The sequence below is a fragment of the Rhodanobacter soli genome (assembly GCF_040548735.1).
GTDB lineage: Bacteria > Pseudomonadota > Gammaproteobacteria > Xanthomonadales > Rhodanobacteraceae > Rhodanobacter > Rhodanobacter soli_A.
In genome coordinates this window covers 1,238,736-1,351,173 of record NZ_JBEPSD010000001.1, presented here as the reverse complement: position 1 = coordinate 1,351,173, position 112,438 = coordinate 1,238,736, and the positions used below count along the sequence as shown (strand labels likewise).

Here is a 112,438-nt window from a genome sequence, read left to right as displayed (position 1 = left end):
CCCAGCACATTGACGAAGGTGGAACGTGCGACGGGAACGGGCGGTGGCGTTGACATCGACGATCCTCCATGAAGGAAGGATCAGCATGGCGGATCGGCCCGGGGCTGGCAACGCATGCATTGCAAGCTGCCCATGCTCATGGCCGCAGGTCGGGAGGCACTCTTGGATGGGCGAATCTCAGGGGGCGAGCGTGGCCGTCCGCGACAGCGTGGACACGCCATGCTCGTCGAAGGCTTCCACCGCCACGACGTATTTCACGCCCTTGTTCAACGAGCGCAGGGTCAGCCGCGTCGGCTGGTCGGCGAAGCGCTGGTAGGTCTCGTGCAGCCGGTCGGCGGCAAGTCCCCAGCGCACGTTGTAGCCCACCGCGCCGGGCACCGGCTTCCACGCGATCTCGGCATCGCGGGTGTCGGTCAGGCGACGCGCGGAGACCAGCACCGGCGCGGGCGGCGGCGGGCCGTCGGCGTTGCCGAACACGCGCAGGTCGGAGATCGCCAGCGTGTGCGCACCGACGTGGCCGTGCACGTAGCGCACGTAGCGGATGCGCGCCGGATGGTCGAGTTCGAGATAGGCGTTCGGTCGGTCGCGCGTTTCGTGCGAGAGGTCGGCCAGGGTGGTCCACTGCCGGCCGTCGACCGAGCCCTCGAGGCGGAACCGGGTGACGATGTCGGGCGCGTCGCCGTAGCGGCCGGACTGGTAGTCGGCGTAGTTCACCTGCACCGCGCGCACCGTGCGCAGGCCGCCGAGGTCGAGCGTGAGCGTCTGTCCGGCGGTGTTGTTCGCGGCGACCCAGAACGTGCGCGGATTCTCGTCGGTCACTTCGGACGGCGGATGCCCCGGCCGTTGCGACGAGGCCTGTGCGGCCTTGCGATACGACAGCAGCATCCAGCCGGTGAACGTGCTCTCGCCTTCATGCAGCGGATGATCGGGCATGCGCTGCGGGAAGTCGCCGAAGCGGGTATCGACCCACATCTGGCCGTCCGCATGGAAGCCGGCGGGAAACAAGTCGATGCGCCGCTCGAATCTCCAGTTCAGGCCCACCCACATGGTGCCGCTGTTCCACCAGTTGCCATGCGCGTCCTGGAAAGTGGAACCGTGGCCGGCGCCGACGGCGAAGCCGCCGGGCTTGTAGCCGACCGGATTGTACGGCGCATAGGTGAACGGTCCGAGCGGCTTGCTGCCGACGTACACGCCGGTGGCATACACGTTGTATTCGGTGCCGGGCGCGCCGTACTGCAGGTAGTAGCGGTCGCCATGCCGGTTCATCCAGGCGCCCTCGACGTAGGGCTGGATGCTGGTATCGGTATGGTCCTGGCCGAAGCGCTCCCAGCCGTGCGCGGCCGGATCGGCCTTGAGCAGGGCGACCGGCTTCGTGACGAAGCTCATCCGCTTGCCTTCGCCTTCGCCGGCGTGGTCGAGCGCCAGGTCGATCTGCGCGCCGTACAACGGAAAGACGTTGGATGAGTCCCAGTACAAATAGGTCTTGCCGTCCTCGTCGCGGAACAGGCCCGGATCCCATGGCCCGGGCGGCAGCTCGCCCGGCTTCATGTCGCTCTCGTGGCCGCCCCACACCGCGCCCGGCACCGCCGGCAGCAGGCGCGTCCAGAACTGCCAGTGGCCGTGCGCGGGATCGGTCGAGTACAGCAGCGGCTTCGGCTCCATCGCCGCCTGCATCAGGAACAGCTTGCCGTCGGCGACCAGGGTGGCCGGCGCCACCGGGCCGTCGAATGGCCATCTATCCGGCCGAACGAACTGCCAGTGCACGAGGTCGTTCGAATGCCAGTAGCCGTCGGCCAGCGTGAGGAACAGGTAATAGCCGTCGCCGTAGCGCACGATCGCGGGATCCGCACCGGTGCGGTACGAGATGCCCTCGTTCATCTGCTCGTAGTTGTAGCGATAGTCGAGGTCGAGCGGGTTGGCCCAGGTGCGTCCGCCCGCCGGCGTGGCGGCCATCCCGCCCGGGCCGGACAGGCTGGCTGCAAGCGCGACCAGGCAGAGCGTCCGCGGACGTCGTTGGCGTCGTGTCGATGGTTGGAGAATCGACGGCATCCACGGAGAATGCACCGCGATGGCCGCCGGCGCAACGCGTGGCGGCGGTTTCAGTAAATCTCGCCCACGCAGCAGCGCAGGCTGCCACCGGCCTTCTCGATTTCGCCCAGCCCCACCGCGCCGATCGCGAATCCATACCCGGACAGCGCCTCGCGCTGTTCGTCGGTCAACGCGGCGGCGGCGCAGGCGCTCATCCACACGCGGTCGTCGGACAAGGTGATCGCGTTGCCGGCGAAGGCCTGCTTCTGCGCCGGGGTGAGCCAGATCGCACGGTCGCCGTAAGCGTGGGCGATCGCCTGCGCGGCGGCCGGATCGCGGAAGCCGTCGGCGGCGATGATCACGGCGCGGCTGGCCAGCAGGGTCAGCACCACGTTGGTGTGGTATTCGGTTTCCGCCAACTCGAAGCAGTACGTCAGGCGCAGGTCGAACGCCTTGTGCATCGCCTGCGCGCCGGCCATGTCGCAGCGCTCGCTGAGGCCGCAGTAGCCGACGCCGCGGGCGCGGTCGATGATCAGCGACCCGGTCAGTTCGGCGACCAGGCCGTCGCAGCCGGACAGGTCGATCTCGTCATAGCCCAGCACCTCGCCGAAGAACGCGCGGATGTCGCTGCGCTCGGCCTCGCGCTGGCGCACGGGATGGCGCATGCGGCCCACGATCAGCCGGCCCGGCGCCGTGGCGAACACGTTGTTCGGAAACACCGCGTCGGGCGTCGCCGGGTTGCCCGGAAAGGTGATCACCGGCACGTCCGCGCGCAACGCCTGGGCCAGCGCGCCGTGCTGGGCCAGGGCCTTGAGCGGGTTGACCGTGAGGTTCATGTCCATGTAGCGGTTGTCGCGCGCCGATTCCTCCGCCAGCGCGAATTCGGCGGGCGCGACCAGGAACGCCGCCCGCGCGGTCGCCGCGGCTTCCGGCAGCGGCGCCAGCGCGGCGTAGGCTTCGAGGAAGTCGGTGGGCGAGGTGGTGATCATGGGACGGTTCCGTGTGCCGGCTGACCTTCAGAGGATATCCGCTGCCGTTCTTCGCGCGCACCTCCTCGACGTGCAGCCGCTGGCGCCGGCGCAGGGTCGGGAACATCTGCCACCCACAGCGCCACCACGGCCAGCGTGCCGATGCCGCCGAGCACGATGGCATTCATCGCCATCGCACGCCGCCGTGTGCAGCCGCAAAGTGCCGGCAGGTACGTTGTTCAGCTGCCAGACGGACGAATTTACATGCTCTTACGGTTTTGCCGACTAGCGTGGCGGCACGCTAGTCATCCGAGGCGAGTCTCATGGGCAGACAGGCGAAACGCGTCTATACCGATCAGGCCAGCATCCGGAAGCTTGAGTCGCTGGTCGATCAACTGCCGGCCAACGGCCATGTGGTGCTGTTGCTGAAGGACGGCAGCAGCTGCGACGGCGTGATCATCACGCGGCCGAACGTGCAGGTGTTCCGCGATGGCGACGAGCGCGAAGGCATCAACGCCACCGTACAGCTGGAACGGCCCGACGTGCCGGACTGGAGTCGACAGGTCTGGCTCGATCAGATCCTGCGGGTCGAACACCTGGACTCGTGCATGGCCAGCGAAAGCTGAGTTTTCGAGTCCTGCCGCGTCATCGGTGATGCAGTCGCGTGAAGCCGTCCTTGCTCCATGCTTCGCTGCCCACGCCGTGGTGTACGAAGAACAGACCATCCGGATCGTACTTGCGCTTCACCGCTGCAAGCTTCGCGTAATGGGAGCCCCAGAATCCCTGCTGCCAGTCACGCAGGAAATAGTCGCTCTCGGAAACGTACGAACCGGCGCCGGGCGCCACGGCGCGCAGTGCATCCATCGCCTTGTCGATCGTCGCTGCCTCGCGTCGTGCCTTGGCCAGTTCGGGGTGCGCGTTCGGCATGCCTGGAAAGGCGGGGTCGCCGCTGCTCGCGCAAATGGCCAACGCAAAAGCATCGAGCACCTGCGGATGGGTAGCGGTGTCGCGGGCGCGCTCGATCGCGTCGGCGGAACCGCCCGCCAGTCCCTTGTTGAAATGCAGTGAGAAGCCCCAGTGCCGCGAAGCGGCGAACAGGGCACCGACCAGCTTTGACTGCTGGCCCGGCTGCAACAGCGACGCCGGCAGCCACGCCGACTGATAGCCGTGGATGAACCAGCCGACCTGATCCTGGTCGCCGGCCCAGAGGACGTGATGGGCCGGCGCACCTTGTCGGTCGTCCGCCACGACGAACTGCGGCGCGTGGGCCCGGAAGAACTCCGCGTCCCACATATGCCGCGCCGGCAACGCCAACACCTGCACGGGTTTGGCAAAGCGGTAATCGCTGCTGGCGCGAACCCAATCGAAAAACGGTGCCCACACCTGCTCGGCCTGCTGCTGGGTCAGACCCTGGAACACCATCGACAGGTTCAGCGTGTTGTTGCTGCGGAACGACATCTGTTCGCCCCAGTGCGGGTTGAACAGCGCCCTGCGATAGAACTCCATCGCCTTGGCGATCAACGCGCGAAACGCGTCGTCGGACGCTGCCTTGATGGCGCCCGATACCCCGCCGAACATCGTCGGCAGCTCGAACGTGCGCAGGGTGAGCCGCGTGACGGTGCCCAGGCTGCCGCCGCCGCCCTTGATGCCCCAGAACAGGTCGGGGTGGGTGCAGGCATTGGCGATGCGCACTTCGCCGTCGGCGGTGACGATTTCCGCTTCCAGCAGGTTGGCGGCGGCCGTGCCCCAGTGCTTCGAGAAACTGCCGAAGCCGCCGCTCTGCACCAGGCCGGCGACGCCCACCGTGGTGCAGCCGCCGCCCTGCACGTAGCGGCCGCCCTTCGTGGTGACTGCGTCATAGGCGTCGCTCCACATCGCGCCGGCCTCGATCGTCACCGCCGGCTGCGGCGCCTCGGCGCAGCCCCGCGCGACAAAGGCGTCGTGCAGGGTCACCTTGTTCATGTGCCGCGGCCATATCAGCAGCGAATCCGGCGCGTCCGACGTGCCCTGGTAGCTGTGGCCGCCGCCCTTCACCACCAGCCGCAGGTGGTGTTGTCGCGCGAAGTGGGTCGCCGCCACCACGTCGGCGGTGTTCTCCGCCGCCACCGCGTAGGCGCTGGGCTGCGACGTCCACGCATCGGCCCAGCCGCTGGTCTGGGTCAGCGCGGGGTTGTCGCCCAGTGCGAAGGGATTGTCGAGATGTTTCAGCGCTTCCGCGCAAACGCTGTCGGAAGGCGGCGCGGAGCAGCGCGCGAAAGGCGATTCGAGCTTCAGCAGGCGGCCGCCGACGTCGCGCTTGAGTTGTTTCCACTTTGCCGGCAGCGGCCAGCCCGGATCGCCGGGTCGCACCCGCGAGCGGAACTTGGTTGCCATGACCGTGGCGGCGTCCCGCGCCGAGGCCATGGCGCCGCGCAGCAGCAGCGGCAACAGCGGCAGCGCTGCCATGGCTTTCAACAGTTCGCGTCTCTTCATCATGCTGCTCCGCATCGGTTTGCATGGGATCGTCATGAGCGGTTCGGAGAGGTCATGGCGGGCAGCCCATGATGGACCGATGAGGCGCGCCGCGCCGCACGAGCGTTTCGGCCAGGCGGATTGGCCGGCGCGGTTGCATGGCGACCGCGGATCGTTCCAAGCTAGCGGCCTGTTCCCCCAGGTAGGCCGCCGATGAATCGCGTTTTTTCCCGTTATGCCGTGATGGCCTTCTGCGCCGCCTGGATGCTTGCCGGCTGTTCGCAACAGGGAAGCGCGCCGACGGCCGAGCAGCAGCAGGCCCAGGCGCAGGCGGCCGATGCGGCGCGCAACCTCGACACTTATCGCCAGCTGCTGCGCATCGGCAACGACGAGATGGCGGTGTCGATGGGCAAGGACATCGTCAAGCGGTTTCCCGACAGCGACGCGGCGAAGGAAGTGCAGAAGACCTTGCCGGCGATCGAGAAGCGCTACACCGAGGCCAGCGAGAAGAGCCGGCTGGCCAGGTTGTGGCTGTACCAGGTGGCGCCGATGGCCGGCGGCACGCAGTCCACCGCCACCATCGAGAACAGCCAGCCGGCCAGCGGCGACCGCGTGCGGCTGGTGCTGCGCCGGCATACCAGCTGGGGCCAGAGCGCGTTCCTGTATGGCAGCAAGCCCGGTTTCGTCTGCCGCGGCAATTGCACCATCGCCACCACGGTCGACGGCAAGCCGGTGCGGATCAAGGCGTTCGCGCCGTCCACCGGCGAGCCGGCGCTGATGATCCGCGACGACCAGGCTTTCATCGCCATGCTGCGCAAGGCGAAGAAGATCGGCATGGACGTCACCCTGGTCGACGGCGAGAAGAAGCAGACCCTGGTCTACGAGGTGGGCGGTTTCGACCCGGCGAAGTGGGTTGCCGTGGGCAAGGGCGGCAAGAAGTAGCTTGTCAGCGCCGGGCGGCGTCAACCGAAACGGCGCCCATGCGTCTGGACAGGAGAGTCTCCATCGAGGACCGCATCATGTCCAAGTCACCCCTGATCCCTGCCGGCGCGTTGATGCTTGGCCTGCTGTGCGCCGGCTGTTCCAGCGTGCCTTATGCGCAGCGCATGAGCGAGCGCCAGGCCGCCTATGCGGCGGCGGCCGGCGCGCCGGTGCGCAGCTTCAACTTCTTCAGCCTGTACTCGTGGGAGCCGCTGAGCGATACCGAACTGGCCGTCTACACGCAGCCGAACAAGGCGTGGCTGCTGGATCTCGGCGGCTGCCAGGACCTGCTCTTCGTCAACAGCATCGGGCTCACCTCCAACATCAACCAGGTGATGGTGGGGTTCGACAAGGTGCTCACCGGACGCCACAACTTTCCCTGCACGATCACCCGGATTCGCCCGATCGACGTAAAGAGCCTGAAGCTCGCCCAGCAGAAGCAGCGGCAGATCGAGAGCGCGGCGCGCAGAGCGGACAAGCCGGCGGCATCGCAATGATGGGACTCAGTGCAGGAACAGCTTCTCGGTGATCTTCGCCAGCGGCTTTTCCAGCGCGCCCTGCAGCCGGGACGGCAGGTCCAGCGGCTTGAGCAGCATCTTCACCGTCATGCCGGCCGGGATGTGCCGGCGCAGCAGGCCCTGCGCGCGGTTGCTGATGCGACGGAACTCCGCCTCGTTGCCCAGGTGCTGCGGGTAGCACTGGTTGAACACGTGGCGCAGCGCGATGTCGCTGTCCTCGCTCTTGATCTCGTTGACCCGGCGCAGGATCGCGCGGAACACCTTGTAGCGGCCGAAGCCCTCGCGTTCGCGATACAGCCGGTAGTGCTGGTAGAAGTGCTTGTAGTGGCGCACCTCGTCGCCCTTGATGTGGTTGGTCAGCAGCTTCAGCACCGGCTCGTCGGTGATCTCGTTGAGCGCGCGGTACAGGCTGGCGGTGCCGGTCTCCACCACGCAGCGCGCGGCCAGTTCCAGTCCGCGGTCGGGTTCGAGCTGCTCGGCCGTGCACACCGCCCCGTACTCGTGCCAGAACGCTTGGAAACCCTTGTCCCAGTCGAATTCTGGCCAGACCTTGCGCACGTAGGCGGCCAGCGCGCGTCCGTGCTGCAGTTCCTCGTGCTGCCAGTGCTGGCTGAGCCAGCCCTGCAGCTCCTCATCATCGGCGAAATGGTCGATCAGGTTCTGCGTGTACAGGTCAGAACCGCTCTCGACGAACGACGAGCTGCACAGCAGGAAGAACAGGTCCTCGTCGTGGCGCACGCGGGCGACCTCGATGCGGTCGAGGTCGATGCTCTCCAGGGTCCAGGGCAGGGCGGTGGAATAGTTCAAGCGGATTTCCCGTGCGGCGATGGCCTCGTCAACTGACGGCCCGTCTTCAGGTGACAAGAAGATGACACAGGATACGGCCTGATCGCGGCAGCGGATTAACGCCGGCCGACTTGCCGTTCGACGCCGCCACCCCTCAACGCACCACCGTTACCGGCACGTGCGCGCGCGCCAGCACGTTGCCGGACACCGAGCCGAGCAGCCAGCGGGCGAGCGCGCCGCGTTCGGTATGGCCAATCACGATGTGGTCGACGCCGTGCTGCTCGATCTGGCTCAGCAGCACGTCGCCGGGGCTGCCGAGGGTCAGTTCGACATCGATCAGGTCGGCCGCATCCGGCATGATCGCGGTCAGTTCCTGCAGCAGCTCCTGCACGCGCTCGGTGCCGGTGTCGGCGATCATCAAGGCGCATGCGTCGGCGCCGCCCTCGGTGACCTGCAGCACCGACACCACGCGCACGCGGCCGTGGCTGCAACGGGCGAGTTCGACCGCGAACTGGAACGCGCGGCGGGAGGCCTCCGAGCCGTCATAACCGACCAGTGAATACTTGACCATGGTGTTCCTTTGCGTTGCTCCGGCATGGGCCGTGTCGAGTCCTGTGCGGGATGGCCCGATCGCCCGCCGCGCCGCGGCCGCCAAGCCGCCTTGTGCGCCGTTGGCAGTCTGCACGGCATTTTGTTACCGCGGCATCAACGGCGAGAACCTGAACGGACGGTCGTGCTCCTGCACGCGCTTGTCACGCTGCCCTGCACAACCTGCGATCTGCGCACCGCGGCTGCCGGTTCCTGCCGTGCACCCGCGACGCACGAACACCCACCCGCAGTAAGAAGGTTGAAGGAGACGACGATGATCAAGCGAACGTTTGGAATGGCTGCCCTGGTAATGGCTTGTGCGGGCGCAGTGACCGTGTTGCCGGCCGGCGGCGCGCAGGCCGCCGAGGCCTCGGTGAAATGCGATCTCGCATACAACCTGTCCGGTTGGTCGCTGATCTACAAGCATGCCGAGGGCAGCGGCACGATCACCTGCGACAACGGCCAGCGTGCGAACGTGAAGATCGGCGTGGTCGGCGGCGGCCTCACCGCCGGCAAGTACCACATCGACAACGGCAAGGGCGAGATCAGCAAGGTGCACGATATCGCCGATGTCTACGGCGACTACGTGCAGGCTGGCGCCGAGGCCGGCGTGGTGAAGAGTTCCTCCGCGCAGGTGCTGACCAAGGGCACCACCTCGCTGGCGCTCACCGGCACCGGCCAGGGCGTCAACCTGGGCGTCTCGGTGGGCAAGTTCACCATCAGCAGGCCTTGATGCTGGCGCAGGCATGATCGGGAAGGGCGCCGGATGGCGCCCTTCTTCATGGGTACGCGTAAACTGTGGCGGTTGTTCCCAGGCATCCCCACTGGAGATCCCGTCATGCGCCGCCTTTCCTGCCTGCTTGTGTTGACCCTGCTGTGTGCCCTGGTCGCCCCGGCGTTTGCCGCCACCCCGCAAGTGGGCGAGACCGCCCCGAGCTTCCGCCTGCAGGACCAGAACGGCCACTGGCGCACGCCGGCCGATTTCCACGGCCACTGGCTGGTGCTGTATTTCTACCCGAAGGATTTCACCCCCGGCTGCACCACCGAGGTCTGCACGTTCCGCGATGACATCGCGAAGCTGCGCAAGGCCGGTGCCGAAGTGGTCGGCGTGAGCCTGGACGACGTGAAGTCGCACGCCGAATTCGCCGAAAAATATCGCGTGCCGTTCCCGCTGCTGGCCGATTCGGACCGCAGCGTCGCCACCCGCTATGGCGTGCTGACCTCGCGCATGGGCATGCATTACGCCAAGCGCACCACCTTCCTGATCGACCCGCAAGGCAAGGTCGCGAAGGTCTACGTGGACGTCGATCCGGAAAAGAACTCGGCCCAGGTGCTGAACGACCTCGCCACGTTGAAGGCGGCGCCCTGATGCCGCTGGCGGTGCGCGCCGACCCCGCGTCGACGCGGCGCTTCTCGGCGTGGGCAGTCGGTCCGTGGGTGCTGCTGCTGTTCGCCGCGATGGGTTTCGTGCAGTACCTGCGGCATGCCGAATACGTGTACCTGGCTGCCGCCTTGCTGGTCATCGTGGCGTGCGCCGGCTGCATCCTGCGCCAGGCGTGGGCGCGGCCGACGATGCAGCTGCTGGCGGTGCTGCTGGCCGTGTGGGCGCTGGCCAGCGGCGTGCTGATGCTGCAGCAATGGAGCGATTTCGATACCGCCAGGCAGCATGCGCTGGCGCAGCCGCAATTGAGTGACGTCGCGCTGTGGATGATCGCGCGGGCCGAACGCACCTGGCAGGTCGGCCTGGCGCTCAAGGCCGCCGCGATCCCGTTGCTGTTGTGGCTGGCCTGGCAACTCGGCCGGCCGGCGGTGCGCGCGCAGTTCCGTCCGCGGCCGCGCTGAGCGGGCAGTTCAGCGGCGGTTGCGGCAATGTCGGCTATCGCTGGGCGAGTCCATCTTCCGGGAATCTCCATGCGCCTGCCGCGATTGCTGCTCCTGTTCGTCCTGCCACTCGCCGCGCCGTGGCTGCACGCGCAGGACCTGGCGACGACCTGCCACGCCAGCAGCAGCTATGACGTCACCCTGAAACCCGGCAGCCTGCTGTTCGATCGGCCGGCGCCGGCGCCGTTCCACGTCGAGCTGCAGCAGGGTGCGCTGCGCACCGACGGCGCCGCGGTGAAGTTGAATGCGGAAGACGAGGACCGGCTGGCCCTGTTCGAGCGCGACCTGCGCGCGCTGGCGCCGCGGGTGCGCACGGTGGCACGCAACGGCGTGGACATCGCCGCGCAGGCGCTGCGCGAAGAGGCCGGCGGCATGGGCCTGGGCGCCGATACCCGTGCCGAATTCAACCGTCGGCTGGACGCGCATGCGGCCGAGCTGAAGCGGCGCATCTCGGTCAGCCAGAGCACGCACGACTGGCAGGGCGACGCCGCCAACCAGGCGATGAACCAGATCGCCGGCGACCTGCTGCCGCTGCTGGCGGCCGACCTCGGACAGCAGGCTATCAATGCGGCACTGTCCGGCGACCTGCAGGCTGCCGCCAGCTTGCGCGATCGTGCCGCCGACCTCGCCACCGCATTGCAGCCGCGCCTGCAGTCGCGCCTGCAGGCCTTGCGTCCGCAGATCGAGGCGCTGTGCCCGTCGATCCAGCAACTCGCGGCGTTGCAGCAGGGGGTGCGCGGCAGCAACGGGCAACCGCTGAACCTGGTGCAGGTCGAGCAGTGAACGAGACTTGCCGCCAGCTGACTGCCGGACGGCGCCGCGCGCCGGGTTAATCCCCCGCTAAGCGGGGCAAGGCGAGGATGGCGCACCGATCGACCCGCCCGGAGGCGGCCATGCCGCGGCACCTGTTCGTATCCACCTGCAATGCCCTGATCCGGCGCAGCATCGACCTGCGCCGGCTCTATCGCCATGCCGCGACGGCATGCGAACCGGGCTTGCGCATGGTGCTGAACGACAACGTGCATACGCTGGACCTGCTGATCGCCGAGCTGCAGGCGCAGCTGCGCGACCGCGGCGGCGAGCCGTGCGAACACGGCAGCTGGCGCGGCACCGTGCACCGGCATCTCACCGGCTGGCTGATGCGTACCGTCGCGCGCCGCGACAACGCCTGGATCCGCGCGCTGGCGCATGGCGAGAGTGCGTTGCTGCACCGGTTCGAGCAGGCCATCGCGAACGCCCCGGCGGAGTCGGCGCTGCTGCTGCGCCGGCAATTGCCGCGTCTGCGCGGCATCCACCTGGACATGCATAGCCTGGCCGGCACCGCGCGCTATTGAACGGAGTGGTGATGCCCGCGACCGCACAGGACGTCCTCGATTTCTGGTTCGCCGAAGCAGGCGCCGCCCACTGGTTCGCCGCCGATGCCGCGTTCGATGCGCAGATCCACGAGCGCTTCGGCGCAGCCGTCAAGGCGGCTGCCGACGGCCGGCTGGACGACTGGGCGGGGACGCCGTCGGGCTGGCTCGCTTTGCTGATCGTGCTCGACCAGTTTCCGCGCAACCTGTACCGCAACGATCCACGCGCCTGGGCGGCGGACGCCAGCGCGCAGCGCGTGGCCTTGTCGGGCCTGGCTCGCGGTGATGACCGGCAACTGCCCGCCGTGCAGCGCGTGTTCGCCTACCTGCCGCTGGAACATGCCGAGGACACGGCGTTGCAGCAGCGTTCGGTGGAGTTGTTCGAGGCGCTGTGCGCGGAAGTGCCGACGGAACAGCGCAAACCATTCGAAGAATTTCTGGACTATGCTCGCCGCCACCGTGAGGTGATCGTGCGCTTCGGCCGCTTCCCTCATCGCAACGCCGCGCTCGGTCGTCCCAGTACGCCGGAAGAAACGCTTTACCTGGCCCAGCCGGGTGCCGGTTTCTGAAACGCGACGCGATCCGCGGGTTGCAGGGTTTCATCCAGGCCATTCCGACCAGACCATTCCAACCAGACCAGGGAGCAGGTCATGCGCATTCGTCTCGCCATTGCGTTGTTCGCGTTCAGTGCCGCCGTGCAGGCGTCCAGTACCTTGCGCGTGGGCAGCCAGGTGCTCACCGCCGGCGACAGCCGCGAGCGGGTGGTCGAGCTGCTGGGCAAGCCCACGTCGAAATCGCACGCGCACAAGTCGCGCAGCCACGGCAGTCGCCGCGGCGGCGTCCGCGTGGTGGACAACCACCAGGCGGGCGAGCAGTGGCGCTACCGCCGCGGCGACCACGTCACCGTGGTGACGATCGTCGACGGCCGGGTCAGCGAGATCGAGGACAACCGGCTGTGAGTTGCTTGGGCGGCGCCCGGGTCGTCGTACGATAAGACGGAACATTGCCGGAGGCCGCCTTGTGAGCATTTCCCCGCCCGCCGACCGTGCTCGTCCGGCGCGACGCAGCCTGTTGCGTTCGCGTACGGCCGGCGGCCCTGTCAGGGTCACCAATATCGAACTGTTCTTCGATCTGGTGTTCGTCTATGCGGTGACCCAGCTGTCGCACACGCTGCTGCACGGACTGAACGCCGTCGGCGCGCTGCAGGTGCTGTTGCTGTTCCTGGCGGTGTGGTGGGTATGGGTGTTCACCAGCTGGGTCACCAACTGGCTGGATCCGGAACGCCCGCTGGTACGCCTGCTGCTGCTGGCGCTGATGCTGGCCGGATTGCTGCTGTCGATGGCGCTGCCCGAGGCGTTCGGCGAACGCGGGTTGCTGTTTGCCGGTGCGTACGTGTTCATGCAGGTGGGTCGCACGCTGTTCGTGCTGTGGGCGCTGGGCGACGACGCGCCGGCGAATACCCGCAATTTCCAGCGCATCGCGGTGTGGCTGGCGGTTTCCGGCGCGCTGTGGCTGCTCGGTGGATGGCTGGACGGGAAGGAGCGCGCGCTGCTGTGGGTTGCTGCGCTGGCGCTGGAATACACCGGCCCGGCGCTGGCCTTCGCGGTGCCCGGCCTGGGCCGGTCGAGCACGGCGGACTGGGATATCGACGGCGGCCATCTGGCCGAACGCTGCAGCCTGTTCGTGATCATCGCACTGGGCGAGTCGGTGCTGGTCACCGGGTCGAGTTTTGCCGACGCCACCTGGCAGCCGCAGGCGGTGCTGGCTTTTGTCAGCGCCTTCGTCGGCAGCGTGGCGATGTGGTGGATCTACTTCGACCTCGGTGCCGAGCGCGGCAGCCACGCGATCCGGCATTCGGCCGATCCGGGCCGCAAGGCACGGGCCGCCTATACCTACCTGCACCTGCTGATCGTCGCCGGCATCATCGTCGGCGCGGTGGCCGATGAACTGACCTTGCGCGATGCGCGGCAGCGCGTCGATGCGATCAGCGGTGCAGTGCTTCTGGGCGGCCCGATGCTGTACCTGGCCGGCAATGCATGGTTCAAGAAGACCGTGAATGACACCCATCTGCCGCTGTCGCACCTGGTCGGCCTGGGTCTGCTCGCGGCGCTTGCCGCTGTCCTCATCCGGCAGCCGCTGAGTGTGTTCGCGCTTGGTCTGGCAACGAGTTCGGTCCTGCTGCTGGTGGCGGCCTGGGAGACCGTCTCGCTGCGGCACCTGCGCCGGCGGCTGCATGAATCGTCGTCCGCGTGACTGATGGCAGGGCATGACGGCCGGCCCCTGCGGCCGATGCGTGCGGCAAGGACAAAGTCGCCGCTTTCTGAATCCATTGAGGTGCAGCGGAACTCTTTCTGTCCACGCTGTTAGGCTTGCCCTCGATTTTTCCTCGTGAGGCGAAGCCATGCTCGACAAGTCCGGCAAGCCGGCGGCGGTCGCCGCGACCGCTCCCGATGTTTCCGCCTATACCGATCAGGCCGTGCAGGTCGGGTTGCACCTGATCGGCGCCCTGCTGGTGCTGCTGGTCGGCATGTGGGTGGCGCGCCGGTTGGCCAATTTCGCGCAGGCTGCGCTGGGCCGGGCCAATTTCGATTCCACGCTCAGCGGTTTCCTGCGCAACCTGCTCTACGGCGTGCTGGTCGCCTTGCTGGTGGTCACCGCGCTGGGTGTGCTGGGGGTGCCGTCGGCGCCCATGGTCGCCGCGCTCGGCACCGCCGGGCTGGCGATCGGCCTGGCCCTGCAGGACTCGCTCAGCAACCTGGCGTGGGGCGTGCTGCTGGTGGTGTTCCGGCCGTTCCGGGTCGGCGACTACGTCAGCGCCGGCGGCACCGAGGGCACCGTGCAGAGCATCAACCTGATGCACACCCAGCTGATCCTTCCGGACAACCGCGAGGCGATCCTGCCGAACGCGAAGATCGGCAGCGACGCCATCGTCAACTTCAACCGGCTGGGCACGCGGCGCTTCGAGCTGAAGCTCGGCATCGCCTACCGCGACGATGCCGACCAGGTGATGGCCACGATCATGCAACTGATGGCGTCGGACCCGCGCATCCTGAAAGAACCGGTCCCCGGCGTGTGGATCGAGAGCCTGGCCGGGCAGACGGTAAACCTGGTGCTGCGCGGCTGGACCCGCAGCGGCGACAGCTGGGGCGCGCAGACCGACCTGCTGCGCGCGATCAAGCAGAAGATCGACGCGCAGCAGATCAGCGTCCCCGTGGTGCCGCACGAAGTCACCCTGGTGGAGGGCGCACCGAAGGCCGGCTGAATCTACGGTACCGTCACCGCGTGGCGGTTGTCGCTGGACACCTTGTCGATCAGTTCGTTGTAGGGATCGATGCCGGCCAGCGCGGGCTTGCCGTCGACGGTCACGGTGATCGTGCTGTCGCCGTCGGGCAGCAGGCGCTTTTCCAGGTACAGCGGCTTGCCGTCCTCGCCGTTGCCCGGCGGAGCGGCGAACACGCCGACCTCGATCGGGATGTCCGGCTTCGCCGCGGTTTCCTTGCCGGTGCCGTCGACGTGGACCTTGCCGGCGTGCACCTGCAGGGTCACTTCGTACTTGCCGTTCGGCAGCTTCTTCGCGGTGGCGTCGGTGAGGCGGTTGTCGAACAGGGTGATCTTCCAGAAGAAGTCGTCCAGCAGCGGCTGCCACTTCGGGTCGAGCGCCTTGCCCAGCGCGCCCACGAATTCCTGCGAGGTGGTGTACGGCGGCTGCTGGAAACCCTTGTCGATCAGGAACTGCTTCAGTACCGCGTTCAGCACGCCTTCGCCGACGTAGTCCTGCAGCGCGTAGAACACCAGCGAGCCTTTCTTGTAGTGGATGTATTGCTGGTTCTCGACCTTCGCCAGCGGTTCCTCGGCCAGCTTTTCGGTGGCGCGTCCTGCCAGATAGCCGTCCAGTTCGTACTTCAGGAACTTGTGCATCTGGTTGGCGCCGTACTTCTGCTTCATCACCATCAGAGCGGAGTATTGCGCCAGCGATTCGCTGAGCATGGTCGAGCCCTGCATGTTCGCGCCGACCACCCGGTGCGCCCACCATTGGTGCGCCACTTCGTGCGCGGTGACGTAGTAGGGGTAGTCGATCCGGCTCTTGTCGCGCAGGTCGGCGATGAAGCCCAGTGCCTCGGAAAACGCGATGGTGTTGGGGAAGGACTGCGCGAAGCCGTAGTAGTTGGGCACTTCGGCGATGCGCAGCTGGCGGAACTGGTAGGGCGTGTAATGCGTGTCGTAGTACGCCAGCGCGTCCCGCGCACCCTCGATCATGCGGTCCACGTTCCAGGCGTGGGCGGGGTTGTAGTACACGGCGATGGTGGTGCCGTGGTCGTCCACGCGCTTCACCGCCCAGCGCGCCGACATCCACGCAGCGAAGTTCAGCATAGGGTGCTGCCCGCCGTCATGAAGCGTGGTGTAGTGGAAATAATGCCGGCCGCCGGCGATCCATTCCTTCTGCAGCACGCCGGGCGCCAGCGCGATCTGGTCGGCGGCGGTGGAGACCGTGGTGTCGAAGTCGATCCAGTCGGAGTCGTTGCTGATGTAGGTGTTGGCGCGCGCCTTCTGGTCGCCCAGCGGAGGCATGCGCGGCACGTCCAGCGGCAGGCCGTATTTGCGGCGGTCGTTGCGGTCGACGAGCTGGTTCTGCGGTTGGTAGCCGAACTGCGGCAGCACGCCGCTGTTGAAGAACGTGCCGTTGTGGGCGAGGAACTTGCCGTCGGGTTCGTTGGTGAAGCCCTTCGGCGCATAAGCGATGTCGAAGTCGAACGGCATCGACGCGCCCGGCGCCAGCGGCGTCCTCAATTTGTAGATGATGAAGCCGAGGCGCTTGTCGTCGCTCACCGTGTCGCGCGGCGCGAAATCCAGCGAATTCACCGTGAAGTCGGTGTCGAAGTTCACGTACAGCGTGTCGATCGGCGCCGTGGTCCTGTTGACCAGCGTGTAGTGGCCGTGGATCTCCAGCCGGCGCCGGTAGGGGTGGATGTCCACCTCAGTGCGTACCGAGGTGATGCGCGGCTGCGGTGCGTCGAGGTATTTCGCGTACCGCTTCTCGTAGTCGGCGCGCTCCCGTTTTTCCGCGGTGCCGCTGCGATAGTGGTTGAGCACGTTGGTGTTGTAGTAGATCCAGAGGCCGCTGCCCGCGAAGGCCAGCAGCGCCAGCCCCAGCGTGATATGCGACGGTCCGCGGAACCGCGCGCGTGCCTCGCGCCACCGCTCACGCCACGACTGCCCGGTGCCGCGCACCCAGAACAGCGCCGCCAGCACCAGCAGCGCGATGGCGCAGCTCGCCCAGTAGAAGTCGAACCACAGCGCGGCCTTGAGGAAATGGCCGAAGCCGTTGAGGTCCGAATACGGCGTGGAGGGCGCGGCGGCGTAGTTGTAGAGGTTGTGGTCCCAGTGCAGCAGCGGGAAAGCGATCTGGCAGACGAACCACAGCACGGTCAGCAGATAGCCGAGGAAGCGGTTGTTGGACATCACCTGCAGGAACAGCGCCAGCACCGCCAGCAGCGCGAACGGAATCGCCTGCAACGCCAAAGTGCCCAGGTACAGGCCCGGCTCGATGTGCGTATAGCCGTGGGCCAGCTGCCAGCCGATGCCGAACACCGCGCCGCAGGCGAGGAACGCCACGATCACCGCCAGCAAGGCGCCCAGTTTCGCCGCCAGCGGCACCCAGTCCCGCAGCGGGAATGCGTCGCTGACCTCGGCGCTGCGTTGCATGCGCTCGCGCCAGACCAGCTCGCCGGCGTAGAACATCACGATGATGTACAGCAGCCACTGCAGGGCGCCCTGTGACATCTCCAGCACGCTGTGCGTCACCGGCCAGGTGGCGGTGCCGTAGATGCGCCCGGACAGCGCCAGGCTGAAGGCGAGGTTGACCAGGCCGAACACCAGCATCACCAGGAACGGCACGCCGCGCAGCACGCTCCAGGTGTCGAACACCAGCAGGTGGCGCAGCTGGACCCATTGCGCGCGCCCATCAGTCGCCAGCCGCGCCGCCGGCAGCGTCGGCGCGGCGCCGGCGGTGGGGCGCAGGATCGGCGGCTCTGCGCGCCGCGTGCGCCGGTGCCACTGCAGGCCCTCGCGGTCGGTGCGGAACAGCGCGAACGCGGCGCCGGTGAGCACCACCGCGATGCCGGTCCACAGCAGCCGGTTGAACAGCAGCAGGCCGTCCAGCGCTGGCAACTGTCGGTTGAGCTGATCCGCCGACCAGTAGCGCGTGACAATCTGCAGGGTGCGGTTGCCGAATGGGTCGAGGATCGCGGCCAGTGCGTGGTGGTTGACGTCCTGGGTCAGCAGCTTGGCCACCGAGAGCAACACGATGAACGCGATCACGCCGATCAGCGTGGCCAGCAGCGAGCGGGTGGCGGTGGCGAGCAGGAACAGCAATGCCGCGATGAACAGCAGGTTCGGCAGCAGCATCACGCCGAACGCCCAGGCGTAGCCGCGCCAGTCCGGCGGCCCCAGCCGCGCCGCCTCGATCCACGGCATGCTGCCGCCCGCCGCCAGCCCCAGCGCGCACAGCAGCATGATCGCCACCATCACCAGATAGCCCGCCGCGAAGCGCCCGCCAAGATAGGCGCGCTTGCGCACCGGCGTGGCGAACATCAGCTCGGCGGTGCCATGGTCGAAGTCGCGCAGGGCCGCGCCGGCCACGAAGGCGGCCGCCAGCAGCAGGCACAGCGGCGCGAGGTTGTCGAGCAGCCGCACGATCACCAGCGGCGCGTTACGCAGCACGTTGCCGCTGGCGCCGCCGACGATCACCGCGTCGGTGCTGGCGAACGCGAAGGCCAGCGCAGCGAACACCGCGGCGATGATCCAGAACAGCGGCGCCTTCAGTTGCTGGCGCAGTTCGAAGTGGAGGATTTCGGAAAACATCGGTCGTCCTAGCCGGCGGCGGTCAGGCGGCTTGCACCGTCGCCTGCGCGCGCAGGCGGCCGAAGTAGACGTCTTCCAGGTCGGGTACGACGGGTTCGAAACCTTCTTCCGGCAGCGCGTCGGCCAGCACGTGCAGCAGGGTGCGGCCGCCGGCGAGGCGGGTGGACAGGATGTTCATGCGGGCGCGGTAGCCGTCCAGTTCGGCCTTGTCGATCGTGCGTCGCCACACGCGGCCGTCCAGCGAACGGATCGCCTCGACCGGCTCGCCGCTGAGCAGCACCTGGCCCTGGCCGATGATCGCCATGCGCGAGCACAGGTCGGTGACGTCCTCGACGATGTGGGTAGACAGGATCACCACCACCCGCTCGCCGATCTCGGCCAGCAGGTTGAGGAAGCGGTTGCGTTCTTCCGGGTCGAGACCCGCGGTGGGTTCGTCGACGATCACCAGGCGCGGGTCGCCGATCAGCGCCTGCGCGATGCCGAAGCGCTGGCGCATGCCGCCGGAGTAAGTGCCGAGCTTGCGCTTGCGCACGTCCCACAGGTTCACCTGGCGCAGCAGCGACTCGACCAGCTCGCGCCGCTCGCCCTTCACCGTGACGCCCTTGAGCACGGCGAAGTGCTCCAGCATCGCCTCGGCCGAGACCTTCGGGTACACGCCGAACTCCTGCGGCAGGTAGCCGAGCAGGCGGCGGGTGGCCTGCTTGTCGGCGAGCAGGTCCATCTCGTCCAGCTTGATCGTGCCTGCGTCCGGGTCCTGCAGCGTGGCGATGGTGCGCATCAGCGACGACTTGCCCGCGCCGTTCGGGCCGAGCAGGCCGAACATGCCGTTGGGAATGTCCAGCGACACGCCACGCAGCGCCTTCACGCCGTTGGCGTAGGTTTTCGACAGGTCGCGTATCGTCAGCATGGGTGTCTTCCGGCGCCGCCCGCGCGGCCTGAGCATGCGGATCAGCCTAAGGCATGGATCGGGGCTGCGCGTGCGCTCAAGGTCATGCATACGCATGCGCATGGTGGCCGGAAAATCGGCGGAATCACCCGATCCGGGCATACGGATCGGGCGTGCCTTCGTTATGATTGAGGTCTTGTATGCGACCGCCATCCCCGAGCGGCACGCCATCGCCAGCAGGAGTCACCATGGCCGACCTCAAAGAAGCCCGCGTTCCCGATATCGGCCACGCAGACGTTCCCGTCATCGAAGTGCTGGTCAAGGCCGGCGACCGGGTGGAGAAGGAACAGAGCCTGATCACGCTGGAATCGGACAAGGCGACCATGGAAGTGCCCGCGCCGTTCGCCGGCACGGTGAAGGAAGTGAAGCTGAAGGTCGGCGACGAGGTTTCCGAGGGCGCGGTGATCGCCATCATCGAAACCGACGGCGCAGCAGTCTCCGCGCCCCCCTCTCCCGCTCCGGGAGAGGGCAGGGGTGAGGGTGCGCCCGAAGCGGTGAAGCCGCCCGCTCCAACCCCGCCTCCCGCCGAGCCGAAGCCTATGCCGATCGCCGGCCAGGGCGTGCAGCCGGGCAACGTGCCCGAAGGCGACGTGCCGCCGCAGGTACGCCCGCCGATGGATGCCCGCATCGTGATGCCCGGCGACGCGCCGTACGCGAGCCCGGCGATCCGCGCGTTCGCGCGCGAGCTGGGCGTGGACATCCAGCAGGTGAAGGGCAGCGGCCGCGGCGGCCGCATCCAGCGCGAGGACGTCAGCGCCTACGTGAAGCACGCGCTCGCCTCCGGCGCGCGCCCGGTGGCCGGCGCCGCCGCTTCGGTGGGCGGGTTGAACCTGCTGCCGTGGCCGAAGGTCGACTTCGCCAAGTTCGGCGAGATCGAGGAGAAGCCGCTGTCGCGCATCCAGAAGATCTCCGGCGCGAACCTGGCGCGCAACTGGGTGATGATCCCGCATGTCACCCAGCACGAGGACGCCGACATCACCGAGATGGAGGCATTCCGCAAGCAGCTGGGCGCCGAGAACAAGGACCTGAAGATCAGCCCGCTGGTGTTTCAGATCAAAGCGGTGGTGGCCGCGCTGAAGGCGTTCCCGCAGTTCAACGCCTCGCTCGACGAATCCGGCGAGAAGCTGATCCTGAAGAAATACTTCCATATCGGCATCGCGGTGGACACGCCCGACGGCCTGGTGGTGCCGGTGCTGCGCGATTGCGACAAGAAAGGCCTGCTCGACCTGGCGCGCGAGCTGGGCGAGATATCGAAGAAGGCGCGCGACAAGAAGCTCGGCCCGGCGGAGATGTCCGGCGGCTGCTTCTCGATCAGCTCGCTCGGCGGCATCGGCGGCACCTACTTCACGCCGATCGTCAACGCGCCGGAAGTGGCCATCCTCGGCGTCTCCAAGTCGGTGATGAAGCCGCTGTGGAACGGCAAGGAATTCGCGCCGCGGCTGGTGCTTCCCTTGTCGCTCAGCTATGACCATCGGGTGATCGACGGCGCGCTCGCCGCGCGCTTCGCCAGCTTCCTCGCCAACCAGCTCGGCGACATCCGCCGGCTGCTGCTCTGACGGAGGCGATGACGATGGCGAACACGATCGAAATCAAGGTTCCCGACATCGGCGGCCACGACAACGTGCCGGTGATCGAAGTGCTGGTGAAAGCCGGCGACACCGTGGCGAAGGAGCAGAGCCTGATCACGCTGGAGTCGGACAAGGCGACCATGGAGATTCCCTCCAGCGCCGCCGGCGTGATCAAGGAGCTGAAGCTCAAGGTGGGCGACGAGGTTTCCGAGGGTGCGGTGATCGCCGTGCTGGAAGTGGCGGGTGATGCCGCGACGCCGGAAGCCGAGGCGCCCAAGCCGGCTGCGCCGGCAGCATCCACGCCGGCCGCCGTTCCGGCGGCTACCCCTCCCCAACCCTCCCCTGCCAGTAGGGCAGGGAGTGCGCCGGCGCCGCAGGCCGCGGGTGCCTCCGGCCGCAAGGCCGATATCGAATGCAAGCTGGTCGTGCTCGGCTCCGGTCCCGGCGGCTATACCGCCGCGTTCCGCGCCGCCGACCTCGGCGTCGACACCGTGCTGGTGGAACGCTACGCCAGCCTCGGCGGCGTCTGCCTCAACGTGGGCTGCATCCCGTCCAAGGCGCTGCTGCACGCCGCGGCGGTGATCGACGAGGCCGAGGCGATGGCCGCGCACGGCGTCAGCTTCGGTGCGCCCAAGATCGACATCGACAAGCTGCGCAGCTTCAAGGGCAAGGTGGTCGGTCAGCTCACCGGCGGCCTCGCCACGATGGCGAAGCAGCGCAAGGTGCGCACGCTCGAAGGCAGCGGCGCCTTCGTGTCGCCGAATGAAATGGAAGTCCAGACGAAGGATGGCGTGAAGCTGGTCCGTTTCGAGCACGCGATCATCGCGGCCGGCTCGCAATCGGTGAAGTTGCCATCGTTCCCGTGGGACGACGAGCGCATCGTCGACTCCACCGGCGCGCTGGAGCTGCGCGACGTGCCGAAGCAACTGCTGGTGGTCGGCGGCGGCATCATCGGCCTGGAAATGGCCACCGTGTATGCCGCACTGGGCAGCGAAGTGACCGTGGTCGAGTTCATGGACCAGCTCATCCCCGGCGCCGACGCCGACCTGATCCGGCCGCTGGCCAAGCGCCTGGGCGGCAAGCTCAAGGGCGTGCACCTGAAGACCAAGGTGGTCGAGGCGAAGGCGACGAAGAAAGGCATCGAGGTCAGCTACGAAGGCGACAGCATCCCCGCGACCACGCTGTTCGACCGCGTGCTGGTGTCGGTGGGCCGTTCGCCGAACGGCGGCAAGATCGGCGCGGACAAGGCCGGCATTGCGGTCACCGAGCGCGGCTTCATCAACGTCGATTCGCAGATGCGCACCAACGTGCCGCACATCTTCGCCATCGGCGATCTGGTCGGCCAGCCGATGCTGGCGCACAAGGCCACGCACGAGGCGAAGGTCGCCGCGGAAGTGGTGGCCGGCATGAAGAGCCACTTCGACGCGCGGGTGATCCCGTCGGTCGCCTACACCGATCCGGAAATCGCCTGGGTCGGCGTGACCGAGCGCGAGGCGAAGGAGAAGGGCCTGAAGGTCGGCGTGGGCAAGTTCCCGTGGGCCGCCAGCGGCCGCGCGATCGGCATCGACCGCACCGAGGGCTTCACCAAGCTGATCTTCGACGAGGAAACCCACCGCATCGTCGGCGGCGGCATCGTCGGCGTGCATGCCGGCGACCTGATCTCCGAACTCGCCCTGGCGATCGAGATGGGCAGCGAGGCCGCCGACATCGGCCTCACCATCCACCCGCATCCCACGCTCAGCGAGTCGATCGGCATGGCGGCGGAAGCGTACGAAGGCACGATCACCGATCTGTACATGCCGAAGAAGAAGTGAACGCCGCGCTGCGCTCCGTCGCGGCACACGCACGACGAGGAGGTGGCCATGTCGCTGAAGGTATGTCTTGCCGGCGCCACCGGCTGGGCCGGCTCCGAGCTGGCGCGCGGTATCGCCGCCAGCGCGGATCTGGAGCTGGTCGCCGCGGTATCGCGTCGGCATGCCGGCCGGCCGCTGGGCGCAGCGCTGGGTGATGCCGGCATCGTCACGCCGGTGTTCGCCACGGCGGGCGAGGCACTGGCCACGCCCTGCGACGTGTTCGTCGAATACACCCATCCCGACACCGCCAAGGCGAACATCCTCGCCGCGCTGGCGCATGGCGCGCACGTGGTGGTCGGCACGTCGGGCCTCACCGACGAGGATTACGCGCAGATCGACGCGGCCGCCCGCGAACACCAGCGTGGCGTGCTGGCCTGCGGCAATTTCGCGCTCACCGCGGTGCTGCTGATCAAGTTCGCCGAGATGGCGGCGAAGCTCATCTCGCAGTGGGAGATCATCGACTACGCCAGCGCGGGCAAACCGGATGCGCCCAGCGGCACCGTGCGCGAGCTGGCCGGGCGCATGGGCCGGGTGCGCCAGCCGCAGTTGGAGGTGCCGCTGGAGCGGACCGTCGGCATGCGTGAGACGCGCGGCGGCACGCTGGCTGGCAGCCAGGTGCATGCGCTGCGCCTGCCGGGTTTCGTGATCGGCGCCGAGGCGATCTTCGGCATGCCGGACCAGACCCTGACGATCCGCCACAACGCCGGCAGCAGCGCGAAGCCCTACGTGGACGGTGCGTTGCTGGCGATCCGCAAGGTGTCCGGCCTGGTTGGCGTGCATCGCGGGCTGGATGCGGTGCTGGAGCTGTAGCGAAGGGTCTTGGTAGGGCGGACAGTGTCCGCCGGCTTTTCAAGAGAACTGGCAAGAGCGGCGGACAGTGTCCGCCCTGCGCGGCTGTGCCTGCACGCTGCGTGCAAGAAGCAGGCGTCAGCCCATATTCCCCTCGGCATGCCGCTGCCACAGCCCCAGCAGCCACGATGCGCCGAGGCAGCCGGCCAGCGCCAGCAGCCAGCGGGTGGTCGGTGCGTGCGGGGTCGGCAGGAGCGTGACGAACGACGGCAGCCACGCGTCGCCGTAGATCGCCACCACCACGCCAGTGACGACGGCCAGGACAATGGCCAGCGCCAGCATCAGCGCGAATTCGAAACGCGTACCGGATGCCGCTCGCCGATCCGGGCGGGCGGCAACCTGCGCGGCCAGCTGTCGCGCGAAGTCCGCCGGCAACGCATCCGGCAACGGTTCGCGCAGGGCCCGCGCGAGCAGGCGGTAGCGCCGGCTGCGCGCGTCGTCGCCGGCCGGGTCGAGCTGCAGGCGCTCGCGCCGCATGGCGTTCTCCTGCGCCAGCCATTCGCGCTCGTGCGCGGCGTCGTCGAAGGGAGGGATGGGGTCGTCGATGTGCTGGATCATGCTGCAACTCCGGTTCGCGCCTCGAGCGCGCCGCGCAGGCGCAAACGTGAGCGGAACAAGTGGCTCTTGATGGTGCCGCTGGCCATCCCGGTGATCCGCGCGATCTCCGGGATGGTCGTCTCCTCGAGGTAATACAACGTCAGCAGCGTGCGCTGCAACGGCGGCAACTGCTCGATCGCCGCGTGCAGGTGCCGCTGGGTCTCCTCGTCCGCGCAGGCCGCCTCCAGGTCGAAGCCGTCGCCGATGTTTTCCACCAGCGCGCCGTCGTTGTCGTCGTCGCCATGATCGACCAGCGGGATGCGCTTGTGCTGCAGGTGGCGCAAGGCGATGGTGTAGGCGACGCGGCCGATCCACGATTTCAGCGCGCTCTCGTAACGGTACTGGTGCAGGCACTGGTGCACACGCAGGAAGGTGTCCTGGCACAGCTCGCGCGCGTCCTCCGGGTTGCGCACCATGCGCTGGATGATGTGCCAGCACAGTCCCTGGTACTCGCGCACGAGCCGTTCGAACGCGCCCGGCCGGTTGGCCAGCACGGCGTCGACCAGCTCGCGGTCGGGGCTGCGGGTGTCATCCATGGCGCAAGGGATACGCGCAAGCGGGCAACGGTTGCAAGCATGTGGCTGCAACCGTTGCCCGGCCGCCGGTATCCATGCCCACGAAGGTTCCGCATTCCGCGTCCGCCACAAGGAGAAATACATGAACTTCGGCATACTGATTCCGATCTCGCTGTTCGTCTGCATCACCTATGCCATCAAGGTGTGCGTGGATGCGATGGTGCGCCGGCACATGGTCAATGCCGGCGGCTCGGAGGAATTGGTCAATTCGTTGCTGCGCGACGAGGAGCTGCGCCGGCGCCATTCCTCGCTGCGCTGGGGCATCGTGATGCTGTCGGTGGCGCTCGGCTTCGGCCTGATCCAGTGGTTCGGCTGGCAGGAGGTCACGCCCGGCATGGTTGCCGTGCTGGCCGGCGCTACCGGCCTGGGCAACCTGGCGTCCTTCGCGATCTCGCGAAAGCTCGGCTGAAGCTGGTTCAATAGCGGGTATCTGCCGCGTCGTCGGCATACCCGCGAGTGAGCCGGCCGCATGAACGAACAACTGCTGTTCAACCTGGTGGACCTGGCCGGCACGTTCGCGTTCGCGATCAGCGGCGCGACCGCGGCACGTCGCTGCAATCTCGACCTGTTCGGCATCCTGGCGGTCGCCTTCATCACCGCCTGCGGTGGCGGCATCGCGCGCGACCTGTGCATCGGCGCGATCCCGCCGGCGGGACTGTCCGACTGGCGTTACCTGCTCACCGCGATGGTCGCCGCCTTGCTCACGATCGTGGCGTACCGGTGGGTGGAGCGGCTGACCTACCCGGTGCGCCTGTTCGACGCGATGGGGCTGGGCCTGTTCGCGGTGTACGGCGCGCACAAGGCACTGCTGTTCGGCCACAACGCCGAGGTGGCGATCCTGCTCGGCATGGTGACCGCGATCGGCGGCGGCATGGCGCGCGACGTGCTGCTGGCGCGCGTGTCGGTCGTATTGCAGAAGGAAATCTATGCGCTGGCCGCGTTCGCCGGCGCCGCGCTGACGGTGATCGGCGAGCGTTACCACTGGCCGGCGGTGTGGGCGACCTGGCTGCCGATCCTGTTCTGTTTCGGGCTGCGCTTCCTGTCGCTGCATTATCACTGGAACCTGCCGCGCTTTGGCCGCGACCGCCAGGTGTGACGCGCCGCGCCGCGGTCAGTCGAACAGGTCCGTCTGCGCCTGGTAGCTATCCTGCTCGACGAAGCCGGCCAGGCCCACACCCACCAGGCGGTAGCGGCTGTCGGCGGGGCGCTCGACCCGTTCGCGCAATGCGCAGGCGATGTCGGCCAGTGCGTTCGCCGACAATGGCCGCTGTGCCGGGGTGAGGCTGCGCGTCAGCGTGTGGAAGTCCGCGGTCTTCAGTTTCAGCACGACGGTGCGCGCCACCCGCCCGTGCTCACGCTGGTGGCCGGCCCAGGCCTTGTCGGCGAGCCGGCGGATGTGCGGTTCGAGTTCGTCGAGCCGCAGGTCGTGCTCGAACGTGTCCTCGGCGGAGACCTGCAGGGTGAGGCGCTCCGGCTGCACCGGATGCTCGTCGATGCCGTGCGCCAGTTCGTGCAGGCGCCGGCCCCAGCGGCCGAAGCGCTGCTCCAGTTCCGCCTGCGCGAACGCGCGCAGTTCGCCCACGGTGGCGATGCCGAGCACGGCCAGCTTCGCCTCCATCACCTTGCCCACGCCGGGCAGGCGGCCGACCGGCAACGGGGTGAGGAACGCCTCGACCTGCTGCGGGCGCACCACGAACAGGCCGTCGGGCTTGCGGAAATCCGAGGCGATCTTGGCCAGGAACTTGTTCGGCGCCACGCCGGCCGACGCGGTGAGTTGCGTCTCCTCGCGGATCGCCGCGCGGATCGCCTCGGCGGTGGCGGTGGCCGAGGGCAGCCCGCTCAGCGTGCTGGTGACGTCGAGGTAGGCCTCGTCCAGCGACAGCGGCTCGATCAGCTCGGTGTGCCGCGCGAAGATCTCGCGCACCTGCCGCGACACCGCCTTGTAGCGCACGAAATCCGGCGGCACGAAGATCAGCTGCGGGCACAGCCGCTCGGCGCGGATCGCCGGCATCGCCGAGCGCACGCCGAACACGCGCGCCTCGTAGCTGGCCGCGCACACCACCGAGCGCGCGCCGCGCCAGGCCACCGCCACCGGCTTGCCGCGCAGCGAGGGGTCGTCGCGCTGCTCCACCGACGCGTAGAACGCGTCCATGTCGACGTGGAGAATCTTGCGCGGAGCGGAGGACAAGCGCGTGGCCGGGCCAGTGGGGACCGGGCCATTCTAGCGAGCGCCACGCACGGTGCCGAACCGGGTTCAGCGATGCCGGCGCAGGCGCCACTCGAACACGGCCAGCGCGGCGCCGGCCAGCACGAACGGCAGCGCGGTGTAGGTCAGCCGGTAGCACAGGATCGCGGCGAGCAGGTCGGCGCGCGCCTGCGGCGGAAACGACGCCAGCATGATCGTCTCGAACACGCCCAGCCCGCCCGGCGCATGGCTGACGATGCCCGCAAGCACGGCGGCCACGTAGATCGGCAGAAAATCCACGAACGGCGGCGCGGACGCCGCCGGCAGCAGCACGTACAGCGCGCCGAGCGCGGCCAGCATCTCCACCCCGCCGACCAGCATCTGCGCGGCGGCGATGCGCGCGCTCGGCAGCGCCAAGGTCCAGCGCCCCAGCGCGAGCGTGCGCAGGCGCATGAGCCAGACGACCAGGGCGACCAGCAACAGCAGCAACGCCGCGCCCGGCCAGCGTCCCCAGCCCTGCGTGATCGCCGGTTGCCAGCACAGCGCGCCGGTGATCACCACGGTGAAACCCAGTCCCACGCCGAACCCGGCCAGCGCCACGATGCGCGCGATGTCGCTGGCGCCGAGTCCGGCCGTGGCATAGATGCGGTAGCGCAGCGCGGTGCCGGTGATCGCATGGAAGCCCAGCGTGTTCGAGATGCCCTGGGTGACCGCGCCGGCGAAGGCGGCCAGCTTCGCCGGGATGCGCTCGCGCACCACCGTACGTGCCGCCAGCACATCGAACATCGCCAGCATCGTCAGGCTGAGCAGCGCCGCGCCGGCCGAACCCGCGATGCGCCAACCCGGCAACTGCGACCAGGCCGTCGCCACGTCGCGCCAGGCGAGGTGGGTGACGTAGCGATGCAGCAGCCACAGCGCCAGCCCGAACGCCGCCAGCGAGCCCAGCCACGACAGCAGGTGCAGCCAGCGCACGGACGACCCCGGCGGAGCGTGCGGGTTCGACATGCTCAGCGGGCGTCCGCCAGCGTAGCCGGCGACAGTCGGGCGGCCACGTCCCGTGCCAGGCGCTCGGCTGCCGCCGGGTGGGCGGCCAGGTGCAGGAACGGTTCGATTAGCTCCAGCTCCATCACCAGGAAACGCCCGCCGCTGACCACGCCGTCGACGCGCACGTAGGCGTGGCCGGCATGGCCGATCGCGGCCACTGCCGCCAGCGCACGGTCGGCCGCAGCCAGGATGGCGGCATCGGGTTGCGCCGGCTCGGCGCTGCCGCCGTACTCGCCCTGCACGCGGTAGTCGCCGGCGGCCGGGCGCTTGATCACCGCATGGCTGAATTCGCCGGCGAAATACAGCAGCGACCATTCGCCGTCGCTGACCACCTCCGGCACGAACGGCTGCACCAGGTAGTTGCAGTCGCGCGGCAGTTGCGCCACCGCGGCGGCGAACGCCGCGTCGCCGATCGTGCCGCGCAGCGTGTGCCAGGCGCTGCCGCTGATGCTCGGCTTGATCACCACCGACTGTCCCGGCATCGCCGCCAGCACGCCGGGCAGCGCGGCCGTACTGGCCAACCGGGTGGGAATGATCGCCACGCCGTGTTGGGCGAGTTCGAGCAGGTAGCGCTTGTCGCTGTTCCAGCGCAGCAGCGCGCTGTCGTTGATGGTGGGGATGCCGAGGCGATCGAGCCGGTCCAGCCAGTCGAGGAAGGCCGCGTGGTGCTTGAAATAGTCCCAGATGGTGCGGATCAGCACCGCGTCGAACGCCGACCAGTCCACTGCCGGGTCGTTCCACACGCAGACCACGGGCGGGACACCCAGGCGCTCCAGCGAAGCGGCGAGGTGCGCGTCGTCGGGCTGGATCGACGGATGGTCGGCGGACGTGGCGATGGCGAGCCGGTGACTGGGCATGATGGTCTGCAGGCATGGGTGGGGCTGGCCTGCGACGATATCGCATGCGCGGCATCGCTGGAGATGCATGCGCCACATGTCATGCGGTACTGGTGGAAACCCCTGCCGCAATGGCAAGGTAGGCGGATGCTGACCGAACCCGCCAATGCCTATGCCCGTCGCCTGAGTACCTGGGACGCCGCGATGATCGTCATCGGCGGCGTGATCGGGGCGGGCATCTTCCTCACGCCGGCCACGGTGGCGCGCAACACGTCGTCGGGCACCGAGGTGCTGATCCTGTGGGCGATCGGCGGCCTGCTGACCCTGGCCGGCGTGCTGTGCTACGCCGAACTGGGCGCGCGGCGGCCGCAGGCCGGCGGCATCTACGTCTATCTGCGCGAGGCGTTCGGGCTGCTGCCGGCGTTCCTGTTCGGCTGGACCATGGCGCTGATCAACTACCCCGGCAGCGTGGCGGCGGTGGCGACGATGTTCGCCGAGTACCTGTGCGCCGCGCTCGGGCTGTCGCCGCTGCTGTACGTGAAGCCGGTGGCGGTGGGCGCGATCGTGTTCATCGTGGGCGTGAACCTGTTCGGCATCCGCGCCGGCGCGTGGATGCAGAACGTGTTCACCGTGCTGAAGCTGGCCGCGATCGCCTTGCTGGTGATCGCCGGGCTGGTACTGGCGCGCGGCCAGCTGGGACCGGTGCTGGTGGTGGACGCGGCACCGCCCGTGTCGCCGTGGTCGTTCGTCGGCGCGCTGCTGCCGGTGCTGTTTACCTACGGCGGCTTCCACTACCTCAACGACCTCGCCGGCGAAGTGCGCAATCCGCAACGCACGCTGCCGCGCGCGCTGGGCATGGGCATGGCCGGCGTGGTGATCTGCTACCTGCTGGCCAACTTCGCCTATCTGGCCGGGCTGGGCCACGCCGGCCTCGCCGCCAGCCAGGCGCCGGCGGCGGACCTGATGCGCCGGCTGTTCGGCGAGCATGGCGCCACGGTGATCGCGGTGGGCATCGCCTGCTCCACCTTCGGCTACTGCAGCATCGCGATCGCCGGCGGCGCGCGGGTGCTGCAGACGATGGGCGCGGACGGCGTGTTCTTCCGCGCCGCGGGCCACGTCGACCTGCGCACGCGCGCGCCGCAGATCGCGCTGGCCCTGCTCGGCGCCTGGGCGGTGGTGCTGACCCTGTCCGGCAGCTTCAACCAGCTGCTCAACTACACCACGGTGGGCGAGTGGCTGGGCCACGTGTTCGGCATCGGCACGCTGTTCTGGTACCGCAAGCATTTCATCGATCAGCCGGCGCCGTACCAGGTGCCGTTCTACCCGCTGCTGCCGCTGGTCTTCGTGATCACCGTGTTCGGCGTGATCGTGGCCAGCGCGATCCACGCGCCGGGCGACGCCGGCATGAGCCTGCTGATCATTGCGCTCGGCGTGCCGGTGTATTACGGCTGGCGCTGGCTGGAAGGGCGCAGGGCGGTCTGAACGGCATCGTCCGGACATGTGTTGCCGCACATAGCCTGCGGTTGTGGAACCTGCACCCATTGGCAGTGGCATGTCACCGGCACAACCGATACGGTGGTCGGTGCGTTGCCCGATTTTTCACCCACGCGGAATCACGACAGCCAGGGGACACACCATGCCCACCATGACTGCCCACCGACGACGGTCCGCGATCGATCTGTTGTCCAGCCGCCGCAACGGTGCTGCTCCGTTGTCGCTGGCGGCCCGCCAGGCGGTGGCCGGCGATCGGCACTTCCGCGGCCGTCAAGCGCTGGGGGAAATCGTCACATGATCCAACTGCAACTGGATGCCGTGGAAACCCTGGCCTTCGGCGGCGTGGTGCTGTTCGCTGGTTACGCCTTGTGCCGGCTGATCCCCGTGCTGGGCCGCTACAACATTCCCGAGCCGGTGGTCGGTGGCCTGGTGATGGCCTTGATCGCGCTGGTGGCGTATCGCTTCGATACCACCCTGGTCGCGTTCGACACCAGTTTGCAGCAACCGCTGATGGTGGCGTTCTTCACCACGGTGGGCGTCAATGCCAGCCTGGCGCTGTTGCGCGTCAGCGGCCGCCAGGTGATGGTTTTTCTGGCGCTGGCCAGCGTATTCGCGGTACTGCAGAACCTGCTGGGCATCAGCGTTGCGAGCGCGTTCGGCCTGCATCCGCTGTTCGGCGTGCTGGCCGGTTCCACCACGCTGACCGGCGGCCCGGCGACCGGGCTGGCGTTTGCGCCGCTGTTCGAGCAGGCCGGTGTGGCGGGCGCGGAGTCGATCGCGATCAGCTCGGCGATGGCCGGCATCATCTGCGGCGGCGTGATCGGCGGCCCGGTGATCACCCTGCTGATCCGGCGCTTCAAACTTCGCCCCGAAAGCGGTGTCGCGGGCGTGTCCGGTGGTGGGGCTGCCACGTTGCAGGCCGAGGAACCGCAAGACGACGCCGGGCGCGAGTTCGCCGCGCTCAAGAGCATCGTGATCATCCTGATCGCGATGTGGGCCGGCTCCTGGGTCGGGCAGGGTTTCGCGGCGCTGGGGCTGACCCTGCCGGCGTACATCGGCGCGATGCTGGTGGGCGCGCTGATCCGCAATATCGACGACTACACCGGCTGGATCGGCTTGTCCGTGCGCAGCACCGACGTGATCGGCAATGTCGCCCTGGCGATGTTCCTTGCGGTGGCGCTGATGAACCTGCGCCTGTGGGAACTCGCGGGTCTGGCGCTGCCGCTGATGGTCAATCTCGCCCTGCAGATCGTGCTGGTGGTGCTGTTCTGCATCCCGGTGTTTCGCCTGATGGGCCGCGACTATGATGCGGCGGTCATGGGCGGCGGTTTCATCGGCTTCATGCTGGGCACCACCGCCAATGCGATGGCGGTGATGCGCACGCTGGTGGAGCGCTACGGCGCGGCGCCGCGGGCGTTCCTGGTGGCACCGCTGGTCGGCGCGTTCTTCATCGATTTCACCAATGCGCTGATCATCACCGGGTTCCTGAATCTCTGGGAATGAACGGCCGGACCATAACTGCAGGTTAATCCATGCCGACATAAAGCGATGTGGCAACGGAGGGCTTGCCCGCTAGGCTAGGCGCATGCCCGACAGCGCCCACATTCGCCCCTCGCGTCATGCGTTTTTCCGGCCGGCGCCGATGCTGTTCGTGACGGCGATGATGCCGAAGGCCGTTGCGTACGGCATGCACGCGCGGTGCGCCGACCCGGGGCGCGAAGACAGCGTGCGTTCGCCACAACGATGACCGCGCAGACGCCACCCGAATCCGCGGGGCCTTCCGTGACGACGACGATCGATCCGGTGCCGGCGACGTTCGTGCCCGACGAGCGCACGATGGATGTCACCGTGCTGGGTGCGGGCGTGGTCGGCGTGGCCACCGCCTACGCGGCGGCGCGCCGCGGCCTGTCGGTACGCCTGGTCGATCGCGCGAGCGGTCCTGCACTGGGCACCTCGTTCGCCAACGGCGCGCAGCTGAGCTATGTCTACACCGACGCGCTGGGCAGCCCGGCGCTGTGGAAACACTTGCCGCAGCTTTTGCTGGGACTCGACCCGGTGTTCCGCATGCATTGGCTGTTCGATCCGGATTCGCTGAAGTGGGGGCTGGCGTTTCTGCGCAACACGACGGCATCGCGCTTTCGCGAGAACACCCTGGCCGTGCTCGAGCTGGCGATGGAATCGAAGTCGGCGATGGACGCGCTGCTGCAGCGGCATCGCATCGAGTTCAGCCATTCGGCGCCCGGCAAGATGCACCTGTACCACGACGCCGGCGCGCTGCGCCGGGCGGAGGCGATCGCCGCCATCAAGCAGCGGCATGGCGTGGTGCAGCAGGTGCTGTCGCCGCGCGAGGCGGCGGCGGTCGAGCCGGCGCTGGAAGGCGTCACGGGCCTGGTCGGGGTGATGCATTCGCCGCAGGAGGAAGTGGGCGATCCGCATCGCTTCTGCGTCGAGCTGCTGCGCGTGCTGCGCGAGCGTTACGGCGTGCAAGCGTGTTTCGAAACCGATATCGATGATCTTGTGCGCGAGCCGGATGCGATCACGCTCGCCACCCGCGACGGCCGCCGGTTGCGCTCGCGGCAGCTGGTGGTGTGCGCAGGAGTGGAGTCGACGCGGCTGGCGCACAGGCTGGGTATCCGCATGCCGCTGATGCCGATGAAGGGATATTCCTTCACCACCCGCTGCGGTCCGCACACGCCGGTCACCAGCATCACCGACACCACGCGCAAGCTGGTGTTCTGCCGCCTCGGCGACCAGCTGCGGGTGGCCGGCCTGGCCGAACTGGGCGTGCGCGATATCGCGGTGGATCCCGAGCGCAGCGACCTGCTGGTGGCCCTGGCGCGCGAATCGCTGCCCGCCGCCGCGAACTATGACGCCATCGAAAGCCGCTGGGCCGGGTTGCGCCCGATGACACCGTCATCGATGCCGATCATGCGCCAGGTGCAGGACGGCATCGTGTTCAACGTCGGCCATGGCATGCTGGGGTGGACGCTCGCCATGGGCGCGGGCGAGCGGGCTGCCGCGCTGCTGGCGCAGCGCTGACTACACGGTACCGCCGCGTGCGTTGCGAAAAATCCGTGGACGCTCGCGCGCATGCATCGCGATGGCTGCGCTTCACCTTCGCGCGCCATACTCGGCCTTTCAACGAAGGTCGCGGATCATGAAACGGATCGTCTTCGCCGGTTGCCTGAGCCTGCTCGCATTGGGCGGTTGTCATGCGGATGCGCCGGTGGCGTCGATCGACCTGGCCGCGCCCGCGTCGACGGCGCCTGTCACGCTGGATCACGTGCGCCGCGATGGCGCACCGCAGGCGGTCGCCGGTTTCACCCTGCAGCGCTACACCTTCGAAGCGGCCGCCGCGCCGACGCTGACGGTGACACCGGCGCGTGCATGGTCCGCTGGCGACGAGCTGCGCGTGCAGGTGCAGAACGCGATGCCGTGGGCGGTCACGCTGACCGTCGACATCGACGGCGCGAGCCCGGACCAGTACCTGCGCGCGCAGGTCGGCCTCCCGGCCGGCCCGGCGCAGATGCTGGTGATTCCCCTGCACGCAGCGAGCCCACGCGCCATGGGCATGCAGGCTGCGCCGCCGATGCCGTTCGACGACCACGGCCGGGCCATCCTGTTCGCCACCACGGTGGAAGGCACGCTCGATCCGCCTGCGGTGCGCACGCTGCGGTTCGGCATCCCGGCGCCGCAGGCTGCGCAGGCCCTGCTGCTGGGACGCGTCGAGGCGGTATCCGGCCAGGCCCTGCAGCAAGCTGCCTACAGCGGCATCGTCGACCGTTACGGCCAGGCCAGCCGCGCCCGCTGGCCGGAGAAAATCGATTCCGATGCGGCCTTGCGCGCCGTGCATGCTAACGAACGGGCAGCACTCGAGAAGGCGAAGGCAGCGCCGCAAGGGATGGATGCATACGGCGGACGTCTGGACGTCCAAAGTCTTGCCAGGACCGGCTGGTTCCACGCGCAGAAGCAGGGTGGCCGCTGGCAACTGGTGACACCCGACGGCCACGCGTTCTTCTCGCTCGGCGTCAACGCCGTGACGGCCGACGGCGGGCGCAGCTATGTCGAGGGCCGCGAGTTCATGTTCCGGGACCTGCCGCCGGACAGCGGCGAGTGGGCGGCGTTCTACGGCCGTGGCGACAATCGCAGCGGGGACCAGGGCGCCAGCCAGGGCATCGGTTACAACCACGGCCGCTGGTTCGATTTCTATGCGGCGAACCTGTATCGCGTCGATGGCAAACACTGGCTGGCCGCGTGGCGCGCACGCACGTTGCAGCGGCTGCGGGCCTGGGGTTTCAACACCATCGGCAACTGGAGCGACGACGCGCTGGGCCAGGCGCACCGGCTGCCGTATACGCGCTCGATCAACATCGCCGGCGACTACGCCAACGTCGCCAGCGGCTACGACTACTGGGGTCGCATGCCCGATCCGTTCGACCCGCGTTTCGCGCGGGCCGCCGAGCAGGCAGTGACCAAGGCGAGCGCCGGCGTGCGCGACGATCCCTGGCTGCTCGGCTACTTCGCCGACAACGAACTGGCCTGGGCCGGCACCGGCCCGCAAGGCCGCTGGGGTCTGGCGCTGGGCACGCTGGCCGGCGACACGAAGAGCCCGGCCAAGCAGGCCTTCATCGCGCTTCTGCGCCAGCAGTACGCGGCGCCGGAAACACTGGCCGCGGCGTGGGGCATCGCACTCACCTCATGGGATGCGCTGAACGTCACCGGCTTCGCTGCGCCCGCGCCGAACGAAGCGCACCCGGCGATCGCCCGCGACTACAGCGCCTGGCTGCGGCGCTACGCCGACACCTATTTCCGCACCGTGGCCGAAGCCATCCGCCGCCACGACCCGCACCACCTGTTCCTCGGCGGCCGCTTCGCCGTGAATACCCCCGAAGCCGTCGCCGCCTGCGCCGAGTACTGCGACGTGGTTAGCTTCAACGTCTACGCCGACCTGCCCCAGCACGGCTTCGACGCCACCGCGATGCACGCGCTGGACAAACCGGTGCTGATCAGCGAATTCCACTTCGGTTCGGACGACCGCGGCCCGTTCGGCAAGGGCGTGGTTTCAGTGTGGAACGAACAGCAGCGTGGCGAGGCCTACGCAAAGTTCATCGCCGCCGCGGCAAGCGATCCGAACATCGTCGGCGCGCATTGGTTCCAGTACACCGACCAGCCGGTGACCGGCCGCCTGCTCGATGGCGAGAACAGCCATATCGGATTGGTGGGGATTACGGATATTCCGTTTGGTGGTTTTGTCGAGGCTGTGCGTGATGCGAACTTGCGCGTCAGAAGTCAGTGAACAATGTGTGCTCGCGTGAATGAAATGTCAGCCGCCCATCATGGTTTCAAACATGGCGTGATTGATGGCGGTGGCCTTGCCATCTGCAAGCAACCACGCGAGCGCCACGCAGTTCAGTGTGGCGGTAACCCAGAAGACGAACTGGAATTCAGCCTTTCTGGATTTGTGGTGAAAGACATCTTGTGCGAACAAGGCGCCGGGCCATCCACCCAAAAGCCCGGCAAAGTGCAGCGTGCTTTCCTGAGTGCGCCAGCGGTTGTTTACAGCAGCAGACTTATCGATGCCATACATGGCAAAGGTGAGGACACTCATTGCGCCATAGATAAGCAGGATGATTGTCGGGATCCTGGAGAGAAACCAGCCGATCACCAATGCTACGAGAAATAATGTAGCAATGGCCTTTCTCGGCCAGCCGCTGCGCCGGCTGATGCGCTTTTCTTGTTGCGGAGTGACGAGTCGAATGGCTGCGGCATTGAAGCGGCCTCGCCCATCCTTTCGCGGCTCGTAGGAAATGAGTTGGCCCGAGACTGGACGCGGTGATGGGCGCTCAAACGCCTTGATGTGGACAAAGGCTCGATCGCCACCACCGTTGGGTGTCACGAAGCCAAAGCCCTTATCGTCATTCCAGTCGGTAATACGCCCAACGTATCGCATGTTGTCCTTGTGGCTAGCGCTTGCCAGACCCCGCGTCGAGGATTACGCATCGGGATGGTCGATGTTTCTTGATGACTCCGTCAAGCGGACAAATCTGGATATTTCACAAAGAGTGTCGCGAATCAGCCTTTCCGGTCACCACGCTCCCGCCGCCGATGCTCACCCTCGGCGATTGCCTTGAAGCGGTTCATCGTCTGCAGCCACAAAGGATCGTGGCTGGCATCGCTCTCGTGCGTGGCCTCGTTCTCGCTCTTCGTATCGGGCACGCGGTTGAACGGAATGCGCATCGGCGCGGCGTCGTGTTCCAGCGCGAGCTGCATGCTGCCGAAGTAGAGTTTGTTGTAGCCGAACTTCGCGTTGATGCGGTCGACCAATGCATCAATACGGCCGGCGTCGACGCGACCGGTGTCTTGCGTGGACGCGAACAGCGAGCCGCTGCTTTGCGTGCGTGGCACCAGGCGCATCAGGGTCACGCTGACCGAGAGCGGGGTGGCGTTCACCGGGCCGGGCAGTGGGCGGCGGCGATTGCCGCTGTCGAGCATGCCGTTGAGCAGGCGCAGCAGTTCGCGGCTGTCGTCGGTGGGGTCGAAGGCGAGGTCGCGTTCCCAGCGCTGGTCGTGGCCGATGAAGCGGATGCGTACGGCCATGGCGCCACCGAGCATTTCCTCGCGGCGCATGCGCATCGCCGCCTTCACCAGCAGCTTCTTCAGTACGGCGCGGGCGCCGGCGGGCGTGCGCAGTTCCGGGCCCAGCACGTGCGAGTGGCCGATCGAGCCGCGTTCGGTGGGCGCGCTGGGCAGCCAGGCGCCACGTAGCAGGCCCCACATGCACTCGCCTTCGATGCCGCCCCAGGCGCGGCGCAGCACCAGCTTCGAGGCGGCGGTGAGCTGGGCCACGCTGGTGATGCCGGCTTCGTGCAGGCGCGCTTCCATCGACGGGCCGATGCCGCACAGGTCGCGCAAAGCCAGCCTGTGAAGTGCATGTGGCAGGTCGGCCAGTTCGATCACGGTGAGGCCGTCGGGCTTCTTCATGTCCGAGGCGGTCTTGGCCAGGAAATCGTTCGGCGCGATGCCGATCGAGCAGCGGATCGCGCCGCCGGGCGCGGCCAGCGCGATCTCGTGCTTCACTTGCCGCGCGATTTCCTCGGCGACCTCGCGCCGACGCTGGCGGCCGACCAGTTCGCAGGCCACTTCGTCGATCGAGCCGACCCGGCCTACCGGAATCGCGTGGTTGATCGCCTCCATCAGCCGGTGATGCCAGGCCACGTAGCGTTCCGGCCGCGCGACGCGGATCTGGATGTCGGGGCAGCGCCGCCGTGCCTCGCGCACCATGGTGCCGGTGCCCACGCCGAACGCCTTGGCCTCGTAGCTGGCGGCGATCAGGCTGGTGGTTTCGGCCGCCACCGGCGCCACGCCGACCGGACGGCCGCGCAGGCCCGGCTCCTCGTGCTGCTCGACCGAGGCGAAGTAGCTGTTGAAGTCGACGAACAGGCTGCGCAGGCTCATCACGTGTCTCGCATGGCGGTTCGATGATATAGCGCGGGCGGATCTCGCCGCGGGAGACGGCGGCGCGGCCATCGGTTAGGCTGGCGCCACCGCCGGGGAGAGCGGACGGCATGGGGATGCCGCCGGGCGGTTTTCCTTCCACTGACTAGGGGGTTGTATGGGTACTTCTTCGTTGGCCGCGCTGGCCAGCATGGGGCTGTTCGGGATCCTGGTGATGATCGTCGTGGGCATCCTGGTCGCGGCGCTGGTGCTGAGCGTGTCGTTCCGCCTGGTGGTCGGCTACATGCCGTCCTACGTGCGCGCGATCGGCGCTCTGGTGCTGACCTGGATCGCGGTGGCCATTGCGATGGTGGTCGTGGGCATGGTGACGCACGGGGCCGCCGGCGGGCTGTTGTCGCTGATCGTGAATTTCCTGGTCGGCGCGGCCGTGGTGAACTATTTGCTGCTGGCGCAGAACGGCAGCCAGATCGGCTACGGCAAGGCGTGCATGGTGCAGCTGGTCTACAGCGTGATCGGCATCGTGCTGGGAGCGATCATCCTCGGCATCATGGCGGTGTTCTTCGGCAGCATGCTGGCGCACGCGTGAGTCGCGCGAGGGGCGGGCAACCCGCCCCTCGCGTTTTCGTGGATTCTCACGCCAGGCTGGTGGCGACGCCGAAACTGATCGCCATGATCACCGCCACCGCCATGCAGGCGCTGCCGGGGCGGATGCGGCGGGCGTCGATGCGCGGCACCAGCCGCCACAGCAGGACGCTGCCGATCAGCATGTCCAGCACCAGCATCCAGCGCAGCAGGCCGGAGCTCAGCAGCGCGCCGTAGGGCGGATGCAGGTGGCCTTCGTACGCGGCCACGCCGACCACCAGCAGCAGGCCGAGCATGGTCCACAGCAGGCAGGCGAGATAGATGCGGTTGAACACCACCGCGCAGCGCTCGGTCCAGCGCAATACGGACCAGCCGATCAGGGCGAACACCAGCGCAGCCATGCTGCTGTACAGCACCCACCAGAGCAGGCTGCTGATGACGGTAAGCAGGGTGGTCATGTGACTTGCTTGAATCCCAGTTTGCGCAGCAGCTTGGCCATCAGCCAGGCCGGGCCGATCAGCAGGTAGGAAAGATCGGTGAGGAAGCTGGGTTTGCGTCCCTCGAACTTGTGCCCGATGAACTGGCCGATCCAGGCGACCACGAACACGCCGACCGCGAGGTAGCACAGTTGCGCGGCGCCGAGTCGCCCGTACAGAAGGTTGGTGAGCAGGCCGAGCAGCGCAAACACGATCAGCAGACCGACCGCCAGCCGGTGCGAGCGCCGCCAGTACCAGTAGAACGCCAGCACCATCACCAGCACGGCCCAGGCGCCGGGGCGGGCGAATGCGGCCGGTACCGGAATCGCCCACAGCAGGGCGATCACCGACCACACGATCGGCGGCACGCAGAACCAGTGGAACACCTGATTGATCGGGTTCTGATGGTCGCCGCTGTAGCTGTCGAGCCAGTCCTGCATGGTGCGCATGGCATTCCCCCGGTTGGAAGTTCAGTCGAGCCGGATACCGGCCAGCCGCTGCAAGGCCTCGGCGTACTTGGCGGCGGTGCGGGCGATCACCTCGTCCGGAATCACCGGGCCAGGCGCGGTCTTGTTCCAGTCCTGCGTCTCCAGCCAGTCGCGCACGAACTGCTTGTCGTAGCTGGGCGGGCTGATCCCAGTGCGGTATTCGTCGGCCGGCCAGAAGCGCGAGGAGTCCGGTGTCAGCATCTCGTCCATCACGTACAGCTTGCCGTTGGCGTCGGTGCCGAATTCGAACTTGGTGTCGGCGATGATGATGCCGCGTTCGGCCGCATAGGCGGCCGCCCACTGGTAGATCGCCAGCGTGGCGTCGCGCACCTGGTTGGCCAGGTCGGCGCCGACCGCGTCCACCACCGCGTCGAAGCTGACGTTCTGGTCGTGGTCGCCCACCGCGGCCTTGGTCGACGGCGTGAAGATCGGTGCGGGCAGCTGCTGCGCCTGCTTGAGGCCGGCGGGCAAGGCGATGCCGCACAGCGAGCCGGTCGCCTGGTAATCCTTCCAGCCGGAGCCGATCAGATAGCCGCGCGCGATCGCCTCCACCGGCACCGGCTTCAGCCGCCGCGTCACCACCGCGCGCTTCTCGTACAGCTTGAGGTCGGTGCCGGGCGGCAGCACCTCGGCCAGCGGCACGTCGAGCAGGTGGTTCGGTACCAGGTGCGCGGTCTTGCCAAACCAGAAATTGGAGATCTGGGTGAGCATCTCGCCCTTGCCGGGGATCGGGTTGGGCATCACCACGTCGAACGCCGACAGCCTGTCGGTGGCCACCATCAGCAGCCGATCGTCGGACAACGCGTAGACATCGCGCACCTTGCCGCGATGGATCAGCTCAAGGCCGGGCAGGTTCGATTGCGGCAGGGTGGTGGGCACGGCAGCGGGTTCCACGTGGCGGGGAAGCGCCCATTCTAGCCGCTGCGACCGGGGTGCCGGAAACGCGGCCTCGGGGAATCCGGGCGCGCTGCTAGAATTGGCGACCTTTGGCCCCATTGGTTGCCGATGCGAATCCTATTGCCCGCGGCGCTCTGCCTGCTCGCCGTCCTCCCGATCCGTGCGCAGACCCCAACCCCGCCGACCCGGCTGGGCCTGTGCGCCGCCTGCCACGGGGCCAGCGGCCACGCCAGCATGCCCGGCGTGCCGCACCTGGCCGGCCAGCGGCTGGACTACCTGCGCGACGCGCTGAAACAGTATCGCGACGGCCGGCGCAACATCCCGGTGATGCGCGCCGCGATCGGCCCGGTCAGCGACGCCGAACTCGACGCGCTGGCGCGCTGGTACAGCGTGCAGTCGCCGCAGCCGCAGGGGCAGCCATGAGTTTTACCTACACGTTGTGGTTCGCGTTCTTCGGCCTGCTCATCGGCCACATGCCCGGTGCCATCACCGGCGCGGTGCTGGGCTTCATTTTCGACAACATGCGCTACAGCCAGCGCAAGCGCGCCACGCCGGAAGCCGGCGGCTTCGTCGGTCCGCTGTTCACCTTGCTCGGTGCGGTGGCGAAGTCCGATGGCCGCGTGTCGGAGCAGGAGATCGCGATCGCCGAACGCCTGATGACGCGGATGAGCCTGGATGTCGAGCAGCGCAAGCAGGCGGTGGCCAGCTTCAACGTCGGCAAGCAGCCGGAATTCGACGTCACCCAGACCATCACCGCACTGCGCAACTGGGTCGGCCTGCGCCGCGACCATGGGTTCCCGGTGCTCGACGTGGTGATCGAGACCGTGCTGGCCGAGGGCAACCCGCCGCCGGAGAAGATGGCGATCCTGCGCCAGCTGGCGTTCGCGCTGCGGATCAGCGACATGGAGCTGATGGCGCTGATGGCGATGAAGGGCTACGCCTGGAACGCCGCTGCCGGCGGGTCGCGCGGTTATGGCCACGCTTACGGCACCGGCGGCGGCTATGTGCCGCCGCAGCGCGCGCCGCAGGGGCCGGACCCGTACGCGGTGCTCGGCATCGACCGCAACGCCGACGACCGCGCGGTGAAGCGCGCCTATCGCAAGCTGATCTCCGAACACCACCCCGATCGCCTCGGCGACCTGCCCGAAGACATGCGCAAGCGCGCCGAGTCGCGCGCCAGCGAGATCAACGCCGCGTACGACCGGATCAAGGAAGCACGCGGCTTCAAATAGACGAAATGTGCTCCCTCCCCTGCAAGGCAGGGGAGGGTTGGGGAGGGGTTGCTCTTCCCATCAAAGTCAAAAGCACCCCCTCCCGGCCTCCCCCTGCTCGCAGGGGGAGGAGCAAAGCGGCAGCGTCAGGTGTTGTGTCATGGCAGACTTGACATGGCTTTCGCGCTTTCGCGACTCCTCACCCGCCCCTCATCCCGGCATTTGAAATGACCAAGCAATCTCCGATCATCGCCCCATCCATCCTCGCCGCCGATTTCGCGCGGCTCGGCGAGGACACCGCCGCGGCGCTGGCCGCCGGCGCCGATTGGGTGCACTTCGACGTGATGGACAACCATTACGTGCCGAACCTCACGATCGGGCCGATGGTGCTGCAGTCGCTGCGCAAGTACGGCATCACCGCGCCGGTCGACGTGCACCTGATGGTGAAGCCGGTCGACCGCATCGTGCCGGACTTCGCCAAGGCCGGCGCCAGCCTGATCAGCTTCCATCCGGAGGCGAGCGAGCATATCGACCGCACGCTGGGCCTGATCAAGGAATCGGGCTGCCAGGCCGGGCTGGTGTTCAACCCGGCTACGCCGCTGGATTACCTCGACTACGTGATGGACAAGCTCGACCTGATCCTGATCATGTCGGTGAACCCGGGCTTCGGCGGGCAGAAGTTCATCCCCGGTGCGCTGGAGAAACTGCGCCAGGCGCGAGCGCGCATCGACGCGAGCGGCCGCGCGATCCGCCTGGAAATCGACGGCGGCGTCACCGCGCAGAACATCGGCGCGATCGCCGCGGCCGGCGCCGACACCTTCGTGGCCGGCTCGGCAATCTTCCACGCAGCGGACTACCGCGCCGAGATCGCTGCCATGCGCAAGGCGATCGGCTGAGCACCGGCCTTCGGCGGCATTCGCCGCAAACCATCCACGCATAAAAGTCCCGACGCAGTGAACGGCTGCGCCGGGACAAACGTCGTCGGAGACGTGTGAGGAAACACCATCGATTGGTGTGCCGGCACGACCGCTTCACAGGGAGGATCAACTGCCGTGCCGACACGTTCCACGGCAAGAGGAACGGTACCAATCAGTACTACTGACCGGGGTGGTCCGGTTTGGTTCCCGGCAGAATTATGAACGGGCGGAAGCCGCCGTCCTGTCCGGTTCATGGCCGAAAAAATCCCCTCGCGAGGAGGGGAAAATAACCACCATGCGGGACGGAATGCGGGTAGTGGAGCGGCTACAGGGGCTGCCACTCGGGATCCGTTTGCTCTTGCCCCGCATCCGGCACGATTCCTTTCGTGCCGGATGCACGATGGCCTTCCACGGCGAATGGATTGAACGAGGACGGGTCGAAACAGGGCGGGTACATGGCGTCCACCTCAAAGGCTGAGCAGCAGTCCGAGCAGGAGCGCTCCGATCGCCAGCACGGCGCGCAGCGGCTCGAAACCGTGCAGTTCGGCGTTGGGATCGCGTTCGGGGGATTCGATGGGCGGCATGGTGGACTCCGGTTGATTGTCTGGTGCACATCAAACCGCCGCCACGGGCGCAGGCGCCGGCGGAATCGGGCCGGCCGGCTGCCGGCATGTGGCGAAACGCGGGCAAGTGCGCCGCATGGCTTGCGTACGCGCGGCCTGCATAGCACGCTGCGCGCACAACTACAGGGAGCGCGCCATGGGCCGCAGCATTGCCATCGTCGAAGACGAACCGTTGATTCGTGCCAACTACGTGGAGGCGCTGAACCGCTTCGGCTACGACGCGCGCGGCTACGGTTCGCGCCAGGAAGCGTCCAGCGCGTTCGCGATGCGCCTGCCCGAACTGGTGATCATCGACATCGGCCTGGGCGACGAACCGGAAGGCGGCTTCGACCTGTGCCGCGAGCTGCGCGCGAAGTCGGCCACGCTGCCGTTGATCTTCCTCACCGCGCGCGACTCGGATTTCGACGTGATTTCGGGGCTGAGGCTGGGCGCCGACGACTACCTCAGCAAGGACACCAGCCTGCACCAGCTGGCCGCGCGCATCGCGGCGCTGTTCCGCCGCATCGAGTCGCTGAAGGTGCCGGCGTCCAGCGAGACGGTGATCGAGCACGGCCCGCTGAAGCTGGAGTCCGAACGCATGCGGATCACCTGGAACGGCGAGGAAATCCCGCTCACCGTCACCGAGTTCTGGATGGTGCACACGCTGATCCGCTTCCCCGGCCACGTGAAGAATCGCGACCAGCTGATGCGCGAGGCCGAGCTGGTGGTGGACGACGCCACCATCACCTCGCACATCAAGCGCATCCGCAAGAAGTTCATCGCGGTGGCGCCAGAGTTCGATGCGATCGAGACCGTGCACGGCGTCGGCTACCGGTGGAAGCCGTGAGCCGGCGCATCGGATTGGCGTTGCTGCTGTGCGCGTTCGCGGCGCTGGCGCAGGCGGCGAGTGCCAGCAAGGGCGACGACGTGCTGGCGCGCGGCGCCCGCGACGGCAACGCACCGGCCTGGGCGATCAGCGTCGCCACGCCAGCCGGCTGGACGCGCGACTGCTGCACCTATGCGCGCGCGATCGGCGTCAACGCCGTGCTGTACCAGGGCGAATGGAGCGGCAAGCCGCAGCGGGTGATGGTGCTCAACGTGTGGCCGCGCCAATTACCCGCCCTGGCCGACGAGGTGCAGGCCGACCGCAAGCGCTACCTGCAACACGACCCGGCCGGCAAGGTATCCGGCTTTGCCGTGCGGCACCCGGCCATGCCGTGCGAGGCCTCGGTCTACCGGGGCAGCGACCGCATCGACGACGTGCTGGTGTTCTGCGACCCCGGCGCGGCCAGCGGCGTGCGGCTGAGCTGGTCGATGGCGTTCGACGCCGCCGATCCGTCGCGCCGTGCACTGCTCGACGACTTCATGCGCGTGGTGGTGGCCTCGCGCTATACGCAATGAGCGTCATCGGCGGTGACACCTCGTGCTCATGGCACCCAGGTGGCGTAAGCATGATTTTGTGTTGCAAGCCGTGGCGTGAAAAAGAATAGATCCTCATACCGATGCAATGACCGGGGTGCGGCAAGGAGAGATTATCGTGAGCGTGCAAGCATGGAGGATGCCGACACGAACGCAAGCCGCTGGATTCTGGCTACGAACGCGGTTGCTGGCGCTCCTGAGGAGCGCGCGTAACTGGCACAGTCCGCGTGCGCGGCGCTGGCTGGCTGACGAAGCGCTGGCGACGGCACCCATTCGCGCGCAACTGCGTACATCGCTCTGGGCGGATAGCAGTCCTGAAGAATTCGTGCTGACGGCCGGCAAGGTGCATAACCTGAGGATTGCGGCCAAGGCATTTCATGGCTTGGTCGTACCTGCTGGTGAGCGGCTCAGCTTCTGGCGTCAACTCGGTCGCCCCACTACAGCCCATGGCTATGTGCGTGGTCGGGAGGTTCGCGCCGGTTGCGTGGTGCCGACCTTGGCCGGCGGTATCTGCCAGATTTCCAATGCGCTGGCGACCTGTGCCGTTCGCGCCGGGTTCGAGCTGGTGGAACGGCACGCACACAGCGTACGCGTCGAATCCACGGCAGAGGAGGGCGACGGGATCGATGCCACGGTGTTCTGGAACTATGTGGATCTGCAGATTCGTGCACCTGTCGCATGGCGGCTGGAATTGAAACTGACGTCTGACGAACTGGTGTTGACCATACGCGCGCAGGAAGTGGCGTGCCGGCATCTGGGCACGGACTGCGCTCTGCCGCCGCGGACATCAAGAGTGACCGGGAATGTTCAGGTGGCGCGCAGCTGCATGAGCTGTGAGGAAGTACGGTGTTTTCGGCATCATCCGTCGTTGCGTGGAAGCCAGGCGCGTAGTGCTTGGTTGCTGGACGGCTGGACGCAGGAATTCCATGACTGGTTGAGCACCCAGGATGGTGCGGCTGATCGCCTGATACCGGTAGCGACGCGACAGTTGCCCGGCTGGTTCCTGCGCCGGAGGTTGGTCGGCGACGGCAAAGAATGGAGTTCGCTAGTTTCGGGTGTGAACGCACATGTCACCCGGTTTGGCTGGGTAAGCTTGCGTCGGGCGTGGTGGTTGCGACGTCATGCGCGCGATGCCGGTCGGCGCCAGGCCAGCGTGCTCGACGGCCAGCGCTGGCTGGCCGAGGCCTATGCGCGCCGGCTGCGTCCGGAGCATACGCATCTGGTTATCGACCAAGGGTTGTTGCCCTACTTGCAGCAACTCGGAGTGCTGGGTGGCCGGACCTACGATGTGCTGGCGCACGCCCTTCCGATGGATGAGATTCAGCGCCGTCTCGATCAGGCCGGTGGTTCCAGAGTGATGGGCAAACATGGAGATGCCGCGCTGAAGGATTTCCGGACTGCAACAGACCTGATACGGGACGAGATGGAGGCCATGCAGGGGGCGCGCAAGGTGATGACTGCGCATGCGGGAGTGGCGGGATACTGGCGCCAACGTGGCGGAGTTGATGTGCGGCAACTGCCCTGGGCCATGCCCGCACCGGCTGTTTCACATATGCCGCGTGCGATGGGAGCCATGCCGTTGGTGGTATTTCCCGCCAGTGCGTTGGCGCGGAAAGGTGCCTACGAACTGGCCGAGGCACTGCGTGGCCTGTCTTGTCGCCTGCGCGTGCTTGGATCCGTCTCCGCCGATACTGCGCTATGGCAGGGAGTGGCTGTGGAATACGGGAACTACACGGATGACTGGTTGGCCAAGGCTGATGCGGTGGTACTGCCTGCACATGTGGAACATGCGCCACGCGCACTCTTGACAGCGTTGGCCGCTGGCATTCCAGTCATCGCGACTCCAGCCTGCGGCCTACCGGACATGGCTGGTGTGCAACTCGTGCCTGCGGGCGAAGTCGGCGCATTGCGTGCGGCGTTGCAGACCTTGCTGGACAGGGCGAGCGAAGAAAGTGATTGATATGCAGAGGGTCGACATTTTGCGTGAATTGACTGACCTTCGGTCGCGGCTCAACACCATTCCGGCCTGCCGATGACCCTGCGCCGCAAGCTGCTGCTGGTCGCGTTGTGCACGCTGGCGTTGCCGGTCGCCGGCTGGCTGTACGTGCGGCAGATGGAAACGCTGCTGCGCGAGGGCCAGGCGCAGGCGTTGCTGGCGTCGGCGAATGCGGTGGCGCGCAGCTTGGTGGTGACCGGTGCGATAGCGCCGACCTCGGGCCGGGGCTGGTACGTGCAGCAGGCGTCGTCACCGATCACCGTCGATGGCTATGGCGATGACTGGGCGCCGCTGACGCCGTGGAGCCAGTCGCTGGGCGCGCGCGGCAAGTTGCTGCTGGCCGCGGACGACGACGGGTTGTACCTGTATGCCGACGTGCGCACCACCCGGCGTACGCGCGCCGACGCCGACGACGCGAACGCGCTGGCCGCCGATCACCTGATCCTGGCGCTGGGCAACGCGAACGGCCGGCGGCGCTACCTGCTGGCCAGCGCCGCGCCGGGGCCGCTCATGGCGCGGCCGCTCGATCCCCCGGTGGATGGCCTGCCCGAGCTGATCGCCGCGCAATGGCAGGAGGACGGCAGCGGCTATCGGGTCGAGCTGCGCCTGCCGCGCGGTCTGCAACTGCGCATGCTCGGCGTCGGCGTGTACGACGCGGCGGCTGGCGGCGACCGACTGGCCGCCGATACGCGGCACCTGCTCAGCTACTCGGACAAGCTTTCCGGCGAACTGGCGCAGCTGGTGCCCGACCGCGTGCAGGCGCGCGTGCTGGCGCCGCAGGGTTGGCTGCTGGCACGCAGCGGCCGCCTGAACACGATGCCCGGCAGCGACGGCCAGCCGGGCTGGTTCGCCGCGCTGGTCTATCGCTCGTTGCTGGCGACCCGGCTGGAGGATGCGAGCCTGTGGGCGCAGGACGTGCCGCGGCTGGATACCCGCGAAGTCGCCGCGGCGGGCATCGGCAAGCCGGTGTCGGTCTGGCGCAGCGGCGAGGAGCGCGGCAGCGTGGTGCTGGCCGCCGCGGTACCGATCGAACATGCCGGCCAGGTCGACGGCGTGCTGCTGCTGGAACAGGCCAGCCGCACCGTGCCGCTGCTGGCCAACCGCGCGCTGTTCGGCCTGCTGCTGACCAGCTTCGGCGTGCTGCTGGTGGCCGGTGGCATCCTGCTGCTGTTCGCCACGCGGCTCAGCCTGCGGCTGGGTCGCCTGCGCAACGCGGCCGAGCGCGCGCAGCTCAACGATGGACGTCTGGACGTCTTGTTCGAGCAAGGAAAATTCCCGATGACCGACGCGCCGGACGAGATCGGCGACCTGGCGCGAAGCTTCGAGCGGCTGTTCGAGGTGGTCGGCAGCTACACCGACTACCTGCGCACGCTGGCCTCGAAACTCTCGCACGAACTCAACACGCCGCTGGCGATCGTGAAATCCTCGCTGGACAACCTCGAACATGCCGCGCTACCGGCCGAGGCGCAGCCGTACCTGGCCCGCGCCCGCGACGGCGTGGCCCGGCTCGGCGCCCTGGTGCGCGCGATGAGCGAGTCGAGCCGGATGGAGCGCGCGATCAGCGCAGCCGAACCCGAGGATGTCGACCTGCGCGAGGTGGTGCGCGGCTGCGCGGATGCCTACCGCCCGCTGATCGGCGCGCGCCGGCTCGACGGCGTGCTGCCCGACGCGCCCGTGTACCTGCATTGCGCGCCCGAGCTGATCGCACAGGCGCTGGACAAGCTGCTCGACAACGCGCTGTCGTTCACGCCGCCCGAGGGCTGGCTGCGGCTCACCTTGCGCGGTGCGCCGGATGGCGCCGAGATCGAACTGGCCAACCAGGGCCCGCCGCTGCCCGCGGCGATGCAGGGCCGGCTGTTCGATTCGCTGGTCAGCCTGCGCGACAAGGCCACTCCCGGCGACGCCCCGCACCTGGGCCTGGGCCTGTACGTGGTGCGGCTGGTGGCCGAACGCCACGGCGGCGTGGCCAGTGCGCGCAACCTCGACGACGGCAGCGGCGTGGCGTTCTCGCTGCGCCTGCACGGCATGCCGCGCCAGCGGTTGAGTGGCTGAGCCCGCGCTTCGCCTACAATGGCCGCTTCCTCGTTTGGCCATCCGGATTTTCCCACGTGATCTCCCGAGACGAATTCGACGCGCTGGTTGCCCAGGGGCATACGCGCATTCCGCTGGTGCGCGAGGTGTTTTCCGACCTCGACACGCCGCTGTCGGTGTACCTAAAACTGGCCGACGGCCCGTACACCTTCCTGTTCGAATCGGTCGAGGGCGGCGCCACCTGGGGGCGCTATTCGATCATCGGGCTGCCGGCGAAGCGGGTGTTCCGCCTGCGCGGGCACGAACTGGAGGTGGAGGATTCGGGCGAGGTCACCGAACGCCGCCATCTGGACGATCCGCTGGCCGAGATCGAGACGCTGCGCCAGCAGTACGACGTGCCGCGGCTGCCGCAGCTGCCCGCGTTCTCGGGCGGCCTGGTCGGCTATTTCGGCTTCGAGACGATCGGCTACATCGAGCCGCGCCTCGCACAGTGGGATCGTGCGGATGAGCTGGGCACGCCCGACGTGCTGCTGATGCTGGCCGAGGAAGTGGCGGTGTTCGACAACCTCAAGGGCCGGCTGTACCTGATCGTGCATGCCGACCCGGCGCAGCCGCAGGCCTATGCCGAGGCCCGGCGCCGGCTCGATGCGCTGGTCTACCGGTTGCGCCAGGGCGGCGCGTCGTATCCGCAGCTCACCCAGTCGATCGCGCTGGACGAGGGCGACTTCAAGTCCTCGTTCACCAAGCCCGAGTTCGAGGCGATGGTCGAGCGGGCGAAGGAATACATCCGCGCCGGCGACATCTTCCAGGTGGTGCCGTCGCAGCGGCTCAGCGTGGGCTTCAACGCGCGCCCGGTGGACGTGTACCGCGCGCTGCGTGCGCTGAACCCGTCGCCGTACATGTACTTCGTCGACCTGGGCGAGACCCAGATCGTGGGCTCCTCGCCGGAGATCCTGGCGCGGCTGAAGGACAGCAAGGTGGTGGTGCGCCCGCTCGCCGGCACGCGCAAGCGCGGCGCCACGGAAGAAGAGGACCAGGCGCTGGAAGCCGAGCTGCTGGCCGATCCGAAGGAACGCGCCGAGCACGTGATGCTGATCGACCTGGGCCGCAACGACCTCGGCCGGATCAGCAAGACCGGCAGCGTGGAAGTGAGCGACTCGTTCGTGGTGGAACGCTACTCACACGTGATGCACATCGTGTCGCAGGTGCAGGGCACCGTGCGCGACGGGCTCAGCTACATGGACGTGCTGAAGGCCACCTTCCCGGCCGGCACGCTCAGCGGCGCGCCGAAGGTGCGCGCGCTGGAGATCATCCAGGAACTGGAACCGACCAAGCGCAACATCTACGGCGGCGCGATCGGCTGGATCGGCTGGTGGGGCGACGCCGACACCGCCATCGCGATCCGTACGGCGGTGATCCACGGCGGCCGCCTGCACGTGCAGGCCGGCGCCGGCATCGTCTACGACTCCGACCCCGCCGCCGAGTGGGAGGAGACGATGAACAAGGGCCGCGCACTGTTCCGCGCGGTGGCGCAGGCGGCAAAGGGGCTTTAGTTCCGGCCGGCCTCGATCAGGGGGCGCTCGGAATTCCGTGCGCGGCGCGCATCGGATGGTGCGCGAGCCTCGCCGCATAGAGTGCGGCACCGTAATGGGGCATATGTAGCGGGGGCCGCATGTCGAAATGCGGGCTGGCGGCGAAAAGCCCCTCCCGCAGCGGCGCCAGCAGCAGTTCGCCGGCATTGAAAGCGCCGCCGGACCAGGAAACCGGCACGGGCTCGTCGGCTTCGAAGTGCAGCGCCAGCCGCAAGGTGGCGCAGATGCGGGCCAGCTCCTGACCGGCGTCACGGAAGATGTTCGCGGCGACGGCATCGCCGGCCCGCGCGGCTTCGGCCACCTGACACGACAGCTGGGCCAGTTCGCCACGGGCATAGGTCTTGCCGCCGTAGACGTGAGCGCAGATGTCCAGGTCGTTGTCGAGCTGGAAGTGCGCATTGAGGATGGCATGCAGCGGACCCTTGGGCAGGCGCCCGTCGCTCATGCGCGAGTAGGCGTTGAGGCCGCGCATGGCGATCCAGTAGGCCGAGCCTTCGTCGGAAAACGCTTCGCCCCACCCACCGGCGCGCGCCGCGATGCCGCGGCGCTGGCCATAGCCGATCGAGCCGGTGCCGGCCACGATGTTGATGCCGTCCGCACAGGCCAGCGAGCCGGCCCAGCCGCAGACCATGTCGTTGTCGCAAGCGTAGCGGTGGTGGCCCAGGATCGCCGCAGGGCAAGCTTGCAGCTGTGCCGTGGCGTGGCTGTCCTCGCCGTAGGCGGGCAGTCCGAAGAAGGCATAACCGATGTCGGCCAGCGTCAGCTTGGCTGCGCCGAGCACGTTGGCCACGCCTTCGGCCAAGACAGCATGCACGCCGTCCAGACCGACATGGGGATGGTAAGTCGTGCCGAGCTCAGCCTCGCCAAGCAAGTGGCCGTCGCTGTCGATCAGGGCGAAGCGCGTCTTCGTTCCGCCGCCGTCCACGCCAAGGTAGGCCACCGGATTCATGCGTTCGACACGTACAGGCGTACGCCCTGGACGACGCGGTTCACCACGCCCGCGGGATTGGGATTGTCGGGGTCAACGCCCATGGCGCGCGCGCGGAGGAAGGCATGGATCTGCGCGATGGCGACGTAGGGCCACAGCAAGTCCAGATCGACGGCGTCGGCCATCGCGGGCACTGCGATGCCGTCGGCGCCCGACGCCGCGCGCGGCTGTGCGCTCACCTCGACGATGCGCGCCGCGCACCCGTCGCGCCGCAGTTCGTCCACCAGGTCCAGATCGTAGCGGCGGGTAAGTTCGTCGTTGGACACGAAAACCATCACCAGGGTGCGCCCGGTGATGAAGGTCTTGGGGCCGTGGCGGAAGCCCAGCGGCGAGTCGAAACAGGTCGCCACCGCGCCGTTGGTCAGTTCACCCAGTTTCAGCGATGCCTCACGGGCCAGACCCTGCAATGCGCCGCTGCCCAGATAGACGACGCGGTCGTACTGGCCGAGCGCCAGCGCGTGCAGCAGCGGCAGCGATTCCCCGATAACCCGCTCGGTGGCGTCGGCGATGGCGCCGATGCGGCCATCCATGGTGCCGGCCGGCAGTAGCGCGGCCACGACGGCGTACATCATGCAGCTGAAGCTGGATGTCATGGCGAAACCGGCGTCATGGGTCTCGGCCGGCATGAGCAGGGTCATGGCCTCGGCGACCGGCACGCTGCCCAACGCGCCTGCGGCATTGCAGATCACCACCAGATGACGCACTTCGTGCACGAGGGATTCGGCGAGTTCCACCGCGGCCAGGCTTTCGGGGCTGTTGCCGGAACGGCCGAAGGAGACCAGCAGCAGGGGCTGTTGCGGGTCCAGATACAAATGCGGGGCACACACGATGTCGGTGGTCGGCACCGCGTCCACGCGCGCGGCCAGCTGGCGGTCCAGCAGCGGCGCCACGCACTGGCCGATATAGGAGGAGCTGCCGGCGCCGGTCAGGATCACCCGCGCGGCAGGGTTGTTGATCAGGGGCGCGGCAAAGGCCTGGATCTCCGCGTGCAGCCTGGCCACCAAGGCATGGGTCTGCTGCAGCAGCTGCGGCTGCTGCTCGATTTCGCGCGCGGTCCAGATCGCGCCGGTGGCGATCAGCTCGGGCTCGGTCACGCCCAGGTACTTAGTGGGTGTCATGGTCATGGCATGCATGGTGATAATCGTCGAGTGCGGCACGGATGTGTGCCATGGTCAGGGACAGCGGATCGCGCGTCGCGATGCCGGTGCGCAAGGCGTGCAGCGCATGCGGCAGAAACTGGCTGATCAGCGGGATCGGCGGCGGGTTCGCACGCAGGTTGTCGAACAGGCGTTGGCAGGCCTGTTCGATCACCGGGTCGGGCCAGTAGTAGCGGATGCGGTCGCTGAGGCTGTACTGCAGGTCCACGGTCAGCGCATGGCCTTGGCTGTGGTAGTAGCGCTGCCAGTAACCGGGCTGCTCGCGCATGCGCGCCAGCACCACGTCGCGCAGGTGCGCGCGTCGGGTCTCGTCGATCCACTCCTGCTCGATCGCGTCCAGCGCCCACAGCGCCTCGCGCAGGGCGAAGGTCAGGCCGGGGCCGACCTTGAGGATGGCGAAATGATCGCGCACCAGCGCGCCCAGCGCGTCGCGGGTCTGGTAGTCGGTCGAATGCGCCTCGAACACCATGCCCGGCACGTCGGTGATGGCGCGGCTGAGGCCGTGCGCCTTCTGCGGCTCATAGTCCACCACGCTGTGGTGGTCGAACTCCACGCCCGGTTGCACCACCGAGGCAATCACCCGCTGCCACGCCGCATCCAACCCCGCCGCCATGAAGGCCTGGCGGTGCGCTTCGATCGTGGCCAGCGCGGCCTGCGGCGTGGTGACGGCCAGGCCATCGATGGACTCGGTGGCACCGCCCGGCACCGGCACTTCGGTGCCGATCACGTACACCGGCGCCTCGCCGTCGGCCCGGGCATGGGCGGCTTCCGCCGCGCGGCACAGGCGCACCGCGCGGCGCACGATCTCCGCTTCCGGCAACGGCTGGGGGTCGCCGCTGCAGGCCATCGAGCAGTCCAGGTGGATCTTGCGAAAGCCGGCGGCCACATAGGCGGCCACCATCACCTCGGCCTTGTCCATCGCCGCGGCTGCGTCCAGCGACGTCCATGGGTTGGGGCCCAGGTGGTCGCCGCCCAGCGCGATGCGCGCGCGCTCGAAGCCGACGCGGTCGGCAATGGCGTGGACGAAGTCGACGAAGTCGGCCGGCGTCATGCCGGTATAGCCGCCGTCCTGGTTGACCTGGTTGCAGGTCGCCTCGAACAGCACGAGCGCCTGCCCGGTGCGTTGCGCGTGGCGCAGGCTGGCCTCGATGACGATGGGATGCGCCGAACAGATCGAGGTCACGCCACTGGCGTGTCCCTGCCTGTGTCGGGCGATGAGGTCGAGCAGGACTTGCATGGGAACGGGGTCCGTCAGGAAAGGGGAGTGGGAGTGGGAGTGGCGGGATCGCGCTCGGGCTCGAGCACCAGCAGCAGCGAGGCGACCAGGGCCAGGATCAGGCCGAGCACTTTCAGCGGGCCCGGCACGACGCTGGCGAATATCAGTGCCAGCGCGGCGGTCACCAACGGTGCGCCGGCGTTGGTCAGTGGCGCGACCACGATCGCCTTGCCGTAACGGAAGGCGTAGACCAGGGTCAGCGCGCCGATGGCGTTGAGCACCTGGATCGCCGCGGTCATCCATGGTCCATCGAGGCCGGTGTTGATCGGTTGCGTCCAGTCGGTCATGGCCAGGGCCACCGGCGCCAGCAGCAGTGCGCCCAGGGTCATGTAGAAGAAGATGCTCTCGGCGCGCACCGTGTGGTTGGCCAGGCGCATGAAGTAAGCCTGCACGCCCCAGGCCAGCATGATCAGCAGCGACTGCAGGAACCAGCCCAGGCCGCCGGTGGCGCCGTGGCCGAATGACAGGTCCAGCATCGGTAGCGCCACCAGCGCCAGCACGATGCCCAGTGTGCCTGTCCAGCCGGTGCGCTCGCGCAGCAGGAGGAACGACAAGACAATGGTGACCACCGGCGACAGCGAGATGATCGGGAACACGAAGTAGGCCGGCCCGATGGTCAGGGTGTGGAACAGCAGCATCTGCCCTCCGGCACCGAGCATGCCGATGGTCAGTCCGTAGATCACCGCGCGCGGCGAACGTTCCAGGACCCAGCCGCTGCGCCAGAGGATGTACAGCGCCGGCGGAATCATCGTCATCGCCCACACGCAGTACACCAGCGTCTCGGGGAAGCCGTGCTCGGACGACAACGGCGACAATGCGCCCCACACGCCCCACAGCACGACGGTCGCCACCGCGTAGGTCAGCCACGGACGGCGCCGTGGCGTGGCGCCGGCAGCGATCATCGACGCGCTCATGCGCGCGTCGCCAGCGGGGTGGCCTGCAGCAGCACGAAGCGCTTGAACGCCACCCGTATCGTCGCGTCGCCCGAGTCCACCTCGCCCAGGTCGACCTCGTTGAACAGGTCGCGCACACGATGGCGGCCGGCGCCCAGTCCGCGCAGTTGTACCGGGCCGTCGAAGGTCTTGGCGTAGAAGGCGTAGTACATCGCCTCGTCCTTGGCGATGGCGTGCGCCTCGGGCTTGTCGAAGCCGATGTCGTACAGCGTGCCCAGGTATTCGCCCTTGGGCAGCATGTGCTGCTTGTACAGCGCCACCCACTTGCGCCAGAGCGCCTCCTTCTCGGCGGTGAGCCGATAGCCGCCCGGCGGCAGGGGCTCGGCGGGGTGGTCCGTATCCTTCGGCCAGGTGAACTTGGAAGAGACCACCGCGCCGATGCCGACCGTGGAAGCGAAGTCGTCGCCGTCGTCGGACAGTTCGACGTGGTCGCCGGCATAACTGCTGCGGGAGCCCATCAGCGCCTTCATGGTCTTGCCCTTGCTGCGCACCTGCCATGAAGACAACGGATCGGACGCGGGGTACTGGTCGGTGGCCGGCAGGTTGTGGAAGGCGAAGACGGTGCCGCAGGGGCACAGCTCGACCACCGCCTGCGGGTTGGCCTCGTGTGCGGCCTGATGGATGGCGTGCCAGAACGTGGCCAGGCCCTCGACCGAATCGGTGGGATGCGCATGCTTGTGTGCGGGGTTGTAGCAGGGCGCCACGGCGTTGAGATGTTGGCCATCGAACTTGATGCCCTCGAAGCCCCAGTCGCCGATCACCTTCTTCACCAGGGCCACGTAGTAATCGATGGTGGGCTGGTAAGCCGGGCACTGGGTCAGCGCATTCCACCAGGTGATGGTCTGGTAAGCGCCGTTCTTGTCCAGCAGCAACATGTCGACGTGGTCGTGCAGCACGTCGCTGCCCGGGTCGGCGGCTAGCGGTGCTATCCACAGGCGTGGATGCATGCCCTGGCTGCGCACCTTCGCGGTGAAGTCGCGCATGTCGGCTTCGCCGCGCGGGAACTTGTGCGTGTCGATCCGCCAGTCGCCCTCGTTGGTCTGCCAGCCATCGTCCAGCACCACCCACCCGAAGCCCAGTTCGCGGGCCTTGGGCACGGTGTCCATGATCTGCTTGATGTTGAAGTCGCGCCCGTAGCCCCACGTGCACCACACCGGCGCGAAGGCCGATTCCGGCGCTTGCGGCGCCACGATGCCTTCGGCTTCCATGTATTGCTTGTACTGCCGCAGTGGCGCGAAGTAATCGCCGGTATGCACGGCCAGCAGAGTGCGCTCGGTGACCAGGGTCTGGCCCGGGGCGAGGGTGGACGCCTGCGGCGACTCGACCGCGATGTGCGCGCCGCCGGTGGTCTTGCGCACCGGCAGGTCCAGCAGGCGTGCCACCGGTTCCACGTGGCCGACCGCCAGGCCGACATCGCGGCGCCAGATATCGGCCATCGGGATGCCGCCGCCGTAATCGGACGAATCCATCGCCAACGTATTGCGCTGATCGAAGCCGGCAGCGAGCGGCCGTAGCCAGTCGCGGCGGTCGGTATGGGTCGCGCCGGCGAAACTCCAGAATCCGCCGGGAGCGTCGGCCAGTTCATGGCCGGCGTTGCGCCAGCCGGCGACCTGCAAGGCGGCGGCACCGTGGTTGCGGTAGCGGGTCTGCAGCACGGCGAAGCCGGGCAGGTTGTCGAAGAAGGTCACCGCCACTTCCTTCTCGAGGTTGCGGCTGGAGCGTCCGGTGGTGACCGACTGGTGGCCAGTGCCGTGGCGCGCGTCCGTGATCGGCTGTTCCTTGTGGCCGGTGATGGCGAAGTCCTCGACTGCGCCGTCGGTCAACAGCAAGCTTTCGCTGGGCTGGTAGGGCGTCAGCGGCTTGCCGTGGGCCACCAGGCGGGTATGCAGCTTGCGATCGAAGGCAATCGCCAGGACTGCATCCCGGACCACGGCACCGTCAGCGTCGTTACCGCTGTCGCGCTTGTTGCCGCGGAGCGGAGCCGCCAGCGCCATCGGCAGGGAGGCCCAGGCCACGCCACCCACCACGCTGCCGGCAAAGAGCTTCAATACGGTGCGTCGTCCAATCGGGGGCATGATGGGCTCCAGTCGAGGTGTTGTTCCGATTCTGCGTCAGTTTCGGGTATTGCTGCAAGCGTTTCGTTTCGATATGGTACGAAATAGTTTCGTTATATTACTGGTGATACAATGAGCATGCTTCTTCGTCGTCTGCTGATGGGCCTTGTCGCCGCGGCGATCTCACTTTCCGCTGCCGCCACTTCGCCTGCGTCGAAAACGGTGGACACCGCCGTCGTTGCGAACAGCTATTCCATGGCGGACTTCACCCATGTGCGCAAGTACGACGTCCACGTGCACGCCAACAACCCGGACACGGCGTTCCTCGAGCAGGCTCGCGCGGACGGTTTCGAATTGCTGTCGATCAACGTCGACTATCCGGACTTCCCCGGCCTGGAACGGCAGCACGCCATCGCACTGACCCTTGCAGCGAAGGATCCGCAGCACTTCCACTGGGCCACCACGTTCTCCATGAAGGGTTTCGGTACGCCGGGCTGGACCGAACGGGTCAACGCGGGCCTGGCCCGGGATGTGGCCAAGGGCGCGCTCGCGGTGAAGATATGGAAGAACGTGGGATTGGTGGAGAAGAACGCCGACGGCAAGCTGATCATGCTCGACGATTCGGGACTGGCGCCCGTGGCCGAGCAGGTCCGCGCGCTCGGCGTGGCCCTGATCGACCACCAGGGGGAGCCGCGCAACTGCTGGCTGCCGCTCGACCAGATGACCACCGACAACGACCGCGAGTACTTCAGCAAGCATCCGGAGTACTACATGTACCTGCACCCGGATCAGCCGAGCTACGAAGAGCTGATGCGCGAGCGTGACCGCTTCGTCGCCGCGCATCCGAAGTTGCGCTTCGTCGGTGCGCACCTGGCCAGCCTGGAGTACGACGTCGGCCGGATCGCCGCGTTCCTCGACCGCTTCCCCAACGCCACCGTCGACATGGCCGCACGCATGAGCCAGGTGCAATACCAGTCGGTGCGCGACCGCGAGAAGGTGCGGAACTTCTTCATCCGTTACCAGGACCGGGTGATGTACGGCACCGACCTGACGTTCGCGCCGGATGCCGACCCCGCGGAATTCAGGCGCGAGGCGCACCGGGTGTGGAGTTCCGACTGGCGTTACCTGGCGACTGGCGAATCCCAACGGGTGGACATGATCGACGCCGATGTACCGGGTCTCGCGCTGCCGCGCGCGGTGGTGGACAAGATCTACTACGCCAACGCCGTGCGCGTCTTCGCTGCGCCCAGGCCGGGGCCGGCCGACTGAAGGGCTTACGCCATCTGCAACTCGAAACCGAGTTGCTGGCTGGCCTGGATGATTTCCTCCGGCGCGCCCGTGTCCGTGATCAGCATGTTCAATGCGGTAACGGGAATGATGCGATGCAGGCAGATCTTGCCGAATTTCGAGCTGTCCGTGATGGCAATGACCAGGCGTGCGGTTTCCACCATCTTGCGGTTGAGCAGCGCCTCGGGCTCGTAATGGGTGGTGATGCCGCGCTCCAGGTCGAATCCATCCACGCCGAGGAACAGCTTGTCCACGTGCAGCGCGTCCAGCGCTTCGACAGTCAGCCCTCCATAGAACGCCATGTTGCGGCGTCGCAACTCACCGCCGAGCATGACGATGGTGATGTTGTTCTTGGGAGCGAGCGCGGTCAGCACGCCGTAATCGTTGGTGACCACGGTGATATCGATGTCCTGAACCGCTTCGGCCAACTGGATGGCCGTGGTACCCGAGTCGATGACGACCGTGTCTCCGGGTTTGATCAGTGCGGCGGCGCGTACGCCAATGCGGCGCTTCTCATCCAGGTGGGTGGTGCATTTCGCTTCGTAGTTGGGCTCGACCGAAGCGCCGTTCATCACGTTACTGTCGATTGCCCCGCCATAGGCCCGCGCCATGACTCCGCGTTCGGCCAGATAACGCAGATCTTTGCGCACGGTCTGCGCGCTCACGCCGAAGCGATGAGCAAGACTGGTGACCTGGACGCTGCCATGCTGGCGGACGAGTTCGCTGATCTGGAGGCGTCGTTGGCTGGTGTCGCGGGTGGTGGTCATGGGGGATTCCTGCGGGTATCCAAATTATGCCGTATTTCGTTGTATTTCGCTATTGATGTATAACGAAACATGATATAGGCTCGGTTTCGTTGTTTAGTCAGCAGGTCCGCCGCCTAGCCCTGGAGGAGAGAGCCAGTGAACACCGCGCCCCTACACCGAAACACGCTGTTTTACGGAGTTGCGTTTGCCCTGCTGATGCCTGCGACAGCCCTGTCCCAGGCCACCTCAGGCAGCGCGCCCGCGACGCAAGAGTCCCAGACAACACAACAGTCGCAGCCAACGCAAGAATCGCAGACGTCACCGTCGGATAAAACGGCGCAGGCGCGCGACAACGTGACCGATATGGGAGCCGTGGTGGTCACCGGCGTGCGCGCCAGCCTGGCGCGCTCGACCGACCTCAAGCGCGACGCCAGCACCGTGCAGGATTCGATCAGCGCGCTCGAGCTGGGCAAGTTCCCCGACGACAACGTGGCCGACTCGCTCAGCCACATCACCGGCGTGTCCATTTCGCGTACCGCCGGTGGCGAAGGGCAAAGAGTCAGCGTACGTGGCCTGGGCCCGGAGTTCACGCTGACCACCTTCAACGGACGCATCCTGGCCACCGACGGCGCCGGCCGCGATTTTGCCTTCGACGTATTGCCGGCCGACGTGATCAGTGGCGCCGACGTGATCAAGGGCGCCCAGGCCTCACTGACCGAAGGGGCCATCGGCGGCCTGGTCAATCTGCGCTCGGCCAGTCCGTTCGACCAGAAGGGCCAGCACGGCATCGTGCGCCTGGAAGGCGATCGCAACCTGATGTCCGAACTCAACGGAAGCAAGCTCTCGGCCACCTACAGCAACACCTTCGCCAACGACACCATGGGCGTGTTGCTGGGCGTGGTCTACGCCCACCGCAAGGATCGCACCGACGTCGCCGGCAACGACGGCGGCTGGACCCGCAACCCGGATCCCAATGATCCCAACTGGTGGGGCAACGCCTGGGGCGGCAACATCGATCCCAACGGCAACGGTCAACTGGATCCGGACGAATACGGCCTGATCGCCCCGGGCCAGTTCCGCGTCGGCTCGATCATGGAGGACAAGAAGCGCAGCGCCTTCTCCGGCAAGTTCGAGTGGCATCCGAGCGACAACGTGCGCATCGTGCTGGACGGCCTGAAAACCCGCCTCGACTCGCCGCAAGTGGCCTACCAGCAATCCTACTATCCGCTGTTCGCACCGGGCCGCTGGTCCGACGTCACCGTGCAGAACGGCATCGTCACCGGCTTCACCATGAACAACCCGGATCCGGAACTGCGGCTCAATCCGGAACTGCTGAACCAGACCGAATACCGCGTGGTCGACACCGACCTCTACGGCCTCAACGGCGAGTGGAAGGTCACCCCCGACCTGACCCTGACCGGCGACCTGTACCGCTCCACCTCGAAGCGCCACTCCGGCGGCCAGGACACCTACGCCGTTCTGCGCATGAACCTGCCGAACACCGCCCGCATCACCCTGGGCCCGAATGCGGTGCCCAATGTCGACGTCCAGTTCGACGACGGCCGCGACCTTGTCAACGGCCTCGCCAACGGCCAGTTCACCGAGTCGGACTTCAACACGCACTACATGGAGCTGCGCGGCGACAACATCGAGGACAAGATCACCGGCGGCACGGTGGCCGGCAACTTGTTGGTCGGCCGCTGGGGCGTGGACCACCTGCGCTTCGGCGTGACCCGCACCGACCGCAGGAAGTCACGCGACCTGATCAACAACACCCTCAACGGCGGCGCCGACTACTACTCCGGAAACAATGCCATCAACGTGGCCGACCTGGGCGACGGCGTGATCTCGCACAGCTTCCACCTGCCGCACTTCATGGATGACGTGAACAGCAGCTTCCCGCGCAGCTTCGTGGCCTTCGACGTGCCCAACTACCTGGCCCGGCTGCAGGCCTACGACGGCCACCTGCGTCCGGACGGCACGCCGTACGAGTACGCCCTGGCCGGCCCGAAATGGAACCCGCTGCAGAGCTACCGGGTTCGCGAGAAGACCGATGCCTTCTACGTGCAGGCGGACATGTCGGGCGACCGCTGGGACGGAGACATCGGCGTGCGACTGGTGAAGACGAATACCAGGGCCCAGGCTTGGGACGCCAAGATCCTGAACATCACCAAGAACGGCGCGTTCAACTACACCGCGACGTACGCCGACCCGACGCCGGTCGTCCAGGACGCCGACTACACCTTCCTGCTGCCTTCGGCGAATTTCACCTGGCACTTCACCGACCAGCTGCAACTGCGCCTGGGTGCGGCCAAGACCATGGCCCGCCCGCCGGTCGACCAACTGGCGCCGACCAACACCACCGCGAGCGTGTCGTGGGGCGAGTTCACCCAGGTCTACGGCGGCAATGCGCACCTGAAGCCCTATAGCGCGGCGCAGGGAGACATGTCGCTGGAGTGGTACTTCGCCGACCATTCCATCGCCAACGTGGCCGTGTTCTACAAGCGTATCAAGAACCAGATCACCACCAGCTGGGAGCCTGGGCAGGACATCGGTGTGCCGGGTTACCTGTTCAACATCATGCGTCCGATCAACGGCGATTACGCCAAGGTCAAAGGCCTCGAGGCCGGTCTGCAGCACTTCTGGGAAAGCGGTTTCGGCGTGAGTGCCCAGTACACCCGCAACTTGTCGCGCAGCTGGGTGAATGGCGAGGAGCGCCCGCTCGAGGGCATCGCCCCGGCGACCTATTCGCTGGGCGCGATGTACGAGAAGAGCAAGTGGTCGCTGGGCGCCAACGCGGTCCGCACCGATGGCTTCGTCACGGCGGTCAACGTGATCGGTACCGGCTACAACACCCGGGCCGACGCGATCACCTGGTTGACCGCGCACGTGACCTACGAAATCAACGACATGTTCAGCGTCAGCCTCCAAGGACAAAACCTGCTGGACGATGCGCAGACCTACAGCATCAACGGCAACCCGCTGCTGTCGCAGGGCTATTTCCGATATGGCCGGTCTTTCAATCTGGGGGCAAGCCTGCGGTTCTAGAACGCTGATGTGAACCGGTGGCTCCCGCGCGGAGGGGCGCGGGATATGCAGGCGGTCGTGAGGTCGAGCCGGATCACCGTGTTGCCCTGGGTGTTGCACCAGGACGATGCCGCGGTTGTACCTTGCACCGGATCAGGTACGCCGGCCCGGCTTGGCTGCCGGTTCCGGCGCGTCGCGCCAGCCGCCGGGCGCAAGTTTTTGCAGGGTTTCGCTGCGACTTGGTACGTTATATCGTTGCGCTTCCGATCTTTTCACCCAGACGTGTCCGCATGAACAACACAGGGTTCGAGTGCTTGCAGAGACCGTCGAACCGATGGTTGTGATGATCCGGCGAGCGCCGTCGGTGTCGCGCGCGACGGGGTCATCCATGCGGCATCTGCTTGCTGCCGTTGCTGCATTGTCGATCGCCGGTTGCGCGGTGGGTCCGGATTTCCACAAGCCGGCCGCGCCGGCCGTCGGCAGCCTGAGCGCCGGTGCGCTGCCGACCACGACAGGCGTTGCGAACATCGCGGGCGGACAAGTCCAGCACTTCGTTTCCGGCGGCGATATTCCGGCCGACTGGTGGACGCTGTTCCATTCGCCGGCACTGAATGCGCTGATCGAACAGTCGCTGGCCCACAACCCCGACCTCAAGGCAGCGCAGGCTGCGCTGGCGGTGGCCAGGGAAAGTACGAAGGCTGGGCGCGGTGCCTATTACCCCAACGTCACGGCCGGCCTGTCGGCGAGCCGCCAGCAGGATCCGCCCGGCGCGCTGGCGCCGGTGCCCAGCAACAACGCCTTTCTGTACAACCTGTTCACGCCGCAGGTCAGCGTCTCGTATGTACCCGATGTGTTCGGCCTGAACCGGCGCACGGTGGAGTCGCTCAAGGCGCAGCAGCAGGCGGTGCGCTTCCAGATGATCGCCGCCCGCATCACGCTGAGCAGCAACGTGGTGGCCGCGGCGGTGCAGCAGGCTTCGTTGCGGGCGCAGATCGCCGCGACCCGCGAACTGGTCGGCATCAACACCCACATGGTGGAGATCCTCAAGTACCAGTTGGACAAGGGCTATGCCGGCCGACTCGATCTGGCGGCGCAGGAATCGCAGTTGGCCCAGGCCAAGGCCGCGCTGCCGCCCTTGCTGACCCAGCTCGCGCAACAGGACCATCTGCTGGCGGTGCTGGCCGGCCGCTTTCCCGGCGAGGCGCCGGCGGAGGAGTTCGACCTTGCCAGCCTGCATTTGCCGCAGCAGCTTCCGCTGAGCCTGCCGTCCACGCTGGTGGCGCAGCGTCCCGACGTGCGCCAGGCCGAGGCGAACATGCATGCGGCCAGTGCGCAGGTCGGGGTGGCCATTGCGAACCGGCTGCCGAACATTTCATTGACCGCGAACGCGGGCAGCACCGCGCTGGCGATCAACCAGCTGTTCAAATCCGGCACGGGCTTCTGGAGCCTGGGCGCGGATCTGGCCACGCCGATCTTCCAGGGCGGCAGCCTGCTGCACCAGGAGCGTGCCGCCAGGGCAGCCTATGTCGAGGCAAGCGAGCAATATCGCAGCACGGTGCTGACCGCGTTCCAGAACGTGGCCGACACCCTGGCCGCGCTGCAGCACGATGCGGAGGGACTGCAGGCCGCCGCCACCGCCGCGGATGCGGCGAAGCTCACCTTGGATCTGTCGCAGCGCCAGTACAAGGACGGCTATGCCGGCTACTTGTCGCTGCTCAGCGCCGAGCAGGGCTATCAGCAGGCGCGCATCGCGCTGGTGCAGGCGCAGGCAAGTCGTTACGCCGACACCGCGGCGCTGTTCCAGGCGCTGGGTGGCGGCTGGTGGCACGACGCGGACAACGGGCCGGCCGATGCCGCGCCGGCGCCGCCGCGGCTCTCCGATCCGAATCACGCCAGGACAAACCGGGACAGCGATGAAAAGTAGATCATCTTCTGCAACGCGCCTTGTGCCGCGACGTCGTGCAGCGTTCGTGCTCGCACTGAGCGCGCTGCTTGGCGTGGCCGGCTGTTCCTCGAAAGCGGAGCCGCCGCAAGCGGCTGCCGACACGCCGCAGAACGTGACGATGACGCCGGCACAGCGCCAGCACATCCATCTGCTCACGCTTGCGCCGGCCAGCTTTCATCGCGCGATCGAAACCACCGGCGTGGTGGATTTCGACAACGACCAGGCGACCAGCGTGCTGGCGCCGTTCTCCGGGCCGGTGGCGCGACTGCTGGTGGCACCGGGCGACAAGGTGCATCAGGGGCAGCCGCTGGCGCTGGTGGATTCACCGGATTTCTCTGCCGCGATCAGCGTGTATCGCAAGGCTTTGATCAGCGCGCGGAACGCACGCCGGCTGGCCGATGCGGACAAGGACCTGGTACAGCACGAGGGTGTTTCGCGGCGCGAGGCCGAGCAGGCGCAGACCGATGCCGCCAGTGCCGAGGCCGATCGGGATGCCGCGCTGCAGGCGCTGGTGGCGCTGGATGTCGATGCCGGCACGATCAAGGCGATCCAGGCGGGCCGCGCTGTGGCGCGCGCGCAGGGCATCATTCGCGCGCCGATCGCCGGCACCGTGGTGGAAAAGCTGATTACGCCGGGGCAGCTGCTGCAGGCGGGCACCACGCCGTGTTTCACCGTGGCGGATCTGTCGAAAGTGTGGGTGATGGCGCAGGTGTCGGCCGCCGAGCTGGCGACGATTCGCGTGGGCGACCCGGCACAGGTCGACAGCGGTATGCCGGGCGTCGAGCTGCCGGGTACGGTGGACAATATCTCCGCGGTGGTGAACCCGGATACCCGCGCGGTTGCCGCACGCATCGTGGTGGTGAATCCCGGTGGCGTGCTGCGCAAGCAGATGTACGTGCGCGTGAGGATCCAGTTGCGCCAGGCCGGCCAGGGTCTGCTGATGCCGGTGTCGGCGATGCTGCGCGACGACGAGAACCTGCCGTTCGTGTATGTCGTCCAGCACGATGGCAGCTTCGCGCGGCGACGCGTGACCCTGGGTCCGCGCAACGGCGATCAGTACGAAGTCAGCGACGGGCTCAAGCCCGGCGACCAGATCGTGGTCGATGGCGGCCTCTTCGTGCAGTTCATGCAGAACCAATGAGCGACCATCTGCCGCCCATGCCGCCGCGCGCGGCATCGCTGATGAACCGGCTCGTCGGTGCCTCGCTGGCGCAGCGCTTTCTGGTCGCGCTGCTGATGCTGGTGCTGGTCGGCGCCGGCGTGCATGCGCTGCACCGCCTGCCGGTGGACGCCTATCCGGACCTGTCGCCGCCCAGCGTCGAGATCGTCACGCAGTGGCCCGGGCACACCGCCGAGGAAGTGGAGCGGCTGATCACGGTGCCGGCCGAGCAGGGCATGACCGGCATTCCGAAAACCGACAACACCCGTTCGATTTCGTTGTACGGGCTGTCGGTGGTGACGCTCACGTTCGACAACGGCACCGACAACTATTTCGCGCGCCAGGAAGTGTTCAACCGGCTTGGCGATCTCGATCTTCCCGACGGGGTGAAGCCGTCGGTGTCGCCGCTGTCGTCGCCGTCGGGGCTGATCTATCGCTACGTGCTGCAAAGCTCCGATCGCTCGCCGATGGAGCTGAAGACGTTCGAGGATTGGGTGGTCGAGCCCCAATACCGCGCCGTGGCTGGCGTGGCCGACGATTCCGGTTTCGGTGGCGGCAGCATGCAGTACCAGGTGCTGCTCGATCCGGCGAAGATCGCCGGGGTCGGGCTCACCGCGCAGCAGGTGCAGGCCGCGCTGGCCGCCAACAACGGCAATGCCGGTGGAGGCTTCTACTCGCAGGGTGGGCAGTTCTATTACGTGCGCGGCGTCGGCCGGCTGCAGACGCTGGAGGACATCGGCAACGTGGTGCTGGCGGTGCACGACGGCAACCCGGTGCTGATCAAGGATGTCGGTCGCGTGGTCATCGGCATCGCGCCGCGGCTGGGCCAGTTCGGTTTCGAGAAGCAGGACGACGCGGTGGAGGGCGTGATCTCGCTGCGCACCGGCGAGAAGACCCAGGACGTGCTGCAGCGGGTCGAGGCGAAGACGAAGGAACTCAACGAGCAGATCCTGCCGAAGGACATCAAGGTCCATCCGTTCTACGACCGCAGCGACCTCGTCGCGGTAACCACCCAGGTGGTCAAGGACAACCTGCTGCGCGGCATGTTGCTGGTGGTGGTGGTGCTGATCTTCTTCCTGTACGACGTGCGTGCCGGACTGATCGTCGCGGTCACCATCCCGCTGTCGCTGCTGGTCGCCTTCATCGGCCTGGATCTGCAGGGCGCCTCGGCCAACCTGTTGTCGATCGGTGCGATCGACTTCGGCATCCTGGTCGATGCGGCGGTGGTGATGGTGGAGAACATTTACCGCCAGCTCGCCGATCGCGAAGGAACGCAGTTCAACGTCATCGAGGTGATCCGCGATGCCGCCGCGGAGGTCGACCGTCCGCTGTTCTATGCGGTGGCGGTGATCGTGGTGAGCTTCCTGCCGATCTATGTGCTGTCCGGCCCGTCGGGCACGCTGTTCAAGCCGATGGCGGACACCATGGTGTTTGCGCTGGTCGGTTCGCTGGTGATCACCCTGACCCTGTTGCCGGTGCTGTGTTCGTGGTTCATGCGCCATGGCGTGCGCGAGCGGCGCAACCGCGCGTTCGAGGCGATCAAGTCGGTCTACGTCAAGGGCCTGGATTTCTGCCTGGCCCGTGTGTGGTTGACCACGATTGTCTCGGCCTTGTTGTTGGGTCTTTCGCTGCTGCTGATCCCGCGCATCGGCGCGGAGTTTCATGCCGCACCTGGACGAAGGCGCGCTGTGGGTGCGCGCGACCATGCCGTACACCATCTCGTTCGACGAATCGGCGAAGATCACGCCGCAGATCCGCGACATCCTGCGTTCGTTCCCCCAGGTCACCACGGTGGCCTCGGAGCTGGGCCGGCCCGACGACGGTACCGATTCGACCGGCTTCTTCAATGTCGAGTTCTATGTCGGCCTGAAACCGTATTCGCAGTGGACGGGCGCGTACCGGACCAAGGCCGAGCTGACCGCGGCGATCAACAGGAAGCTGCAGGCGTTTCCCGGCATCACCTTCAACTACACCCAGCCGGCCGAGGACGCGGTGGACGAGGCGGAGACCGGCTTGAAGAGCGCGCTGGCGGTGAAGGTGTTCGGTGCGGATCTGAACACGCTGCAGCAGAAGGGCAAGGCGATCAAGCATGTGCTGGAGCAGGTGCGCGGCGTCCATGACGTGACCCTGGTGCAGGAACTCGGCCAGCCCAGTCTGAGCATCAGGATCAATCGCGCCGCGATCGCCCGCTACGGCTTGAACGTGGACGACATCAACGGCCTGATCCAGACCGCGATCGGCGGCGATGTGGCGACCCAAGTGATCCAGGGCGAGAAGCAGTTCGATCTGGTCGTGCGCCTGGATCACCAGTACCGCGACAACCCCCAGGAAATCGGCAACATCCTCGTAGCGACGCCGGGCGGCCAGCAATTGCCGCTGAAGGAATTCGCCGACATCCGGGTGACCAACGGCGCCTCCTTCATCTACCGGCAGGACAACTCGCGCTACATCGGCGTGCAGTTCTCGGTGGAAGGGCGCGACCTCGCCGGCGCGGTGGAGGATGCGATCGGCCAGGTCAATGCGAAGGTGAAGCTGGCGCAGGGTTACCGGCTGGACTGGGGCGGCGAATACAAGGAATACACCGCTTCGCGCGCGCAATTGAACCTGATCGTGCCGCTGACGGTGGGGCTGATCTTCCTGCTGCTGTTCACCCTGTACAGTAACTTCAAGTTTCCCTTCATCACCGTGCTCGGCGTGGTGCTGTCGGCGCCGGCCGGCGGCATCATCGCGCTGTGGCTGACCGGCACGCCATTCTCGGTGTCGTCCGGCATCGGTTTCCTGGCGCTGTTCGGCGTCTCGGTGCAGACCGCGGTGGTGTACATTTCCTACGTCAACGAGCTGCGCCGCAACGGTGTCGGCGTGGCCGAGGCGATCCGCGAAGGCGCGATCCTGCGCCTGCGCCCGATCATGATGACCGCGTTGGTGGCGGCGTTGGGCCTGCTGCCGGCGGCATTGGCCACCGGCGTGGGCACCGACACCCAGCGGCCATTCGCGCTGGTCATCGTCAGCGGCCTGTTCACCCGGTTGTTGATCAGCATCTTCCTGATGCCGGCGCTGTACGCGATCGTGGCGCGGCCGGACGACCGGCTGGAAGTGTGACCCTGGTGAAGCCGTGCCGGGGCACGCCGCGCTAACGCCAGAATCGCGACGACCACAGCACGATGGCGCTCAGTGCCAGCACGACCGCCCACGCCTTCTCGCGGCAACAGCGCAAAGATCGCGCGGTCGCCGGAAGCGTCGTCGGGCGGCAGCGCCATCGACGGGTCCATCTGCGGCATCCATGCGTACTTGTTGTCCCCCAGCGCGATGAAGACGAAGACGCCGCAGGCAAACAGCATCCAGGCCGTCAGTTTCGCGACGAATCTGATCTTTCCCGCCGCCTTCATCGCAGCAGGACGCTGAAACGGGGCCAGAATTTCACGATGTAGTCCCATGACTCATGTTTTTCCTGATCTGCAACCATGCCCTGGCGCACCTTGACAGCCGGCTGTGCTGGCCATGTATTTCGATGATCGGCTGGAAGTGTGACAGCGCCGCAGCGGATTGCGGCATGAAGCCCGGCGCGGCATGGTTTATGGTGGACAACCCACCTGCTTCCGGACGAGGGACGACCATGCGCCTCGATGATGGCCGCATACGCCGCATCAGCGGTTTCATCCACCACGGCGGCCTTGGCGTGCTGGTTTCGCTGGCCTGCGCCACGGCGGCTTTCGCAAGAAGCCCGGCGCCAAGCTGGCCCGATACACCGGCCGGTCGGCAGGCGGCTGCGGCGGCGTTGCAGGCGCTGAATGCGGATCTGCTTGGCCACCCGAGCGCCACCCTGACGCTGGAGCGCTGGTGCGGCGCGCATCATCTGGCATCGCCGGCGCGGGTCGTTGCCCGGCGCGTGCGTGGCCTGGCAAAGCCGTTGCCGTCCGGGTTCCGCGAGCTGTTGGCGATCGATGCGGACGAGCCGGTGAGGTATCGGCGCGTGCAGCTGGCGTGTGGCGATCACGTTCTGTCCGAAGCGGACAACTGGTACCTGCCGAACCGCCTGAGCGCGGCGATGAACCGCCAGCTCGACGACACCGATACGCCGTTCGGCAAGGTGGTGCAGCCGCTGCATTTCCGGCGCCGGACGTTGAGCGCCGAGCTGCTGTGGTCGCCGCTGCCGGCGGGCGGGGCGACGCCGGCTGCCGCGGTGCCGGGGGCCGGCACGCTGGTCATTCCGCACGCGGTGCTGCAGCATCGCGCGCTGCTCTACGATTCGGCCAACCGGCCGTTCAGCGCCCTGGTCGAGACCTATACCGATCAGGTGCTCGCGTTTTCGCCGGGCGGTTCGACGGCCGGTGCTCGATCCGCCCCACCCGGGCGTCCTGCCGCTTTCCGGACAGCGGCCGGGCAATGAGCCGCGGCCGCCACTGGCCGCCGACCCGTCCGCGGAAACGGTCAATCGGTGAGCGGCGTGCCGCGCTCGACGATCTGCGCCAGGTTGTAGAGGATGCGCAGGTCCTGGTCGTCCAGCGTGTCGCCCTGCATGCCGCGGAAGTGGTGATGGAACGCGCGCACCGCGGCGGCGCGATCTTCCAGCGGGTAGCCGACCAGGCCCAGCGCCATCCACGGATCGAAGCCGGCCGGCGGATCGATCAGTTCGCCCTGCGGCCACAAGCCGAAGCCGGCGGCGGCCAGCTGCGGCCACGGGAACAGCGGGCCCGGATCGTCCTTGCGCGTGGGCGCGAAATCCTCATGGCCGACAATCTGCGTGCGCGGGATGTGCAGGCGGTCGGTGAGGTCGGCGAGCAGGCGCAGCAGGCTGTCGATCTGCGGTTGCGCGAACGGCGTGGTGCCGTCGTTGTCCAGCTCGATACCGATCGAGGCGGAGTTGATGTCGGTGATCGTGCCCCAGTGCCCCGGGCCGCCATGCCACGCGCGCAACTGGTCGGACACCAGCTGGTAGATGTGGCCGTCGGCGCCGATCAGGTAATGCGAGCTCACCGGGCCGCCGCTGTTCTTCGTGCGCAGCGTGTCCAGGCTTTCCTGCGCCGAGTGCTGGTTGGTGAAGTGCAGCACGATCAGCACCGGCCGGCGGATGTCGTGGTTCGGCGACGGCACCCAGGTGGCCAGCGGATTGCGCGGCGGCAGCGGTGCGCAGGCGGCGAGCAGCGCAACCAGCAAGAGCAAGGACGCGCGGCGCAACAGGCGGGTCGGCGCAAGCGGATTTCTCATCGGGATCACTGCAGGTAAGGCTGGGCGATCGCCAGCGCGGTGCGGTATGGCTCCGGATCGTTGCGGTTGCTGAGCAGGATCACGGTGAGGTGCCGCTGCGGCCAGCGCACGATCACATTGCGGAAGCCGATGCTCTCGCCGGAATGCCACACGGTGTCGCCGGTGATGCGCCAGCCGTAGCCGTAGCTTGCCTCGTACGGTTCGCCGGTGACCTTCACGTGCGGGCTGAAGGCGAGCTTGCGCGAGGCGTCGCTGAGCAGGCGGTCGTCGTACAGCGCGGCGTCCCACTTCGCCAGGTCGTCGATCGAGGAATAGATGCCGCCGTCGCCACGGGTGGCGCTGGTGACGCTCTGATCGGTGCGCGTCCAGCTGCCGTTTTCCTCGCTGTAGCCGTAGGCGCGATCCGCCACGTCGGGGCCGCCGCGCTCATACAGCAATGTGTGGTCCATGTGCAGCGGCTGGAAGATGCGCTGCTGCAGGTAGAGCGGCAGGCTGATGCCCGACGCGCGCTCCACCACCAGGCCGAGCAGCACGTAGCCCGAGTTGCTGTAGCGGTACGCGGTGCCCGGCGCGAAGTAGGTCTTCGGCGTGGCGGACAGCAGGCGCAGCACGTCGTTGTCGCTGACCTGCTCGGTGGTGCCGGGAGGAATCAGGTCTTCGTAGTCGACCAGGCCGCCGGTGTGCGTGAGCAACTGGCGCAGCGTGACGGTGGCCGCCGTTTCCGGCAGCGAAGGCAGCCAGCGGCGCACCGGATCGTCGAGGTTGAGCCGGCCGTTTTCGGCCAGCAGCAGGATGGCCGCGGCCGTGAACTGCTTGCTCACCGAGGCGAGCCGGTAGTTGGTGGCCGGCGTGGTCTTGTCGTCGTCCTCGAGGTTGGCCAGGCCGTAGCTGCGGCGCACGATCGGCTTGCCGTCCTTGAGTACCAGCAGCGAGGCGCCGGGGACGTCGCCGGTGTAGCGCTGCATCAGTGCGTCGATCGGGTCGACCGGCTTGGTGTCGCTGGCACAGCCGCCGAGCAGCACGGTCAGTGCGAGGCAGGCAAGCAGTTTTGACATGGCGGAGTCCCCCCTGTTCGTGGTGCCGTCATTGCACCGGCACGTCGTAGAGCGTATGCGGCGTCGGTTCCGGCGAGAGGGTGTAGTGCCACCACTCCATCGGATAGTTGCGGAAGCCTTCGCGCTGCATCGCGTCGCGCAACAGCAGGCGGTTCGCGTGTTGCTGCGCGGTGACGTCGGGCGTGTCGGTATGCGCGCGCACGTCGAAGAAGTCGAAATCGGTGCCCATGTCCAGCGGCTTGCAGTGGCTGCCGTCGGCGGCGCATTGCTGCAGGGTGAGGTCGATGGTGGCGCCGCGGCTGTGGCCGGAACTCTTCGCGATGTAGCCGTTCAACAGGGTCGACTTGTCCAGCCTGGGATAGTGTTGCGGCTTGGTGCGCTGGTCGCCCAGGTCGTGCGCCCAGCGCATGAAGTGCGCCACCGCGCGGGCGGGACGATAGCAGTCCCAGATCTTCAGGCGCCGGTGCTGCGCGCGCAGCTCGTGCTCGACCTTCGCCAGCGCTTCGGCGACCGGCCGCAGCAGCAGGCATTTCGGCGCGCGATAGCCGTCCGCCGGCGTGCCCATGAAATTGTCGCTACCGGCGTACTTGATGTCCTCGGCCATGTCCGGCACCAGGCTGCGGATGTCGACCAGGTTCGCCGCGGCGGCGGTCTTCGCCGGCGACAGGGTGGGCGGTTGCTCCTCGGCATGGGCGTGGCCGGTGACGCCGAGGGCGATGAGCAAGCCGAACAGGAGCAGGGGACGGCAGGTCGAGGTCATCATCAATGGCAATCCCCACTGCGCTGGAAATCCAGATCTTCGTAGTCGGAGCTGAAGTCGCCTTGCGGGTCGAGCTTGGCCATGCGCAGGGTGATCGGCTGGCTGGCGGTGGCCGCGTGGAAATCCAGCCAGGCATCCAGCTCGCCGCCGTCCCAGTGCACGAGGTAGCGGTCGCCAAGACGCATCACCGTGCCGGCCAGCGTGGGCGATTTCGCGGCGGCGAAATGCATCTTTCCATCGCGCGGGCACAGGGTGATGTCGCCGAACCACGGGTCACGATACTGCCCGCTCCAGCGCGCCAGTTCGGCCGCGCTGGCTGGTCGCTGCGCCGAGGTGTCCGGGGCGGACGAGGACGGCGACCGCTGCTTCGCCTTCTGTTCCAGCGCGTCGGCGTACCAGCGCACGTCGCGGCTGTCGCCGGGTGCGGTGAAGTGCTTCATCAGTGCCTCGCCGAGCACGGTGCGCGCGTCGTCCGCCTCGCCGTTGATCATGAACACGAAGCCGCTCTTGCGGTCCGGTAGCAGGGCCAGCATCGAGTACATGCCGTTCAGCGTGCCGGTGTGCCACACGCTCCACTGACCGTCGACGTCGGCCATGCGCCAGCCGTAGCCGTAGGCCATCACGTGTGTGTTGTCCCATGCACGGCGCTGTTCGGAAACCGGGATCAGCATGTGCGGCGCCTGCAGCACGCCGCGCTGCACCGGCGACAGCCACTTCAGCTGCGCCGTGGTGGGCACCAGCCAGTTGCGGGCCCAGCTCAGCATGTCGGTGAGGTCGCAGCGGATGCCGCCGGCGGCGGCCGAGGTGATCGCGGGGATCGCCGCGTCTTCGGGGATCGGCACGTTGCGGCCGCCGTCGCGGCGATGCGGCGTGGCCACGTCGCCCACCGTGTCGCGGTTCCACGCGCCGACCTGGCAGCGGTCCAGGTGCAGCGGCTCGAATACTTCGCGCCGCATCAGCGTCTCGTAGGGCGCGCCGCCCGCGGCGGCGGCTACTTCGCCGGCGACCACGTAGAGCAGGTTGTCGTACTGGTATTGCGAGCGGAAGCTGTAGCCGGGCTTGATGAAGGCCAGGCCGTGGATGATGTCGGCGCGGGTGAACGCGTTCGGCTCCGGCCACAGCATCAGGTCGCCGCCGCCTTCGGGTAGGCCGCTGGAATGGGTGAGCAGGTCGGCCACGCGCATGTTCGCGGTGACCCACGGATCGTGCATGCGGAACTGCGGCAGGTACTTCGTCACCGGATCGTCCCAGCGCAGCTTGCCCTGGTCGACCAGCCGGCCGAGCAGGGCGGTGGTCATCGCCTTGCTGTTGGAGGCGATCTTGAACAGCGTCTGCGGAGTGATCTTCTGGCCCGAGCCGGCAATGGTTTCGCCCACGGTGCGTGTGTAGACGACCTGCCCGTTCTCGATCACGCCCACGGCGATGCCGGGCAGGTGGTAGCGGGCGACGGTGGCGTCGACGATCTTGTCGTAGGGATTGGCGGTTTGAGCGGTGGCGACCGGGGCGGCGAGCAGGAGCAGGAGGGCAAGAGCACCCCTCCCCAACCCTCCCCTGCATGGCAGGGGAGAGAGCGAAAGCGAGCCGCTCGCGTCAGTGCTGGGCATGGCGCTCGACCTCGCCCCACACGCGCAGCAGGTTGCCGCCCCATAGCTTGGCGATGTCGGCGTCGCTGAAACCGGCGCGGCGCAGCGCGGCGGTGACGTTGCGGGTTTCGCTGGCGTCCTTCCAGCCGGTGATGCCGCCGCCGCCGTCGAAGTCGGAGGCGATCCCGACGTGGTCGATGCCGGCGATCTTCACCATGTGGCGGATCTGCTTCACGTAATCGTCCAGGGTGGCCAGCGGGTATTTCTTCTGGATCTCGGCCATGCCGGCTTCCATCTCCGGCCGGTAGTCGTCGCTGTCGCTGTCGTATTCCTTCTCACCGGCCTGTTTGGCGATGGCGTTCTGCAGTTTCTTTTCCGCGGCCTCGCGGCCCGGATCCTTCTTCAGGAATTCCTTGTAGGCCACGGCATCGACCACGCCACCCTTGGCGGCGATCGCGCGCAGCAGGTCGTCGGGCAGGTTACGCGGGTGGTCGAGCACGGCGCGTGCGCCGGAATGCGAGGCGATGATCGGCGTGCTGGACACCTTGAGCGCATCGCGCACGCAGTTGTCCGAGGCGTGGGAGATGTCGACCATCATGCCGAGCTGGTTGGCGCGTTTCACCACGGCGCGGCCGAAGTCGCTCATGCCCTTGTCGCCGGCGCTGTTCATCGCCGGCTCGCCATGCTCGGTGTCGGGCAGCGAACTGGTGCACAGGTCGTTGTTGCCGACGTGGACCAGGCCGACGGAGCGCGCGCCGCGATCGAACGCGGCGTCGAGGCGGTGGATGTCGTGGCCGAGCGAGTAGGCGTTCTCGATCTCGATCGTCGCCGAGAGCAGGCCGGCCTTGTGGTTGGCCATCAGCTGCTCGGGCGTGGTGGCCAGGCGGATGCGGTCGGGGTACATCATCAGCATGCGGCCGATGCCGTCGTATTTCTGGCTGGCCTGTTTCACCGCCTTGGCGTAGCCGGCGGCGTCGAGCTTGTGCTGCGGCACCCAGATCACGAAGAACGCCGCGTTCAGGCCGCCGCGCTCCATCTTGCCCAGGTCGACCAGCAGGCGGGTGTCGTGCCCGACGTCGAAGCGGGGCTCGCCCATGTAGTCGAAGGGGATGTCGACGTGGGTGTCGATGGTGACCGGCGGATCCTGCTGCGCTTGCGCGGGCAGCGCGCCGGCGAAGCTCAGAGCGGCGAAGATGGCAAGGCGGGCAGTCGTTTTCATGGCGTTTCCCAGTTCCGGGCCGGCTGTTCGCCGGCGATCATTTCCTCGAAGTGCTGGCGCCGCCGCACCACGGCGTAGCGGCCCCGCTGCAGCAGTACCTCGGCGGCCAGCGGCCGCGAGTTGTAGGTGGAGGCCATCGACGTACCGTACGCGCCGGTGGCCTTGATCAGCAACAGGTCGCCCGCCGCGCATTCGGGCAGTTCGCGGGCGCGGGCGAAGGTGTCGCCGGTCTCGCAGACCGGGCCGACGATATCGTAGGTGGTCATCGGGCGCGGCTCGTCCGCCACCGGCACGATGTCGTGCCAGGCGTCGTACAGGCTGGGCCGCTGCAGGTCGTTCATCGCCGCGTCGAGCACCAGGAAGTTGCGCTCGATGCCGGGCTTGACGCGGATCACCCGGGTCAGCAGCACGCCGGCTTCGGCGACCAGGTAGCGGCCCGGTTCCAGCAGCAGCTTGCCGTGGTAGTCGGCCAGCGCTTCGCGGATCACGCCGACGTAATCGGCCGCGGCCACCGGCTGGTCCACGCCGGCGCGATAGCGGACGCCCAGTCCACCGCCGACGTCGATGCTGTTGATCGGGTGGCCGGCCTGCTCGAGTTCGCGCCAGAACGCGGCGACCCGCTGCAGCGCGAGCCGGAACGGTTCGACGCTGAGGATCTGCGAGCCGATGTGCACGTGCAGGCCGTCGAGCTGCACGTGGGAGAGCTGGCCGCGTTCGGCGAACCAGCGGCGCGCCTCGTCGATGCTGACGCCGAACTTGTTCTCCGACTTGCCGGTGGAGATCTTCGCGTGGGTCTGCGCGTCCACGTCGGGGTTGATGCGCACGGCGGCGCGCGCGATCACTTCCTGCGCGCGGGCCACGCGCTGCAGGGTGTGCAGCTCGTCCAGCGATTCGACGTTGAAGCGCATGATGCCGACGTTCAGCGCGCCGGCGATCTCGTCGGCGCTCTTGCCCACACCGGAGAACACGATGCGTTCGGCCGGCATGCCGGCGTTGAGGGCGCGGCGCAGTTCGCCGACCGAGACGATGTCGGCGCCGACGCCGGCTTGCGCCATCAACTGCAGGATGGCGAGGTTCGGATTGGCCTTGACCGCGAAGCAGATGGTGGCATCGAGCCCGGCCAGTGCGGCCTGCAGCTCATCGATGCGCTGCCTGATCGCGCTGGCGGAATAGGCGTGGAATGGGGTGGGGATGCGTTCGGCCAGTTGCTGCAGATCGACGCCGTCGAACATGCCATGGGCATTATCCGTTTCCCGGGTAGTTTCCTGCGCTGCCGGGCGACTTGTCGTCTGCGTGGACATGGGCTCGTTATCAGTAGTTGGTGCAGTGGTACCGGAAAAAAGAGCGGCCCGCCACCCGGGCGGGCCGCGATCGGGGAGGACGATCAGAAGTTGATGGACATGGTCAGCTGGGTGAAGCGCGGTGACTGGAAGCCCAGCGGTTGGCGGAATGTATCGCTGGTGGAATTGGAGATGGACGTCTGCAGGTCCTGGTCAACCGCCGTGGTGTGCTTCTGGTTGAGCAGGTTGTAGACAGCCAGCTTCACGCGGAACTCGCCGCCGTCGAACGGCTGGATATAGCTGAGGCCGGCGTTGAGCGTGAAGGTCCACGGCAGGCGGCCGTACTTGCCGCGCGGCGAGCGCTCGTAGACGCGATCCTCGGATGCCGGCGCATCGCAGTTCTGCACGCAGATGAAGTAGCTGTGGTAGTTGGTGGCGTCGTAGGGGTTGCCCACGCCGAAGCCGGTGATCGGGCCGCCGGAGGCCGCGTTGACGTCGGCGCCAAGCTGCCAGTGCGGGGTGAGCGCATAGGTGCCGCGCAGCTTGAACTGGTGGCGGCGGTCGTTCGGCAGGTAGCCGTTACCGCCCAGATTGACCCATGGGTCATCAAAGTTCTCGGTGCGGCCGGTGTCGTCGAAATCGGTGTCCGAGTTGACCGGACCTTCCGCATTGCCGCGGTTCCACGACATCGTGTACGAGGCGTTCATCGACCACTTCTCGTCCCACGCGCGATTCAGCTGCAGCTCGACAGCGGCGTAGGTGCGCTTCGGCTTCACCCAGCCGCGCTGGCCCAGGTAGTTGCCGTCGGCGTCATACATCGCCCAGCCTTCCTTCGATGTGTCGACGGTGAGATAGCCATCGGCGGTGCCGTCGCAGTTGGTGTCGCCCCACACGGTGACCTTCTTGCCCGGGTTGGCCATCACCCAGCCGATATAGCCGTCTTCACCACACTGGGCGGTGGCGCTGATCTCCATGTCGTCGATCGCGTTATGCAGGCGCCGATAGGTGGCGCTGGCGCCCCACGACCACTGCGAGTTGATCAGCTGCTGGAAGCCCAGGATCGCCTCGTCCTGGTAGACGGGGTCCATGTCGTGGTCGACTTCGGAACGCAGGTCGCCCACCGTGCCATCACCCTGCGAGTCGTCGACGCCGCCGATCTGTGGCCCGAGTTTCGGGATGGCGTACTCGACGCCGTTGAGGGTCTGGTAGTCCCAGCCGTCGAACGCATAGTAGGTGCGCTCGTCGAGCAGGCCGCCGGCCTGCTTGATGTTGATCACGTTGGCCACCGGCAGGTAGTAGCGGCCGAGGTTGCCGAATATCTTGGTGCTGCCGTCGCCCTTCATGTCCCAGGAGAAGCCCAGCCGTGGCGCGATCTGGCGGCTCATCTTGATGTAGCTGTTGCCCGCGGCATCCTGGTTGTCGAAGCTGTCGTTGCGCACGCCGGCGTTGAGCACCAGGTTGGGCGTCACCTGCCAGTTGTCTTCGATGTAGTAGGCGGCGTTTTTGGTGGTGAAGGTGCCGGAGATCTCGTAGCGGCGCGCACGCACGTAGGCGTCGTAACCCGCAGGCATTACGCCGCCACCGGAGATGGTGTCGCCGGGGTCAGCGGTGTAGAGGTTGTAGTAGTAGGCGCCCGGCCCGGCGTAGTGGCGATTGTAGTCGGAGGTGTCGTTCTCGTGGTCGTAGCCGAAGCGCAGCAGGTGGTCGCCCAAGGTCCACTCGAAGTCGGCGCGCGCCTGCTTGCGGGTGTCGTTGCGCTCGTACACGGTGGAGCTGCTGGTGCAGCCCAACTGCACGCCCGGGTCGTGGATCTGCATGAACGCGTTGTTTGCCGAGACGTAGTTGCAGTCGATGTCCAGCTGCGAGCGGGTGAACGCCTCGCGCTCGTTGCGGCCGTACATCAGCTTCATCGACAGGTCGTTGGTGAGATAGCTGGTCCAGGTCAGCGCCCAGTTCTTGCCGCCGGTATCGGTGAAGACCTTGTTGGTCTTGGTGCCGATGGTGCTGGTGTCGAAGTCGTAGCTGTAGACGTCGCCGGTGTTCTTGTTCTTGTCCGAGAACGCCATCAGCTGCAGCACGTTGCTGTCGGTGATGTTCCAGTCGACCGTGGTGCCCCAGAAGCCCGTATCCGAGTTGTTGGAGGTCAGCGTGGTGCCGGCGTTGTTGGTGTTGCGCGGGCTGCTGCCACGGGCTTCGTACATGGCGAAGATGAACAGCTTGTCCTTGACGATCGGGCCGGATGCCCAGACGTTCGTCTTCACCAGCGAGTCCTGGTCTCGGCTGGCGGTAAGGTAGCGATGGCCGTCGGCGTCGTACTGGTCGTCGGCGCGCGAGTGCCAGTTGCCGGGCTCCAGGGTGATCTCCATGCCGCCCTTGAGTTCGTTCGTGCCTGAGCGCGCCACGGCGTTGACCACGCCGCCCGTGGTGCGGCCGAACTCGACCGAGTAGCCGCCGGTCTTGACCTGGAACTGGTCGTAGAAGGCGAACGGTGCCTCGGAGAAGCCGTTGCGGTTGTAGAAGTCGGTGACGTTGAGGCCGTTGACGTAGAACGCGTTCTCCGCGATCGACGAACCGCCGAAGGAGATGCCGCCGAAGCCGGCATTGCCCTTGACCACACCCGGCGCCAGCAGGGCGACCGAGGTGACGTTCTGGTCGACCGGCAGGCGCACCAGGTCGGCGCGCGAGACGATGGTGGCCGATTCGGTGGAGCTCACGTCGATCACCGGCAACACCGAGCCGGTGACGTTAATCGTGGCCAGGCTGGTTGCGCCCGCTGCGCCCAGGTCCACCGTCGTGGTGGTGCCCAGTGCCACCGTGACGTTGCGCGTCGGGCCGACCTGCTGGCCGCTGCTGCTTGCGCTGATGGTGTACTGGCCCACCGGCAGGAACGGGAAGCGGTAGTTGCCGTCGCTGTCGGCCGTGATCGTACGGGTCAGGCCGGTGGCCGGATTGATCACGACCACGGTGGCGCCAGCCTGGGTGCGGCCGGCCACCGAGCCGTCGTTGTTGGCCGCGTATGCCTGCGGCCCGCCGAAGGCGGCAAGCGCCAGTCCGAGCGCCGTGCCGAGTACGGTTCTGCGCAATGTCCGGGTGTTGCTCATTTCCCCATCTCCCCCATCGACGCCGTCGATGCCATGTTTATGAAAAGCTGCCGGTAGTTATTTGCCGCTGCGTCCGTGCGTCGCTGGCAGGACCTGCCAGTCGAAGTCGTAACCCAATTGATCGAAATAGATGTTGCCGCCGCGCCATTCGGCCTCGCCGCGTTGCGAGTCCACGTCGTCGGAGCGGAAGTGCTGCTTGGGCGGCTGGAAGCGGCGGCCGAAGTCGTCGTTGAACGCGATGCGGTAGTTGTCGAGCCCGCCCAGGTAGAACCACTCCAGCGCCTTGTCGTCGCCCGGGCCGGGTTGCAGGCGGCCGGTGGTGACGTCCATCGGCACCCAGCCGTACGGCGCCAGGTACAGGTAGCCCCAGTCGTGGATGTTGCTGTAGCGGCTGCCGTCGTCGGAATACACCATGCCCGACTGCCAGCGCGTGGGGATGCCGTTGAGGCGCAGCAGGGTCATCAGCAGCAGGGTCTGCTGGCCGCAGTCGGCGTGGCCGGCGTGCAGCGCGTAGTCGCTGATGTTGGAGATCGTCGAGTACTCGCGCGCGCCGGCCCAGGGGATGCGGTCGACCGCGGCGAACAGTTTCTGCGCGATGCGATAGGGATTTTTCTCGTCGCCGACCGCGTCGTGCGAGAACTTGCGCATGGCGTCGGTGAACACGATGTGCGGCGCGCGCTCGGCCACGAACGGGGCCAGCTCCGGCGTGATGGTTTCCGCCTGGACCTTGCCCGGGTCGATCGCGTGGTATTGCGCGGACAGGGTCAGCTCGTAGGTGACCGAGAACACCGTCTTCTGGCCGGCCACCGCGGGTTTCTCCAGATATACCGTGCGCTGCATGGCCGATTCGGGCGCGATCTGGTGCTTTGCCGGCACGCTGGCGACGTAGCGTATGTCTTCCTGCTGGCTCGGCACCGCGCGCGGATACGGAATCCACGCGCGCACGGTCTCGCCGGCGGGCACGGCGTCGGCGTCGACGGTCAGCGTCTGCGTCATGCGCAGGCGGCGCGGCAGCACGCTGCTGCGGTGTTCGGCCAGCGCGGCCTTGTAGATCGCGCGCTGGTGGTCGTTCAGCGACTCCATCGGGCCGTCGCCGATCGGCGTTTGCACGGCGCGCCGCGCCACTGCCTCGGGGCTGAGCCGGAACAGGTTGCCGGGCGAACGCTTGAAGTACAGCGTCCTGCCGTCGATGACCTGGTGCTCGAACAGGCCGGCCGCGTTCCACTTCGCGAACTCGGCGTCGCTGAGGTCGGGGATCTGCTTGCGCACGCGTGCCTTGACGTCGTCGGCGCTCAGGGTGAAGTCGAGCAGGATGCGGCGCATGCGCTCGCGCTGGAACGCGAGCGCATGGCGCGTGTCGGCGGACAGCCCGGGCTGTGCCAGGGCGCTGGTGATCGCCGCGTCGGCCGCCTTGAAGTGGCCGGCGTCGATCTGGGCGATGATGGGGGTGACCGCCTTGCCGTCGCTGCCGTTGCCGGCGAAGGCAAGCGGTGCGGCGAGCAGCAGGGCGAGCAGGGACACGGCGACGCGCAAGCCGCGCACATGGCGGCGTACTTTGGGTGCGACCGGTGGCAACGTATCCATCGACAAACATCCCCGCAACGAATCCCCTGAAACCGCTGTGTAACACGCTTGCAAATGCCGGTCAATAATTTATGCTTCAATCGAAGTCGATAAGAATCAGCTATTCCTTGATGGTGGAAACCAGCCAGCCTGCGAATGCCCGCGAACGATCCACGAGGGGATGCATGTGATCCACACGGTCTGGCCCTACCTGGCGCTGATGTTGCTGGTCGCCGGTTTGTTTCCGGCAATGGAACGCCGCTTCGGCTGGAAGGTGTTTTCGGTGTTGCCGCCGATCGTGCTGACCTACCTGCTGGTCACCGCGCTGGCGGTTTCCGGGCTGTGGCAGGTCAACGCGGAGATCAAGGCGGCGCAGTCGATGCTGGTCTCGCACATGGTGCCGGCCCTGCTGTTCCTGCTGATGATCAACTGCGACCTGCGCGCGATCTGGCGGCTCGGCCCGCGCGTACTGGGCGTGTTCGCCTGCACCTCGCTGAGCCTGTTCGTGGCCTTCATCGGCACCTACCTGATCTATCGCCACTGGCTGCCCGGCAACGACTGGCAGCCGCTGGCCGCGCTCTCCGGCAGCTGGGTCGGCGGCACCGCGAACATGATCGCGGTGAAGCAGGCGATCGGCATGTCCGACACCTACCTGGCGATGTCGCTGCTGACCGATGCGCTGGGCTATTCGATGTGGGTGGTGGTGCTGTTCTCGGTGGCGCGGCTGGCGCCGGCGTTCAACCGCTGGACCCGGGCGAAATCCAGCGGCGACATCCCGCTGGCGCCGGTGAAGGCCAAAGCGCCGACCACCTACGACAGCGTGCTGCTGTGGCTGGGCATGGCGCTGGCGGTGGCGGCGGTGTCGGGCTGGCTGGCCGGCTGGCTGCCGGTTTCCGGCATGATCAGCGCGACCACCTGGACCATCCTGCTGGCCACCGGTTTCGGCCTGGTGGTGGCGCACACGCCGCTGGCGGAGTTTCCGGGCGCCAGCACGATCTCCAGTGCCATGCTGATCAGCGTGGTGGCGGTGCTGGCCTCGCAGAGCAACTTCCAGGGCATCGCCGCGGCGCCGCTGTACCTGTTGTGCGGCGTCACCATCATCGCGATCCACGCGGTGCTGCTGATCGGCTGCGCCAAACTTTTCCGCTTCGACCTGTACCTGTGCGGGATCTCCTCGCTGGCGCATATTGGCGGCGTGGCGGCCACGCCGATCCTGGCGGCCAGCTATTCGGCCGCGCTGGTGCCGGTCGGTATCCTGCTGGCCCTGCTCGGCTACATCCTGGGCACCGGTTTCGGCCTGCTAGTGGCGACGATCCTGTCCACGTTGGCGGCCACCTGATGCAGCTTCAACATAGGACCAAGACGATGCGATTTCCCCTGCTTGCTGCCACCGCGCTTGCGCTCGCCTTCGCCGGCGCACCGCTGCAGGCGCGCGAGGCGAACGATGCGTTGACCGTGCCGCCATCCGGCGTGCTCGGCGTCGGCGAGGCACAGCTCACTCCCGCGTTCTGGATCGGCCTGCAAGCCGAGCCCGATCGGGTGATCCTCGACCGCGCCGTGATCGAGGCGCAGAACGCGAAGCTGCTGCAGCTCGATCCGTCGATGCACGACCTGCGCAAGTTGCCGGCCACGCTCTCCCGCGAGCAGGTCAGTGGCTGGATCAACGCGATTTCGGAACGGCCCACGCGCCAACTGTACGACGTCGAGGGCAAGCCGGTGCCGTCAGCGACGTTCGATGCGATGGCGGCTGATCTTGCCCTGGACAAGATCCCGGCCAGCCAGCCCGCGCGCTACGGGCTGATCGTGCAGCGTGCCGCGTTCCGCGCGTTTCCGACGGACCTGCGCGTGTTCAGCTCGAAAGGCGACACCGACATCGACCGCTTCCAGGAGACCGCCGAATTCCCCGGCGTGCCGGTGGTGATCACGCATGCCAGTGCCGACGGCCAGTGGCTGTTCGTGCTGAGCCCGCGCTATGCCGCGTGGACGAGGAAGGAGAATGTGGCCGAAGGCAGTGCGGCGCAGGTCTTCGGTTACGCCGACAAGGCGCCGTACCGGGTGATCACCGGGGCCAGCGAACGCACGGTGTTCACCCGCGAGCGTCCCGAGGTGTCGCAGCTGCAACTGGACATGAGCACGCGCGTGCCACTGGCCAGTGGCCTGGCGCCGGATCAGCCGGTGAACGGGCAGACGGCATACGCCGCGTACACGCTGGAACTGCCGTGGCGCGATGCGGCCGGCAAGTTGCAGTTCTCGCCCGCGCTGCTGCAGAAGAACACCGATACCGCCAGCGACTATCTGCCGCTCACCCCGGCCAACATCATCCGCCAGGCCTTCAAGTTCCTCGGCGAGCGCTACGGTTGGGGTCATTCGTACGATGGCCGCGATTGCAGCGGCTTTGTATCCGACGTGTATCGCAGCATGGGCGTGCAGATGCCGCGCGACACCAGCAAGCAGTCGATCAGTCCGGCGCTGGAGCATCGGCTGTTCACCGACAAGGACAGTCGCGAGGCGCGCATCAAGGCCGCGCACGCACTGCAGGTGGGCGATCTGGTCTATATCCCCGGCCACGTGATGATGGTGATCGGCCAGCTGCACGGCCAGCCGTACGTGATCCACGACGTGGGCGGCATGAGTTACCGCAAGGCCGACGGCAGCAAGGCGCACGTGAAGCTCAATGCGGTATCGGTGACCCCGCTGCTGCCGATGCTGTTCAACGACAAGCAGACCTTTGTCGACCGCATGACCAGCATCGTGCGCATCCGCCACTGAGCGCGCCTGCACCAAGAAGAAAAAGGACACAGATTCCATGAAGGCTTGCCCATGAAAATCACCGACATCCAGTTCGGCATGCTGCGGGTGCCGCTGAAGACCCCGTTCAAGACGGCGCTGCGCACGGTCAACATGGTGGAGGACATCGTGGTGATGGTGCATACCGACTCGGGCCAGGTCGGTTACGGCGAGGCGCCGGCCACTGCGGTAATCACCGGCGATACCCACGGCTCGATCATCGACGCGATCCGCCACTACATCTCGCCGCGGCTGATCGGCCAGGACATCGCCGACCTCAACCACCTCACCCAGCTGATCCAGTCCTCGATGGAGAAGAACACCAGCGCCAAGGCGGCGGTGGAGATCGCGGTGTACGACCTGTGGGGCCAGCTCTACAGCGCGCCGCTGTACAAGCTTCTCGGCGGCGGCGACCCGGTGATCACCACCGACATCACCATCAGCGTCGACTACATCGACAAGATGGTGGCCGACTCGGTCTCCGCGGTGGAACGCGGTTTCGAGTCGCTGAAGATCAAGGTGGGCAAGGACATCGGCGTCGACATCGAGCGGGTCAAGGCGATCTACGCCGCGGTGGAAGGGCGCGCGCTGCTGCGGCTGGACGCGAACCAGGGCTGGACCGCCAAGCAGGCGGTGTACGCGCTGCAGACGCTGGAGGATGCCGGCATCAAGCTGGAGCTGATCGAGCAGCCGGTGAAGGCGCGCGACCTGGCCGGCATGCGCTACGTCACCGAGCGCGTGCACACGCCGGTGATGGCCGACGAGAGCGTGTTCGGCCCGATGGAGGTGATCGAGCTGATCCGCCTGCGCGCGGCCGACATCATCAACATCAAGCTGATGAAGACCGGCGGCATCTCCAACGCGATCCGCATCGCCGACATCGCCGGCATGCACGGCATCGAGTGCATGATCGGCTGCATGCTGGAAACCAGCATCAGCGTGGCCGCGGCGGTGCACGTGGCGGTGGCGAAGTCGAACGTGATCACCAAGATCGACCTGGACGGCCCGTCGCTGTGCCAGTTCAATCCGGTCGACGGTGGGGTAATCTTCAACGAGTCGGAAATCTCGGTGACGGACGCCCCCGGACTAGGCATCCGCGAGATCCGCGGATTGGAGAGGATCGAAGCCTGATGTCGCCGCTGGTCAAAATCCGTTCGGAACGCGACCAGATGTCGGCAGTGGAGCGGCGCATCGCCGACTTCATCCTGGAGAACGCGCAGCTGCTGCGCGACTACTCCTCGCAGCAACTGGCCAACGCGCTGGGGATCAGCCAGTCCAGCGTGGTCAAGTTCACCCAGAAGCTGGGCTTCAAGGGTTATCCGGACCTGAAGTATTCGGTCGGCGAGGCGATCGCGCGTGCCGACAACGGCGACACGCCGCAGGTCGCGGAGGCGAGCGGCGGCGAAGGCGGCGGGGCGTCCGCCGGCAACCTGTGGCGGCGCAAGTCCGAGGCCGAGGAAGCGACCCGGCTGATCAACCCGCCGGAAACCCTCCACGCCGTGGCGGACGCGATCGAGCAGGCCGGCCGTGCCGGCAAGGTGTTCATCATCGGGTTGGGCGAGGACGACATCCACGCGCGCGGCTTCGCGCTGAAGCTGTCGCTGCTGGGCATCCTCACCGTGCACAACTTCGACACCGCGCGGATGACCGCGAACGTCTCCGCGGCCAGCGCCGGCGACGTGCTGCTGGTGTTCTCCGAGCACGGCAACCATCCGGCGCTGTGCAAGATCGCACGCTACTTCCGCGAGCGCCGCGGCCAGGTGATCACGGTGACGCGGCACACCGCCAACCCGCTGCGCGCGCTGGCCGACCTTGCCCTGGTGGTATCCGCGCACGACGAGCTGCCGTACGTCCAGCCGCTGCTGTACCAATCGGCGCTGCAGCACCTGCTCGACGGCGTGTTCGTGCAACTGTGCGAAGGCCACGACGATCGCCACGCGCAACTGCTGGCCAACCTCGACCGCATCCAGCTGATGCTGGAGCCCTAGCTACGGGAATCGGGAATCGGGGCAGGAACAACATTCCCTGGCGGACTCCCACACTTGTTGCGTGACGCTCACCTATTGGATGGAAAGCTGATGACTGTTCGCCGCCGCACCCTTGCCCCGCTGATGTTTGCCATCACGCTTGCCGGAGCCGCGCACGCCGGCGCGGCGACCACGCCCTGGCACGACGCCCGCCAGCTGGTGCTGGTCACCACCGCCGGCTGGAACGCGAACCATGGCACCCTGCGCACCTTCGCGCGCGACGGCGACGGCTGGCGTGAAGTGCGCGCCGCCGTGCCGGTGACCATCGGCAAGAGCGGCGCCGCCTGGGGCCTGGGCCTGAACGCGCCGCAGCATGGCGGGCCGCTCAAGCGCGAAGGCGACGGCCGCAGCCCGGCCGGCGTATTCCGCATCGGCGAGGCGTTCGGCTACGCCGCGCACGCGGCCACTGCGCTGCCGTACCGCGCGCTCAGCGCCACCGATTACTGCATGGATGTCAGCGGCACGGCACAGTACAACCGCATCGTCGACGCGAACGTGGTCGGCGCCGACGCGGTGAAGGGCTCCAGCGAACCGATGCGACGCGACCTGCACGCGAACGGCGACCAGCGCTACAGGCTTGGCTTCGTGATCGAGCACAACGCGCAGGCGGCGCCGCAGGGCGGCAGCTGCATCTTCGCGCACCTGTGGAAGTCGCCCACCGACGCCACCACCGGCTGTACTGCCATGACGCCGGCGGTGATGGAGTCGCTGCTGGCCTGGTTGAAGCCGCAGCAGCATCCGGTCTTCGTGCTGCTGCCGCAGGCCGAGTACGAGCGGCTGCGCGCCGACTGGCAACTGCCGGCGCTCGCCGCCGCGGATGCCGCGCAGTGAGTGCGACCACCCGGGTTCTGGTCGGGCTGGCCACCGGCGCGCTGATCGGCCTGCTGCTGGCCGGCTGGAACGAAAGCGTGGCGTTGCAGGTGGCCAACGTGGCGCAGCCGATCGGCAAGCTGTGGCTGAACGCGCTGCAGATGACCGTGGTGCCGCTGGTGCTGGCGCTGGTGGTGGTGGGCGTCAACACCGCCACCGACGCGGCCGCCTCGGGCCGCATCGCGCGGCGCGCGATCGTGGTGTTCATCGTGGTGCTGACCGGCGGCGCGGTGTTCGCGGCGCTGGCCGCGCCGCTGGTGTTTTCGCTGTTCCCGCACAATCCGGCGCTGGTCGCCGCGCTCGATCATGCCAGCATGCCTGCGGCCGCGCAGGCGGCGCCGGTGAACTGGATCGATACGCTGGTCGCGATCGTGCCCAGCAATGCGATCATGGCCGCGGCGCAGAGCGCGATGCTGCCGCTGGTGGTGTTCGCGCTGTTCCTCGGTTTCGCGCTGACCCGGATCGCACCGGCGCGGCGCGCGCTGCTGATGGAGTTCTTCCAGGCGATCGCCGACGCGATGATCGTGATCGTGCGCTGGGTGCTGTGGATCGCGCCGCTGGGCGTGTTCGCGCTGATCCTTTCGGTGTGCGCGCGTTCGGGCCTGGGCATGCTCAGCGCGCTCGGCGTGTACGTGCTGGTGGAGTGCCTGCTGTACCTGGCGGTCACCGTGATGATGCTGCCGCTGGCGGTGGCCTTCGGCGGCGAGCGGTTGCGCCGTTTCGCGCTGGCGCTGGTGCCGGCGCAGGTGGTGGCGATCAGCACGCAGTCCTCGCTGGCCTCGTTGCCGGCGATGCTGGAAAGTGCCGACCGCCGGCTCGGCTACCCGAAGCAGGTCGCCGCGCTGGTGCTGCCGATGGCGGTGAGCCTGTTCCGCCTGACCAGTCCGGTGCAGTACGTCACCTCGGCGGTGTTCATCGCCTGGGCCTACGGCATCGACCTGTCCACCGCGCAGCTGCTCGCCGGCGCGCTGCTGGCGGTGGTGATCAGCCTGGGCTCGGTCGGCCTGCCGGGCCAGGTCACCTTCATCGCCACCAACCTGCCGGTGGCGCAGGCGATGGGCCTGCCGCTCAGCCCGCTGGGCCTGATGCTGGCGGTCGACACCATCCCCGACGCGCTGGCCACGCTGGGCAACGTCACCGGCGACCTCACCGCCACCAGCGTGGTGGCGCGACAGTCGCGGCGCGATACCGCCTGAGCAGGGGCCTGGCGGGTGCGGCTGGCGCCGCTGGCGGAACCGGGGCGGACGGCACGGCTATAATGCCGTGCCCGGCGCGCTGCGCCGTCATGTCCCGCAAGGCGCGCCATGCTGCTGATGATCGACAACTACGACAGCTTCACCTACAACCTCGTGCAGTACCTGGGCGAGTTGGGGCAGGCGGTCAGGGTGGTGCGCAACGATGCGCTGGACGTGGCCGGCATCCGCGCGCTCAAGCCCTCGCACATCATGATCTCGCCGGGGCCAGGCACGCCGGATGATTCGGGCGTGTCGCTGGACGTGCTGCGCGAGCTGGCCGGCGAGATCCCGGTGTTCGGCGTATGCCTGGGCCACCAGGCGATCGGCCAGGTGTTCGGCGGCAAGGTGATCCGTGCGAAGCGGATCATGCACGGCAAGACGTCGCCGGTGATCCATCACGGGCAGGGCGTGTTTGCCGGCCTGCCGAATCCGTTCGAGGCCACGCGCTACCACTCGCTGGTGGTGGAGCAGTCGTCGCTGCCGGATTGCCTGGAAATCACCGCGTGGACGGAAAACCCGGACGGCTCGATCGACGAGATCATGGGCCTGCGCCACAAGACGCTGGCGGTCGAGGGCGTGCAGTTCCACCCCGAGTCGATCCTGACTCAGCACGGCCACGACCTGCTGCGCAATTTCCTCGGAAAGCCGCTAAAGGCGGTGGCATGAACGGCCACGCCCGCGCGATCACCATCACGCCACAGGAAGCCCTGCAGCGCACGATCGAGCATCGCGAGATCTTCCATGACGAGATGATCGCGCTGATGCGCCAGATCATGAACGGCGAGGTGAGTCCGCTGATGACCGCGGCGATCATCACCGGCCTGCGCGTGAAGAAGGAAACGGTGGGCGAGATCACCGGCGCGGCGCGGGTGATGCGCGAGCTGTCGGCGAAGGTGGACGCGCCGCCGCACGCGCACTTCGTCGATATCGTGGGCACCGGCGGCGACGGTTCGTCCAGCTTCAACATCTCCACCACGGCGATGTTCGTGGCGGCGGCGGCCGGTGCACGCATCGCCAAGCACGGCGGGCGCAGCGTATCGTCGAAGTCCGGCAGCGCCGACGTGCTGGAGGCGCTCGGCGCGGCGATCGAGCTGTCGCCTGCGCAGGTGGCCGTGTGCATGGCCGAGACCGACATCGGCTTCATGTTCGCGCCGAACCACCATCCGGCGATGAAGGTGGTGGCGCCGGTGCGCAAGGAAATGGGCGTGCGCACGCTGTTCAACATCCTCGGCCCGTTGACCAACCCGGCCGGCGCGCCGAACATCTTGATGGGCGTGTTCCATCCCGACCTGGTCGGCATCCAGGTGCGCGCGCTGCAGCAACTCGGCGCGCGGCATGCGCTGGTGGTGTGGGGCCGCGACGGGCTGGACGAGATTTCGCTGGGCGCGGCGACCCTGGTCGGCGAATTGCGCGATGGCGTGGTGCGCGAGTACGAAGTGGAGCCGGAGGATTTCGGCCTGGCGATGGCGTCCAGCCGTAATCTGCGCGTGGAAAATGCGCACGAGTCGAAGACGATGCTGCTGGAGGTGCTGCAGGGGCGCCACGGCGTGGCGCACGACATCGTTTGTCTGAACGCCGGCGCGGCGCTGTACACGGCCGACGTGGCCGCTTCGATCGGCGAAGGCATCGATCTTGCCCGCGCCACGATTGCCAGCGGCGCCGCGCATGCGAAAATGCAGGCCTTCGTGGCGGCCACCCGACGGCTTGCCAATCCGCAGTAAGGCGTACATGGTGCGCGAAGCTGCCGCGGCCCGGTGCGCCGGTGCTCTTGTCGCGCATGGGATGCGCTCCCACACCACCAGTGAGATGCCATGACTGACATTCTCAATCGCATTCTTGCCCGCAAGGCGGAAGAGGTTGCCGAACGCCGGGCCCGGCTGCCGGAGGCCGAACTGATCGCGCGCATCGCGGACCTGCCCGGCACCCGCGGTTTCGCCGCGGCGATCGAGGCGAAGATCGACGCCGGCCTGCCGGCGGTGATCGCCGAGGTGAAGAAGGCCAGCCCGAGCAAGGGACTGATCCGCACGGATTTCGACCCGGCCGCAATCGCGAAGAGCTACGCGGCCGCCGGCGCGGCGTGCCTGTCGGTGCTGACCGACAGCGACTTTTTCCAGGGCAGCGAGGCGTTCCTGCAGCAGGCGCGCGAGGCGTGCTCGCTGCCGGTGCTGCGCAAGGACTTCATCATCGACGCGTACCAGGTGTACGAGGCGCGCGCGATCGGCGCCGACTGCGTCCTGCTGATCGTCTCGGCGCTGGACGACGACGTGCTGCTGCAGCTGTCGCTGCTGGCCGCGGAACTCGACCTGGACGTGCTGTGCGAGGTGCACGACGAGGAGGAGCTGGAGCGCGCGATGGCGTTGCCGGTGCCGCTGATCGGCGTGAACAACCGCAACCTGCGCAACTTCGAGACCTCGCTGGAGACTTCGCTGGCCCTGCAGGAACGGGTCGAGTACGACCGCGTGCTGGTGGCCGAATCCGGCATCCATACGCCGGAAGACGTGGCGCGCCTGCGCGAGGGCGGCATCCAGGCGTTCCTGGTCGGCGAGGCGTTCATGCGCGCCGAAGACCCGGGTGCCGAACTGCGACGGCTGTTCTCGATCCCGTGACCGTGATGCCGGAACAGGAAGCGCTGGCGCCGGCGGACGCGGCATTGCCGCGCGTGGTGCTGTTCGATTTCGACGGCGTGCTGATCCGCGGCGATTCGTTCTACCTGTTCATGCGCGAGCGTTACCGCTGCTCGTGGTGGCGCCGCCTGCTGGCGCTGCTGAGCACGCCGCTGCTGCTGTTGCAGCTGCCGTTCTCGCGCCGCCTGCCGATGCACACGCTGGTGCGCATCGCACTGCTGGGGCTGGGCGAGCAGGGCTACCAGGTTGCCGCGAATGCATTCGCCGCCGCCCTGGCGCGGCGGCCGAAGCAGTTCTGCCGCGACGGCCTGCAGGCGTTGCGCCGGCACCAGGCGCAGGGCGACCGGGTCATCGTGGTGACCGGCTGCGAACACACCCTGGTCAGCGGGATCATGCAGCAGCTGGGCCTGACCAACCTGGAGATCGTCGCCTCGCAGTTGCGCCCGGGCTGGCTCGGCATGCGGCCGCTGTGGCACAACGTGGGCCGCCGCAAGGTGCAATCGCTGGCCCGGCACGGACTCAGCGAATGGCAGGTGGCGTACGGCGATTCCATGTATGACGCGGCGATGCTGAAGCTGGCCGCCGAGGCGGTGCTGGTCAATGGCACGCCCGCGCTGTGCAAGAAAGTCGAGAAGGCGCTGGGCCGCGCGATCACCCGCGTCGAATGGTTCTGAGCGCCATCGCGTGATCGGCGCGCGGCGCGCGCCTAGAGCAGCGCCTGCGCCAGCTGGCTCAGGCTGATCAGCACGATCAGGCTGCCCACGGCGGCCATCACGGCGTGCTCGGGCAGGTGGCGCACCAGCCAGGCTGCGAACGGCGCGGCGATCACGCCGCCCGTGAGCAGGCCGAGCACGATCGGCCAATGGCCGGCGCCGACATGCCAGACCAGGGTGGCGGAGACGCAGACCGTCACCACGAATTCGGCGGCGTTGACCGAGCCGATCGTGCTGCGCACGCCGCCGCCGCGCGCGATCAGGGTGCTGGTGGCCAGCGGCCCCCAGCCGCCGCCGCCGATCGCGTCGAGCAGCCCGGCGAAGAAGCCCAGCACGCCGCTGTGCTGTACCTGGTGGCGGGTCAGCCGCTTGCCGAAGGCGCGCAACAGCACCATCGTGCCGAGGATCAGCAGGTAGGCATTGACCCAGGGACGGATCGCCTCGCCCGGCACGCTGGCCAGGAAGGTCGCGCCGAGGATGCCGCCGATCGCACCGGGAATGGCCAGTTGCCAGAACAGTTTCCAGCGCACGTTGCCGAACCAGGCATGCGATGCGCCGGAAACGCCGGTGGTGAATACCTCGGCGGTATGCACGGTGGCGCTGGCCACCGCCGGCGGCAGGCCCAGCGCCAGCAGGATCGAGTTGGAGACCAGGCCGTAGGCCATGCCCAGCGCGCCATCGACCAGTTGGGCGAGCAAGCCGACACCGACAAAGATGAAGAACTGTCCGTAATCCAAGCGTCGTCTCGCAACCGATGGCGGAGCGCCATCCTTGACCAGTCTTCGTAAAAAGACGGTTCAGGTGGCGACAGGGTGAGCCCCTGCGCGGGTCAGCGCGTGCCGCGCACCACGATGGTCTTGCCGGAGACGTCGATCATGCGCTGCTCCTCCAGCTGCTTGAGCACGCGACCGACCATTTCGCGCGAGCAGCCCACGATGCGGCTCACTTCCTGGCGCGAGATGCGGATCTGGGTGCCATCCGGGTGGGTCATCGAATCCGGCTCCTGGCACAGGTCGAGCAGGGTGCGCGAGATGCGGTTGGTGACGTCCATGAAGGCCATCCGGCTGACCTGACGCGAGGTGCGCAGCAGACGGTTGGTCAGCTGCGAGCCGATCGCGAACAGGATCTTCGGGCATTCCTCGCGCAGCGGGCCTTCCATCAGCTGGAACAGGCGCTCGTAGCTGACCTCGGCCATCTCGCACGGGGTGCGCGTGCGCACCATCGACTCGCGCTGGGCCTGCTCCACGAACAGGCCCATCTCGCCGATGAACTGGCCGCGGCTGATGTAGGCAAGGATCAGTTCGCGTCCCTGCTCGTCCTCGGTGCACACCGCCAGCGAGCCCTCGACCACGTAATACAGGGTATTGGCCGGGTCGCCGGGACGGATGATCGCGGTCTTGCCCGGGTAGCGCCGGCGATGGCACAGCGCCAGGAAACGTTCCATCGCGGCCGGGTCCGGTGCGAAGCCGAGCGGGGCCTGCGAGCGTTCAAAAGCCTGTTGGAGCTGGTACTTGAGTTGCGCCACGATCATCCCCTACAGATGGTTGTCATTACAGCGGCAGTCGTTGCCACGCGCCATGCGCGTCGCTGAACCATCCTTGCAAGCTTGGCATTATGGCAAACCTGAGCGCTTGTGGCAGGTTCAATTTCTTTTCCTTTTGCCGCATACTCCGCGGTCTTCCGGATGCGGCAAGGTTGCCACATGCGGTTCACAAGGGTCGTGCAGGCTGTGCGCCTGCGCTTCACACCATATCGCGGGGACCCTTGTCGCTAACCCGCCTCTACTGCTGGCCGAACACCCGGTCATGGAGAGCCGCCCGTGGTCAAACCACTTCCCCGTCTGCGCCTGCAGGGTTTCAACAACCTGACCAAGGCGTTGAGCTTCAACATCTACGACATCTGCTACGCGGTGTCCGAGGACCAGCGCCGGCGCTACATCGAGTACATCGATGAGCAGTACGACGCTGACCGCCTGACCCAGATCCTCACCGACGTGGCGGAGATCATCGGCGCGAACATCCTGAACATCGCGCGCCAGGACTACGATCCGCAGGGCGCCTCGGTGACCATGCTGATCTCCGAGGAGCCGGTGGTCGAGAAGCTCGGCCGCGATTCGATCGCCGGCGCGGTGGTCGCGCACATGGACAAGAGCCACATCACCGTCCATACCTATCCGGAAACGCATCCGCACAACGGCATCGCCACGTTCCGCGCGGACATCGACGTGGCCACCTGCGGCGTGATCTCGCCGCTGAAGGCGTTGAACTACCTGATCGACAGCTTCGAGTCGGACATCGTGGTGTGCGACTACCGCGTGCGCGGCTTCACCCGCGACGTGAAGGGCAAGAAGCACTTCATCGACCACAAGATCAACTCGGTGCAGGACTACCTGGCCAAGCACATCCGCCAGAAGTACGAGATGTTCGACGTCAACGTGTACCAGGAAAACATGTTCCACACGAAGATGCACATCAAGGACTTCGACCTCGACACCTACCTGTTCGAGTCGCACGCCGACGACCTCTCGTTCAAGGAGCGCCAGCGCATCGAGTCGCTGCTGCGCCGCGAGATCGAGGAACTGTTCCACGGCCGCAACCTGATGTGACGAAAAACCCGCCGAGAGGCGGGTTTTTTCTGTTTGCCATGCAGAAGTCCGTTTACACGCGATAAGCCACCGTCTTCATCAGCATCGAGCTGGCGTGCATCAGCTGCGGCAGCGGGAACGGCAGGTCGATGCCGCCGCGCTGCTGCGCGGCCTGCGCGTGGCGGATCTCGTCCGACTGCATCTGCGTCAGCACGGCGCGCGAGCGCTCGTCCTGTGCGGGCAGTTTTTCCAGGTGCTCGGCGAGGTGGGCTTCCACCTGGCGTTCGGTCTCGACCACGAAGCCGAGGCTGAGCGGATCGCCGGCCAGCGCGGCAGCCGCACCGATCGCATAGCTTCCGGCGTACCACAGCGGGTTGAGCAGGCTCGGGCGGCTGTCCAGTTGCTGCAGGCGCTCGGCGCACCAGGCCAGATGGTCGGTCTCCTCGGCCGCGGCGTGCAGCAGGTGCTGGCGGTTGTCGGCGTTGCGCGCCAGCGCGGCCTGGCCGAAATACAGCGCCTGCGCGCAGACCTCGCCGGTGTGGTTGATCCGCATCAGTCCGGCGGCGTGGCGGCGCTCGGCATCGTCCATGTCCGTCTCGGCGACGCCGTTGGCGGGCGACGGCCGATGCGCTTGCGGTGAACCGGCGATCGCCTCCAGCGCACGTTCGCAGCCGGCCAGCAGGCGGTCGAGAGGGCTCAGTGTGCGCACGGTCATGGGCTTTCCTGGTTCGGAGGGGGCTGTTCGAGTTGCTGGGCCAGCAAGGTCAGCGGGTGCCGGGTCGGCCAGGGCAGTCCCTGCGCGTCGATACCAGCGCCCAGGTGCAGGCGACAACCGATATTGGACGACAACAGCAGTTGCGGATCCAGGGTGGCGGCTTGCCGCAGCGTATCGTCGCGCAGTTGTGCGGCGCGTGCGGGGAATTCCAGCAAGTGGCTGCCGGCTGCGCCGCAGCAATGCGGTGGCCGCGGCAACGGCAGCACCTCGAGTCCCGGCACCCGGCGCAGCAACTGCAGCAAGGCATCGTCGCTGCGTGCCACGTTGACCTGGGTGCACGGCAGGTGCAGCGCTACCCGTCGTGCCAGCGGGCGGAAGTGCAGCGTCCCGGCATGGGCCGCCAGCAGTTCCAGTGGATCGAGCACGGTCACCCCAGGCAAGGCGCGGCGCAGCGTGCCCAGGCAGCCGGGCGTCACCGAAACCAGCTGGCTGGCGCCGCTGGCGTCCCAGGCCTGGCGTACCCGTTGCGCGGCACGTTCGGCAGCTTCCACGGCGCCGCCGTGCAGGTCCATCGCGCCGCAGCAGAACGCGGGCAGCACGCTGACCTCGAAGCCCGCCGCCTGCAGCAGGATGATCGCCGCCTGCTGCGCCTCGGCGTCGTCGACGCTGGCCACGCAGCCGGGGAACAGCGCCAGGTGGGGCCGTCCGCGAACTGCATGGCGAACCCGGACGCGCGCAGCCGGTGGCGTGGACGGCAGGTTGAGCAGGGCGGCGCGCCACGGGGAAGCGGTCGGTAGGCGCCGTGCCAGCGGGCCTTTCCAGCGCGACAGCGCGAGCCCGCCGCCCAGCCGGCGAAGGAAGCGCAACAGCGCTGGCCGTTTGACGAGTTCCAGCAGCCATCGGGGCCGCTGCGGCGAGGGTCCCAGCAGGGCACGGGTTTCCACCAGCAGTTCGCCGTACTGCACATGCGCCGGGCACACCGTTTCGCAGTTCAGGCAGCCCAGGCAGTGGTCCAGGTGCGCACGCAGCTCGGCGGCGGGATCGGCCAGCCCGCGGGCCAGCGCGGAGGCGATCGCGATGCGCCCGCGCGGCGATTCCGCTTCGTTGCGATCCAGCGCATAGGTGGGACAGACCGGCAGGCACAGCCCGCACTGCACGCATTGGTCGGCCAGCTCGGCGATGCGGCCCGCAGGTGCGTGCAGGGGGGACTTTTCAAGCAGCATGGTGGTCATGCTATCATTGCCAGCTCACAGCTCGCCGGTCGGTGGGCTTGCGCCGTAGATGACGGCTCCGCTATCATCTCGCGCCTTTGTTCCACCGAATCATGCGTACCGCCTCACGGCGGCAGACAGGTATTCTGAAATGAAAACGTTTAGCGCCAATGCCGACAACGTCAAGCGCGACTGGTTCGTGGTCGATGCCACGAACAAGACGCTCGGTCGCCTGTCGACCGAAATCGCCCGTCGTCTGCGCGGCAAGCACAAGCCGGAATACACCCCGCACTGCGACACCGGCGATTATATCGTGGTGATCAACGCGCAGAAGGTGCACGTCACCGGTGCCAAGCTGGACGACAAGAAATACCACCGCTTCACCGGCTACGTCGGCAACCTGAAGACCACCAGTCTGAAGGACCTGCTGGCGACCTACCCGGAGCGCGTGATCGAGATCGCCGTCAAGGGCATGCTGCCGAAGAACCCGCTGGGCCGCGAGATGTATCGCAAGCTCAAGGTCTACGGCGGTGCCGAGCATCCGCATACCGCACAGCAGCCGCAGGCGCTGGAAATCTAAGGAATCACTATGACGATCCAGCAGAATTACGGCACCGGCCGCCGCAAGACCTCCGCCGCCCGCGTGTTCCTGCGCAAGGGCAAGGGCGCGATCGAAGTCAACGGCAAGTCGCTCGAGGCATTTTTCGGTCGCGAGACCTCGTGCATGATCGTGCGCCAGCCGCTCGAGCTGACCCAGAACATCGACAAGTTCGACATCAAGGTGACGGTTGCCGGCGGTGGCATCACCGGTCAGGCCGGCGCGATCCGCCTGGGCATCGCCCGCGCGCTGATCGAATACGACGAAAGCCTGAAGTCGCCGCTGCGCAAGGCCGGTTTCGTGACCCGCGACGCCCGCGAGGTCGAGCGCAAGAAGGTCGGTCTGCACAAGGCACGTCGCGCCACCCAGTTCTCCAAGCGCTAAACTAAGCACCCTAGCCCCGTCGCCAAGCGGTAAGGCACCTGACTCTGACTCAGGCATTCGGTGGTTCGAATCCATCCGGGGCTGCCAAATCCAGATGCCGACGCATGCAGCGATGCGTGACGATCGGGCCAAAATGCCCGCCCTCCGGCGGGCATTTTCGTGTGAGCAGCACCAAGCCCGACCGCGCGCTGACGACTGGATGCCGGCGTTGCTCACGTTCGCGGACAATGCTCGGAATCGCATGAAATTACGTGCAGTTGCGCGATCTTCCTTCTTTTTTTCTGCACCGCAGCAGCGTAAAATTTCCGTTTTAACGCTGCGAAACCTCCGATGACATCTACCTCTGACGATCCCATCGGGCATACCGACGTGCGCACGATCGGCAGTACCGACGCCCTGCCGGTCGCCCCCGCGCTGGGATTGTCGCTGGACGCGGCGCGCATGCCGCGCAAGTCCACCCTGGTCACTCATCGAATCCTGCTGATCAGTGTGCTGGCGGTGATCCTGGGCGTGGCGGCGGCCTATGTCGCCCAGTTGCTGATGCTGATGATCAACCTGATCACCGACCTGTGCTTCTACGGCCGAGTGTCGGACGTGATTGGCCCCCATGCGCGCAGCGGCTCGTTCGTGCTGTCGCCGGCAGACAATCACTTGGGCGCCTGGGTCATCCTGATCCCCGCCATCGGTGGCCTGCTCGCCGGGATCATGGCGCGCTGGGGCTCGCGCGCGATTCAGGGGCATGGCATCCCCGAGGCGATGGAGCAGATCCTCACCAACGAGTCCAACATCCCCGCCCGCATCACCTGGCTCAAGCCGGTGTCCTCGGCGTTCGCGATCGGCACCGGCGGCCCGTTCGGCGCCGAGGGCCCGATCATTTCCACCGGCGGCGCGATGGGTTCGCTGATCGGCCAGCTGCTGCGCGTCACCGCGAACGAACGCAAGGTGCTGCTGGCCGCCGGTGCGGCGGCCGGCATGGCGGCCGTGTTCGGCGCGCCGGTGGCTTCGCTGGTGCTGGCGGTGGAGCTGCTGCTGTTCGAGCTGCGTCCGCGCTCGCTGATCCCGGTGGCGCTGGCCACGGTGACGGCGGTCGGCGTGCGCTACGCCACCTACGGCGCGGCGCCGGTCTTTCCGATGCCCCTGGTGGAGCAGCCGGGGGGCTGGGCTCTGGCCAGCTTCGTGCTGATCGGTGGTCTGGTCGGCTTCGCCTCGATCGGTGTCACCCGGGCGGTGTACGGCGTCGAGGATCTGTTCGAGAAGCTGCCGATCCACTGGATGTGGTGGCCCGTCATCGGAGCGCTGGTGGCCGGCTTCGTGGGCTGGATCGAGCCGCGCACCCTGGGCGTGGGCTACGACAATATCGACGCCCTGGTGCAGGGCCACTTCGGCCTCACCATGCTGCTCACCTTCGGCACGTTGAAATTCATCTCGTGGGTGATCGCATTGGGCAGCGGTACCTCGGGCGGCACGCTGGCACCCCTGTTCATGATCGGCGGCTCGCTCGGCGCGATTATTGGCATCGGCATCAACCAGGTGATGCCCGGCTTCGGCGTCGATCCGCGTATCGCCGCGCTGGTGGGCATGGCCGCCATCTTCGCCGGCTCCTCGCGGGCGCTGCTGACCGCCGTGGTGTTCGCCTTCGAGACCACGCGCCAGCCGGCGAGCCTGTTGCCGCTGCTGGGGGGCTGCACCGCGGCCTACCTGATCTCGGCGCTGCTCATGCGCAACACCATCATGACCGAGAAGATCGCGCGGCGCGGCGTGCGCGTGCCATCGGAGTATGCAGCCGACTATCTGGAGCAAGTCAGCGTGGGCGACGCCTGCTCGCGCGACGTGGCCACGCTCAAGACCAGCCAGACCCTGGCCGAGGTGCGCCGCTGGCTGAACGAGGAATCGTCGCACTCGCATCACCAGGGCTTTCCGGTGGTGGATGAACGTGGCCGTGTCCGGGGCGTGTTGACCCGGCGCAGTCTGCTCGATCCGCAATGGCATTACACGCTGCCCCTGGGCGAGCTGGTGACGCGGCCGCCGATCGCGGTCAACGAAAGCCACTCGCTGCGCGAAGCGGCCGACCACATGGTGGCCGAGAGCGTCGGCCGGCTGGTGGTGGTGAGCAAGGACGACCCGCACAAGCTGGTGGGCATCATCACCCGCGGCGACATCCTGACCGCCCATGCGCGGCGTCTGCGCGAGGCGCGTCACACCGGCCGCCACATCAAGCTCGGCAAGTCGCACAAGGCGACGCCGGTCGCGTAGACCGTGCGAGCGGGAGGCCGCGACCGGCGCACGCGCCGGCCATCGCGGCGCCCGGGTTCTACATCTCCCTGTCGCCGATCAGCACCACGTCGGCCGGGCGCCGCGCGAACAGGCCGACGGTGACGATGCCGGGCAGCTGGTTCAGTTCGCTCTCCAGCGCGGCCGGGTCGACGATCTGCCAGCCGTGCACGTCGATGATCCAGTTGCCGTTGTCGGTGACGACGCCGTCGCGCCACACCGGCTGGCCGCCGCGCTTGACGATCTCGCGGCCGATCAGGCTGCGCGCCATCGGGATCACCTCGATCGGCACCGGGAACTTGCCGAGCAGGTCGACCCGTTTGCTGGAGTCGATGATGCAGACGAACTTCGCGCTGGCCGCGGCCACGATCTTCTCGCGCGTCAGCGCGGCGCCGCCGCCCTTGATCAGGCGCTTGTACGGGTCGCACTCGTCGGCGCCGTCGATGTAGATCGTCAGCGGGCCGGCGGCGTTGAGGTCGAGCACCGGAATGCCGAGCCGCTTCAGCTGCGCGGTGGACTGTTCCGAACTGGACACCGCACCCTGGATGCGATCCTTCAGGTCGGCCAGCGCATCGATGAAGAACGCCACGGTAGAGCCGGTGCCGACGCCGACGATGGCGCCGTCCTCGACGTAGCGGATCGCGGCCTCGCCGGCCTGGCGTTTTTCGTTTGCATTGCTCATCGGTGGATTCCGGTGGAGGGTGGTCGGGTCGCGCTCATTCCAGCGTGAGGATGTAGTTCCAGTGGGCTGCGTTGACCGGCATCACCGACAGCCGGTTGCCCTTGCGCAGCAGCGGCATCTCGACCAGCGCGTCGTGGCCCTTGAGCTCGTCCAGGCTGATCGTGCGCTTGAGCTTCTTCACGAACTTCACGTCGACCAGCATCCAGCGCGGGTTGTCGCGCGAACTGCCCGGATCGAAATACTTGCTCTTGGGATCGAACTGGCTGGGATCGGGATACGCATCCGTGGCGACTTCGGCGATGCCGACGATGCCGGGCACGGCGCAGTTGGAGTGGTAGAAAAACACCTTGTCGCCCGGGCGCATGCCGTCGCGCATGAAGTTGCGCGCCTGGTAGTTGCGCACGCCGTCCCAGGCTTCCCGCTTCTTGCGCTTGAGGTCGTCGATCGAGAACGCGTCGGGTTCGGACTTCATCAGCCAGTGGTTCACGCAGGGGTCTCCAGCTCTGGGTCAGACATGCTGCAGTCGATCAGTTCGCGATTGGTGGCGACGAAATCCAGAGCGACATCCCATGGTTCCTTATTTACGATTTCCAGTTCCTGGAAATCGTAGGCGATGCCGACCAGCAGCGGTTCGGTGGGACGCACCTGCTCGTTGAGGAAGGCGAAGCTGCGGTCGTAGTAGCCGCCGCCGTGGCCGAGCCGGTGGCCGCGGCGGTCGAAGCCGAGTAGCGGCACGAGCACCAGGTCGAGCTGGAACGGCTCCAGCAGTTCGCCCGGCGCAGCCGGCTCGGGGATGCCGTGGCGGTTCGGCTGCACCGCGTCGCCGGACTGCCAGGGCGCGAAGCGCAGGTGTTTACCCCGGCCAATCACCGGTAGCAGGAACTGCTGGCCGCGGTTGGCCAGCGGCGGGATCACCAGGTTCAGCGGCAGCTCGCCGTGGCTGGCCCAGTAGCCGGCCACGCGCGCGTCGGTGAAGTATTCGGGCAACTGTTCGAGGCTGCGGCGCAGGCCCTGCGCGGCGGCGATGCGCTCGGCCGGCGACAGCGCACGGCGTTGCTCGGCGAGACGTTGGCGAAGCTCGCGTCGTTGGGCGGTGGCGTCCACGTTTCGCGCAGCTCCGTCGTAGTTCGCCCCGTCCGTCGCGGGACGAACGGGGCGGGGGAATGAGTGGCGTCAACCGCGATGCCGCTGCCCACCGAACGACCTTGATCCACGATGGATCAGGTGGGAGAGCTACATGGCCTCAAGGCTTTCCGCACGTGGCGGACATGCACAACAGCCGATGTGAAGCCGACCCGGGGCCGTATTTAGGAACAAGGCAAATGTAAGAGTGTGCTGGCGCACATCGCAGAAAACGCCGTGGATGATTTTAGGCGCTTGCCTTGGAATGTGCCACTGCCGGCGGTGGCCGGTGTTCATCCAGTCGGGGTCGGTCAGCGCTTGAGCGGCTCGCCCTCGAGCGCGGCATCAAGTTTGCTACGCAAGGCGGCGAGGCCATCGCTGAGGCGCTGTTCCTGGCTGTCGTGCTGCTTGCGCAGGCTGAGGAACTCGTGCGTCACGCTGATCGCGGTGAGTACCGCCAGCCGTTCGAAACTCGGAGCCTTCGCGTTCGCGCGCAGCTCGCGCATCTTGCGGTCGAGAAAACCGGCGGCTTCGAGCAGCCCGTCGCGCTCCTCGGGCTCGCAGGCGATCAGGAATTCTCGGTCGATCAGTCGCAGCGCGACCGGTTCACTGCTGGACATGGTTTCTATCAGCCGTTGCTTTCAAGCGATTTGAGCCGCTGGATCATCGCCTCGACGCGGCTGCGTGCCTGTTCGTTGCGAGCCAGCAGGCCTGCGCGTTCGCCGGACAACTGCTCCTGGCTCTGGCGCAGGCTGCGGTTTTCCTCGGTGAGCCGGCGCACCGTATCGAGCAGCCGGTCAAGCTGCTGGGCCAGGGCGGCCAACTCTTGATGGACCGGATCGGACGGGATGGGCTCAGGCGTACTCATGCCCGAAACTATAACAGGACGCCGGTGGAAATCAGCCCGTCGGCGGCCGGGGCGGTGGCAGGCCCGGCGGCTGCATTAAACTGGCGGCCATTCCCAGCAGGAGCACCGCCATGACGGCACCCGGACTTGTGGGCCACGACGATATCGACGCGCTGATCATGCGCCTGCGCCTGGGCACCGAGGCCAGCGAATTGCATGGCTCGCTGTGCGGCTACCTGGCCGGCGGCGGCTCGCTGCGCGGCACCTCCGTGCTGGCCGCGCTGCAACTCGACGGCGAGGCAACCGATCCTTCCGCAGATGACCTGGCCTTGCTGGATCGGCTGGCCCGACAGAGCGAAACCGAGCTGGCCGACCCCGAGCTGGGCTTCGAGCCGCTGTTGCCTGAGGACGACCGTCCGCTGGAAGAACGCGCCGAGGCGATGGTCGACTGGTGCCGCGGCTTCCTCGGCGGCTTCGGCCTCGCCGGCACGGCGGCGCATGCGCAGCTGTCCGACGAGGCGCAGGAGGTATTGCGCGATATCGGTACGATCGCTGCGTCCTCGTTCGATTTCGGCAGCGAGGACGAAGACGAGGACGCGCTGATCGAGGTGCAGGAGTTCGTGCGCGTCGCCGCGATGCTGTTGCACACCGAATGCGCCGCGCCCGATCCATCCGCCAGCGGCACCGTGCATTGATCCCGAGCGCCCCGAAACTGGCCGCGCTGGCGATCGGCCCGGACGAATTCGCGCGGCGCCGGCGCCAGCTGATGCAGATGGCCGGCGAAGACGCGGTACTGCTGGTCGCCGCCGCGCCCGAGCGCATGCGCAATGCCGATGCGGCATGGCCGTATCGGCAGGATTCGGACTTCCATTACCTGGCCGGCTTCCCCGAATCCGACGCAGTGTTGGCGCTGCTGCCGGGACGCCGGCACGGCGAGGTGGTGCTGTTCTGCCGCGAGCACGATCCCGAGCGCGAGCGCTGGCACGGCCAGTCGATCGGCACCGAACGGGCGGTGGCCGACTACGGCATGGACGACGCGTTTCCGATCGAGGACATCGACGACATCCTGCCCGGCATGATCGAGGGCCGCGGCCGGGTGTACTGCCACTTCGGCCGCGAGCCGGAGTTCGACGCGCAACTGCTCGGCTGGATGCGCCGCCTGCGCCAGTTGCGTGGCGGCGGCGTGGTGCCGAAGGAATTCGTGGCGCTTGGCCACCTGCTGCACGATCTGCGCCTGTACAAGTCGCGCGCCGAACTGAAGCTGATGCGTGCGTCCGCGGCGATTGCGGTGGACGCGCACCTGGCCGCGATGCAGGCCGCCGTGCCGGGGCGCCACGAGTACGAAGTGGAGGCCGAACTGCTGCGCGTGGTGCGCAGCCGCGGTGCGGTGCCGGCGTTCGCGCCGATCGTCGCCGGCGGCGCGAATGCCTGCGTGATGCACTACCAGAGCAACCGCGCGACCTTGCGCGACGGCGAGCTGCTGCTGATCGACGCCGGCGCCGAACTGGATTGCTACGCGTCCGACATCAGCCGCACGTTCCCGGTCAACGGCCGCTACAGCCGCGAGCAACGCGCGCTGTACGAAGTGGTGCTGGCCGCGCAGCTGGCGGCGATCGACGAGGTGCGTCCGGGGCGGCCGTTCGGTGCCGCGCACACGGCGGCGGTACGCGTGCTGGCCGAAGGCCTGTGCGAGCTCGGCCTGCTCAAGGGCGACGCCGACGCGGCGATCGCCGACGGCAGCTACCAGCGCTACTTTCCGGCCAAGACCGGCCACTGGCTGGGGCTGGACGTGCACGACGTGGGCGACTACCGGGTCGACGGCGAATCGCGCCTGCTCGAACCGGACATGGTGCTGACGGTGGAGCCGGGCCTGTACGTACCGCCGGACGACCGCTCGGTGGCCGAGCGCTGGCGCGGCATCGGCATCCGCATCGAGGACGACGTGGCGGTGACCCGCGACGGCAACGAGGTGCTGACCGCGGCGGTGCCGAAAGAGGCCGAGGCGATCGAGGCGTTGCTGGCCGGACGCTAAGTCAATTCGTCCGGCAATGCCGAGTCGTCACGCAGGCGGTTCGCCTCGTCGGTGGCATGCACTTCGTACCACATGGCGTTGAGGATCGCGAAGGCGCAGGCCAGGCCCAGCCCGAGGATCCATGAGAAGTACCACATCGGTCCGCACTCCCTTCAATAACCGCCGTGCGCCTTGCGCACCTGCTCCAGCGTGACCCGTCCGCGCATCACCCGGTATACCCAACTGGTGTAGAGGATGACGATCGGCAACAGCACGAGGGTGACCAGCAGCATCAGCTGCAGCGTGCCGCGACTCGACGAGGCGTCCCACACGGTGAGGCTGGAATGAGGGTCGAGACTGGACGGCAGCAGGAACGGAAACAGCGCGAAGCCGGCCGAGGCGATCGTGCTGCCGACCATCAGGCTGCTGGCGATGAAACCGGTCACGCTGCGCCGGCCGACCAGCGCCTGCACGCCGACGGCCGAGGCCAGCGCCAGCAGCGGCGCGGCCCAGAACCACGGGTACTGCATGTAGCCGGCAAACCAGCTGCTGCCGTGGGCAACCTGCTTGTACAGTGGATTGGAAACACCCTCGGTCACCACCGGGCCGGTGATCGCGTATCCGGGGATGCCGTAGGCCAGCCACACGCCGGCCAGGACGTACAGCACGGCAAATACGAGCGTCGCCCAGCGCGCGATCGCCACCGCGCGCACCGCGATGGCGTGGTCGGCCTTCAGCGCGGCGAAGCAGGCGCCATGCGCCAGCAGCATGCCCAGCGAGACCAGCCCACACAGCAGCGCGAAGGGATGCAGCAGGTCGATGAAGCCGCCGTGCCAGTTCATGCGCAAGTCGTCGTCGAAGCGGAACGGCAGGCCGAGGAACAGGTTGCCGAACGCGATGCCGGCCACCAGCATCACCGCCACTCCGGAGCCGGTGAGCACCCAGTCCCACAGCGAGGCCCAGCGCGGGTCGTGGATCTTGCCGCGGAAGTTGAAGCCGACCGGGCGCAGGATCAGCGCCAGCAGCACCAGCGCGATGGCGAAGTACATGCCGGAAAACGACACAGCGTAAAGCATCGGCCACGCCGCGAACGTGGCGCCGCCGGCCACGATGAACCACACCTGGTTGCCTTCCCAGGTCGGCTCGATGCCTTCCAGCAGCACCTTGCGTTCCTCGTTGTCGCGGCCCAGCACTTTCAACAGGCCGGCGACGCCGAAGTCGAAGCCGTCCATGATCGCGAAGCCGATCAGCAGCGTGCCGAGCAAGGCCCACCAGATCACCCGCAGCGTGGCGTAGTCGAACATGGCGATGCCCTCAGTGCTGGCCGGGTGGCATGGCGGCGATCGCCGGCGGCCAGATGCCCAGCCCGTCCGGCCCCTTGCGCACGAACTTCAGCATCAGAAACACGTCGACGATCGCCAGTGCGGTGTAGAAAAACACGAAGCCGCCGAGCGAAGCCAGCACCTGGCCGGCGCTCACCGACGACACGCCCAGCGCCGTCGGCAGCACGCCCTCGATCGCCCACGGCTGGCGGCCGTATTCGGCCACGATCCAGCCCAGTTCGATCGCGATCCACGGCAGCGGCAGACTCCACAGCGCCAGGCGCAGATACCAGCGCTGGCTGTCCAGCGTGCGCGTGCTGGCTTTCCAGAACGAGAACGCGAACAGCGCGATGAAATAGAAGCCGCAGCCGACCATGATGCGGAATGCCCAGAACAGCACCGGCACGTTCGGGATCGTGCTGTCGGCGGCTTTCTGGATGTCCGCCGGCGTGGCCTGGCGCGGATCGTCGACGTATTTCTTCAGCAGCAGCGCATAGCCCAGGTCCTTGTCGTGCGTGGCCAGCGTGGCCTTGGCCTGCACATTGTCCTTGTCCTGGCGCAGCATCAGCATCGCGTCATAGGCCTGGATGCCGTTGCCGATGCGGCCCTTGGCGGCATCCACCAGTTCCGCGATGCCCGGCATCGTTTCGTCGAGCGAACGGGTGCCGATCAGGCCCATCACCCAGGGAATCTTCACCGCGAAGTGGGTGGTGCGCTGCTCCACGTCGGGAATGCCGAACAGGGTGAATGCGGCCGGCGCCGGCTCGGTATGCCACATCGCCTCGATCGCCGCCATCTTCATCTTCTGGTTGAGCGACACGGTGTAACCGGACGCGTCACCCAGCACCACCACCGACAACGCCGCCGCCAGCCCGAAGCTTGCCGCCACCGTCATCGAGCGCTTGGCGAAATCCACGTTGCGCCCGCGCAGCAGGTACCACGCACTGATCGACAGCACGAACATCGCGCCCAGCACGTAGCCGGCGCTCACCGTATGCACGAATTTCTCCTGGGCCACCGGATTGAAGAACACCTCGGAGAACGAGGTCACTTCCATGCGCATCGTCGCCGGGTTGAACTCGGAACCCACCGGATGCTGCATCCACGCATTCGCGATCAGGATCCACAGCGCGGACAGGCTGGTCGCCAGCGCCAGGAACCAGGTCACCAGAAGATGCTTGATGCGCGAGATGCGCTCCCAGCCCATGAAAAACACGCCGATCAGGGTGGCTTCGAGGAAGAACGCCATCAGCCCCTCGATCGCCAGCGGCGCGCCGAAGATGTCGCCCACGTAGTGCGAGTAGTACGCCCAGTTCATGCCGAACTGGAACTCCATCGTCACCCCGGTGGCCACGCCCATCGCGAAGTTGATGCCGAACAGCACGCCCCAGAACTGCACCATGCGCTTCCACACCTCGCGCCCGGTCATCACGTAGACGCTCTCCATGATGGCGAGCATCCACACCAGGCCCAGCGTCAGCGGCACGAACAGGAAGTGGTACAGCGCGGTCAGCGCGAACTGCAGGCGCGACAACGTGACGACATCGGCGTCGATCAGGATCATGGCTGGACTTCCGGCGGCGCGTGGGCGGTGGGGGCCAGCCGCTGTGCGATCGCGTCCGGGCTGACGTCGGGTTTCGGCTGCGGCGCGAACACCACCCACCAGATCAACGTGAGTGCCGCGATCTTCAGCGCGATGATGCCGAACAGCTCAAGCGTCAGCCGCCGCAGCGGCCGTCGCGGTGCGCTGAAGCTTTCGGGTGGAGTGTGGGAGACCGCGGAACGGGACATGCGACGAATCCCTGCCTTGCCTGCCCGTCAGCATACGCCGCGCGGATGTGGGCGCGGTGTGGACGAATGTCGCAGCACATACCGTATGGCGGCTCAGCCCAGCGCGAACGCATCGCGGGTGAGGTTTTCCGGTGCGCCGTTGGTGCACACCACGTCGTCCTCGATGCGGATGCCGCCGTACTGGCGGAACGCGTCGACCTTGGCCCAGTCGATGTCGGCGGCGAACGGCTTGTCGCGCAACTCGGCCAGCAGCATGTCGATGAAGTACAGGCCGGGTTCGATCGTCACCACCATCCCCGGTTCCAGCGCGCGGGTCATGCGTAGATACGGATGGCCGTCCGGACGTGCGATCGTGCCGCCGCGTTCGCTCTGCTGGAAGCCGGCGACATCGTGTACCTGCAAGCCGATCGGGTGGCCGAGGCCGTGCGGGAAGAACGCGCTGCTGACGCCGGACTCGACCGCGCTCTCCGCGCTCATGCGGATGAAGCCATGCTCGCGCAGCACGCCGGCCAGCACGTGGTGGGCGTGGATGTGCAGTTCGGGATAGCTCTGCCCGGCACGTACCTTGGCCACGAAACCTTGCTGGGCGGCATCGACACTGTCGATCAGCGCCTGGAATTCGGCGGCCTGCGGCGCGGCGTAGGTGCGCGTGATGTCGCTGGCGTAGCCGGCGGCGCTGGCACCGGCGTCGATCAGGAACGAGCGGCTTTCGCGTGGCGGCGTGCGGTCGAAATTCGTGTAGTGCAGCACCGCGCCGTGTTCGTTCAGGCCGACGATGCTGGCGTAGGGCAGCTCGGCGTCGATCTGGCGCGCGGCGGCGAGGTAGGCCATGTGGATGCCGAACTCGCTCTCGCCGGCGCGGAACGCGGCTTCGGCGGCACGGTGCGCGTGCGTGCCGATGCGGCTGGCCTCGCGCATCAGCGCCAGTTCGTATGGGGTCTTGTACGAGCGGTGCCAGTGCAGGTAGTCGAGCACCGGCGGCGGATTGTTGATCTCCACGCCGTCGATGCCGGGGCAGGCCGGTGCGATCACCGCGCGCCTGCCGGCCGGCAATTGCGCGACGGCTTCCGCCGCGCTGCGCACGATGACGATGTCGAAGTGCTCGACCCAGTAGCCGTGCGGCGCTTGCGGCACCACGTGCCAGTAGTCGCGCGGCTGCACGAACACCAGCTTCGGCTTCGTCCCCGGGGTGTATGCGATCCAGCTGCCCGGCGCGTCGGTCAGCGGCAGCCAGTGCTTGAAGTGCGGGCTGACCACGAACGGGTAGTCCTGGTCGTCGAGGAACTTGCGCAGGGGCGTGCCGGCGGCGATCAGCAGGTGGTCGAAACCGCCCAGCGCCAGGGCCTTGTCGGCGCGTTCGCGCACGGTGGCCAGGTGATGTGGGTACAGCGAGGCGCGTTGATCGTGCATGGTGACTCCTCGACGGCGGGCTGCCCTGCTGCTGGGTCGTCTGCGTATGCCGTGGCCCCGCTGGCGGCCTTCGCGCAGGACCGGTACAGCCCGTGGTGAACTGGGGAAGGGAAAGCAGACGCCCATGATGACGCGCGTGCGCTGCGATCGCCAGTGAAGCGCCTGCCGGCGTGGAGTCAGTCCTGCGCCAGCCAGCTCTCGAGCCGGGCGGCATCGGCGTCAGTGATCGCCACGATGCGGTAGCCGGCCCAGATCTGTCCCGAACTGGCGGCGGACTCGTGCCACTGTTCCTGGATGCCGAGCTCGATCGGCTGCGATTCGGCCAGCATCCGGCCCGAGCCGGGCAGGATCATGCTGACCTGGTACAGCGCTTCGCTGCGCGGCGCCTGCGCGCTGATCAGCAACATGCCGGTGCTGGACAGGTTGCCCAGGTGGCCGATCGGCAGGCCGCTGATCACGTCGGTGACGATGGCGTTGACGGTGGCGCGTTTGCGCTCGGCGCGGCGCTGGTTGCTGGTGCTCATCGACGCGCGGCCTCCGGCGGGGTGGAGCGGCGCGGCTCGGCCGCCTGGCGCAGGCTGCCGGTGAGGCCGCGCCAGGCGCGGTCGAGCAGGCTTTCCGGCTGCGCCGGCACCTCGCACACGCGGCCGCTGGCCACTTCGTGGGCGAGTTGCGCCAGGCTCATTTCCTCGCCGCGCTGGCCGCGCCGGCTGACCAGCAGGCAGCGCCCGGACATCGGCGAGTACCAGGCCAGCTTGCGCCGGGCGATCTGCCCGGTGGCTGGGTCGATGAACTCGAACCAGCTGCCGAACGGCAGCTCGCGCAAGTGTTGCTCGATGCGCAGCTGGCGCGGGTCGGCCGTTGCAGCCGCTGGCGCAGCGGTCGGTACCGGGCCGATGGCAGGCTCATGGGCGGCTTGCTGTTCGCCCAGCCGCTGGTGCTGCTTCAGGCGCAAGGCGAGATCGGTGGCGCTGGGCAGTTCCACGGCAGGGTCGGGCTTGCCCGCGCCGAGCAGCCGCTGCGCCACCTGCACCGCTTCTTCGGCGTGCATGCCGATCTGCTGCAGGCCGGACTCCACTTCCACCTGCAATTGCAGGCGGTCGTCCACCGGCAGGCGGCCCAGCAGCTGGTCGGTGATCGCCAGTTGCGCGCGGAACGGTTCGCTGTCCTCGCCGTGCCGCAGCAGGGTCAGCGCCAGCACGTCGGACCAGGCGCGGTCGAGCAGGGCGCGCAGCAGGCCGCGCGGCGGCGATTGCACGAAGCGTTCGGCCATCAGCTCGCCGGCGCGATGGCGCGCCTGGTCCAGCCGCTCGCGTCCCTGCGCCGCTTCCACGTGGCGCCGCTCGGCCGCCTGCGCCTTGCGCGTGAGCAGGGCCAGGTGATGTTCGATGTCGGCCAGCAGTGTGGTGTACAGGCCGGCGCTGGGCGGTTCCTGGCTGGCGCGGTTGACCAGCTGTTCGAGCTTGGTCGCGAGCGGCCGGTTGCTCTCGTCGTCGCTGCCGTCGAGCCAGTCGTTCGCTGCCGCGGTCACCGTGTCCAGCAGTCGGCGCGCCGGGTGTTCGCGCTTCTCGAAGAAGCCGTGGTCGGCCACCGCCATGCGCAGCACCGGCAGTTGCAGGTCGCTGAGCAGATGGTGGGCATTGCCGCCCTGCTGCAGTTGATGGCCAAGCTGCTCGAACAGCCGCGCGACCAGTTCCACCGTGTCGCCCTGCTCGTCGCTGAGCTGGGTGCGCGGCGCGTCGCCGGGCTTGCCGAAGTTGAGCTGGGCCAGCAGCTCCTCGCGCAATCGTGCGGCGGTGCGCAGTTCGCGGCCGGCCTGATCGGTGACCTGGGCCAAGTGCTGCTGCAACGCGCCCAGCGCGGACTGCAGTTCCTGCTCGCTGGCGGCGCGGCTGGCTGCCCGGCCTCCGACGCCGCCCTGGCCGGCGCGTTGCCGCGCCAGCAGGTCGCGCAGGGATTCCAGCACCTCGATCGGGTCGCCGCCGGAGCCGCCGGCTTGTGCCGTGCCGGCGTGGCCGGCGGCCGGTGCCGGCTCGCTGGCCGCCTCGGGGTTGCCGGCAACGGGACGCGCCCGTTTGCCGATGTGTCGCGGAATCGGAATGCTGCGCAGCTGCGGCAGGATGCCGTCGCCCTGCAGGTGGGCGTTGATGGTGTCGTACAACGGCGCCAGCGCCTGGATCACCCACTGGTCGAAGTGCTGCAGCAACAGCAGCTGGTGCTTCAGCGGCAACTCCAGTTCGACGCCGGCTTCATGGCATGCCTGCGCCAGCGCGTGCGGGCCCAGCGGCAACGCCTGGCCTTCCAGCGGTGGTGCGCCGATCAGCACCGCGAGCCGGTGGCCCAGTTCGTACAGCACGCTGCTGTGGCGCACTTCGCCACGGGCGCCCAGTTGCTCCAGCGCCATCGACACTTCCTGCTCGCCGGGATCGACCAGTTCCAGCGTTTGCCATGGCTTTACGTTGGCGGCGGCCGCGGCTGGCGCGGTCTTGGCACGGTCGATCTCGCCGAGCGCATTGCCGAGGCGTTCCATGAAATGCTGCGCGAAGGTGGTGCGGCCCTGCAGCACGCGTTGCCGGCTGGCGAAACAATCCTGCTGCTCGCTGGCATGGTGCGCGCGTTCGGCCAGCGCAAAAAGCTGCTTCTCGAATTCACTCAGGCAACGGCGCAGGGGTTCCTGCAATCCTTCCACGCACAGCGTGTAGCTGGCCTCCAGCAGGCGTTGCGCGCGCGCAGGCCAGCGCGCGCCGCCGAGGCGGCCGCCCTGATGCGACGCGGACGAGTGACGTCGATCGTGTCCGACATCCATGCATGAACCTGTGAATTCCCCCGGAGCGGCAAGTCTATGCCGGTTGCGACGGCTATGCCATCCGGCGCCGGCGCCCGGACGGCCGTTTTCAGTCGAGGAAAATACCGATGACGTCGTTCAGGAACCGCTGGCCCAGCGCGGTGGTGTGCAGCCGTTGCGGGTCGTCGTGCAGCCAGTTGCGCTGGCGCGCCGCTGCCAATGCGGCGGCGATGCGTTCCGGCGGCAGGCCGGTGCGTTCGGCGAATGCGGCCATCGGCACGCCGTCGACCAGGCGCAGCGCGTTGAGCATGTACTCGAACGGCAACTCGGCGGCGCCGACCACGTTGTCGCCGCCGATCCGCGCGGGGCCGCCGTTGGCTTCGAGGTAGGCACGCGGATGGCGGGTTTTCCAGCGCCGGTGCACCTGGCCGCTGGCCGCGTCGCTGAGCTTGCCGTGCGCGCCGGCGCCGATGCCGAGGTAATCGCCGAACTGCCAGTAGTTGAGGTTGTGCATGCAGCGCCGGCCCGGCTGCGCATACGCGGAGATCTCGTACTGGCCGTAGCCGGCGGCGGCGAGACGCGCCTCACAGGCTTCCTGCATCGCCCAGGCGTGGTCGTCGTCCGGCAGCGGCGGCGGGTTGGCGGCGAACGCGGTGTTCGGCTCCAGGGTCAGCTGGTAGTGCGAGATGTGCGTGGGCGCCAGCGCGACCGCACGCTCCACGTCGGCCAGCGCGCCATCCAGGGTCTGTTGCGGCAGCGCGTACATCAGGTCCAGGTTGATGTTGGCGTAGCCGGCGTCCTGCGCCGACTTCACGGCGGCTTCCGCCTCGCTGGCCGAGTGGATGCGGCCAAGCCGCTTCAGCTTGTCGTCGTCGAAACTTTGCACGCCGAACGAGATGCGGTTGACGCCGGCCGCCAGGTAGCCGTCGAAGCGGCCATGCTCGACCGTGCCAGGGTTGGTCTCCAAGGTGATTTCGGCGTCGGCGCGCAATGGCAGGCGCTCGCGTACGCCATCGAGCAGACGCGCGATCAGTTCGGGTGCGAACAGGCTGGGCGTGCCGCCGCCGAAGAAGATGCTGATCACCTCGCGGTGTTCGAGCGCCGAAGCGAAGTCGACGCGGTCGGCGTCGAGGTCGGCCAGCAGGTGGTCGATGTAGTCGGCGTAGGGCGGCGGTTCGCTGCGCAGGCCGTGCGAGTTGAAGTCGCAGTACGGGCACTTCTTCACGCACCACGGCATGTGGATGTACAGCGACAGCGGTGGCGCGATCAGGCTCATGCGTGGCGCAGTTCGCGCAACCGCTCGTGCAGCAGGGCCAGCGCCTGGCCGCGGTGGCTGAGTCGGTTCTTCAGCGCATCGTCCATCTCCGCCACGCTCTGTTCGTAGCCCTCGGGCAGGAATACAGGGTTGTAGCCGAAGCCGCCGCTGCCGCGGCCTTCGGTGAGGATGCGACCGTGCCAGCGTGCCTCGGCGATCAGCGGGGCCGGGTCGTCGGCATGCTGCAGCAATACCAGCACGCAGATGAAGAACGCTCCGCGCTGCTCCGTCGGCACGCCGTCGAGCGCGCGCAGCAGCTTGGCGTTGTTCGCCGCGGCGTCGCCGTGGCCGCCGCTGTAGCGCGCCGAATACAGTCCCGGTGCACCGTCGAGGTGATCCACGCACAGGCCCGAGTCGTCCGCCAGCGCGGGCAGGCCGCTGGCTTGCGCGGCGTGACGCGCCTTGAGCAGGGCGTTCTCGACGAAGGTCAGCCCGGTTTCCTCGGCGTCGGCGATGCCCAGGCTGGCCTGGGGCACGACTTCGAGACCACTGCCGGCGAGCATGGCGCCGAATTCCTTCAGCTTGCCCGGATTGCTGCTGGCCAGCACGATGCGCGACATCGGGCTCAGCCCTGCGCCAGCGCCGCGCGCTGCGCCGCCACCAGTTCGCCGATGCCTTTCTCGGCCAGCGCCAGCAGCGCATCCATTTCATCGCGGCGGAACGCATGGCCTTCGGCGGTGCCCTGCACCTCGATGAAGCCGCCGCCGTCGTTCATTACCACGTTCATGTCGGTATCGCAGCCGGAGTCC

Annotated in this window: 106 protein-coding genes, 1 tRNA gene, 1 other RNA gene and 1 pseudogene (2 of these 109 only partly in view); 56 read left to right on the top strand and 53 right to left on the bottom strand. The window is 67.5% G+C overall.

The annotated features are described in order from the left end of the window. From ABIE04_RS06335 to ABIE04_RS06325, 3 genes are all read right to left on the bottom strand, one after another. Positions 1–56 carry the 5' end (the start) of a hypothetical protein gene (locus ABIE04_RS06335; RefSeq protein WP_354547705.1) on the bottom strand. 544 nt of this gene lie to the left of the window's left edge, so 56 of the gene's 600 nt are visible here — the first part of the coding sequence; it begins with the start codon at positions 54–56; the stop codon falls past the left edge of the window. Positions 57–177: 121 nt separating this feature from the next. Beyond that, positions 178–1,953, bottom strand: a complete 1,776-nt coding sequence (locus ABIE04_RS06330; RefSeq protein ID WP_354547704.1) for a family 43 glycosylhydrolase — start codon at positions 1,951–1,953, stop codon at positions 178–180. A 146-nt stretch (positions 1,954–2,099) separates the two neighbouring features. Beyond that, positions 2,100–3,017, bottom strand: coding sequence for an arginine deiminase-related protein (locus tag ABIE04_RS06325; protein WP_354547703.1), 918 nt, complete (start codon positions 3,015–3,017; stop codon positions 2,100–2,102). Between the two features lie 302 nt (positions 3,018–3,319). Between ABIE04_RS06325 and ABIE04_RS06320 the strand changes: the two genes are divergently transcribed. Then, complete coding sequence (locus ABIE04_RS06320; RefSeq protein WP_354547702.1) at positions 3,320–3,622, top strand: DUF3247 family protein; 303 nt, start codon at positions 3,320–3,322, stop codon at positions 3,620–3,622. A gap of 19 nt (positions 3,623–3,641) precedes the next feature. Here the strand turns inward: ABIE04_RS06320 and ABIE04_RS06315 are convergent, their stop codons facing one another. Continuing rightward, complete coding sequence (locus ABIE04_RS06315) at positions 3,642–5,468, bottom strand: FAD-dependent oxidoreductase (RefSeq protein WP_354549798.1); 1,827 nt, start codon at positions 5,466–5,468, stop codon at positions 3,642–3,644. A 192-nt stretch (positions 5,469–5,660) separates the two neighbouring features. On the opposite strand from ABIE04_RS06315, the gene ABIE04_RS06310 reads away from it, so the two are divergent. Together ABIE04_RS06310 and ABIE04_RS06305 are read left to right on the top strand one after the other, a co-directional pair. After that, positions 5,661–6,389 (top strand): hypothetical protein, encoded by a 729-nt coding sequence (locus ABIE04_RS06310; RefSeq protein ID WP_354547701.1) that lies wholly within the window; start codon positions 5,661–5,663, stop codon positions 6,387–6,389. A gap of 77 nt (positions 6,390–6,466) precedes the next feature. Next, on the top strand, positions 6,467–6,925 hold the full coding sequence (locus tag ABIE04_RS06305) for a DUF6491 family protein (protein WP_354547700.1): 459 nt from the start codon (positions 6,467–6,469) through the stop codon (positions 6,923–6,925). A 6-nt stretch (positions 6,926–6,931) separates the two neighbouring features. Here the strand turns inward: ABIE04_RS06305 and ABIE04_RS06300 are convergent, their stop codons facing one another. Continuing rightward, positions 6,932–7,753, bottom strand: coding sequence for a ferritin-like domain-containing protein (locus ABIE04_RS06300; protein ID WP_354547699.1), 822 nt, complete (start codon positions 7,751–7,753; stop codon positions 6,932–6,934). A 133-nt stretch (positions 7,754–7,886) separates the two neighbouring features. Further along, complete coding sequence (locus ABIE04_RS06295; protein WP_354547698.1) at positions 7,887–8,303, bottom strand: universal stress protein; 417 nt, start codon at positions 8,301–8,303, stop codon at positions 7,887–7,889. Positions 8,304–8,594: 291 nt separating this feature from the next. Here ABIE04_RS06295 and ABIE04_RS06290 point away from each other — a divergent pair, with 291 nt between their 5' ends. From ABIE04_RS06290 to ABIE04_RS06250, 9 genes are all read left to right on the top strand, one after another. Continuing rightward, positions 8,595–9,053, top strand: a complete 459-nt coding sequence (locus ABIE04_RS06290) for a hypothetical protein (RefSeq protein ID WP_354547697.1) — start codon at positions 8,595–8,597, stop codon at positions 9,051–9,053. A 105-nt stretch (positions 9,054–9,158) separates the two neighbouring features. After that, positions 9,159–9,689 carry a peroxiredoxin gene (locus tag ABIE04_RS06285; protein WP_354547696.1) on the top strand — a complete coding sequence of 177 codons (531 nt, stop codon included), beginning with the start codon at positions 9,159–9,161 and terminating at the stop codon, positions 9,687–9,689. Further along, positions 9,689–10,162, top strand: coding sequence for a hypothetical protein (locus tag ABIE04_RS06280; RefSeq protein ID WP_354547695.1), 474 nt, complete (start codon positions 9,689–9,691; stop codon positions 10,160–10,162). Before ABIE04_RS06285 ends, ABIE04_RS06280 begins: the two co-directional genes overlap by 1 nt. 69 nt (positions 10,163–10,231) lie before the next feature. Next, complete coding sequence (locus ABIE04_RS06275) at positions 10,232–10,984, top strand: DUF2884 family protein (protein ID WP_354547694.1); 753 nt, start codon at positions 10,232–10,234, stop codon at positions 10,982–10,984. A gap of 110 nt (positions 10,985–11,094) precedes the next feature. Further along, positions 11,095–11,535, top strand: a complete 441-nt coding sequence (locus tag ABIE04_RS06270; protein ID WP_354547693.1) for a DUF2383 domain-containing protein — start codon at positions 11,095–11,097, stop codon at positions 11,533–11,535. Between the two features lie 11 nt (positions 11,536–11,546). After that, the gene (locus ABIE04_RS06265) at positions 11,547–12,122 is read left to right on the top strand and encodes a DUF924 family protein (protein ID WP_354547692.1); all 576 of its coding nucleotides are present in this window, start codon (positions 11,547–11,549) and stop codon (positions 12,120–12,122) included. 81 nt (positions 12,123–12,203) lie between these two features. Further along, positions 12,204–12,512: a DUF2845 domain-containing protein gene (locus tag ABIE04_RS06260; protein ID WP_354547691.1), complete on the top strand. Its 309-nt coding sequence runs from the start codon at positions 12,204–12,206 to the stop codon at positions 12,510–12,512. Positions 12,513–12,573: 61 nt separating this feature from the next. Then, positions 12,574–13,806, top strand: a complete 1,233-nt coding sequence (locus ABIE04_RS06255; RefSeq protein WP_354547690.1) for a low temperature requirement protein A — start codon at positions 12,574–12,576, stop codon at positions 13,804–13,806. 148 nt (positions 13,807–13,954) lie between these two features. Further along, positions 13,955–14,815, top strand: coding sequence for a mechanosensitive ion channel family protein (locus ABIE04_RS06250; RefSeq protein WP_354547689.1), 861 nt, complete (start codon positions 13,955–13,957; stop codon positions 14,813–14,815). 2 nt (positions 14,816–14,817) lie between these two features. Here the strand turns inward: ABIE04_RS06250 and ABIE04_RS06245 are convergent, their stop codons facing one another. Then, positions 14,818–18,414 (bottom strand): ABC transporter permease/M1 family aminopeptidase, encoded by a 3,597-nt coding sequence (locus ABIE04_RS06245; RefSeq protein WP_354547688.1) that lies wholly within the window; start codon positions 18,412–18,414, stop codon positions 14,818–14,820. A 22-nt stretch (positions 18,415–18,436) separates the two neighbouring features. Beyond that, positions 18,437–19,321, bottom strand: coding sequence for an ABC transporter ATP-binding protein (locus tag ABIE04_RS06240; RefSeq protein WP_354547687.1), 885 nt, complete (start codon positions 19,319–19,321; stop codon positions 18,437–18,439). Positions 19,322–19,548: 227 nt separating this feature from the next. Between ABIE04_RS06240 and aceF the strand changes: the two genes are divergently transcribed. The 3 genes from aceF to dapB are packed head-to-tail and all read left to right on the top strand — an operon-like array spanning position 19,549 to position 23,591. Continuing rightward, positions 19,549–20,916, top strand: coding sequence for a dihydrolipoyllysine-residue acetyltransferase (gene aceF / locus ABIE04_RS06235; protein ID WP_436410354.1), 1,368 nt, complete (start codon positions 19,549–19,551; stop codon positions 20,914–20,916). Positions 20,917–20,930: 14 nt separating this feature from the next. Then, positions 20,931–22,742, top strand: a complete 1,812-nt coding sequence (gene lpdA, locus ABIE04_RS06230) for a dihydrolipoyl dehydrogenase (RefSeq protein ID WP_354547685.1) — start codon at positions 20,931–20,933, stop codon at positions 22,740–22,742. Between the two features lie 48 nt (positions 22,743–22,790). Further along, positions 22,791–23,591 carry a 4-hydroxy-tetrahydrodipicolinate reductase gene (dapB, locus tag ABIE04_RS06225; RefSeq protein ID WP_354547684.1) on the top strand — a complete coding sequence of 267 codons (801 nt, stop codon included), beginning with the start codon at positions 22,791–22,793 and terminating at the stop codon, positions 23,589–23,591. Between the two features lie 117 nt (positions 23,592–23,708). On the opposite strand, the gene ABIE04_RS06220 is transcribed toward dapB, so the two are convergent. Together ABIE04_RS06220 and ABIE04_RS06215 are read right to left on the bottom strand one after the other, a co-directional pair. After that, positions 23,709–24,188: a hypothetical protein gene (locus ABIE04_RS06220; protein WP_354547683.1), complete on the bottom strand. Its 480-nt coding sequence runs from the start codon at positions 24,186–24,188 to the stop codon at positions 23,709–23,711. Continuing rightward, positions 24,185–24,763, bottom strand: a complete 579-nt coding sequence (locus ABIE04_RS06215; RefSeq protein ID WP_354547682.1) for an RNA polymerase sigma factor — start codon at positions 24,761–24,763, stop codon at positions 24,185–24,187. The genes ABIE04_RS06220 and ABIE04_RS06215 overlap by 4 nt, the downstream gene beginning before the upstream one ends. Positions 24,764–24,884: 121 nt before the next feature. On the opposite strand from ABIE04_RS06215, the gene ABIE04_RS06210 reads away from it, so the two are divergent. Both ABIE04_RS06210 and ABIE04_RS06205 read left to right on the top strand, forming a co-directional pair. Next, the gene (locus ABIE04_RS06210) at positions 24,885–25,211 is read left to right on the top strand and encodes a hypothetical protein (protein WP_354547681.1); all 327 of its coding nucleotides are present in this window, start codon (positions 24,885–24,887) and stop codon (positions 25,209–25,211) included. Between the two features lie 60 nt (positions 25,212–25,271). Next, complete coding sequence (locus ABIE04_RS06205) at positions 25,272–25,898, top strand: trimeric intracellular cation channel family protein (protein WP_354547680.1); 627 nt, start codon at positions 25,272–25,274, stop codon at positions 25,896–25,898. A 15-nt stretch (positions 25,899–25,913) separates the two neighbouring features. Here the strand turns inward: ABIE04_RS06205 and dinB are convergent, their stop codons facing one another. The 3 genes from dinB to ABIE04_RS06190 form a co-directional block, all read right to left on the bottom strand. Then, positions 25,914–26,990 (bottom strand): DNA polymerase IV, encoded by a 1,077-nt coding sequence (dinB, locus tag ABIE04_RS06200; protein ID WP_354547679.1) that lies wholly within the window; start codon positions 26,988–26,990, stop codon positions 25,914–25,916. Positions 26,991–27,056: 66 nt separating this feature from the next. Next, complete coding sequence (locus tag ABIE04_RS06195) at positions 27,057–27,959, bottom strand: UPF0104 family protein (protein WP_354547678.1); 903 nt, start codon at positions 27,957–27,959, stop codon at positions 27,057–27,059. A gap of 35 nt (positions 27,960–27,994) precedes the next feature. Beyond that, positions 27,995–28,888, bottom strand: a complete 894-nt coding sequence (locus ABIE04_RS06190; RefSeq protein ID WP_354547677.1) for an ATP-grasp domain-containing protein — start codon at positions 28,886–28,888, stop codon at positions 27,995–27,997. 126 nt (positions 28,889–29,014) lie between these two features. On the opposite strand from ABIE04_RS06190, the gene ABIE04_RS06185 reads away from it, so the two are divergent. From ABIE04_RS06185 to ABIE04_RS06165, 5 genes are all read left to right on the top strand, one after another. Continuing rightward, positions 29,015–30,349 (top strand): APC family permease, encoded by a 1,335-nt coding sequence (locus ABIE04_RS06185; RefSeq protein WP_354547676.1) that lies wholly within the window; start codon positions 29,015–29,017, stop codon positions 30,347–30,349. 306 nt (positions 30,350–30,655) lie between these two features. Continuing rightward, entirely contained in the window at positions 30,656–31,864 is a 1,209-nt protein-coding gene (gene gltS / locus ABIE04_RS06180; RefSeq protein WP_354547675.1) for a sodium/glutamate symporter, read from the top strand. An 82-nt stretch (positions 31,865–31,946) separates the two neighbouring features. Then, on the top strand, positions 31,947–32,108 hold the full coding sequence (locus tag ABIE04_RS06175; RefSeq protein WP_354547674.1) for a hypothetical protein: 162 nt from the start codon (positions 31,947–31,949) through the stop codon (positions 32,106–32,108). Positions 32,109–32,143: 35 nt separating this feature from the next. Next, on the top strand, positions 32,144–33,400 hold the full coding sequence (locus tag ABIE04_RS06170; RefSeq protein WP_354547673.1) for an FAD-dependent oxidoreductase: 1,257 nt from the start codon (positions 32,144–32,146) through the stop codon (positions 33,398–33,400). 118 nt (positions 33,401–33,518) lie between these two features. Then, entirely contained in the window at positions 33,519–35,657 is a 2,139-nt protein-coding gene (locus ABIE04_RS06165; protein WP_354547672.1) for a beta-agarase, read from the top strand. Positions 35,658–35,684: 27 nt separating this feature from the next. Here the strand turns inward: ABIE04_RS06165 and ABIE04_RS06160 are convergent, their stop codons facing one another. Further along, complete coding sequence (locus tag ABIE04_RS06160; RefSeq protein WP_354547671.1) at positions 35,685–36,311, bottom strand: cold shock and DUF1294 domain-containing protein; 627 nt, start codon at positions 36,309–36,311, stop codon at positions 35,685–35,687. A 122-nt stretch (positions 36,312–36,433) separates the two neighbouring features. Further along, a complete protein-coding gene (locus ABIE04_RS06155) occupies positions 36,434–37,816 on the bottom strand; it encodes a DNA polymerase Y family protein (protein ID WP_354547670.1) in 1,383 nt (460 codons plus the stop codon). Between the two features lie 157 nt (positions 37,817–37,973). Here ABIE04_RS06155 and ABIE04_RS06150 point away from each other — a divergent pair, with 157 nt between their 5' ends. After that, the gene (locus ABIE04_RS06150; RefSeq protein WP_354547669.1) at positions 37,974–38,402 is read left to right on the top strand and encodes a hypothetical protein; all 429 of its coding nucleotides are present in this window, start codon (positions 37,974–37,976) and stop codon (positions 38,400–38,402) included. 46 nt (positions 38,403–38,448) lie between these two features. Here ABIE04_RS06150 and ABIE04_RS06145 read toward each other — a convergent pair whose 3' ends face one another. From ABIE04_RS06145 to ABIE04_RS06135, 3 genes are read right to left on the bottom strand one after another with little or no spacing between them, the layout of a single operon-like run. Then, positions 38,449–38,856, bottom strand: coding sequence for a hypothetical protein (locus ABIE04_RS06145; protein ID WP_354547668.1), 408 nt, complete (start codon positions 38,854–38,856; stop codon positions 38,449–38,451). Beyond that, positions 38,853–39,323 carry a DUF962 domain-containing protein gene (locus ABIE04_RS06140; RefSeq protein ID WP_354547667.1) on the bottom strand — a complete coding sequence of 157 codons (471 nt, stop codon included), beginning with the start codon at positions 39,321–39,323 and terminating at the stop codon, positions 38,853–38,855. Before ABIE04_RS06140 ends, ABIE04_RS06145 begins: the two co-directional genes overlap by 4 nt. Before the next feature lie 21 nt (positions 39,324–39,344). Then, positions 39,345–40,241 carry a phosphoribosylaminoimidazolesuccinocarboxamide synthase gene (locus tag ABIE04_RS06135; RefSeq protein ID WP_354547666.1) on the bottom strand — a complete coding sequence of 299 codons (897 nt, stop codon included), beginning with the start codon at positions 40,239–40,241 and terminating at the stop codon, positions 39,345–39,347. Positions 40,242–40,367: 126 nt separating this feature from the next. Between ABIE04_RS06135 and ABIE04_RS06130 the strand changes: the two genes are divergently transcribed. The 8 genes from ABIE04_RS06130 to trpE all read left to right on the top strand — a co-directional run bounded on the left by ABIE04_RS06130 (position 40,368) and on the right by trpE (position 49,988). Then, a complete protein-coding gene (locus ABIE04_RS06130) occupies positions 40,368–40,682 on the top strand; it encodes a c-type cytochrome (RefSeq protein ID WP_354547665.1) in 315 nt (104 codons plus the stop codon). Further along, a complete protein-coding gene (gene djlA, locus ABIE04_RS06125; protein WP_354547664.1) occupies positions 40,679–41,491 on the top strand; it encodes a co-chaperone DjlA in 813 nt (270 codons plus the stop codon). Before ABIE04_RS06130 ends, djlA begins: the two co-directional genes overlap by 4 nt. Positions 41,492–41,697: 206 nt before the next feature. Continuing rightward, positions 41,698–42,366: a ribulose-phosphate 3-epimerase gene (rpe, locus tag ABIE04_RS06120; protein ID WP_354547663.1), complete on the top strand. Its 669-nt coding sequence runs from the start codon at positions 41,698–41,700 to the stop codon at positions 42,364–42,366. Between the two features lie 780 nt (positions 42,367–43,146). Beyond that, positions 43,147–43,836 (top strand): proteobacterial dedicated sortase system response regulator, encoded by a 690-nt coding sequence (pdsR, locus tag ABIE04_RS06115; RefSeq protein WP_354547662.1) that lies wholly within the window; start codon positions 43,147–43,149, stop codon positions 43,834–43,836. After that, positions 43,833–44,390: a hypothetical protein gene (locus ABIE04_RS06110; protein WP_354547661.1), complete on the top strand. Its 558-nt coding sequence runs from the start codon at positions 43,833–43,835 to the stop codon at positions 44,388–44,390. Before pdsR ends, ABIE04_RS06110 begins: the two co-directional genes overlap by 4 nt. A gap of 136 nt (positions 44,391–44,526) precedes the next feature. Next, positions 44,527–46,368 carry a VanW family protein gene (locus tag ABIE04_RS06105; protein ID WP_354547660.1) on the top strand — a complete coding sequence of 614 codons (1,842 nt, stop codon included), beginning with the start codon at positions 44,527–44,529 and terminating at the stop codon, positions 46,366–46,368. Between the two features lie 72 nt (positions 46,369–46,440). Beyond that, complete coding sequence (locus ABIE04_RS06100; protein ID WP_354547659.1) at positions 46,441–48,456, top strand: ATP-binding protein; 2,016 nt, start codon at positions 46,441–46,443, stop codon at positions 48,454–48,456. Positions 48,457–48,512: 56 nt separating this feature from the next. Next, on the top strand, positions 48,513–49,988 hold the full coding sequence (gene trpE / locus ABIE04_RS06095; protein WP_354547658.1) for an anthranilate synthase component I: 1,476 nt from the start codon (positions 48,513–48,515) through the stop codon (positions 49,986–49,988). A gap of 16 nt (positions 49,989–50,004) precedes the next feature. Here trpE and ABIE04_RS06090 read toward each other — a convergent pair whose 3' ends face one another. The 5 genes from ABIE04_RS06090 to ABIE04_RS06070 are packed head-to-tail and all read right to left on the bottom strand — an operon-like array spanning position 50,005 to position 56,476. Further along, complete coding sequence (locus ABIE04_RS06090; RefSeq protein ID WP_354547657.1) at positions 50,005–50,976, bottom strand: N-acetylglucosamine kinase; 972 nt, start codon at positions 50,974–50,976, stop codon at positions 50,005–50,007. After that, on the bottom strand, positions 50,973–52,172 hold the full coding sequence (locus tag ABIE04_RS06085; protein ID WP_354547656.1) for an SIS domain-containing protein: 1,200 nt from the start codon (positions 52,170–52,172) through the stop codon (positions 50,973–50,975). The genes ABIE04_RS06090 and ABIE04_RS06085 overlap by 4 nt, the downstream gene beginning before the upstream one ends. Beyond that, a complete protein-coding gene (locus tag ABIE04_RS06080; RefSeq protein WP_354547655.1) occupies positions 52,120–53,409 on the bottom strand; it encodes a D-tagatose-bisphosphate aldolase, class II, non-catalytic subunit in 1,290 nt (429 codons plus the stop codon). Before ABIE04_RS06080 ends, ABIE04_RS06085 begins: the two co-directional genes overlap by 53 nt. A gap of 14 nt (positions 53,410–53,423) precedes the next feature. After that, positions 53,424–54,362 carry a DMT family transporter gene (locus tag ABIE04_RS06075; protein ID WP_354547654.1) on the bottom strand — a complete coding sequence of 313 codons (939 nt, stop codon included), beginning with the start codon at positions 54,360–54,362 and terminating at the stop codon, positions 53,424–53,426. Further along, positions 54,359–56,476, bottom strand: coding sequence for a glycoside hydrolase family 36 protein (locus ABIE04_RS06070; RefSeq protein WP_354547653.1), 2,118 nt, complete (start codon positions 56,474–56,476; stop codon positions 54,359–54,361). Before ABIE04_RS06070 ends, ABIE04_RS06075 begins: the two co-directional genes overlap by 4 nt. 111 nt (positions 56,477–56,587) lie before the next feature. On the opposite strand from ABIE04_RS06070, the gene ABIE04_RS06065 reads away from it, so the two are divergent. Beyond that, positions 56,588–57,724 (top strand): amidohydrolase family protein, encoded by a 1,137-nt coding sequence (locus ABIE04_RS06065; protein ID WP_354547652.1) that lies wholly within the window; start codon positions 56,588–56,590, stop codon positions 57,722–57,724. Between the two features lie 5 nt (positions 57,725–57,729). Here the strand turns inward: ABIE04_RS06065 and agaR are convergent, their stop codons facing one another. After that, positions 57,730–58,509, bottom strand: coding sequence for a transcriptional repressor AgaR (agaR, locus tag ABIE04_RS06060; protein WP_354547651.1), 780 nt, complete (start codon positions 58,507–58,509; stop codon positions 57,730–57,732). Positions 58,510–58,851: 342 nt separating this feature from the next. On the opposite strand from agaR, the gene ABIE04_RS06055 reads away from it, so the two are divergent. Further along, positions 58,852–61,536 (top strand): TonB-dependent receptor, encoded by a 2,685-nt coding sequence (locus ABIE04_RS06055; RefSeq protein ID WP_354549796.1) that lies wholly within the window; start codon positions 58,852–58,854, stop codon positions 61,534–61,536. 132 nt (positions 61,537–61,668) lie between these two features. On the opposite strand, the gene ABIE04_RS06050 is transcribed toward ABIE04_RS06055, so the two are convergent. Beyond that, positions 61,669–61,905, bottom strand: coding sequence for a hypothetical protein (locus tag ABIE04_RS06050; protein WP_354547650.1), 237 nt, complete (start codon positions 61,903–61,905; stop codon positions 61,669–61,671). On the opposite strand from ABIE04_RS06050, the gene ABIE04_RS06045 reads away from it, so the two are divergent. The 6 genes and pseudogenes from ABIE04_RS06045 to ABIE04_RS06020 all read left to right on the top strand — a co-directional run bounded on the left by ABIE04_RS06045 (position 61,904) and on the right by ABIE04_RS06020 (position 69,006). Further along, entirely contained in the window at positions 61,904–63,439 is a 1,536-nt protein-coding gene (locus tag ABIE04_RS06045) for an efflux transporter outer membrane subunit (RefSeq protein WP_354547649.1), read from the top strand. The genes ABIE04_RS06050 and ABIE04_RS06045 overlap by 2 nt on opposite strands. A gap of 46 nt (positions 63,440–63,485) precedes the next feature. Continuing rightward, the gene (locus tag ABIE04_RS06040) at positions 63,486–64,601 is read left to right on the top strand and encodes an efflux RND transporter periplasmic adaptor subunit (protein WP_354547648.1); all 1,116 of its coding nucleotides are present in this window, start codon (positions 63,486–63,488) and stop codon (positions 64,599–64,601) included. Beyond that, a pseudogene (locus ABIE04_RS06035) lies at positions 64,598–66,220 on the top strand (efflux RND transporter permease subunit); the annotation flags it as partial. The gene ABIE04_RS06040 and the pseudogene ABIE04_RS06035, both read left to right, overlap by 4 nt. A 61-nt stretch (positions 66,221–66,281) precedes the next feature. After that, a complete protein-coding gene (locus ABIE04_RS06030; RefSeq protein WP_354547647.1) occupies positions 66,282–67,718 on the top strand; it encodes an efflux RND transporter permease subunit in 1,437 nt (478 codons plus the stop codon). Positions 67,719–67,790: 72 nt separating this feature from the next. Continuing rightward, entirely contained in the window at positions 67,791–68,021 is a 231-nt protein-coding gene (locus tag ABIE04_RS06025; RefSeq protein ID WP_354547646.1) for a hypothetical protein, read from the top strand. Between the two features lie 37 nt (positions 68,022–68,058). Then, positions 68,059–69,006 (top strand): hypothetical protein, encoded by a 948-nt coding sequence (locus ABIE04_RS06020; protein WP_354547645.1) that lies wholly within the window; start codon positions 68,059–68,061, stop codon positions 69,004–69,006. Positions 69,007–69,047: 41 nt separating this feature from the next. Here the strand turns inward: ABIE04_RS06020 and ABIE04_RS06015 are convergent, their stop codons facing one another. From ABIE04_RS06015 to ABIE04_RS05980, 8 genes are all read right to left on the bottom strand, one after another. After that, a complete protein-coding gene (locus ABIE04_RS06015) occupies positions 69,048–69,824 on the bottom strand; it encodes an N-acetylmuramoyl-L-alanine amidase (protein WP_354547644.1) in 777 nt (258 codons plus the stop codon). A gap of 5 nt (positions 69,825–69,829) precedes the next feature. Then, a complete protein-coding gene (locus ABIE04_RS06010; RefSeq protein ID WP_354547643.1) occupies positions 69,830–70,879 on the bottom strand; it encodes a serine hydrolase domain-containing protein in 1,050 nt (349 codons plus the stop codon). A gap of 28 nt (positions 70,880–70,907) precedes the next feature. Next, positions 70,908–71,642 carry a M15 family metallopeptidase gene (locus tag ABIE04_RS06005; protein ID WP_354547642.1) on the bottom strand — a complete coding sequence of 245 codons (735 nt, stop codon included), beginning with the start codon at positions 71,640–71,642 and terminating at the stop codon, positions 70,908–70,910. Continuing rightward, complete coding sequence (locus tag ABIE04_RS06000) at positions 71,642–73,243, bottom strand: serine hydrolase (protein WP_354547641.1); 1,602 nt, start codon at positions 73,241–73,243, stop codon at positions 71,642–71,644. The genes ABIE04_RS06005 and ABIE04_RS06000 overlap by 1 nt, the downstream gene beginning before the upstream one ends. Beyond that, positions 73,230–74,441 (bottom strand): dipeptidase, encoded by a 1,212-nt coding sequence (locus ABIE04_RS05995; protein WP_354547640.1) that lies wholly within the window; start codon positions 74,439–74,441, stop codon positions 73,230–73,232. Before ABIE04_RS05995 ends, ABIE04_RS06000 begins: the two co-directional genes overlap by 14 nt. Further along, on the bottom strand, positions 74,438–75,742 hold the full coding sequence (lysA, locus tag ABIE04_RS05990; RefSeq protein WP_354547639.1) for a diaminopimelate decarboxylase: 1,305 nt from the start codon (positions 75,740–75,742) through the stop codon (positions 74,438–74,440). The genes ABIE04_RS05995 and lysA overlap by 4 nt, the downstream gene beginning before the upstream one ends. 83 nt (positions 75,743–75,825) lie before the next feature. Further along, positions 75,826–78,822, bottom strand: a complete 2,997-nt coding sequence (locus ABIE04_RS05985; protein WP_354547638.1) for a TonB-dependent receptor — start codon at positions 78,820–78,822, stop codon at positions 75,826–75,828. A 57-nt stretch (positions 78,823–78,879) separates the two neighbouring features. Further along, the gene (locus ABIE04_RS05980; protein WP_354547637.1) at positions 78,880–80,406 is read right to left on the bottom strand and encodes a transglutaminase-like domain-containing protein; all 1,527 of its coding nucleotides are present in this window, start codon (positions 80,404–80,406) and stop codon (positions 78,880–78,882) included. Positions 80,407–80,566: 160 nt separating this feature from the next. On the opposite strand from ABIE04_RS05980, the gene ABIE04_RS05975 reads away from it, so the two are divergent. From ABIE04_RS05975 to ABIE04_RS05930, 10 genes are all read left to right on the top strand, one after another. Then, positions 80,567–81,724, top strand: coding sequence for a DUF819 family protein (locus tag ABIE04_RS05975; RefSeq protein ID WP_354547636.1), 1,158 nt, complete (start codon positions 80,567–80,569; stop codon positions 81,722–81,724). Positions 81,725–81,750: 26 nt separating this feature from the next. After that, positions 81,751–83,154: an SH3 domain-containing protein gene (locus ABIE04_RS05970; RefSeq protein ID WP_354547635.1), complete on the top strand. Its 1,404-nt coding sequence runs from the start codon at positions 81,751–81,753 to the stop codon at positions 83,152–83,154. 51 nt (positions 83,155–83,205) lie between these two features. After that, positions 83,206–84,303 carry a dipeptide epimerase gene (locus tag ABIE04_RS05965; protein WP_354547634.1) on the top strand — a complete coding sequence of 366 codons (1,098 nt, stop codon included), beginning with the start codon at positions 83,206–83,208 and terminating at the stop codon, positions 84,301–84,303. Further along, entirely contained in the window at positions 84,303–85,160 is an 858-nt protein-coding gene (locus ABIE04_RS05960; RefSeq protein WP_354547633.1) for a MurR/RpiR family transcriptional regulator, read from the top strand. Before ABIE04_RS05965 ends, ABIE04_RS05960 begins: the two co-directional genes overlap by 1 nt. Before the next feature lie 90 nt (positions 85,161–85,250). Continuing rightward, complete coding sequence (locus ABIE04_RS05955; protein WP_354547632.1) at positions 85,251–86,030, top strand: L,D-transpeptidase family protein; 780 nt, start codon at positions 85,251–85,253, stop codon at positions 86,028–86,030. After that, complete coding sequence (locus tag ABIE04_RS05950) at positions 86,027–87,265, top strand: dicarboxylate/amino acid:cation symporter (protein ID WP_354547631.1); 1,239 nt, start codon at positions 86,027–86,029, stop codon at positions 87,263–87,265. The genes ABIE04_RS05955 and ABIE04_RS05950 overlap by 4 nt, the downstream gene beginning before the upstream one ends. 108 nt (positions 87,266–87,373) lie before the next feature. Further along, positions 87,374–87,970, top strand: coding sequence for an anthranilate synthase component II (locus ABIE04_RS05945; protein ID WP_354547630.1), 597 nt, complete (start codon positions 87,374–87,376; stop codon positions 87,968–87,970). After that, entirely contained in the window at positions 87,967–89,025 is a 1,059-nt protein-coding gene (gene trpD, locus ABIE04_RS05940) for an anthranilate phosphoribosyltransferase (protein WP_354547629.1), read from the top strand. The genes ABIE04_RS05945 and trpD overlap by 4 nt, the downstream gene beginning before the upstream one ends. Before the next feature lie 90 nt (positions 89,026–89,115). Continuing rightward, the gene (gene trpC, locus ABIE04_RS05935) at positions 89,116–89,910 is read left to right on the top strand and encodes an indole-3-glycerol phosphate synthase TrpC (RefSeq protein ID WP_354547628.1); all 795 of its coding nucleotides are present in this window, start codon (positions 89,116–89,118) and stop codon (positions 89,908–89,910) included. 5 nt (positions 89,911–89,915) lie between these two features. After that, complete coding sequence (locus tag ABIE04_RS05930; protein WP_354549794.1) at positions 89,916–90,602, top strand: HAD family hydrolase; 687 nt, start codon at positions 89,916–89,918, stop codon at positions 90,600–90,602. 32 nt (positions 90,603–90,634) lie between these two features. Here the strand turns inward: ABIE04_RS05930 and ABIE04_RS05925 are convergent, their stop codons facing one another. Continuing rightward, complete coding sequence (locus ABIE04_RS05925) at positions 90,635–91,378, bottom strand: sulfite exporter TauE/SafE family protein (protein ID WP_354547627.1); 744 nt, start codon at positions 91,376–91,378, stop codon at positions 90,635–90,637. A gap of 92 nt (positions 91,379–91,470) precedes the next feature. Continuing rightward, the gene (gene crp / locus ABIE04_RS05920) at positions 91,471–92,172 is read right to left on the bottom strand and encodes a cAMP-activated global transcriptional regulator CRP (protein ID WP_056387876.1); all 702 of its coding nucleotides are present in this window, start codon (positions 92,170–92,172) and stop codon (positions 91,471–91,473) included. A 288-nt stretch (positions 92,173–92,460) separates the two neighbouring features. Here crp and speD point away from each other — a divergent pair, with 288 nt between their 5' ends. Next, positions 92,461–93,246, top strand: coding sequence for an adenosylmethionine decarboxylase (speD, locus tag ABIE04_RS05915; protein ID WP_056387873.1), 786 nt, complete (start codon positions 92,461–92,463; stop codon positions 93,244–93,246). Between the two features lie 52 nt (positions 93,247–93,298). On the opposite strand, the gene coq7 is transcribed toward speD, so the two are convergent. Further along, positions 93,299–93,940: a 2-polyprenyl-3-methyl-6-methoxy-1,4-benzoquinone monooxygenase gene (gene coq7, locus ABIE04_RS05910; protein ID WP_354547626.1), complete on the bottom strand. Its 642-nt coding sequence runs from the start codon at positions 93,938–93,940 to the stop codon at positions 93,299–93,301. Further along, positions 93,937–95,172, bottom strand: a complete 1,236-nt coding sequence (locus ABIE04_RS05905) for a (Fe-S)-binding protein (RefSeq protein WP_354547625.1) — start codon at positions 95,170–95,172, stop codon at positions 93,937–93,939. Before ABIE04_RS05905 ends, coq7 begins: the two co-directional genes overlap by 4 nt. 130 nt (positions 95,173–95,302) lie before the next feature. Between ABIE04_RS05905 and rplM the strand changes: the two genes are divergently transcribed. The 4 genes from rplM to ABIE04_RS05885 all read left to right on the top strand — a co-directional run bounded on the left by rplM (position 95,303) and on the right by ABIE04_RS05885 (position 98,386). Then, a complete protein-coding gene (gene rplM / locus ABIE04_RS05900) occupies positions 95,303–95,731 on the top strand; it encodes a 50S ribosomal protein L13 (RefSeq protein WP_056387864.1) in 429 nt (142 codons plus the stop codon). Positions 95,732–95,740: 9 nt separating this feature from the next. After that, entirely contained in the window at positions 95,741–96,133 is a 393-nt protein-coding gene (gene rpsI / locus ABIE04_RS05895) for a 30S ribosomal protein S9 (RefSeq protein WP_354547624.1), read from the top strand. A gap of 12 nt (positions 96,134–96,145) precedes the next feature. After that, a tRNA-Gln gene (locus tag ABIE04_RS05890) sits at positions 96,146–96,220 on the top strand. Positions 96,221–96,463: 243 nt separating this feature from the next. Then, the gene (locus ABIE04_RS05885; RefSeq protein ID WP_354547623.1) at positions 96,464–98,386 is read left to right on the top strand and encodes a chloride channel protein; all 1,923 of its coding nucleotides are present in this window, start codon (positions 96,464–96,466) and stop codon (positions 98,384–98,386) included. Between the two features lie 58 nt (positions 98,387–98,444). Here the strand turns inward: ABIE04_RS05885 and rpiA are convergent, their stop codons facing one another. The 6 genes from rpiA to ABIE04_RS05855 all read right to left on the bottom strand — a co-directional run bounded on the left by rpiA (position 98,445) and on the right by ABIE04_RS05855 (position 101,076). Continuing rightward, a complete protein-coding gene (gene rpiA, locus ABIE04_RS05880) occupies positions 98,445–99,086 on the bottom strand; it encodes a ribose-5-phosphate isomerase RpiA (protein WP_354547622.1) in 642 nt (213 codons plus the stop codon). Between the two features lie 34 nt (positions 99,087–99,120). Then, entirely contained in the window at positions 99,121–99,558 is a 438-nt protein-coding gene (locus tag ABIE04_RS05875) for an EVE domain-containing protein (RefSeq protein WP_354549792.1), read from the bottom strand. Positions 99,559–99,569: 11 nt separating this feature from the next. Then, positions 99,570–100,190: a 5-formyltetrahydrofolate cyclo-ligase gene (locus ABIE04_RS05870; protein ID WP_354547621.1), complete on the bottom strand. Its 621-nt coding sequence runs from the start codon at positions 100,188–100,190 to the stop codon at positions 99,570–99,572. Positions 100,191–100,256: 66 nt separating this feature from the next. Further along, a non-coding RNA gene (ssrS, locus tag ABIE04_RS05865) (6S RNA) lies at positions 100,257–100,443 on the bottom strand. A 76-nt stretch (positions 100,444–100,519) separates the two neighbouring features. Further along, positions 100,520–100,828, bottom strand: a complete 309-nt coding sequence (locus ABIE04_RS05860) for a cell division protein ZapA (RefSeq protein ID WP_354547620.1) — start codon at positions 100,826–100,828, stop codon at positions 100,520–100,522. Between the two features lie 8 nt (positions 100,829–100,836). Beyond that, entirely contained in the window at positions 100,837–101,076 is a 240-nt protein-coding gene (locus tag ABIE04_RS05855) for a TIGR02449 family protein (RefSeq protein ID WP_056387847.1), read from the bottom strand. A 110-nt stretch (positions 101,077–101,186) separates the two neighbouring features. Between ABIE04_RS05855 and ABIE04_RS05850 the strand changes: the two genes are divergently transcribed. Together ABIE04_RS05850 and ABIE04_RS05845 are read left to right on the top strand one after the other, a co-directional pair. Beyond that, on the top strand, positions 101,187–101,750 hold the full coding sequence (locus ABIE04_RS05850; RefSeq protein ID WP_354547619.1) for a UPF0149 family protein: 564 nt from the start codon (positions 101,187–101,189) through the stop codon (positions 101,748–101,750). Then, a complete protein-coding gene (locus tag ABIE04_RS05845) occupies positions 101,747–103,087 on the top strand; it encodes an aminopeptidase P N-terminal domain-containing protein (RefSeq protein WP_354547618.1) in 1,341 nt (446 codons plus the stop codon). The genes ABIE04_RS05850 and ABIE04_RS05845 overlap by 4 nt, the downstream gene beginning before the upstream one ends. On the opposite strand, the gene cydX is transcribed toward ABIE04_RS05845, so the two are convergent. The 10 genes from cydX to rph all read right to left on the bottom strand — a co-directional run. Further along, the gene (gene cydX / locus ABIE04_RS05840; RefSeq protein WP_211004614.1) at positions 103,084–103,224 is read right to left on the bottom strand and encodes a cytochrome bd-I oxidase subunit CydX; all 141 of its coding nucleotides are present in this window, start codon (positions 103,222–103,224) and stop codon (positions 103,084–103,086) included. The genes ABIE04_RS05845 and cydX overlap by 4 nt on opposite strands. Positions 103,225–103,239: 15 nt before the next feature. Further along, positions 103,240–104,370: a cytochrome d ubiquinol oxidase subunit II gene (gene cydB / locus ABIE04_RS05835; protein WP_354547617.1), complete on the bottom strand. Its 1,131-nt coding sequence runs from the start codon at positions 104,368–104,370 to the stop codon at positions 103,240–103,242. Between the two features lie 10 nt (positions 104,371–104,380). Next, positions 104,381–105,952, bottom strand: coding sequence for a cytochrome ubiquinol oxidase subunit I (locus ABIE04_RS05830; RefSeq protein WP_354547616.1), 1,572 nt, complete (start codon positions 105,950–105,952; stop codon positions 104,381–104,383). Then, complete coding sequence (cydP, locus tag ABIE04_RS05825; RefSeq protein WP_354547615.1) at positions 105,949–106,179, bottom strand: cytochrome oxidase putative small subunit CydP; 231 nt, start codon at positions 106,177–106,179, stop codon at positions 105,949–105,951. The genes ABIE04_RS05830 and cydP overlap by 4 nt, the downstream gene beginning before the upstream one ends. Positions 106,180–106,272: 93 nt before the next feature. Then, positions 106,273–107,589, bottom strand: coding sequence for a Xaa-Pro dipeptidase (pepQ, locus tag ABIE04_RS05820; RefSeq protein WP_354547614.1), 1,317 nt, complete (start codon positions 107,587–107,589; stop codon positions 106,273–106,275). A gap of 176 nt (positions 107,590–107,765) precedes the next feature. After that, on the bottom strand, positions 107,766–108,113 hold the full coding sequence (locus ABIE04_RS05815; RefSeq protein WP_354547613.1) for a PilZ domain-containing protein: 348 nt from the start codon (positions 108,111–108,113) through the stop codon (positions 107,766–107,768). Further along, on the bottom strand, positions 108,110–110,395 hold the full coding sequence (locus tag ABIE04_RS05810) for a DUF1631 family protein (RefSeq protein WP_354547612.1): 2,286 nt from the start codon (positions 110,393–110,395) through the stop codon (positions 108,110–108,112). The genes ABIE04_RS05815 and ABIE04_RS05810 overlap by 4 nt, the downstream gene beginning before the upstream one ends. A gap of 88 nt (positions 110,396–110,483) precedes the next feature. Continuing rightward, positions 110,484–111,650: a radical SAM family heme chaperone HemW gene (hemW, locus tag ABIE04_RS05805; RefSeq protein WP_354547611.1), complete on the bottom strand. Its 1,167-nt coding sequence runs from the start codon at positions 111,648–111,650 to the stop codon at positions 110,484–110,486. Beyond that, on the bottom strand, positions 111,647–112,249 hold the full coding sequence (gene rdgB / locus ABIE04_RS05800) for an RdgB/HAM1 family non-canonical purine NTP pyrophosphatase (protein WP_354547610.1): 603 nt from the start codon (positions 112,247–112,249) through the stop codon (positions 111,647–111,649). The genes hemW and rdgB overlap by 4 nt, the downstream gene beginning before the upstream one ends. Positions 112,250–112,254: 5 nt before the next feature. Further along, positions 112,255–112,438, bottom strand: the end of a protein-coding gene (gene rph, locus ABIE04_RS05795; protein ID WP_113723483.1) for a ribonuclease PH. It continues 548 nt past the right edge of the window; the window shows 184 of its 732 coding nt (coding positions 549–732); the start codon falls outside the window, past its right edge — the gene reads right to left on this strand; it ends in the stop codon at positions 112,255–112,257.

Excerpts from the sequence above, each read along its gene's own strand:
- ABIE04_RS06310 (WP_354547701.1), top strand. The coding sequence starts at position 5,661 with ATGAATCGCGTTTTTTCCCGTTATGCCGTGATGGCCTTCTGCGCCGCC.
- ABIE04_RS06305 (WP_354547700.1), top strand. The coding sequence starts at position 6,467 with ATGTCCAAGTCACCCCTGATCCCTGCCGGCGCGTTGATGCTTGGCCTG.
- ABIE04_RS06055 (WP_354549796.1), top strand. The coding sequence starts at position 58,852 with ATGGGAGCCGTGGTGGTCACCGGCGTGCGCGCCAGCCTGGCGCGCTCG.
- rpsI (WP_354547624.1), top strand. The coding sequence starts at position 95,741 with ATGACGATCCAGCAGAATTACGGCACCGGCCGCCGCAAGACCTCCGCC.
- ABIE04_RS05855 (WP_056387847.1), bottom strand. The coding sequence starts at position 101,076 with ATGAGTACGCCTGAGCCCATCCCGTCCGATCCGGTCCATCAAGAGTTG.
- cydP (WP_354547615.1), bottom strand. The coding sequence starts at position 106,179 with ATGTCCCGTTCCGCGGTCTCCCACACTCCACCCGAAAGCTTCAGCGCA.
- ABIE04_RS06185 (WP_354547676.1), top strand. The coding sequence starts at position 29,015 with ATGCTGACCGAACCCGCCAATGCCTATGCCCGTCGCCTGAGTACCTGG.
- rplM (WP_056387864.1), top strand. The coding sequence starts at position 95,303 with ATGAAAACGTTTAGCGCCAATGCCGACAACGTCAAGCGCGACTGGTTC.
- ABIE04_RS06240 (WP_354547687.1), bottom strand. The coding sequence starts at position 19,321 with ATGCTGACGATACGCGACCTGTCGAAAACCTACGCCAACGGCGTGAAG.
- ABIE04_RS05885 (WP_354547623.1), top strand. The coding sequence starts at position 96,464 with ATGACATCTACCTCTGACGATCCCATCGGGCATACCGACGTGCGCACG.
- ABIE04_RS06315 (WP_354549798.1), bottom strand. The coding sequence starts at position 5,468 with ATGAAGAGACGCGAACTGTTGAAAGCCATGGCAGCGCTGCCGCTGTTG.
- ABIE04_RS06275 (WP_354547694.1), top strand. The coding sequence starts at position 10,232 with ATGCGCCTGCCGCGATTGCTGCTCCTGTTCGTCCTGCCACTCGCCGCG.
- ABIE04_RS05850 (WP_354547619.1), top strand. The coding sequence starts at position 101,187 with ATGACGGCACCCGGACTTGTGGGCCACGACGATATCGACGCGCTGATC.
- ABIE04_RS05985 (WP_354547638.1), bottom strand. The coding sequence starts at position 78,822 with ATGAGCAACACCCGGACATTGCGCAGAACCGTACTCGGCACGGCGCTC.
- ABIE04_RS06010 (WP_354547643.1), bottom strand. The coding sequence starts at position 70,879 with ATGTCAAAACTGCTTGCCTGCCTCGCACTGACCGTGCTGCTCGGCGGC.
- ABIE04_RS05980 (WP_354547637.1), bottom strand. The coding sequence starts at position 80,406 with ATGGATACGTTGCCACCGGTCGCACCCAAAGTACGCCGCCATGTGCGC.
- ABIE04_RS05830 (WP_354547616.1), bottom strand. The coding sequence starts at position 105,952 with ATGATCCTGATCGACGCCGATGTCGTCACGTTGTCGCGCCTGCAGTTC.
- ABIE04_RS06285 (WP_354547696.1), top strand. The coding sequence starts at position 9,159 with ATGCGCCGCCTTTCCTGCCTGCTTGTGTTGACCCTGCTGTGTGCCCTG.
- ABIE04_RS06065 (WP_354547652.1), top strand. The coding sequence starts at position 56,588 with ATGAGCATGCTTCTTCGTCGTCTGCTGATGGGCCTTGTCGCCGCGGCG.
- ABIE04_RS06245 (WP_354547688.1), bottom strand. The coding sequence starts at position 18,414 with ATGTTTTCCGAAATCCTCCACTTCGAACTGCGCCAGCAACTGAAGGCG.
- cydX (WP_211004614.1), bottom strand. The coding sequence starts at position 103,224 with ATGTGGTACTTCTCATGGATCCTCGGGCTGGGCCTGGCCTGCGCCTTC.
- ABIE04_RS06000 (WP_354547641.1), bottom strand. The coding sequence starts at position 73,243 with ATGCCCAGCACTGACGCGAGCGGCTCGCTTTCGCTCTCTCCCCTGCCA.
- ABIE04_RS05905 (WP_354547625.1), bottom strand. The coding sequence starts at position 95,172 with ATGACCACCATGCTGCTTGAAAAGTCCCCCCTGCACGCACCTGCGGGC.
- ABIE04_RS06015 (WP_354547644.1), bottom strand. The coding sequence starts at position 69,824 with ATGAGAAATCCGCTTGCGCCGACCCGCCTGTTGCGCCGCGCGTCCTTG.
- ABIE04_RS06080 (WP_354547655.1), bottom strand. The coding sequence starts at position 53,409 with ATGCAAGTCCTGCTCGACCTCATCGCCCGACACAGGCAGGGACACGCC.
- ABIE04_RS06280 (WP_354547695.1), top strand. The coding sequence starts at position 9,689 with ATGCCGCTGGCGGTGCGCGCCGACCCCGCGTCGACGCGGCGCTTCTCG.
- ABIE04_RS05945 (WP_354547630.1), top strand. The coding sequence starts at position 87,374 with ATGCTGCTGATGATCGACAACTACGACAGCTTCACCTACAACCTCGTG.
- dapB (WP_354547684.1), top strand. The coding sequence starts at position 22,791 with ATGTCGCTGAAGGTATGTCTTGCCGGCGCCACCGGCTGGGCCGGCTCC.
- cydB (WP_354547617.1), bottom strand. The coding sequence starts at position 104,370 with ATGTTCGACTACGCCACGCTGCGGGTGATCTGGTGGGCCTTGCTCGGC.
- ABIE04_RS05965 (WP_354547634.1), top strand. The coding sequence starts at position 83,206 with ATGAAAATCACCGACATCCAGTTCGGCATGCTGCGGGTGCCGCTGAAG.
- djlA (WP_354547664.1), top strand. The coding sequence starts at position 40,679 with ATGAGTTTTACCTACACGTTGTGGTTCGCGTTCTTCGGCCTGCTCATC.
- ABIE04_RS05810 (WP_354547612.1), bottom strand. The coding sequence starts at position 110,395 with ATGGATGTCGGACACGATCGACGTCACTCGTCCGCGTCGCATCAGGGC.
- ABIE04_RS06160 (WP_354547671.1), bottom strand. The coding sequence starts at position 36,311 with ATGCGATACGTTGGGCGTATTACCGACTGGAATGACGATAAGGGCTTT.
- ABIE04_RS05815 (WP_354547613.1), bottom strand. The coding sequence starts at position 108,113 with ATGAGCACCAGCAACCAGCGCCGCGCCGAGCGCAAACGCGCCACCGTC.
- ABIE04_RS05930 (WP_354549794.1), top strand. The coding sequence starts at position 89,916 with ATGCCGGAACAGGAAGCGCTGGCGCCGGCGGACGCGGCATTGCCGCGC.
- ABIE04_RS06320 (WP_354547702.1), top strand. The coding sequence starts at position 3,320 with ATGGGCAGACAGGCGAAACGCGTCTATACCGATCAGGCCAGCATCCGG.
- lpdA (WP_354547685.1), top strand. The coding sequence starts at position 20,931 with ATGGCGAACACGATCGAAATCAAGGTTCCCGACATCGGCGGCCACGAC.
- hemW (WP_354547611.1), bottom strand. The coding sequence starts at position 111,650 with ATGAGCCTGATCGCGCCACCGCTGTCGCTGTACATCCACATGCCGTGG.
- ABIE04_RS06075 (WP_354547654.1), bottom strand. The coding sequence starts at position 54,362 with ATGAGCGCGTCGATGATCGCTGCCGGCGCCACGCCACGGCGCCGTCCG.
- ABIE04_RS06100 (WP_354547659.1), top strand. The coding sequence starts at position 46,441 with ATGACCCTGCGCCGCAAGCTGCTGCTGGTCGCGTTGTGCACGCTGGCG.
- ABIE04_RS06265 (WP_354547692.1), top strand. The coding sequence starts at position 11,547 with ATGCCCGCGACCGCACAGGACGTCCTCGATTTCTGGTTCGCCGAAGCA.
- ABIE04_RS05860 (WP_354547620.1), bottom strand. The coding sequence starts at position 100,828 with ATGTCCAGCAGTGAACCGGTCGCGCTGCGACTGATCGACCGAGAATTC.
- aceF (WP_436410354.1), top strand. The coding sequence starts at position 19,549 with ATGGCCGACCTCAAAGAAGCCCGCGTTCCCGATATCGGCCACGCAGAC.
- ABIE04_RS06165 (WP_354547672.1), top strand. The coding sequence starts at position 33,519 with ATGAAACGGATCGTCTTCGCCGGTTGCCTGAGCCTGCTCGCATTGGGC.
- ABIE04_RS06045 (WP_354547649.1), top strand. The coding sequence starts at position 61,904 with ATGCGGCATCTGCTTGCTGCCGTTGCTGCATTGTCGATCGCCGGTTGC.
- ABIE04_RS06020 (WP_354547645.1), top strand. The coding sequence starts at position 68,059 with ATGTTTTTCCTGATCTGCAACCATGCCCTGGCGCACCTTGACAGCCGG.
- gltS (WP_354547675.1), top strand. The coding sequence starts at position 30,656 with ATGATCCAACTGCAACTGGATGCCGTGGAAACCCTGGCCTTCGGCGGC.
- ABIE04_RS06270 (WP_354547693.1), top strand. The coding sequence starts at position 11,095 with ATGCCGCGGCACCTGTTCGTATCCACCTGCAATGCCCTGATCCGGCGC.
- pdsR (WP_354547662.1), top strand. The coding sequence starts at position 43,147 with ATGGGCCGCAGCATTGCCATCGTCGAAGACGAACCGTTGATTCGTGCC.
- rpiA (WP_354547622.1), bottom strand. The coding sequence starts at position 99,086 with ATGAGCAATGCAAACGAAAAACGCCAGGCCGGCGAGGCCGCGATCCGC.
- ABIE04_RS06150 (WP_354547669.1), top strand. The coding sequence starts at position 37,974 with ATGGGTACTTCTTCGTTGGCCGCGCTGGCCAGCATGGGGCTGTTCGGG.
- ABIE04_RS06130 (WP_354547665.1), top strand. The coding sequence starts at position 40,368 with ATGCGAATCCTATTGCCCGCGGCGCTCTGCCTGCTCGCCGTCCTCCCG.
- ABIE04_RS06140 (WP_354547667.1), bottom strand. The coding sequence starts at position 39,323 with ATGCGCACCATGCAGGACTGGCTCGACAGCTACAGCGGCGACCATCAG.
- ABIE04_RS06205 (WP_354547680.1), top strand. The coding sequence starts at position 25,272 with ATGAACGAACAACTGCTGTTCAACCTGGTGGACCTGGCCGGCACGTTC.
- lysA (WP_354547639.1), bottom strand. The coding sequence starts at position 75,742 with ATGTCCACGCAGACGACAAGTCGCCCGGCAGCGCAGGAAACTACCCGG.
- pepQ (WP_354547614.1), bottom strand. The coding sequence starts at position 107,589 with ATGCACGATCAACGCGCCTCGCTGTACCCACATCACCTGGCCACCGTG.
- ABIE04_RS05970 (WP_354547635.1), top strand. The coding sequence starts at position 81,751 with ATGCGATTTCCCCTGCTTGCTGCCACCGCGCTTGCGCTCGCCTTCGCC.
- ABIE04_RS05995 (WP_354547640.1), bottom strand. The coding sequence starts at position 74,441 with ATGAAAACGACTGCCCGCCTTGCCATCTTCGCCGCTCTGAGCTTCGCC.
- trpD (WP_354547629.1), top strand. The coding sequence starts at position 87,967 with ATGAACGGCCACGCCCGCGCGATCACCATCACGCCACAGGAAGCCCTG.
- ABIE04_RS06145 (WP_354547668.1), bottom strand. The coding sequence starts at position 38,856 with ATGACCACCCTGCTTACCGTCATCAGCAGCCTGCTCTGGTGGGTGCTG.
- ABIE04_RS06220 (WP_354547683.1), bottom strand. The coding sequence starts at position 24,188 with ATGATCCAGCACATCGACGACCCCATCCCTCCCTTCGACGACGCCGCG.
- ABIE04_RS06190 (WP_354547677.1), bottom strand. The coding sequence starts at position 28,888 with ATGCCCAGTCACCGGCTCGCCATCGCCACGTCCGCCGACCATCCGTCG.
- agaR (WP_354547651.1), bottom strand. The coding sequence starts at position 58,509 with ATGACCACCACCCGCGACACCAGCCAACGACGCCTCCAGATCAGCGAA.
- trpC (WP_354547628.1), top strand. The coding sequence starts at position 89,116 with ATGACTGACATTCTCAATCGCATTCTTGCCCGCAAGGCGGAAGAGGTT.
- ABIE04_RS05975 (WP_354547636.1), top strand. The coding sequence starts at position 80,567 with ATGCATGTGATCCACACGGTCTGGCCCTACCTGGCGCTGATGTTGCTG.
- ABIE04_RS05960 (WP_354547633.1), top strand. The coding sequence starts at position 84,303 with ATGTCGCCGCTGGTCAAAATCCGTTCGGAACGCGACCAGATGTCGGCA.
- ABIE04_RS06215 (WP_354547682.1), bottom strand. The coding sequence starts at position 24,763 with ATGGATGACACCCGCAGCCCCGACCGCGAGCTGGTCGACGCCGTGCTG.
- ABIE04_RS06050 (WP_354547650.1), bottom strand. The coding sequence starts at position 61,905 with ATGGATGACCCCGTCGCGCGCGACACCGACGGCGCTCGCCGGATCATC.
- ABIE04_RS06030 (WP_354547647.1), top strand. The coding sequence starts at position 66,282 with ATGCCGCACCTGGACGAAGGCGCGCTGTGGGTGCGCGCGACCATGCCG.
- crp (WP_056387876.1), bottom strand. The coding sequence starts at position 92,172 with ATGATCGTGGCGCAACTCAAGTACCAGCTCCAACAGGCTTTTGAACGC.
- ABIE04_RS06070 (WP_354547653.1), bottom strand. The coding sequence starts at position 56,476 with ATGCCCCCGATTGGACGACGCACCGTATTGAAGCTCTTTGCCGGCAGC.
- ABIE04_RS05875 (WP_354549792.1), bottom strand. The coding sequence starts at position 99,558 with ATGAAGTCCGAACCCGACGCGTTCTCGATCGACGACCTCAAGCGCAAG.
- ABIE04_RS06290 (WP_354547697.1), top strand. The coding sequence starts at position 8,595 with ATGATCAAGCGAACGTTTGGAATGGCTGCCCTGGTAATGGCTTGTGCG.
- ABIE04_RS06155 (WP_354547670.1), bottom strand. The coding sequence starts at position 37,816 with ATGAGCCTGCGCAGCCTGTTCGTCGACTTCAACAGCTACTTCGCCTCG.
- ABIE04_RS06295 (WP_354547698.1), bottom strand. The coding sequence starts at position 8,303 with ATGGTCAAGTATTCACTGGTCGGTTATGACGGCTCGGAGGCCTCCCGC.
- ABIE04_RS06090 (WP_354547657.1), bottom strand. The coding sequence starts at position 50,976 with ATGAATCCGGTGGCCTACCTTGGCGTGGACGGCGGCGGAACGAAGACG.
- ABIE04_RS06330 (WP_354547704.1), bottom strand. The coding sequence starts at position 1,953 with ATGGCCGCCACGCCGGCGGGCGGACGCACCTGGGCCAACCCGCTCGAC.
- rdgB (WP_354547610.1), bottom strand. The coding sequence starts at position 112,249 with ATGTCGCGCATCGTGCTGGCCAGCAGCAATCCGGGCAAGCTGAAGGAA.
- ABIE04_RS06005 (WP_354547642.1), bottom strand. The coding sequence starts at position 71,642 with ATGATGACCTCGACCTGCCGTCCCCTGCTCCTGTTCGGCTTGCTCATC.
- ABIE04_RS06260 (WP_354547691.1), top strand. The coding sequence starts at position 12,204 with ATGCGCATTCGTCTCGCCATTGCGTTGTTCGCGTTCAGTGCCGCCGTG.
- ABIE04_RS06210 (WP_354547681.1), top strand. The coding sequence starts at position 24,885 with ATGAACTTCGGCATACTGATTCCGATCTCGCTGTTCGTCTGCATCACC.
- ABIE04_RS05955 (WP_354547632.1), top strand. The coding sequence starts at position 85,251 with ATGACTGTTCGCCGCCGCACCCTTGCCCCGCTGATGTTTGCCATCACG.
- rpe (WP_354547663.1), top strand. The coding sequence starts at position 41,698 with ATGACCAAGCAATCTCCGATCATCGCCCCATCCATCCTCGCCGCCGAT.
- ABIE04_RS06175 (WP_354547674.1), top strand. The coding sequence starts at position 31,947 with ATGCCCGACAGCGCCCACATTCGCCCCTCGCGTCATGCGTTTTTCCGG.
- ABIE04_RS06325 (WP_354547703.1), bottom strand. The coding sequence starts at position 3,017 with ATGATCACCACCTCGCCCACCGACTTCCTCGAAGCCTACGCCGCGCTG.
- ABIE04_RS06250 (WP_354547689.1), top strand. The coding sequence starts at position 13,955 with ATGCTCGACAAGTCCGGCAAGCCGGCGGCGGTCGCCGCGACCGCTCCC.
- coq7 (WP_354547626.1), bottom strand. The coding sequence starts at position 93,940 with ATGACCGTGCGCACACTGAGCCCTCTCGACCGCCTGCTGGCCGGCTGC.